Origin of the sequence: Micromonospora marina, assembly GCF_900091565.1 — a bacterium.
Classification (GTDB): Bacteria; Actinomycetota; Actinomycetes; order Mycobacteriales; family Micromonosporaceae; genus Micromonospora; species Micromonospora marina.
On sequence record NZ_FMCV01000009.1, the window covers coordinates 56,014 to 167,608 of the forward strand.

The 111,595-nt window shown below is 73.4% G+C and carries 113 protein-coding genes and 1 pseudogene (2 of these 114 running past the window's edge); 55 read left to right on the plus strand and 59 right to left on the minus strand.

Annotation, left to right across the window (positions count from 1 at the left end; translation table 11 throughout):
- Both GA0070215_RS13075 and GA0070215_RS13080 read right to left on the minus strand, forming a co-directional pair.
- Positions 1-127, minus strand: the beginning of a protein-coding gene (locus GA0070215_RS13075; protein ID WP_091045716.1) for an expansin EXLX1 family cellulose-binding protein. 917 nt of this gene lie to the left of the window's left edge; the window shows 127 of its 1,044 coding nt (coding positions 1-127); the start codon lies at positions 125-127; its stop codon lies off the left edge, out of view.
- A 54-nt stretch (positions 128-181) separates the two neighbouring features.
- The gene (locus GA0070215_RS13080; RefSeq protein ID WP_244166976.1) at positions 182-493 is read right to left on the minus strand and encodes a hypothetical protein; all 312 of its coding nucleotides are present in this window, start codon (positions 491-493) and stop codon (positions 182-184) included.
- 31 nt (positions 494-524) lie between these two features.
- Here GA0070215_RS13080 and GA0070215_RS13085 point away from each other — a divergent pair, with 31 nt between their 5' ends.
- Together GA0070215_RS13085 and GA0070215_RS13090 are read left to right on the plus strand one after the other, a co-directional pair.
- Complete coding sequence (locus tag GA0070215_RS13085) at positions 525-1,589, plus strand: LCP family protein (RefSeq protein ID WP_091045721.1); 1,065 nt, start codon at positions 525-527, stop codon at positions 1,587-1,589.
- Between the two features lie 109 nt (positions 1,590-1,698).
- Positions 1,699-3,153 carry a sugar transferase gene (locus GA0070215_RS13090; protein WP_091045724.1) on the plus strand — a complete coding sequence of 485 codons (1,455 nt, stop codon included), beginning with the start codon at positions 1,699-1,701 and terminating at the stop codon, positions 3,151-3,153.
- Here GA0070215_RS13090 and rfbD read toward each other — a convergent pair.
- Positions 3,122-4,000, minus strand: a complete 879-nt coding sequence (rfbD, locus tag GA0070215_RS13095) for a dTDP-4-dehydrorhamnose reductase (protein WP_091045727.1) — start codon at positions 3,998-4,000, stop codon at positions 3,122-3,124. The two genes, GA0070215_RS13090 and rfbD, sit on opposite strands and share 32 nt — an antisense overlap.
- On the minus strand, positions 3,997-4,998 hold the full coding sequence (gene rfbB / locus GA0070215_RS13100; RefSeq protein ID WP_091045730.1) for a dTDP-glucose 4,6-dehydratase: 1,002 nt from the start codon (positions 4,996-4,998) through the stop codon (positions 3,997-3,999). The genes rfbD and rfbB overlap by 4 nt, the downstream gene beginning before the upstream one ends.
- Positions 4,999-5,084: 86 nt before the next feature.
- Here rfbB and rfbA point away from each other — a divergent pair, with 86 nt between their 5' ends.
- Positions 5,085-5,972 carry a glucose-1-phosphate thymidylyltransferase RfbA gene (rfbA, locus tag GA0070215_RS13105; RefSeq protein ID WP_091045734.1) on the plus strand — a complete coding sequence of 296 codons (888 nt, stop codon included), beginning with the start codon at positions 5,085-5,087 and terminating at the stop codon, positions 5,970-5,972.
- Positions 5,969-6,577: a dTDP-4-dehydrorhamnose 3,5-epimerase gene (rfbC, locus tag GA0070215_RS13110; RefSeq protein ID WP_018786661.1), complete on the plus strand. Its 609-nt coding sequence runs from the start codon at positions 5,969-5,971 to the stop codon at positions 6,575-6,577. The genes rfbA and rfbC overlap by 4 nt, the downstream gene beginning before the upstream one ends.
- Here rfbC and GA0070215_RS13115 read toward each other — a convergent pair.
- On the minus strand, positions 6,523-7,323 hold the full coding sequence (locus GA0070215_RS13115) for a YveK family protein (protein WP_091045737.1): 801 nt from the start codon (positions 7,321-7,323) through the stop codon (positions 6,523-6,525). The genes rfbC and GA0070215_RS13115 overlap by 55 nt on opposite strands.
- A gap of 173 nt (positions 7,324-7,496) precedes the next feature.
- Between GA0070215_RS13115 and GA0070215_RS13120 the strand changes: the two genes are divergently transcribed.
- Genes GA0070215_RS13120 through GA0070215_RS13150 form a run of 7 tightly spaced genes read left to right on the plus strand, consistent with a single transcriptional unit; the run spans position 7,497 to position 15,440 of the window.
- On the plus strand, positions 7,497-8,693 hold the full coding sequence (locus GA0070215_RS13120) for a polysaccharide biosynthesis protein (RefSeq protein WP_244166977.1): 1,197 nt from the start codon (positions 7,497-7,499) through the stop codon (positions 8,691-8,693).
- A 2-nt stretch (positions 8,694-8,695) separates the two neighbouring features.
- The gene (locus GA0070215_RS13125) at positions 8,696-9,547 is read left to right on the plus strand and encodes a glycosyltransferase (RefSeq protein WP_091045745.1); all 852 of its coding nucleotides are present in this window, start codon (positions 8,696-8,698) and stop codon (positions 9,545-9,547) included.
- Entirely contained in the window at positions 9,544-10,635 is a 1,092-nt protein-coding gene (locus GA0070215_RS13130; protein ID WP_091045748.1) for a glycosyltransferase family 4 protein, read from the plus strand. The genes GA0070215_RS13125 and GA0070215_RS13130 overlap by 4 nt, the downstream gene beginning before the upstream one ends.
- Complete coding sequence (locus tag GA0070215_RS13135; RefSeq protein WP_091045751.1) at positions 10,622-11,956, plus strand: hypothetical protein; 1,335 nt, start codon at positions 10,622-10,624, stop codon at positions 11,954-11,956. The genes GA0070215_RS13130 and GA0070215_RS13135 overlap by 14 nt, the downstream gene beginning before the upstream one ends.
- Positions 11,953-12,870 (plus strand): glycosyltransferase family 2 protein, encoded by a 918-nt coding sequence (locus GA0070215_RS13140; protein WP_018786667.1) that lies wholly within the window; start codon positions 11,953-11,955, stop codon positions 12,868-12,870. Before GA0070215_RS13135 ends, GA0070215_RS13140 begins: the two co-directional genes overlap by 4 nt.
- Complete coding sequence (locus GA0070215_RS13145) at positions 12,870-13,700, plus strand: glycosyltransferase family 2 protein (protein WP_018786668.1); 831 nt, start codon at positions 12,870-12,872, stop codon at positions 13,698-13,700. Before GA0070215_RS13140 ends, GA0070215_RS13145 begins: the two co-directional genes overlap by 1 nt.
- Positions 13,701-13,754: 54 nt before the next feature.
- Entirely contained in the window at positions 13,755-15,440 is a 1,686-nt protein-coding gene (locus tag GA0070215_RS13150; RefSeq protein WP_091045755.1) for a glycosyltransferase family 39 protein, read from the plus strand.
- 4 nt (positions 15,441-15,444) lie between these two features.
- Here GA0070215_RS13150 and GA0070215_RS13155 read toward each other — a convergent pair whose 3' ends face one another.
- On the minus strand, positions 15,445-16,662 hold the full coding sequence (locus GA0070215_RS13155) for a hypothetical protein (RefSeq protein WP_091045758.1): 1,218 nt from the start codon (positions 16,660-16,662) through the stop codon (positions 15,445-15,447).
- A 114-nt stretch (positions 16,663-16,776) separates the two neighbouring features.
- On the opposite strand from GA0070215_RS13155, the gene GA0070215_RS13160 reads away from it, so the two are divergent.
- The 6 genes from GA0070215_RS13160 to hutH are packed head-to-tail and all read left to right on the plus strand — an operon-like array spanning position 16,777 to position 24,578.
- Entirely contained in the window at positions 16,777-17,622 is an 846-nt protein-coding gene (locus GA0070215_RS13160) for a MurR/RpiR family transcriptional regulator (RefSeq protein ID WP_091045763.1), read from the plus strand.
- 12 nt (positions 17,623-17,634) lie between these two features.
- On the plus strand, positions 17,635-19,284 hold the full coding sequence (hutU, locus tag GA0070215_RS13165; protein ID WP_091045767.1) for a urocanate hydratase: 1,650 nt from the start codon (positions 17,635-17,637) through the stop codon (positions 19,282-19,284).
- A gap of 11 nt (positions 19,285-19,295) precedes the next feature.
- Complete coding sequence (locus GA0070215_RS13170; RefSeq protein WP_091045776.1) at positions 19,296-20,516, plus strand: allantoate amidohydrolase; 1,221 nt, start codon at positions 19,296-19,298, stop codon at positions 20,514-20,516.
- Positions 20,513-21,877, plus strand: a complete 1,365-nt coding sequence (locus tag GA0070215_RS13175) for a formimidoylglutamate deiminase (protein ID WP_167361516.1) — start codon at positions 20,513-20,515, stop codon at positions 21,875-21,877. Before GA0070215_RS13170 ends, GA0070215_RS13175 begins: the two co-directional genes overlap by 4 nt.
- On the plus strand, positions 21,877-23,043 hold the full coding sequence (gene hutI / locus GA0070215_RS13180) for an imidazolonepropionase (protein WP_018786674.1): 1,167 nt from the start codon (positions 21,877-21,879) through the stop codon (positions 23,041-23,043). The genes GA0070215_RS13175 and hutI overlap by 1 nt, the downstream gene beginning before the upstream one ends.
- Positions 23,040-24,578 carry a histidine ammonia-lyase gene (gene hutH / locus GA0070215_RS13185; RefSeq protein WP_018786675.1) on the plus strand — a complete coding sequence of 513 codons (1,539 nt, stop codon included), beginning with the start codon at positions 23,040-23,042 and terminating at the stop codon, positions 24,576-24,578. The genes hutI and hutH overlap by 4 nt, the downstream gene beginning before the upstream one ends.
- Before the next feature lie 63 nt (positions 24,579-24,641).
- On the opposite strand, the gene rdgB is transcribed toward hutH, so the two are convergent.
- The 11 genes from rdgB to GA0070215_RS13240 all read right to left on the minus strand — a co-directional run bounded on the left by rdgB (position 24,642) and on the right by GA0070215_RS13240 (position 33,816).
- Positions 24,642-25,259 carry an RdgB/HAM1 family non-canonical purine NTP pyrophosphatase gene (rdgB, locus tag GA0070215_RS13190; RefSeq protein WP_018786676.1) on the minus strand — a complete coding sequence of 206 codons (618 nt, stop codon included), beginning with the start codon at positions 25,257-25,259 and terminating at the stop codon, positions 24,642-24,644.
- On the minus strand, positions 25,256-25,984 hold the full coding sequence (rph, locus tag GA0070215_RS13195) for a ribonuclease PH (protein ID WP_026268199.1): 729 nt from the start codon (positions 25,982-25,984) through the stop codon (positions 25,256-25,258). Before rph ends, rdgB begins: the two co-directional genes overlap by 4 nt.
- Positions 25,985-26,038: 54 nt before the next feature.
- A complete protein-coding gene (locus GA0070215_RS13200) occupies positions 26,039-27,181 on the minus strand; it encodes a glycosyltransferase (RefSeq protein ID WP_018786678.1) in 1,143 nt (380 codons plus the stop codon).
- Positions 27,178-28,317 carry a glycosyltransferase family 4 protein gene (locus GA0070215_RS13205; protein WP_091045785.1) on the minus strand — a complete coding sequence of 380 codons (1,140 nt, stop codon included), beginning with the start codon at positions 28,315-28,317 and terminating at the stop codon, positions 27,178-27,180. Before GA0070215_RS13205 ends, GA0070215_RS13200 begins: the two co-directional genes overlap by 4 nt.
- Positions 28,318-28,407: 90 nt before the next feature.
- Positions 28,408-29,154 carry an MBL fold metallo-hydrolase gene (locus GA0070215_RS13210; protein WP_018786680.1) on the minus strand — a complete coding sequence of 249 codons (747 nt, stop codon included), beginning with the start codon at positions 29,152-29,154 and terminating at the stop codon, positions 28,408-28,410.
- Positions 29,155-29,379: 225 nt separating this feature from the next.
- Complete coding sequence (locus tag GA0070215_RS13215) at positions 29,380-30,345, minus strand: PLP-dependent cysteine synthase family protein (RefSeq protein ID WP_018786681.1); 966 nt, start codon at positions 30,343-30,345, stop codon at positions 29,380-29,382.
- An 11-nt stretch (positions 30,346-30,356) separates the two neighbouring features.
- Positions 30,357-30,695, minus strand: coding sequence for a MoaD family protein (locus GA0070215_RS13220; protein WP_091045789.1), 339 nt, complete (start codon positions 30,693-30,695; stop codon positions 30,357-30,359).
- 67 nt (positions 30,696-30,762) lie between these two features.
- Positions 30,763-31,251 (minus strand): M67 family metallopeptidase, encoded by a 489-nt coding sequence (locus GA0070215_RS13225; RefSeq protein WP_018786683.1) that lies wholly within the window; start codon positions 31,249-31,251, stop codon positions 30,763-30,765.
- Positions 31,252-31,306: 55 nt separating this feature from the next.
- On the minus strand, positions 31,307-31,804 hold the full coding sequence (locus tag GA0070215_RS13230) for a DUF2017 domain-containing protein (protein ID WP_018786684.1): 498 nt from the start codon (positions 31,802-31,804) through the stop codon (positions 31,307-31,309).
- Positions 31,805-31,865: 61 nt separating this feature from the next.
- On the minus strand, positions 31,866-32,156 hold the full coding sequence (gene clpS / locus GA0070215_RS13235; RefSeq protein WP_018786685.1) for an ATP-dependent Clp protease adapter ClpS: 291 nt from the start codon (positions 32,154-32,156) through the stop codon (positions 31,866-31,868).
- 115 nt (positions 32,157-32,271) lie between these two features.
- Complete coding sequence (locus GA0070215_RS13240; protein ID WP_091045793.1) at positions 32,272-33,816, minus strand: P-loop NTPase family protein; 1,545 nt, start codon at positions 33,814-33,816, stop codon at positions 32,272-32,274.
- 192 nt (positions 33,817-34,008) lie between these two features.
- Here GA0070215_RS13240 and GA0070215_RS13245 point away from each other — a divergent pair, with 192 nt between their 5' ends.
- The 3 genes from GA0070215_RS13245 to GA0070215_RS13255 are packed head-to-tail and all read left to right on the plus strand — an operon-like array spanning position 34,009 to position 38,580.
- The gene (locus GA0070215_RS13245) at positions 34,009-36,681 is read left to right on the plus strand and encodes a helix-turn-helix transcriptional regulator (RefSeq protein WP_091045796.1); all 2,673 of its coding nucleotides are present in this window, start codon (positions 34,009-34,011) and stop codon (positions 36,679-36,681) included.
- A 16-nt stretch (positions 36,682-36,697) separates the two neighbouring features.
- Positions 36,698-37,984 carry a nicotinate phosphoribosyltransferase gene (locus GA0070215_RS13250; protein WP_018786688.1) on the plus strand — a complete coding sequence of 429 codons (1,287 nt, stop codon included), beginning with the start codon at positions 36,698-36,700 and terminating at the stop codon, positions 37,982-37,984.
- A gap of 14 nt (positions 37,985-37,998) precedes the next feature.
- Positions 37,999-38,580 (plus strand): isochorismatase family protein, encoded by a 582-nt coding sequence (locus GA0070215_RS13255; protein WP_091045800.1) that lies wholly within the window; start codon positions 37,999-38,001, stop codon positions 38,578-38,580.
- Positions 38,581-38,688: 108 nt separating this feature from the next.
- Here the strand turns inward: GA0070215_RS13255 and GA0070215_RS13260 are convergent, their stop codons facing one another.
- The 3 genes from GA0070215_RS13260 to GA0070215_RS13270 all read right to left on the minus strand — a co-directional run bounded on the left by GA0070215_RS13260 (position 38,689) and on the right by GA0070215_RS13270 (position 42,514).
- Positions 38,689-39,219, minus strand: a complete 531-nt coding sequence (locus GA0070215_RS13260) for a hypothetical protein (RefSeq protein ID WP_091045804.1) — start codon at positions 39,217-39,219, stop codon at positions 38,689-38,691.
- Between the two features lie 303 nt (positions 39,220-39,522).
- A complete protein-coding gene (gene ctaD, locus GA0070215_RS13265) occupies positions 39,523-41,280 on the minus strand; it encodes an aa3-type cytochrome oxidase subunit I (RefSeq protein WP_091045808.1) in 1,758 nt (585 codons plus the stop codon).
- A gap of 127 nt (positions 41,281-41,407) precedes the next feature.
- Complete coding sequence (locus GA0070215_RS13270) at positions 41,408-42,514, minus strand: FAD-dependent monooxygenase (protein ID WP_091045811.1); 1,107 nt, start codon at positions 42,512-42,514, stop codon at positions 41,408-41,410.
- Positions 42,515-42,844: 330 nt separating this feature from the next.
- Here GA0070215_RS13270 and GA0070215_RS13275 point away from each other — a divergent pair, with 330 nt between their 5' ends.
- Complete coding sequence (locus tag GA0070215_RS13275; protein WP_091045814.1) at positions 42,845-43,978, plus strand: glycoside hydrolase family 12 protein; 1,134 nt, start codon at positions 42,845-42,847, stop codon at positions 43,976-43,978.
- Between the two features lie 60 nt (positions 43,979-44,038).
- Here the strand turns inward: GA0070215_RS13275 and GA0070215_RS13280 are convergent, their stop codons facing one another.
- Positions 44,039-44,821 (minus strand): aldo/keto reductase, encoded by a 783-nt coding sequence (locus GA0070215_RS13280; RefSeq protein WP_018786694.1) that lies wholly within the window; start codon positions 44,819-44,821, stop codon positions 44,039-44,041.
- A gap of 78 nt (positions 44,822-44,899) precedes the next feature.
- On the opposite strand from GA0070215_RS13280, the gene GA0070215_RS13285 reads away from it, so the two are divergent.
- Together GA0070215_RS13285 and GA0070215_RS13290 are read left to right on the plus strand one after the other, a co-directional pair.
- Positions 44,900-45,934, plus strand: a complete 1,035-nt coding sequence (locus GA0070215_RS13285; protein ID WP_091045818.1) for a DNA polymerase ligase N-terminal domain-containing protein — start codon at positions 44,900-44,902, stop codon at positions 45,932-45,934.
- An 8-nt stretch (positions 45,935-45,942) separates the two neighbouring features.
- On the plus strand, positions 45,943-47,124 hold the full coding sequence (locus tag GA0070215_RS13290) for a threonine synthase (protein ID WP_018786696.1): 1,182 nt from the start codon (positions 45,943-45,945) through the stop codon (positions 47,122-47,124).
- Between the two features lie 48 nt (positions 47,125-47,172).
- On the opposite strand, the gene GA0070215_RS13295 is transcribed toward GA0070215_RS13290, so the two are convergent.
- Together GA0070215_RS13295 and GA0070215_RS13300 are read right to left on the minus strand one after the other, a co-directional pair.
- Complete coding sequence (locus GA0070215_RS13295) at positions 47,173-47,565, minus strand: cupin domain-containing protein (protein WP_018786697.1); 393 nt, start codon at positions 47,563-47,565, stop codon at positions 47,173-47,175.
- A gap of 250 nt (positions 47,566-47,815) precedes the next feature.
- Positions 47,816-48,169, minus strand: coding sequence for a hypothetical protein (locus tag GA0070215_RS13300; protein ID WP_244166978.1), 354 nt, complete (start codon positions 48,167-48,169; stop codon positions 47,816-47,818).
- A 316-nt stretch (positions 48,170-48,485) separates the two neighbouring features.
- On the opposite strand from GA0070215_RS13300, the gene GA0070215_RS13305 reads away from it, so the two are divergent.
- A complete protein-coding gene (locus GA0070215_RS13305; RefSeq protein ID WP_208600340.1) occupies positions 48,486-49,502 on the plus strand; it encodes a beta family protein in 1,017 nt (338 codons plus the stop codon).
- Between the two features lie 2 nt (positions 49,503-49,504).
- Here GA0070215_RS13305 and GA0070215_RS13310 read toward each other — a convergent pair whose 3' ends face one another.
- The gene (locus tag GA0070215_RS13310) at positions 49,505-49,786 is read right to left on the minus strand and encodes an iron-sulfur cluster biosynthesis family protein (RefSeq protein ID WP_018786700.1); all 282 of its coding nucleotides are present in this window, start codon (positions 49,784-49,786) and stop codon (positions 49,505-49,507) included.
- Between the two features lie 318 nt (positions 49,787-50,104).
- Here GA0070215_RS13310 and dacB point away from each other — a divergent pair, with 318 nt between their 5' ends.
- Entirely contained in the window at positions 50,105-51,688 is a 1,584-nt protein-coding gene (gene dacB / locus GA0070215_RS13315) for a D-alanyl-D-alanine carboxypeptidase/D-alanyl-D-alanine endopeptidase (RefSeq protein WP_091045824.1), read from the plus strand.
- Between the two features lie 21 nt (positions 51,689-51,709).
- On the opposite strand, the gene GA0070215_RS13320 is transcribed toward dacB, so the two are convergent.
- Together GA0070215_RS13320 and GA0070215_RS13325 are read right to left on the minus strand one after the other, a co-directional pair.
- Positions 51,710-52,021, minus strand: coding sequence for a hypothetical protein (locus GA0070215_RS13320; RefSeq protein ID WP_091045828.1), 312 nt, complete (start codon positions 52,019-52,021; stop codon positions 51,710-51,712).
- 87 nt (positions 52,022-52,108) lie between these two features.
- Complete coding sequence (locus GA0070215_RS13325) at positions 52,109-53,023, minus strand: hypothetical protein (RefSeq protein ID WP_244166979.1); 915 nt, start codon at positions 53,021-53,023, stop codon at positions 52,109-52,111.
- A gap of 67 nt (positions 53,024-53,090) precedes the next feature.
- On the opposite strand from GA0070215_RS13325, the gene GA0070215_RS13330 reads away from it, so the two are divergent.
- Positions 53,091-53,273 (plus strand): hypothetical protein, encoded by a 183-nt coding sequence (locus GA0070215_RS13330; RefSeq protein ID WP_091045833.1) that lies wholly within the window; start codon positions 53,091-53,093, stop codon positions 53,271-53,273.
- A gap of 114 nt (positions 53,274-53,387) precedes the next feature.
- Here GA0070215_RS13330 and GA0070215_RS13335 read toward each other — a convergent pair whose 3' ends face one another.
- Both GA0070215_RS13335 and GA0070215_RS13340 read right to left on the minus strand, forming a co-directional pair.
- Complete coding sequence (locus GA0070215_RS13335) at positions 53,388-53,681, minus strand: pyridoxamine 5'-phosphate oxidase family protein (protein ID WP_208600341.1); 294 nt, start codon at positions 53,679-53,681, stop codon at positions 53,388-53,390.
- 88 nt (positions 53,682-53,769) lie between these two features.
- The gene (locus GA0070215_RS13340) at positions 53,770-54,363 is read right to left on the minus strand and encodes a pentapeptide repeat-containing protein (RefSeq protein ID WP_091045836.1); all 594 of its coding nucleotides are present in this window, start codon (positions 54,361-54,363) and stop codon (positions 53,770-53,772) included.
- Between the two features lie 55 nt (positions 54,364-54,418).
- On the opposite strand from GA0070215_RS13340, the gene GA0070215_RS13345 reads away from it, so the two are divergent.
- Both GA0070215_RS13345 and GA0070215_RS13350 read left to right on the plus strand, forming a co-directional pair.
- Positions 54,419-55,651, plus strand: coding sequence for a serine hydrolase domain-containing protein (locus GA0070215_RS13345; RefSeq protein ID WP_091045839.1), 1,233 nt, complete (start codon positions 54,419-54,421; stop codon positions 55,649-55,651).
- 55 nt (positions 55,652-55,706) lie between these two features.
- Entirely contained in the window at positions 55,707-56,348 is a 642-nt protein-coding gene (locus tag GA0070215_RS13350; protein WP_018786707.1) for an NAD(P)-dependent oxidoreductase, read from the plus strand.
- A gap of 16 nt (positions 56,349-56,364) precedes the next feature.
- Here GA0070215_RS13350 and GA0070215_RS13355 read toward each other — a convergent pair whose 3' ends face one another.
- Positions 56,365-56,829 (minus strand): PPOX class F420-dependent oxidoreductase, encoded by a 465-nt coding sequence (locus tag GA0070215_RS13355; protein ID WP_018786708.1) that lies wholly within the window; start codon positions 56,827-56,829, stop codon positions 56,365-56,367.
- 32 nt (positions 56,830-56,861) lie between these two features.
- On the minus strand, positions 56,862-57,503 hold the full coding sequence (locus tag GA0070215_RS13360; protein WP_026268208.1) for a DUF6642 family protein: 642 nt from the start codon (positions 57,501-57,503) through the stop codon (positions 56,862-56,864).
- 257 nt (positions 57,504-57,760) lie between these two features.
- Between GA0070215_RS13360 and GA0070215_RS29550 the strand changes: the two genes are divergently transcribed.
- Entirely contained in the window at positions 57,761-58,540 is a 780-nt protein-coding gene (locus GA0070215_RS29550) for a D-Ala-D-Ala carboxypeptidase family metallohydrolase (protein WP_018786710.1), read from the plus strand.
- Between the two features lie 246 nt (positions 58,541-58,786).
- Here the strand turns inward: GA0070215_RS29550 and GA0070215_RS13370 are convergent, their stop codons facing one another.
- The 5 genes from GA0070215_RS13370 to GA0070215_RS13385 all read right to left on the minus strand — a co-directional run bounded on the left by GA0070215_RS13370 (position 58,787) and on the right by GA0070215_RS13385 (position 62,596).
- Positions 58,787-59,305, minus strand: a complete 519-nt coding sequence (locus GA0070215_RS13370; RefSeq protein ID WP_018786711.1) for a hypothetical protein — start codon at positions 59,303-59,305, stop codon at positions 58,787-58,789.
- A gap of 87 nt (positions 59,306-59,392) precedes the next feature.
- On the minus strand, positions 59,393-59,923 hold the full coding sequence (locus tag GA0070215_RS29040) for a DUF234 domain-containing protein (protein ID WP_244166980.1): 531 nt from the start codon (positions 59,921-59,923) through the stop codon (positions 59,393-59,395).
- Positions 59,924-59,933: 10 nt separating this feature from the next.
- Positions 59,934-60,623 carry an AAA family ATPase gene (locus GA0070215_RS29045; protein WP_231394803.1) on the minus strand — a complete coding sequence of 230 codons (690 nt, stop codon included), beginning with the start codon at positions 60,621-60,623 and terminating at the stop codon, positions 59,934-59,936.
- A 69-nt stretch (positions 60,624-60,692) separates the two neighbouring features.
- On the minus strand, positions 60,693-61,364 hold the full coding sequence (locus tag GA0070215_RS13380) for a response regulator (RefSeq protein ID WP_091045841.1): 672 nt from the start codon (positions 61,362-61,364) through the stop codon (positions 60,693-60,695).
- The gene (locus GA0070215_RS13385) at positions 61,361-62,596 is read right to left on the minus strand and encodes a sensor histidine kinase (protein ID WP_091045845.1); all 1,236 of its coding nucleotides are present in this window, start codon (positions 62,594-62,596) and stop codon (positions 61,361-61,363) included. The genes GA0070215_RS13380 and GA0070215_RS13385 overlap by 4 nt, the downstream gene beginning before the upstream one ends.
- A 132-nt stretch (positions 62,597-62,728) precedes the next feature.
- Between GA0070215_RS13385 and GA0070215_RS13390 the strand changes: the two genes are divergently transcribed.
- The 3 genes from GA0070215_RS13390 to GA0070215_RS29050 all read left to right on the plus strand — a co-directional run bounded on the left by GA0070215_RS13390 (position 62,729) and on the right by GA0070215_RS29050 (position 64,761).
- Positions 62,729-63,628, plus strand: a complete 900-nt coding sequence (locus GA0070215_RS13390) for an ABC transporter ATP-binding protein (RefSeq protein ID WP_018786714.1) — start codon at positions 62,729-62,731, stop codon at positions 63,626-63,628.
- Positions 63,625-64,410 carry an ABC transporter permease gene (locus GA0070215_RS13395; protein ID WP_091045848.1) on the plus strand — a complete coding sequence of 262 codons (786 nt, stop codon included), beginning with the start codon at positions 63,625-63,627 and terminating at the stop codon, positions 64,408-64,410. Before GA0070215_RS13390 ends, GA0070215_RS13395 begins: the two co-directional genes overlap by 4 nt.
- Positions 64,411-64,572: 162 nt before the next feature.
- A complete protein-coding gene (locus tag GA0070215_RS29050; protein ID WP_244166981.1) occupies positions 64,573-64,761 on the plus strand; it encodes a CysS/YqeB C-terminal domain-containing protein in 189 nt (62 codons plus the stop codon).
- A 21-nt stretch (positions 64,762-64,782) separates the two neighbouring features.
- On the opposite strand, the gene GA0070215_RS13405 is transcribed toward GA0070215_RS29050, so the two are convergent.
- Both GA0070215_RS13405 and GA0070215_RS13410 read right to left on the minus strand, forming a co-directional pair.
- A complete protein-coding gene (locus tag GA0070215_RS13405; RefSeq protein WP_091045852.1) occupies positions 64,783-66,243 on the minus strand; it encodes a serine hydrolase domain-containing protein in 1,461 nt (486 codons plus the stop codon).
- Positions 66,244-66,270: 27 nt separating this feature from the next.
- Positions 66,271-66,777 (minus strand): ArsR/SmtB family transcription factor, encoded by a 507-nt coding sequence (locus GA0070215_RS13410; RefSeq protein ID WP_244166982.1) that lies wholly within the window; start codon positions 66,775-66,777, stop codon positions 66,271-66,273.
- A 158-nt stretch (positions 66,778-66,935) separates the two neighbouring features.
- Here GA0070215_RS13410 and GA0070215_RS13415 point away from each other — a divergent pair, with 158 nt between their 5' ends.
- From GA0070215_RS13415 to GA0070215_RS13455, 8 genes are all read left to right on the plus strand, one after another.
- On the plus strand, positions 66,936-67,757 hold the full coding sequence (locus GA0070215_RS13415; protein ID WP_244166983.1) for a CDP-alcohol phosphatidyltransferase family protein: 822 nt from the start codon (positions 66,936-66,938) through the stop codon (positions 67,755-67,757).
- A complete protein-coding gene (locus GA0070215_RS13420; RefSeq protein WP_091045995.1) occupies positions 67,754-69,457 on the plus strand; it encodes an alkaline phosphatase family protein in 1,704 nt (567 codons plus the stop codon). The genes GA0070215_RS13415 and GA0070215_RS13420 overlap by 4 nt, the downstream gene beginning before the upstream one ends.
- A 13-nt stretch (positions 69,458-69,470) precedes the next feature.
- Complete coding sequence (locus tag GA0070215_RS13425) at positions 69,471-70,226, plus strand: FkbM family methyltransferase (protein WP_091045999.1); 756 nt, start codon at positions 69,471-69,473, stop codon at positions 70,224-70,226.
- Between the two features lie 286 nt (positions 70,227-70,512).
- Positions 70,513-71,688 (plus strand): endonuclease, encoded by a 1,176-nt coding sequence (locus GA0070215_RS13435; RefSeq protein WP_091045859.1) that lies wholly within the window; start codon positions 70,513-70,515, stop codon positions 71,686-71,688.
- A 116-nt stretch (positions 71,689-71,804) separates the two neighbouring features.
- Positions 71,805-72,659 (plus strand): aldo/keto reductase, encoded by an 855-nt coding sequence (locus GA0070215_RS13440; protein ID WP_091045863.1) that lies wholly within the window; start codon positions 71,805-71,807, stop codon positions 72,657-72,659.
- Positions 72,660-72,768: 109 nt separating this feature from the next.
- The gene (locus GA0070215_RS13445) at positions 72,769-73,752 is read left to right on the plus strand and encodes an aldo/keto reductase (protein ID WP_091045866.1); all 984 of its coding nucleotides are present in this window, start codon (positions 72,769-72,771) and stop codon (positions 73,750-73,752) included.
- A 204-nt stretch (positions 73,753-73,956) separates the two neighbouring features.
- On the plus strand, positions 73,957-74,970 hold the full coding sequence (locus tag GA0070215_RS13450) for a daunorubicin resistance protein DrrA family ABC transporter ATP-binding protein (protein ID WP_018786726.1): 1,014 nt from the start codon (positions 73,957-73,959) through the stop codon (positions 74,968-74,970).
- A complete protein-coding gene (locus GA0070215_RS13455; protein WP_018786727.1) occupies positions 74,967-75,821 on the plus strand; it encodes an ABC transporter permease in 855 nt (284 codons plus the stop codon). Before GA0070215_RS13450 ends, GA0070215_RS13455 begins: the two co-directional genes overlap by 4 nt.
- Positions 75,822-75,864: 43 nt before the next feature.
- Here the strand turns inward: GA0070215_RS13455 and GA0070215_RS13460 are convergent, their stop codons facing one another.
- From GA0070215_RS13460 to GA0070215_RS13505, 10 genes are all read right to left on the minus strand, one after another.
- A complete protein-coding gene (locus GA0070215_RS13460; RefSeq protein WP_091045870.1) occupies positions 75,865-79,197 on the minus strand; it encodes an ATP-binding protein in 3,333 nt (1,110 codons plus the stop codon).
- A 44-nt stretch (positions 79,198-79,241) separates the two neighbouring features.
- Entirely contained in the window at positions 79,242-79,649 is a 408-nt protein-coding gene (locus GA0070215_RS13465) for a hypothetical protein (RefSeq protein WP_018786729.1), read from the minus strand.
- Complete coding sequence (locus GA0070215_RS13470; RefSeq protein ID WP_013284305.1) at positions 79,646-79,906, minus strand: class I SAM-dependent methyltransferase; 261 nt, start codon at positions 79,904-79,906, stop codon at positions 79,646-79,648. The genes GA0070215_RS13465 and GA0070215_RS13470 overlap by 4 nt, the downstream gene beginning before the upstream one ends.
- 13 nt (positions 79,907-79,919) lie before the next feature.
- Positions 79,920-80,633 (minus strand): hypothetical protein, encoded by a 714-nt coding sequence (locus tag GA0070215_RS13475; protein WP_018786730.1) that lies wholly within the window; start codon positions 80,631-80,633, stop codon positions 79,920-79,922.
- Positions 80,634-80,790: 157 nt separating this feature from the next.
- Positions 80,791-81,177, minus strand: coding sequence for a globin (locus GA0070215_RS13480; protein WP_244166984.1), 387 nt, complete (start codon positions 81,175-81,177; stop codon positions 80,791-80,793).
- Between the two features lie 189 nt (positions 81,178-81,366).
- A complete protein-coding gene (locus GA0070215_RS13485) occupies positions 81,367-82,479 on the minus strand; it encodes a hypothetical protein (protein WP_244166985.1) in 1,113 nt (370 codons plus the stop codon).
- Complete coding sequence (locus GA0070215_RS13490; protein WP_091046007.1) at positions 82,476-83,825, minus strand: hypothetical protein; 1,350 nt, start codon at positions 83,823-83,825, stop codon at positions 82,476-82,478. The genes GA0070215_RS13485 and GA0070215_RS13490 overlap by 4 nt, the downstream gene beginning before the upstream one ends.
- Positions 83,822-84,127, minus strand: coding sequence for a DUF6403 family protein (locus GA0070215_RS13495; protein ID WP_091045877.1), 306 nt, complete (start codon positions 84,125-84,127; stop codon positions 83,822-83,824). Before GA0070215_RS13495 ends, GA0070215_RS13490 begins: the two co-directional genes overlap by 4 nt.
- 67 nt (positions 84,128-84,194) lie before the next feature.
- Entirely contained in the window at positions 84,195-84,464 is a 270-nt protein-coding gene (locus tag GA0070215_RS13500; protein ID WP_091046012.1) for a hypothetical protein, read from the minus strand.
- A gap of 76 nt (positions 84,465-84,540) precedes the next feature.
- Positions 84,541-85,833, minus strand: a complete 1,293-nt coding sequence (locus GA0070215_RS13505; protein WP_091045880.1) for an AAA family ATPase — start codon at positions 85,831-85,833, stop codon at positions 84,541-84,543.
- A 570-nt stretch (positions 85,834-86,403) separates the two neighbouring features.
- On the opposite strand from GA0070215_RS13505, the gene GA0070215_RS29055 reads away from it, so the two are divergent.
- A complete protein-coding gene (locus GA0070215_RS29055; protein ID WP_244166986.1) occupies positions 86,404-86,547 on the plus strand; it encodes a hypothetical protein in 144 nt (47 codons plus the stop codon).
- A 32-nt stretch (positions 86,548-86,579) separates the two neighbouring features.
- Here GA0070215_RS29055 and GA0070215_RS13515 read toward each other — a convergent pair whose 3' ends face one another.
- The 4 genes from GA0070215_RS13515 to GA0070215_RS13530 all read right to left on the minus strand — a co-directional run bounded on the left by GA0070215_RS13515 (position 86,580) and on the right by GA0070215_RS13530 (position 88,256).
- Positions 86,580-87,407 carry an SAM-dependent methyltransferase gene (locus tag GA0070215_RS13515; protein ID WP_091045885.1) on the minus strand — a complete coding sequence of 276 codons (828 nt, stop codon included), beginning with the start codon at positions 87,405-87,407 and terminating at the stop codon, positions 86,580-86,582.
- 141 nt (positions 87,408-87,548) lie between these two features.
- Entirely contained in the window at positions 87,549-87,803 is a 255-nt protein-coding gene (locus tag GA0070215_RS13520; protein WP_018786740.1) for a hypothetical protein, read from the minus strand.
- A complete protein-coding gene (locus GA0070215_RS13525) occupies positions 87,796-88,038 on the minus strand; it encodes a DivIVA domain-containing protein (RefSeq protein WP_091045890.1) in 243 nt (80 codons plus the stop codon). Before GA0070215_RS13525 ends, GA0070215_RS13520 begins: the two co-directional genes overlap by 8 nt.
- Positions 88,035-88,256, minus strand: a complete 222-nt coding sequence (locus tag GA0070215_RS13530; RefSeq protein WP_091045894.1) for a hypothetical protein — start codon at positions 88,254-88,256, stop codon at positions 88,035-88,037. Before GA0070215_RS13530 ends, GA0070215_RS13525 begins: the two co-directional genes overlap by 4 nt.
- 313 nt (positions 88,257-88,569) lie before the next feature.
- Here GA0070215_RS13530 and GA0070215_RS13535 point away from each other — a divergent pair, with 313 nt between their 5' ends.
- The 4 genes from GA0070215_RS13535 (at position 88,570) to GA0070215_RS13550 (ending at position 94,592) form a co-directional block, all read left to right on the plus strand.
- A complete protein-coding gene (locus tag GA0070215_RS13535; protein WP_091045898.1) occupies positions 88,570-90,006 on the plus strand; it encodes a helix-turn-helix domain-containing protein in 1,437 nt (478 codons plus the stop codon).
- The gene (locus GA0070215_RS13540; RefSeq protein ID WP_026268215.1) at positions 90,003-90,902 is read left to right on the plus strand and encodes an aminoglycoside phosphotransferase family protein; all 900 of its coding nucleotides are present in this window, start codon (positions 90,003-90,005) and stop codon (positions 90,900-90,902) included. Before GA0070215_RS13535 ends, GA0070215_RS13540 begins: the two co-directional genes overlap by 4 nt.
- 44 nt (positions 90,903-90,946) lie before the next feature.
- Positions 90,947-91,393, plus strand: a complete 447-nt coding sequence (locus tag GA0070215_RS13545; RefSeq protein ID WP_279616558.1) for a GNAT family N-acetyltransferase — start codon at positions 90,947-90,949, stop codon at positions 91,391-91,393.
- 124 nt (positions 91,394-91,517) lie between these two features.
- Positions 91,518-94,592 carry a DEAD/DEAH box helicase gene (locus tag GA0070215_RS13550; RefSeq protein ID WP_091045905.1) on the plus strand — a complete coding sequence of 1,025 codons (3,075 nt, stop codon included), beginning with the start codon at positions 91,518-91,520 and terminating at the stop codon, positions 94,590-94,592.
- A 25-nt stretch (positions 94,593-94,617) separates the two neighbouring features.
- Here the strand turns inward: GA0070215_RS13550 and GA0070215_RS29060 are convergent, their stop codons facing one another.
- From GA0070215_RS29060 to GA0070215_RS13565, 4 genes are all read right to left on the minus strand, one after another.
- Positions 94,618-94,884 (minus strand): hypothetical protein, encoded by a 267-nt coding sequence (locus GA0070215_RS29060; protein ID WP_244166987.1) that lies wholly within the window; start codon positions 94,882-94,884, stop codon positions 94,618-94,620.
- Between the two features lie 8 nt (positions 94,885-94,892).
- Entirely contained in the window at positions 94,893-95,075 is a 183-nt protein-coding gene (locus GA0070215_RS29065; RefSeq protein WP_244166988.1) for a hypothetical protein, read from the minus strand.
- A complete protein-coding gene (locus GA0070215_RS13560) occupies positions 95,072-95,578 on the minus strand; it encodes an anthrone oxygenase family protein (RefSeq protein WP_091045909.1) in 507 nt (168 codons plus the stop codon). Before GA0070215_RS13560 ends, GA0070215_RS29065 begins: the two co-directional genes overlap by 4 nt.
- Positions 95,579-95,829: 251 nt before the next feature.
- Complete coding sequence (locus GA0070215_RS13565; RefSeq protein ID WP_208600342.1) at positions 95,830-96,447, minus strand: TetR/AcrR family transcriptional regulator; 618 nt, start codon at positions 96,445-96,447, stop codon at positions 95,830-95,832.
- A gap of 88 nt (positions 96,448-96,535) precedes the next feature.
- Between GA0070215_RS13565 and GA0070215_RS13570 the strand changes: the two genes are divergently transcribed.
- The 4 genes and pseudogenes from GA0070215_RS13570 (at position 96,536) to GA0070215_RS13585 (ending at position 100,509) form a co-directional block, all read left to right on the plus strand.
- Positions 96,536-97,309 (plus strand): SDR family oxidoreductase, encoded by a 774-nt coding sequence (locus tag GA0070215_RS13570; RefSeq protein WP_091045913.1) that lies wholly within the window; start codon positions 96,536-96,538, stop codon positions 97,307-97,309.
- 80 nt (positions 97,310-97,389) lie between these two features.
- Positions 97,390-98,624: pseudogene (locus GA0070215_RS13575) on the plus strand (IS701 family transposase).
- A gap of 38 nt (positions 98,625-98,662) precedes the next feature.
- A complete protein-coding gene (locus GA0070215_RS13580; RefSeq protein WP_091045916.1) occupies positions 98,663-99,850 on the plus strand; it encodes a sensor histidine kinase in 1,188 nt (395 codons plus the stop codon).
- On the plus strand, positions 99,847-100,509 hold the full coding sequence (locus GA0070215_RS13585) for a response regulator (RefSeq protein ID WP_091045920.1): 663 nt from the start codon (positions 99,847-99,849) through the stop codon (positions 100,507-100,509). Before GA0070215_RS13580 ends, GA0070215_RS13585 begins: the two co-directional genes overlap by 4 nt.
- 7 nt (positions 100,510-100,516) lie before the next feature.
- Here GA0070215_RS13585 and GA0070215_RS13590 read toward each other — a convergent pair whose 3' ends face one another.
- Positions 100,517-102,676 carry an MMPL family transporter gene (locus tag GA0070215_RS13590; protein WP_091045923.1) on the minus strand — a complete coding sequence of 720 codons (2,160 nt, stop codon included), beginning with the start codon at positions 102,674-102,676 and terminating at the stop codon, positions 100,517-100,519.
- Positions 102,677-102,788: 112 nt separating this feature from the next.
- Between GA0070215_RS13590 and GA0070215_RS13595 the strand changes: the two genes are divergently transcribed.
- The 3 genes from GA0070215_RS13595 to GA0070215_RS13605 all read left to right on the plus strand — a co-directional run bounded on the left by GA0070215_RS13595 (position 102,789) and on the right by GA0070215_RS13605 (position 105,095).
- Positions 102,789-103,739, plus strand: a complete 951-nt coding sequence (locus tag GA0070215_RS13595; protein WP_091045926.1) for a hypothetical protein — start codon at positions 102,789-102,791, stop codon at positions 103,737-103,739.
- 223 nt (positions 103,740-103,962) lie between these two features.
- Positions 103,963-104,328, plus strand: a complete 366-nt coding sequence (locus GA0070215_RS13600; RefSeq protein WP_091045928.1) for a VOC family protein — start codon at positions 103,963-103,965, stop codon at positions 104,326-104,328.
- 32 nt (positions 104,329-104,360) lie between these two features.
- Positions 104,361-105,095, plus strand: coding sequence for a YqjF family protein (locus GA0070215_RS13605; RefSeq protein WP_091045931.1), 735 nt, complete (start codon positions 104,361-104,363; stop codon positions 105,093-105,095).
- A 114-nt stretch (positions 105,096-105,209) separates the two neighbouring features.
- Here GA0070215_RS13605 and yidD read toward each other — a convergent pair whose 3' ends face one another.
- Positions 105,210-105,581: a membrane protein insertion efficiency factor YidD gene (gene yidD, locus GA0070215_RS13610; RefSeq protein WP_244166989.1), complete on the minus strand. Its 372-nt coding sequence runs from the start codon at positions 105,579-105,581 to the stop codon at positions 105,210-105,212.
- Positions 105,582-105,701: 120 nt separating this feature from the next.
- Here yidD and GA0070215_RS13615 point away from each other — a divergent pair, with 120 nt between their 5' ends.
- Positions 105,702-106,562: an AraC family transcriptional regulator gene (locus GA0070215_RS13615; RefSeq protein WP_091045935.1), complete on the plus strand. Its 861-nt coding sequence runs from the start codon at positions 105,702-105,704 to the stop codon at positions 106,560-106,562.
- On the opposite strand, the gene GA0070215_RS13620 is transcribed toward GA0070215_RS13615, so the two are convergent.
- Entirely contained in the window at positions 106,559-107,761 is a 1,203-nt protein-coding gene (locus tag GA0070215_RS13620) for a phosphotransferase family protein (protein WP_091045938.1), read from the minus strand. The two genes, GA0070215_RS13615 and GA0070215_RS13620, sit on opposite strands and share 4 nt — an antisense overlap.
- A gap of 42 nt (positions 107,762-107,803) precedes the next feature.
- Positions 107,804-108,958, minus strand: a complete 1,155-nt coding sequence (locus GA0070215_RS13625; RefSeq protein ID WP_091045942.1) for a hypothetical protein — start codon at positions 108,956-108,958, stop codon at positions 107,804-107,806.
- A gap of 263 nt (positions 108,959-109,221) precedes the next feature.
- On the opposite strand from GA0070215_RS13625, the gene GA0070215_RS13630 reads away from it, so the two are divergent.
- Positions 109,222-110,763: a gluconokinase gene (locus tag GA0070215_RS13630; protein WP_091045946.1), complete on the plus strand. Its 1,542-nt coding sequence runs from the start codon at positions 109,222-109,224 to the stop codon at positions 110,761-110,763.
- 21 nt (positions 110,764-110,784) lie between these two features.
- On the plus strand, positions 110,785-111,595 hold the 5' portion of the coding sequence (locus tag GA0070215_RS13635; protein ID WP_091045951.1) for a GntT/GntP/DsdX family permease. The gene runs 698 nt beyond the window's last position; 811 of the gene's 1,509 nt are visible here — the first part of the coding sequence; it begins with the start codon at positions 110,785-110,787; the stop codon falls past the right edge of the window.

Here is a 111,595-nt window from a genome sequence, read left to right on the forward strand (position 1 = left end):
CGACGGTGACCAGGCCGGCGGCGGCCAGGCGGCGACGGCGCGTGGCCACCTGGCGACGACCGTCCGGGGTGGCGGGGCCGGGCGCGTCGCCGGAGGTCGGCGGGATCGGTGCGGTGCCGTCGGTCACGCCGGTCGATGCTGCCGGACCGGCCTGCCGCCGGACAAGCGAGCTAAGCGAAAGCTAAACCGGGCGCAGCGCGCGGGCGGTGGAGACGACACCGGCCAGCCCGCCGGCCAGGTCGGGGCGCTGCCGCAGCGAGACCTCCAGGCGGACGCGCCAGACGCCGGTCTCGACCGGCAGCCGGGCGTCGCCGGCCCAGCGGACCCGGTCACGGGTCTCGTCGCGCGCCGCCGCCGTGGCGGGGCCCAGCAGGGCGCCGAGTTCGCCGCGCATCATCGATCCGGCGGCCACCCGGCGGCGAGGCGCGGGCCCGGCCACCTCACCGCGGCGGTCCCGCGCCGCCGGGGCGTCACCGTCCGGGCGCGGGTCCACACGGTACGAGGCGAATCAGTAGCATCGCGGCATGTCAGATCGCCACCAGCTCACCGATTCCGGCCCGCACGCGCAGGGCTCCGATGTGGAGCCGGGGCCCGTGGCAGAGAATCGGCCGCGGCCCCGCCGGGGCCGGCGGATCGCCCTGGTCGTGCTGCTCGTGGTCGTGCTGCTCACCGGCGGCGGCGCCCTGGCCGGTGGCCTCTACTACCGCTCGGTCGACAAGTCCATCGAGCGGGTCGACGCCTTCGAGGGGGTGCCGGAGGAGTCGCGGCCGCAGGTCGAGGCCAAGGGCGCCATGAACATCATGATCCTGGGCAGCGACTCCCGCGATCCGGAGAGCACCGGCGGCTCGCGCAGCGACACGATCATCCTGGCCCACCTGCCGAAGGACCGGTCGAGCGCCCAGCTCATCTCGATCCCCCGCGACACCTGGACGGCCGTCCCCAAGTCGAAGGAGGGCCGCGGCGGTCGCGACGCGAAGATCAATGCCGCGTACGCCTGGGGCGGCGTGCCGCTGATGGTGCAGACGGTGGAGAAGTTCAGCGGCGTACGGGTGGACAACGTGGCGATGGTCGACTTCGCCGGCTTCAAGGAGATCATCGACGCGCTCGGCGGTGTCGAGATCGAGGTGGAGAAGGGCTTCACCACGAAGTACTCGCTGATCGGCACCCGGACCTTCGAGAAGGGCCGGCAGATCATGGACGGGGCCGCCGCGCTGGACTACGCGCGGGAGCGGCACGCCTTCCCCGACGGCGACTTCGCGCGGATCCGGCACCAGCAGCAGGTGATCAAGGCCATCCTCGACAAGGCCGCCTCGGGTGGGGTGCTGGCCAACCCGGCCAAGCTCAACTCGTTCGTCCGTGCCACGTCCGACTCGGTGGCTGTCGACGAGTCGCTGTCGCTGGTGGACCTGGCCATGGAGATGCGTGGCCTGCGCGGCGACAACCTGACGTTCTTCACCTGCCCGGTGAAGGGCACCGGCCGGGTCGGCACCGAGAGCGTCGTGCTTCCCGATCCGGCCCGGTCGAAGACGCTGTTCGACGCGGTGCGCCGCGACTCGGTCCCCGAGATCCTCGCCGCCAGCGGAAAGTAGGACGTCGATCTGTCATGCCGGTGCTGGCGGCGGGGCGGGGCCGCTCGTATCCTGCGATCGCCGCCGGTCTCCGCATCCGGGCCGGGGGCGTAACGGGGAAGGATCGACCATGCCACGCCTGCCGGCGTTCGAGCATCCGTCCGCGCCACCGTCCGGTGTGTCCATGAACGCGCCGATGGACGGCGGTCTGGACACGACGACGGTACTGCCGTACGCGGGATCGCGCGCGTCGACGCGTACCCGGCGGTTGCGGGCCTGGATGGTGACCGCGCCCATCGACGTCGCGGCGCTGCTCGCGCCGCTGCTGCTGACCCAGGACTACTGGCGTGGCACGTTGTTCAACGCCGCGCTCACCGTGGGGCTGTTCGCCGCGGGCGGGCTCTACCGGCCGCGCCGGCACATCAGCATCCTGGACGAGCTGCCGACCCTCGGCGGCCGGCTGCTGGCCTCCGGCGCGGTGGGGGCGATCATCGCGGCGCTGCGGCACGACTCGGTGCCGCACGTCAGCGGCTTCGTGCGCGGCGTCGCGCTCTCCGCCGCCCTGGTGATCGTCGGGCGGGCGCTGAACAGCCGGCTCATCCTGCTGGCCCGCAGGCGCCGGTGGGTCGAGCACAACGCGATAGTCATCGGCGGCGGGCCGATCGGCGCCGAACTGGCCCGGCTGCTGCGCCGCTACCCGCAGTACGGGCTGCGGTTCGTCGGCGCTGTCGACGCCCCGTCGCGGCCGCGCCTCGGCGCTGCGCCGCTCATCGGCACCATCGACGACCTGGAGAAGCTCGCCGAGATGCTGGAGTGCGAGGTCCTGGTCATCGCGGACCCGGACTGCTCCGAGGCCGACCTGATGGAGTCGCTGCTGCGCCCGGCCAGTTCCCGCTGCGACCTGTGGGCGGTGCCGCGCCTGTGGGGGTCACGGTCGCAGGGCGGCCACCCCGACCACATCGGTGCCATCCCGATCATCAAGATCGGCGACACCACGCTCACCGGTCCCCGGTGGCGGCTCAAGCGCGCCTCCGACGTGGTGTTCGCGGTGACCGCCCTGGTGCTGCTGAGCCCGCTGCTGCTGCTCTGCGCCGTCGCCACTTTTCTCGACGGCGGCCGGGACGTGTTCTTCCGCCAGGAGCGCATCGGCCGGTACGGCAAGCCGTTCCACGTCGTCAAGTTCCGGTCCATGCGTCCGGCCGACGAGCACGAGTCGCAGACCACCTGGTCCATCGCGCACGACGAGCGGGTCGGCCCGATCGGCCGGTTCATGCGGCGCGCGTCGCTGGACGAGCTGCCGCAGCTGTGGAACATCCTGCGCGGTGAGATGAGCGTGGTGGGGCCCCGGCCGGAGCGGCCGTACTTCGTGGAGAAGTTCTCGATGGAATACCCGAGGTACGCGATGCGTCACCGGGTGCCGGTCGGGCTCACCGGGCTGGCGCAGGTCAGCGGCCTGCGCGGGGACACGCCGATCTCGGACCGGGCGCGGTTCGACAACTACTACGTCGAGAACTGGTCGCTCTGGCTCGACATCAAGATCGTGCTGCGTACCGTCACCGAGGTCTTCCGGGGCGGGGGCCGCTGAGCGCCTCGGTCAGGTCCGCGTGCCAGTGGCCCGGCGGCGGCAGCTTCGTCGCCGCCCACCGGCCGTGCGCCAGCACGCTGTAGTGCGGGCGCGGCGCCGGGCGCGGGAAGCGGTCGCTCGTGGTCGGCCGGACCCGGTCCGGGTCGAGACCACGCAGGGCGAAGACGGCGCGGGCCAGGCCGTACCAGGTCGTCTCGCCGGCGGCGGTGCCGTGGTACGTCCCGGGAGCCGCGTCGCCTGCGAGCGCCGCGTCGGCGAGCGCCACGAGACGCTCCGCGAGCCGGTACGACCAGGTCGGTTGCCCGCGCTGGTCGTCCACCACGTCGAGCCGGTCGCGTTCGGCTGCCAGCCGCAGCATCGTGGTGACGAAGTTGCGTCCGTGGGTGGCGTACAGCCAGGCGGTACGCACCACGTACCCGGTCTCGGGCAGCAGCCGGGCCACCGCCTGCTCCCCGGCGAGCTTGCCGCGCCCGTACGCGTTGACCGGGCCGGTCGGGGCGTCCTCCGGGTACGGCTCGGCGGCGTCGCCTGCGAACACGTAGTCGGTGGAGACGTGCACGAGCCGCGCACCGGACCCGGCGCAGGCGTGGGCCAGCGCGGCGACCGCGTCGCCGTTGACCGTTGTGGCGTCCCGCTCGCGTGTCTCGGCGCCGTCCACGTCGGTCCACGCGGCGGCGTTGAGCACCACGTCGTGCCCGGCGACCGCGCCCCGGACCGCGTGCGCGTCGGTGAGGTCGAGGTCGGCGCGGGCGGCGGCGGTGACCGTCAGGTCCGGCCGGGTCCGCAGCACGGCGAGCAGGTCCCGCCCGAGCATCCCGCCCGCGCCGGTGACGAGCACCCGGGTCATCGGTGGCCGGCCCTCTTCAGCGGCTCCCACCAGGCCCGGTTGTCCCGGTACCAGCGGACCGTGTCGGCCAGGCCCCGGTCGAGGTCGATGCTCGGCGCGTACCCCAGCTCGCTGCTGATCTTGCTGATGTCCAGCGAGTAGCGGCGGTCGTGGCCCTTGCGGTCGGTGACCGGCACGACCCGGTCCCAGCCGGCCCCGCACGCCGCCAGGAGCCGCTCGGTGAGCTGCCGGTTGGTCAGCTCTGTGCCGCCGCCGATGTGGTAGACCTCGCCGGCCCGCCCCTTCTCCTGCACCATCGCCACGCCCCGGCAGTGGTCGTGCACGTGCAGCCAGTCCCGGACGTTGCCGCCGTCGCCGTAGAGCGGCACGGTGCCGCCGTCGAGCAGGTTGGTCACGAACAGCGGCACGACCTTCTCCGGGAACTGGTACGGCCCGTAGTTGTTGGAGCAGCGGGTCACCACGACGTCCAGGCCGTGGGTGCGGTGGTAGGACAACGCCAGCAGGTCCGACCCGGCCTTCGAGGCCGAGTACGGCGAGTTCGGCGCCAGCGGCCAGCTCTCCGTCCACGAGCCGGAGTCGATCGAGCCGTACACCTCGTCGGTGGAGACGTGCACGAACCGGCGCACGCCGTGCCGCAGCGCGGCGTCCAGCAGCGTCTGGGTGCCGAGCACGTTCGTGGTGACGAAGGGGGCGGCGCCGGTGATCGAACGGTCCACGTGCGACTCGGCGGCGAAGTGGACGATCACGTCGTGCCCGGGCACCACGTCGCCGACCAGGACCGGGTCGCAGATGTCGCCGCGGACGAGGCGCAGCCGGGGATCGTCGCGCACCGGCGCGAGGTTCGCGAGGTTGCCGGAGTAGGTCAGCTTGTCCAGCACGGTGAGCGCGGCGGGGCCCTCGACCGGCACCCCGGCCGCGTCGCCGCCGGGCGCGCCCAGCAGCATCCGCACGTACTCCGACCCGATGAAGCCGGCGCCGCCGGTGACGAGCATCCTCACGGATCGTGGAGTCTACGCCGTACCGGCAGGCCGGGCGGGACGTCGACGGGCCACGGGGGCGGCGGCGCCGCGGGTAGTCTCCGCGGGTGCGTGGAATCCTTCTCGCCGGTGGCACCGGATCCCGGCTCTGGCCGATCACCCGGGCCGTCTCCAAGCAGCTCATGCCGGTGTTCGACAAGCCGATGGTCTACTATCCGCTCTCCACTCTGATGATGGCCGGGGTACGGGAGATCCTGGTGGTGACCACGCCGGAGGACCGCGCCCAGTTCGAGCGGCTGCTGGGCGACGGCAGCCAGTGGGGGCTGCGCCTGGCGTACACCGAGCAGCCCCGCCCGGAGGGCATCGCGCAGGCGTTCCTGCTCGGCGCCGACTTCATCGGCGACGAGTCGGTGGCGCTGATCCTCGGCGACAACATCTTCCACGGTGTCGGGCTCGGCCGGCAGCTCGCCCAGCACGGCGAGCCGGACGGCGGGCGGGTCTTCGCGTACCCGGTCGCCAACCCGCAGGACTACGGCGTGGTCGAGTTCGACGACGCCGGCCGGGTGCTGTCGATCGAGGAGAAGCCGGCCCGCCCCCGCTCCCGGTACGCGGTGCCGGGCCTCTACTTCTACGACAACCGGGTGGTCGACATCGCCCGCAAGCTGACCCCGAGCGCCCGGGGCGAGCTGGAGATCACCGCTATCAACGAGACGTACCGGGCGTGGGGCGACCTGATGGTGACGCTGCTCGACCGGGGCACCGCGTGGCTGGACACCGGCACGTTCACGTCGATGATGCAGGCCGCCGAGTTCGTCCGGGTGATCGAGGAACGCCAGGGCATGAAGATCGGCTGCGTCGAGGAGGTCGCCTGGCGGTCCGGGCTGATCGACGACGAGCGGCTGCGGATGCTGGCCCACCCGCTGGCCCGCAGCGGTTACGGGGAATACCTGCTGGGCCTGCTGGCCGAGCGGTCCGGCTCGGGGAGCGCGGCGTGAAGATCCGTCCGCTGAGCATCGAGGGCGCCTGGGAGGTGACCCCGCGTCAGCACGGCGACCCGCGGGGTCTGTTCCTGGAGTGGTACCGCTTCGACCGGCTCGCCGAGGCGGTCGGGCATCCGTTGCGGCTCGCGCAGGCCAACCTGTCCGTCTCCGCGCGGGACGTGGTGCGCGGCATCCACTTCGCCGACGTACCGCCCGGCCAGGCCAAGTACGTCACCTGCGTACGCGGGGCGGTGCTGGACGTGGTGGTGGACGTGCGGGCGGGCTCGCCGACGTACGGCCGGTGGGAGGCGGTACGCCTCGACGACACCGACCGGCGGGCCGTCTACCTGGCTGAGGGCCTGGGGCACGGGTTCTGCGCGCTGACCGACGACGCGACGCTCAGCTACCTCTGCTCCGCCACGTACAACCCGGCGGCCGAGCACACTGTGCATCCGCTCGACCCGGACCTCGGGATCGACTGGCCGGCGGCGACGCCGCTGCTGTCCGAGCGGGACGCGGCGGCACCGCTCCTGGCGCAGGCGCGCGCGGCGGGGCTGCTGCCCGGCTACGACGCCTGCCGCTCCTTCACGGAGGCGTCGGCCACGCGGCCGTCACTCTGACCCGGCACCCCGGCCGGGCCACCGGCCGCTGCGCCCGAGGCCGCCGTGTCCGAGGCCGCCGTGTCCGGAGCAGGCGGACGGCGGCGGGCCACTGTGGCCCAGAGCGTCCGCACGTCAGCGCTCACCGGAGTGCCGGCCCGGCGGTAGCCGAGCACCAGGGCGATGCCGGCCCCGACTGCGAGGCCGCCGAGCGCGCCGCCGACGGCGTACCACTGCCACCGCACCGGCTCGGGACGCGGCGGCGGCGCGGCGGCCCGGACCACCGCGACGTGGGCCTTGAGCCCCAGCCCGGCGGGCGGCAGGTCGCGTCCGGCGATCCGTTGCAGTTCGGCGGCGAGCGCGGCGGCGATCGCCGCGGCGGTGGCGGCGGACCGGTCGGTGACCGCCACGTCGATCGCCATGGTGTCCACCGTGGACGACGCGACGACGCGGCCGGCCAGGTCGTCGGTGGTGTACGGCAGTCCGAGCGAGTCGATCACCGGGCGGGTCAGCCGGGGAGTGTTCATCATCGTGGCGTACGTCTTCACCCGCCGCTGCATCAGCCGGCCCGCCTCGTCGGCCGACGGGCGGGGCTGGGGTGCCGCCGACTTCTCGGCGGCGAACGTGACGACCATCTGGGTCTCGGCCCGGTAGACCGGCGGCCGGCGTTCGGCGAGGACCCCGGTGAACGCGCCGCACAGCAGCGTCGACGCCAGCACGATCGGCCACCGCCTGCCGATCGTGTCGCGGAAGTGGGCGAGGTCCACGACGCGTCACCCTACCGGCGGCGGGGTGCCGCGGGCGTACCCACCCGCCGGGTCCATTGCGCGGTGCCGCCCATGTCGGGTAGAACAGGCCCGCACACATCCGCGCATCTTGGGGGAAGACGAGTGGATTCCGCGTGGCCGGCTCGCGGCCGGCGCCGTCGCCTGGGCGCCGGGTGTTAGGCCGGGTCCGGCGGTTCGTCTCCCCCGAGCGTCTCCATCTGGTCGCCCTGGGCCTGACCGGGCTCGCCGCGCTGGTGTCGGTGACGCTGCCCGCTGCCGAACGCGGCGAACTCGCGGCGAACATGGTGAGCGCCACCGTGGGGGCGGCACTCGGCGGCCTGTCCGCGGACACGTTCCTGCTGTCCCGGCCGGCCGGCTGGATCATGTCGCGGGGTCGGCTGTGGATCGCCGGTATCCTCACCGCCTCGCTCGGCCTGACCGCGCTGGCCGCCGCGCTGCTGACCACGCTGGCCGGGCTGGGCAGCCACCTCGTGGGCATCGGGGCGGGCTGCGCGCTCACCGTCTTCAACACGGCCGCCTCGCTCGGCCTGCGCCTGAAGCGGTTCTGGTTCGTCTACACCATGCGGGCGCTCGGCGGCGGGGTGCTGGTGGCCGGGTACGGGCTGCTGTGGCTGGGCCACCGGCTCGACGGTGGCCTGTGGAGCGTGCTCTGGCTGGGCGTGCAGATCGCCACCGCCACTGTGCTCGGGGTGGCGGTGCTGGGCTGGGCACGGCGGTTCGGGCCGGTGCCGGCGGCGACGGCGGGGCGTCCGGAGTACCGCGCCGACCTGCTGGCGGTGGGCCGGCTGCACGTCGGGGTGTGCGCGCAGATGCTGACGTACCGGCTGAGCCAGGTCCTGGTGGCCCGCTTCGCCGGAGCGGGCGCGCTCGGTGTGTTCGCGCTGGCGGTGGCGGCGCTGGAGTTCGCGCAGTCCGGCGCGGTGGTACGGGCGCAGCGGATCCTGGCCGAGCGGGACCCGGAGGCGATCGGCGACCACGGCCGCGACGTCGTCAAGTCGGCGCTGCCGATCGCCGCGCTGGCCGTGATCGGCCTGGCGGCGCTGGGCGTGCTGGCGCCCGACTACCGCGACGCCTGGATCTTCGGGCTGCTCCTGCTGCCCGGGACGCTGGCGCTGTCGGCCGGCAAGACGTGGAGCGCGGCGCTGCTCAAGCGCGCGGGCGAGCAGGCCACCACCGCCGTGGCCCTGGTCACCATGTCCGTGTCGGTGGTGCTGTACGTTCTGCTCATCCCGTGGGCCGGCGCGCTCGGCGCCGCGGTCGCGTCGTCTGTCGCCTACGGCGTCTACGCGTTGCGCACCCGGCAGCGACTCCAGCGGTCCACGCACCTCCTCGTCAATCGGATGGCCTAGCGGTGGACGTCTCAATCGTCGTGTTGACCTGGGAAGACTTCGAGCGCACCGACGGCTGCGTCCGGTCGCTGCCCGACGGCGTGGAAGCCGTCGTGGTGGACAACGGCAGCGCCGCCGGGATCAGCGACAGACTGCGGGCCATGTGCGCCGAGACCGGCGCCCGGTACGTGCGCTCGGAGACGAACCTCGGCTACGCCAAGGGCATGAACCTCGGTGTCCGGCACAGCACCCGGTCCCGGGTGGTCCTGTCCAACAACGACATCCTGGTACGGCCGGGCGCGATCGAGCGGCTGGCGGCCGAACTGGACGATCCGGCTGTGGGCGCGGCCTTCCCGAAGGTGCTCGACGCGACCGGCCGGGACCAGACCGCCGCCGGCCGGTTCCTGACTGTGGGCACCGGCGTCGCGCACGCCACCGGGCTCAGCCTGATGTTCCCGCAGCTGCGGATCGTGGCCCCGCCGGAGCGCGGCGACTGGCTCTCCGGGCCGTTCGTGGCGATCCGGCGGGAGACGCTGGACCGGATCGGCGGCGTGGACGAGTCGTCGTTCTTCTACTCCGAGGACCTGCGGCTGTGCTGGGCGGTGCGCCGGCTCGGGCTGCGCCTGGCGTACCTGCCGGATGCCGTGGTCACGCACGAGGACGACGCGAGCGCGAAGCGCCGGTGGGCGGCCGAGGAGATCTCCCGCCGGCAGACCCGGGAGTTCATCCGGGCCAGCCGTGAACTGGCCGGGTGGCGGGGCACAGTGGCCTGCTCCGCGTACACCCTCGGGGTGCTCGCCCGGGCGGCGGTGGGCGGCGGGGCGGCGCGGCGGGCGGTCGCCCGCGGTGCCCTGGAAGGCATGGGCGTCCGATGAGGGTGCTGTTCGTCTGCACCACCGGCGGGTCGGGGCGGCGGCAGCTCGGCGGCGCGGAGCGCTTCCTGATCGAGATGCTGCCGGCGCTCGTGGCCCGCGGCGTCGACGTGGTCGCCGCCACGCCTGACGACGAGGTCGCGGCGGCGTTGCGGGACGCGGGCGTGCCGTGGCGTCCGCTGGGCGCGGCCAAGCGGGTGGACCTCGGGTACGCGCGCGGCATCCGCGCCCTGGTCGAGGAACTGCGGCCGGACGTGGTGAGCGCGCACCTGCTCTCCGCCGCGATGCACGCCCGCGCCGGGCTGGGCGTGCGGGGCCGCCGCACGCCGCTCGTGGTGACGCTGCACAACAGCCTCTGGCAGTACCGCGACACGGCGCAGACGCTGCGCGCGAAGGCCGCGGTGCAGGCCAACATCAGCACTGATCTGATGTTCCGGCGGCTACGGCCGCACGCGACGGTGGCGGTCTCCGACTTCGAGGCCCACGAGCTGCGGGTACGCGGGCGGGTCCGCGACGTGCGGGTGATCCCGAACCCGCTGCCGGCCATCTGGCCGGAGGTCACCGACGGCGGCGTCGCCTCGGACGGCCCGGTGCGGGTCGGCTTCCTCGGCCGGCTGGAACGGGAGAAGGGCGCCGACCTGCTCGCCGGCGTCGCCGCGGAGCTGCCGGACGTGGAGTTCCTGGTCGCCGGCGCGGGCACCGTCGACGTCGCGGAGGGGCCGAACCTGCACCTGGTCGGCCGGGTCGACGCCGCGCCGTTCCTGCAACGGCTGCACTGCCTGCTGGTGCCGTCGCGGGTGGAGGCGTTCGGGCGCAGCGCGCTGGAGGCGATGTCGCTGGGCGTGCCGGTGGTGCACTCCGGCGCGGGCGGCCTGACCGAGGTGACGGCCGCCGGTGACGGCGTGCTCGCGTACCGGGCGGACCTGACGCCGCAGGCGCTGGCCGCCGCCGTGCGGACCGCCACCGACCCGGCCGCGTGGGACGAGCGGCGACGCGACCTGGCCCGGCGGTACGCGCAGCGGCACTCGTTCGACGGATGCGTGGACCGCTGGCACGACCTGTACCGGACGGTCGCCCGTGACGCCCGCTGAGCGCCGCCTCTGGTCGGTCGGGATCCCGTTCGCGCTCGGCGCGGCGTTGCTGCTGGCCACGCTCGACGCCGGGTTCGCGGTCGCGCTCGCGCTGGCGGTCGGCGCGCTGCTCGCCGCGCGGCTGCGGATGTGGGCGCTCGCCGCCTGCGCCGCCGTCTGGACCGCCGCGCTGCTCGCCGTCCGGGTGCTACCAGGCCCGTACGACTCGTGGGCCGGTCGCGGCGTGCTGCCGGTGCTCGCCGGATACGTGACGGTCTTCCTGCTGGCCTGGGCGGTTGGGCGGCGGCTGATCGACAGGCGGGACGAGGACGGCGACCGGTCCCGCCCGGCGCTGTCCTGGCCGTCCGGGCGGCGGCTGCTGACGTACCTGTCCGTGCTGCTCGCCGTCGCCGTGGTGACCGCGGCGATCCGGTTCCGGGGGACGGTGCCGCCGCTGCTGGCCGACAACCCGGACGCCGCCCGGCAGGTGCTGCGCGAGCAGTCGAACCTGGTCATCGGGTTGCTGTCCGAGGCGTGGACGCTCGGCATGGCGATCTCGCTGCTGCGTGCGTTGTCCGCACGCGGCCGGGCGCTGCCGGTCTACTACGCGCTGACCGTTGTCTTCACCGTCGGGGCGGCGCTCGGCGCGAGCAAGAACTCGGTGCTGGTGGGCATCGCGCCCGCGCTGATCGCGGCGCTGTCGGTCCGGCGTACCCGGGGGCGGGCCGCGTCGTTCCTGGCCGCGCGGACGCCGGTGGTGCTGCTGATCGGTGCGGTGGCGCTCGGCGCGGCGGTGTTCCTCGGCGGGCAGCGCACCATGGCGGGCACCGGCACGTTCGAGACCGAGTTCCGGGCCCGCTACGGCAGCAACGCGCTGACCAGCAGCGCCGGGTCGCTGGACCTGTCGCTGAGTTCGTCCACCGAGACGTTCGGGCGGGTCTGGTCGCAGCGGGAGCACCTGGAGCCCCGGTACGGCACGTACTCGCTGACGTTCCTCGGTTCCCGGGTCGAGCCGATCGTCGGCAAGGCGGACCTGTACGGGATGACGTCCCAGCTCAGCCAGCCGTACCTGATGAACACGGCGACCTTCGTGGCCATCCCGCTGCTCGACTACGGCCCGCTGGGCGCGGTGTTCTTCCTGGCCGCGCTCGGGCTGGCGGTGGGCGCGACCGAGCGGTGGTTCGAGTTCTCCCGCGCGCCGGCCGGGCAGTTGGCGCGGGCGTTCGTCGTCTACTTCGCGCTGTTCGGCGTCTACGAGCTGTATCCGCTGATCTATCCGACGTGGCTGAGCCTGGTGCCCGGCCTCTGGGTGCTGCACCGGCTGGGCAGGAGCGCGGCATGACCTTCGACGGCCTGACCGTGGTCACCGTCCTCTACCGGTCCGCCGGCATGCTCGCCGAGACGCTGCCGACCTGGGTACGCAGCGCCGGTGACCTGCCGGTCCGGTTCGTCTTCGCGGACAACTGGCCCTCCGACGCCTGCGCCGAGGTGGTCGCCGCGAACCTGCCCGCCGACCGGTACGCGTACCTGCCCGACGCCTCCAACCCCGGCTTCGCGGCCGGCTGCAACCGGGCGGCGGCGACTGTGACCACGAGTCACCTGCTGCTGCTGAACCCGGACGTGTGGCTGCCCGACGACGCGCTGGCCCGGATCTGCGCCGCCGTCGCCGCCGACCCGGACACCCCCGTCGCGGTCGGGTTGGCCATGCACGGCGGCGAGTACGTGGGCATCGACCTGAACCCGGTGTCGCTGTTCATCGACCGGCGGGCCACGGCGGGCCGTGCCCCGCTCGGCCCGTCCGGCGGCGCGGCGGTCTTCCCGGCCGCGCTGTACCGCCGGTTCGGCGGCTTCGACGAGCACCTGTTCGCCTGGGGCGAGGACGCCGACCTGGCGTTCCGGCTCTACGCCTCGGGGCTGCGCACGCGCGGGCTGGACGTGGTGCTGCCGCACGCCGGCGGGCACAGCGTGGACGGCGACGACCGGTTGCAGGGGTTCCGGGCGTTCCTGCTGGCCCGCAACCGGCTGCTGGTCGCGTCCCGCACGTTCACCTGGCCGCTGCTGCTCGTGGCGGTGCCGGTGCTGGCGCTGGCGCACCTCGCGCTGGCCGCCCGGCGCACCCGGCAGGGCCTGCTGCGCCCGTTCCTGCGCGGCATCGGACGGGGGCTGGTCGAGGGGCCGGCTGCCCGCCGCCGCTGGACCGGGCCGCGGTTCGGGTTCGCGTCCCTGCTCGGCTACCTGACCGCTCGGAGGGCGTGATGACGGCACAGCCGTGGACCGTGGTGACTGTCACCTACCACTCGGCGGAGATGCTGCGCCGCTGCTGGCGCGGCCCGAAGCCGTACGAGTGGCTGGTGGTCGACAACGCCTCCGGCGACGACTCGGCGGCGGTCGCCGAGGAGTTGGGCGCGCGGGTGATCCGGCTGCCGGAGAACGTCGGCTTCGCCCGCGCCAACAACGTCGCGTTGCGCCAGGCGACCGGCCGGTACGTGCTGTTCGCCAACCCGGACCTGGAGGTGCGCCCGGACGGCCTGGACGCGCTGGCCCGGCACCTGGACACACACGGCGGGCTGGTCGCGCCGCAACTGCTCGGCACCGACGGCACACCGCAGGCCAACGGGCGCGGCTTCCCGTACGCGACGGCGAAGCTCGGCAACCGCAGGGTGTGGCCGCTGTCCCGGCTGCACGCCGCGTACCGGCTGGTGGCCGCGCCCGGGCAGACGCGCCACGTTGCCTGGGTGATGGGCGCGGCGGTGGCCGGCCGGACCGCCGACGTGACCGAGCTGGGCGGGTGGAACGAGCGCTTCTTCCTCTACTACGAGGACCACGAGCTGGGGCTGCGCGCCTGGCGGCACGGGCTGCCGGTGGCGGTGCTCGGTGACGTGCGGTGGACCCACCACTGGGCCCGCGCGACGAACTCGGTGCGCTGGTCCCGGGCGCACACGCTGGAGCTGCGCAGCGCCCGGACGTTCTTCGGCATGTTCCCGGAGTTCCTGGTCGGCCTGCCGCGACCGGCACGCCGGCACCGCCGGGCCACCGGGCTGGTCGGATCGGCGACGCCGTCCACCTCGGACCGCGCTGCGGAGTGATCGAGCGCGGTCGCGGGGCCGCTGACGTGAATGACGCTTTGATACCGTCTCGCCGTGTCCGTGGCACGCCCGGCCTTCTCCCCCTCGCCGGCGCCCGCGTCGGCGACGCCGGTTCCGTCGCGGCCGGGCACGCCGGCTGCGGTCGTCGCGCTCGCGTGGGACCGGCTGAGCCGGTCCCCGTACTGGTCCGTCGCGGGCCTGCTGGTCGCGCTGGGCGCCGTGCTGCGGCTCCGGCAGTGGGCGTACGCGCGCAGCTTCTGGAGCGACGAGCTGTACGTGGCGCACAACATCCGGGAGCGCGGCTACCTGGACCTGTTGCAGCCGCTGGCGTTCAGCCAGTCGGCGCCGCCCGGCTGGCTGTGGCTGGAACGGTTCGCGTTGGAGCAGTTCGGCGACGGTGAGCGGGCGCTGCGGCTGGTGCCGCTGCTGTTCGGGCTGGCGCTGCTGCCGCTCGTGGCGTGGCTCGGCCGGGCGCTCCTGCCGCCGCTCGCCGCGCTGGCGGCGCTGCTGCTGGTCGCCGTCGCACCGTTCCTGATCGGCTACTCGAACGAACTGAAGCAGTACAGCGCCGAGGCGTTCGGCGTCACGCTCGTGGTCGGGCTGGCGCTGCTGCTGGTGCGCACCGGCCCGACCTGGGCCGGGTCGGCGGTGTTCTGGTCGGCCGCGGCGGTCACGGCGTTCGTGAGCACCCTGTCCATTCCGGTCACCGGCGCGCTCGGCGTGCTGCTCGGCGGGTACCTGCTGTCCCGCCCGGACCGGCGGTGGGCGGGCGGGTGCCGGGACCTGGGCCGTTTCCTCGCCCCGGCGCCCGCCTGGGGCGCGGTCGCGCTCGTGGTGTACGTGCTCTTTCTGGCGCCGGGACTGGCCGATCCGCAGCTCGCCGCGTACTGGCGGGCGAAGTCGATCTATCCGGCGCGTTCGCTCACCGACCTGGCCGCCACAGTGGAATGGCTCGCCGCGACGTACCGGAGTCTCGCCACGGTGCCGTTCGTGGCCTGGTCGGCCTGGGTCGTCGTACCGCTGCTGGTGCTGGGCACGGCCGCCGGGCTACGGCGGCTCTCCGCCGTGGCGGTGCTGGTCCTGCTCACGCCCCTGGCGGCCGGGCTGGCCGGCGCGGCGGTGTCGGTCTACCCGTTCAACGGGCGGCTGGCGCTCTACGCGGTGCCCGCGTGCCTGCTGCTCGCCGCGCTCGCCGTCACGCCCCCACCGCTGCGGGCCGGCCTGCCCGCCCGGATCCGGTGGGTGGTCGCGGTGGTGCTGCTGCTCGCGCTCGCCGTTCCGCAGCTGGCCACCGCAGTGGTGGCCACAGTGCATCCGGCGCGGGCCTTCGCCCAGGGCGGCGGCGCGAACGCGGTCGACTACCGGGACGCGCTGCGCCACCTGGACGACAGGCGCCGCCCGGGTGACCTGGTGCTGGCCACCACCGTGTCGTGGAACGCCCAGGCGTGGTACGGCCCACCGACGGACGCCTACGTGGTCGCGGCCGGTCCCGGCGGCTGCCCGAAGCAGAGCGTGTCGACGCTGCTGCCCGGACGGTCCCGGGTCTGGTTGTTCCAGGCCACCGACTGGGCCGACGGGGCGAACCGGGATGTCATCGTCCGGCTCGGCGGCAGCGGCGTGGCGGTCGCCGAGCGGCAGTTCAGCGGAGCGCGGGTGGTCCGCTTCGACCTGGCCGCGGGCGTCACCAAGGGCAACGACGTCTGCCTCGTGCCGCCACCGAACGGCGCGGCTGTCCGTTAGCCGCCTAGCTGTGCCGCTGCCAGAGGTCGCGCAGCGCGTCCCAGTTGCCGCCGAGTCCGGCGCCGCAGGGCGTCTCCATGTAGATCGCGCTGGTGTTGTCGTCGCGGCCCCACCAGATGCCGCAGACCGGGCGGCCGTCCTGGCCGTTGCCGGCGTACTCGACGTAGCTGCCCTGCGCCCCGCTGACACCGCCGGTGGCCGGGCCGGCCTCGCGCATGCCCGGCGCGAGCGCGCGGCCGATGATGCCCATCTGCTGCCGGAAGGCGCGCGCCGCCTCCTTCTTCTCGGCCGACTCGTACTCGGCGAAGTGCAGCGACACACCCAGGTAGCGGCAGAAGACGTGCTGCTTCTCGCCCGCGGCGAGTCCGGGGCCGCTCTTCTCGGTGTTGATCGCGCAACCGCCCAGCGCGTCGAGCCACGGCTCGGCGATCGGCATCAGCGCGGCGTCGAACTTCGCCTTGTTCAGCGACTGCTGGGTGGCCTCGTAGAGCGCCGGGGAGGCGCTGGCCGCCGGAGTGGACGGTTCGCCGCCGTCGGCGAGCGACCGCCCGGCCAGCAGCCCGGCGCCACCGGCCAGCACCGCCGCCATGACCACGCCACCGATCCACAGGCCGGTACGGCTCTTGGGCGGGCGGGCGACCGGGGCGATCCGGGGGCCGCCGGTCGGGACGAGCGGGTCCGGGGCGGTGGCCTGCGCCGGGATCGCCGGCACCGGCATGCCCGGCGACACCGGCATGCCCGGCGACACCGGCATGCCGGGTGACAGGGGCGCGCCGGACGAGACGGGTGCGCCGGAGACCGGCTGCTGCGGCGTCATCGCCCACGGCTGCGCGCTCCACGGCAACTGCGGCGACGAGACCTGCTGCGGCGGTGCGGACACCGGCGGGGGCGGCGGCAGGAGATCGCCGGTGGCGGTGCGCTGGTAGTCCATGCCCAGGCTGCGGAACAGCCGCTCGGCCGCACCGTCCTCGTCGGAGGGGTACGCCACCCAGGGCTGGCCGGCCGCGAAGTCGGAGTTCACGTACCGGTACCCGCCGGGCGTCTGGGCCAGCACGTTCGCCGCGTTAGTGAACGCCTCGCGCCAGCGCTGGTCACCGGCGGCGGCGCCGTCCAGGACGGCCACGGTCAGCGCACGGTCCTGCCCGTCGAGCGCGGCCCAGGCCCTGCCGACCTGGCACTCGCCCAGCACCTCGGTGAACCTGTACGGACCTTCCGGCTGCATGCCCCACTCCTCTGCTCACCCGCCGTGCGGATAGTACAGAGAGCACGCTCATCAGACCTCTCTGCGGTCGGGCCACCCTTGCGTTCTGAAAGTTTTCATGCATAGAGTCGCGGGGTGAATAAAAGCGGTGCGGCCGCCCCCGACCGCCTGCTCGACCTGTTCCACGGCGTACGGCTCACCCCGACCCAGCGACGCATCGCCCACTGCCTGGTGCGGCACGCGGGCGCGGCGGCGTACCTGTCCGCCGCCGAGGTGGCCGAGCTGGCGGGCGTCAGCCAGCCGTCGGTGACCCGGTTCGCCATGGCGCTCGGGCACGACGGCTACCCCGCGCTGCGCCGCCGCCTGCGGGAACTGACCGTGACCGGGTCGGCCGGACCGGCCGCCGGCAACGCACTGCAACGGGCGGTGCACGCCGAGCGGGACAACCTCGACCGGCTCGCCGCGCAGCTCGCCGACGCCGGCCGGGTCGCCGAGGTGGGGAAGCTGCTGGCGGCCAGCCGTCCACTTCCGGTGCTCGGACTGCGCGCCGCCGCGCCGCTCGCCGCGTACTTCGCCTACTTCGCCGCGAAGGTGCACCCGGACGTGCGGGTGCTCGACGACGGCGGCAGCATGCTCGTCGACCGCCTGGACCAGGCGGTCGCGTCCGGCGCGACGGCGATGCTCGCGTTCGTGCTGCCCCGCTACCCCCGCGAGACGCTGGAGGCGCTGCGCGAGGCCCGGAACGCCGGGCTGACGGTCGTGGCCATCACCGACTCGCCGGTGAGCCCGGCCACCGAGCACGCCGAGGTGGTGCTGCCCGCCGCCGTCGGCGCCGACCTGGTCTTCGACCTGCACACCGCACCGATGACGCTGGCCATGGTGGTGCTCCAGGCGATCTGCGACGCCGCACCGGCCGAGACCCAGAACCGGCTCGAGGCGTTCGAGTCGTCCGCCGCCCGCCGCCAGTTGTTCCTCGGCTGAGAGGAGTACGAGATGCACCAGCCCGTCCGCGCCGCCCGCGGCACCGCACGCACCGCGAAGGGGTGGCCGCAGGAGGCCGCCCTGCGGATGCTGATGAACAATCTCGACCCCGAGGTGGCCGAGCGCCCCGAGGACCTGGTGGTCTACGGGGGCACCGGCAAGGCGGCCCGGGACTGGCCGTCGTACCACGCACTGGTGCGCACGCTGACCGAGCTGCGCGACGACGAGACGATGCTCGTGCAGTCGGGCCGCCCGGTCGGGGTGATGCGCACCCACGAGTGGGCGCCGCGTGTGCTGCTGGCCAACTCCAACCTGGTCGGCGACTGGGCCACCTGGCCGGAGTTCCGCCGCCTGGAGTCGCTGGGCCTGACCATGTACGGGCAGATGACAGCCGGTTCCTGGATCTACATCGGCACCCAGGGCATCCTCCAGGGCACGTACGAGACGTTCGCCGCCGTCGCCGCCAAGCGCTTCGAGGGCACGCTCGCCGGGACGCTGACGCTCACCGCCGGATGCGGCGGGATGGGCGGGGCGCAGCCGCTCGCGGTCACCATGAACGGTGGTGTCTGCCTGATCGTGGACGTGGACCGGGCCCGGCTCCAGCGGCGGGCCCACGACCGCTACCTGGACGAGATCGCCGACTCGCTGGACGACGCGGTCGAGCGGGTGCTCGCGGCGAAGCGGGACCGGCGGGCCCTCAGCGTCGGCGTGGTCGGCAACGCCGCCACCGCCTTCCCGGAGCTGCTGCGCCGGGGCGTCGAGATCGACATCGTCACCGACCAGACCAGCGCGCACGACCCGCTGTCGTACCTGCCGGAGGGCGTTGACCTCGCCGACGCGCGGGACTACGCGGCGGCCGAGCCGGCCGAGTTCACCGACCGGGCGCGGGCGTCGATGGCGAAGCACGTGGCGGCGATGGTCGGCTTCCTGGACGCGGGCGCCGAGGTCTTCGACTACGGCAACTCGATCCGGGGCGAGGCCGAGCTCGGCGGGTACGAGCGGGCGTTCGACTTCCCCGGGTTCGTGCCCGCGTACATCAGGCCGCTGTTCTGCGAGGGCAAGGGCCCGTTCCGCTGGGCCGCGCTGTCCGGCGACCCGCGCGACATCGCGGCCACCGACCGGGCGATCCTCGACCTGTTTGCGGAGAACGAGTCCCTCGCCCGGTGGATCCGGTTGGCCGGCGAGCGGGTCGCGTTCCAGGGCCTGCCGGCGCGGATCTGCTGGCTCGGCTACGGCGAGCGCGACCGCGCCGGGGTGCGATTCAACGAGATGGTCGCCTCCGGCGAGCTGAGCGCGCCCGTGGTGATCGGCCGGGACCACCTGGACTGCGGCAGCGTGGCCAGCCCGTACCGGGAGACCGAGGCGATGGCCGACGGCTCCGACGCGATCGCCGACTGGCCGCTGCTGAACGCGCTCGTCAACACCGCCAGCGGCGCGTCCTGGGTGTCCATCCACCACGGCGGCGGCGTCGGGATCGGCCGGTCCCTCCACGCCGGCCAGGTCTGCGTGGCCGACGGCAGCGACCTCGCCGGGCAGAAGATCGAGCGGGTGCTCACAAACGACCCGGCGATGGGCGTGATCCGGCACGTCGACGCCGGCTACGACGACGCGCGTGAGGTCGCCGAGCGTACCGGCGTCCGCGTCCCGATGACCGAAGCGTAAGGAAGGGCCCCTTGTTAACGCATTCTGCATTGAAAGGGTCCCTTCCTAACCGGTTCCGGGAGCTGTGGGACGAGATCGCCCCGATCGGGCGGGACGCCGGCAGCGGCGGCTACCTGCGCTACGCGCTGACCGAACCGGAGCGCACGCTGCGCGCCTGGTTCCGGGAACAGGCCGACCGGCGGGGCATGCCGGTCGCGCAGGACGGCAACGGCAACCTGTTCGCCTGGTGGGGCGACCCGGCGGCCGGGGACGCCGTGCTGACCGGCAGCCACTTCGACTCGGTGCCGCACGGCGGCGCGTACGACGGTCCGCTCGGCATCGTCAGCGCGTTCCTCGCCGTGGACGAGCTGCGGGCCGCGGGCGTCACAGCGGACCGGCCGGTGGTGGTGGCCGCGTTCGTGGAGGAGGAGGGCGCGCGGTTCGGCGTACCCTGCCTGGGATCGCGGCTGCTCACCGGCGAGATCGACGTCGACCGCGCGGCCGGGCTGCGCGACCAGGCCGGGACGACCTTCGCCGAGGCGCTGGGCGAGCAGCCCGCGGGCGCCGATCCGGCGCTGCTCGGCCGCTTCGCGGCCTTCGTGGAGCTGCACGTCGAGCAGGGCCGCGCGCTCGTCGACCTGGACGCGCCGGTCGCTGTGGCGTCGGCGATCTGGCCGCACGGACGGTGGCGGTTCGACTTCACCGGCGAGGGCAACCACGCGGGTACGACCCGGATGGCCGACCGCCGCGACCCGATGCTCACCTACGCGTTCACCGTGCTGGCGGCCAACAAGGAGGCCCGGCTGCGCGACGCGCACGCCACTGTGGGCCGGGTGTCGGTCGAGCCGAACGCCACGAACGCGATCCCGTCCCGGGTCACCGGCTGGCTGGACGCACGGGCGGCCGAGGCGGAGACGCTGTACGGTCTGGTCGAGGCGGTACGCACCAAGGCCGCCGACCGGGCCGGCCGCGACGGAACCGCGCTGACCTGCACCCAGGAGTCGGCGACCCCGCTCGTCGCGTTCGACAGAGGGCTGGCCGACCGGCTGGCCGCGCTGCTCGGCGCGCCGGTGCTGCCCACCGGCGCCGGGCACGACGCGGGGGTGCTGGCGGCGCACCTGCCCACCGCGATGCTGTTCGTGCGCAACCCGACCGGGGTGTCGCACTCCCCCGCCGAGACGGCCACCGACGCCGACTGCGCCGCCGGGGTGGCCGCCCTGGCCCGGGTGCTGGAGGAGCTGGCATGCCGCTGACCCGCTGGCTGGCCGAGTACGCCTGGCTGCCCGATCGCGCCGAGCCCACCCGGGACGTGCTGATCGAGGCGACCGACGGGCGGTTCACCGCGGTCACCCCGCTGACCGTGGACGGTCCACCGGCCGCCGGGGTCGAGGTGCTCGGCGACGCGATCCGGCTGCCCGGCCTGACGGTGCCCGGCCTCGCGAACGCCCACTCGCACGCGTTCCACCGGGCGCTGCGCGGGCGCACCCACGACGGGCGCGGCGACTTCTGGTCCTGGCGCAGCCTGATGTACGCCGTCGCGATCCGGCTCGACCCGGACTCCTACCTGGCGCTGGCCCGCGCCGTGTACGCGGAGATGGCGCTGTCCGGGATCACCTGCGTGGGCGAGTTCCACTACCTGCACCACGGTCCCGGCGGCACCCCGTACGACGACCCGAACGCCATGTCCGCCGCGCTCGTGGAGGCCGCCGCGCACGCCGGGGTCCGGCTCACGCTGCTGGACACCGCCTACCTGGCCGGGGGCGTGGACGGCGCGCCGCTGGCCGGGCCGCAACGGCGGTTCGGTGACGGTGACGCGCTGCGCTGGGCGCAACGGGTGGACGCGTTCCGCCCGGCCGACGAGCACGTCCGGCTCGGCGCGGCCATCCACTCGGTGCGGGCGGTCCCGGCCGAGCAGCTCGCCACGGTGGCGGGCTGGGCCGACCGCAACGGGCTGCCGCTGCACGTGCACCTGTCCGAGCAGCCGGCCGAGAACGACGCCTGCCGGGCCGTGCACGGGTGCACCCCGACGCGGCTGCTGGCCGACCACGGCGTGCTCGGCCCGCACACCACCGCCGTGCACGCCACCCACCCGACGGCCGCCGACGTGGCGCTGCTCGGCGACAGCCGTACCCGGGTCTGCGTCTGCCCCACCACCGAACGCGACCTGGCCGACGGGGTCGGCCCGGTGCGCCGGATGGCCGACGCGGGCAGCCCGCTGAGCCTCGGCAGCGACAGTCACGCAGTGGTGGACCTGTTCGAGGAGGCCCGCGCGCTGGAGATGGACGAGCGGCTGCGCACCCGCAGGCGGGGGCACTTCACGCCGGCCGAGCTGGTCGACGCCGCCACCGTCGGCGGGCACGCCACGCTGGGCTGGGGCGACGCCGGCCGGCTCGCCGTCGGGCAGCGGGCCGACCTGGTCACGGTACGGCTGGACAGCGCCCGCACCGCCGGGGTACCGCCGGTCGGCGCGTTCTTCGCGGCCACCGCCGCCGACGTGACGAGCGTCGTGGTCGACGGCCGGCCCGTCGTGGACGGCGGCCGGCACCTGACCGTGGACGTGCCCACCGAGCTGCGGGACGCGATCGCCGCGGTCACCGCCGAGGAGGACTCGTGATGCGCGGCAGCCTGCTCGTCGACCACATCGGCGAGCTGGTCACGAACGACGGCCGCGACGGCGACCCGCTGGGCGTCCGGCGCGACGCCGCCCTGCTGATCGAGGACGGGCAGGTGGCCTGGTTCGGGCCGGCCCGCGACGCACCGGCCGCCGACCGACGCGTCGACGCCGGTGGCGCGGCGGTGCTGCCCGGCTTCGTGGACAGCCACGCCCACCTGGTCTTCGCCGGTGACCGGGCCGCCGAGTTCGCCGCCCGGATGGCCGGCGAGCCCTACACCGGCGGCGGCATCCGGACCACCGTCGGCGCCACCCGCGCCGCCTCCGACGACGACCTGCGCGCCACGGTGGGCCGGCTGCGCGCGGAGATGCTGCGGCAGGGCACCACCACCGCCGAGATCAAGAGCGGGTACGGCCTCACCGTCGCCGACGAGGCCCGCTCGCTGCGGATCGCCGCCGAGTTCACCGAGGACACCACGTTCCTCGGCGCGCACGTCGTCCCCGCCGAGTACGCCGACCGCCCGGACGACTACGTCGGCATGGTGTGCGGGCCGATGCTGGCCGCCGCCGCGCCGTACGCCCGCTGGATCGACGTGTTCTGCGAGCGGGGCGCGTTCGACGCCGACCACGCGCGGGCGATCCTCGCCTGCGGGCAGGCGGCAGGTCTGGGTGTGCGGCTGCACGCCAACCAGCTCGGTCCCGGGCCGGGCGTGCGGCTCGGCGTGGAGATGGGCGCGGCGAGCGTCGACCACTGCACCCACCTGACCGACGCCGACGTCGGCGCGCTCGCCGGTTCGGAGACGGTCGCCACGCTGCTGCCGGGCGCCGAGTTCTCCACCCGGTCGCCGTACCCGGACGCCCGGCGGCTGCTCGACGCGGGCGTGACGGTCGCGCTCGCCACCGACTGCAACCCCGGCTCCTCGTACACGTCGTCGATGCCGTTCTGCGTCGCGCTCGCCGTACGCGAGATGCGGATGACCCCGGCGGAGGCGGTGTGGGCCGCGACCGCCGGCGGGGCGGCGGCCCTGCGCCGCACCGACGTGGGCCGGCTGACCCCCGGGGCGCGGGCCGACCTGATCATCCTCGACGCCCCGTCCCACCTGCACCTGGCCTACCGGCCGGGAGTGCCACTGATCCGCCAGGTCCTGCACAACGGAGTACCGCGATGACCACCGTCACCATCCTGTCCACCGGCGTCACAGCCGCCGACGTGCTCGCGGTGGCCCGCGGCACCGCGAAGGTCGTGCTCGACCCGGCCGCCACCGAGGCGATGGCCACCTCCCGGTCCATCGTGGACGGCATCGAGGCGGCCGGCCGCCCGGTGTACGGCGTCTCCACCGGCTTCGGCGCCCTCGCGAACACGTTCGTCGCCCCGGAACGCCGGGCCGAGCTGCAGCACGCGCTGATCCGCTCGCACGCCGCCGGGGTCGGCGCGCCGATGCCGCGCGAGGTGGTACGCGCCATGATGCTGCTGCGGGTCCGCTCGCTGGCGCTCGGGCGCTCCGGGGTCCGCCCGCTGGTCGCCGAGGCGCTCGTGGACCTGCTCAACCACGACGTCACCCCGTGGGTGCCCGAGCACGGCTCGCTCGGCGCGTCAGGCGACCTGGCGCCGCTGGCCCACTGCGCGCTGGTGCTGCTCGGCGAGGGCTGGGTGCTCGGCCCGGCCGGTGACCGCGTTCCGGCCGTCGACGTGCTGCGCCGGGCCGGGCTGAAGCCGGTGTCGCTCGCCGCCAAGGAAGGGCTGGCGCTGATCAACGGCACCGACGGCATGCTCGGCATGCTGCTGCTGGCCGTCTCCGACGCCCGGCACCTGTTCGCCATTGCGGACGTGACGGCGGCGCTCGCAATCGAGGCGATGCTCGGCTCGGAGCGGCCGTTCCTGCCGGAGCTGCACGCCATCCGCCCGCACCCGGGGCAGGCCGCGTCGGCGGCGAACATCCACCGGCTGTTGCAGGGCTCGGCGGTGATGGACTCGCACCGCGACGACCTGGCACACGCGGTGCAGGACGCGTACTCGATGCGCTGCGCCCCGCAGGTGGCCGGCGCGGCCCGGGACACGCTCGACTTCGTCGAGGTGGTGGCCGGGCGGGAGCTGCTGTCGGTGGTCGACAACCCGGTGGTGCTGCCGGACGGGCGGGTCGAGTCGACCGGCAACTTCCACGGCGCGCCGCTCGGCTTCGCCGCCGACTACCTGGCCATCGCCGCGGCCGAGGTGGGCGCGATCGCCGAGCGCCGGGTGGACCGCCTGCTGGACGTCACCCGCTCCCGGGAGCTGCCCGCGTTCCTGTCGCCGGACCCCGGGGTCAACTCGGGCCTGATGATCGCCCAGTACACCGCCGCCGGGATCGTGGCGGAGAACCGCCGGCTCGCCGCGCCCGCCTCGATCGACTCCCTGCCGACCAGCGGCATGCAGGAGGACCACGTCTCGATGGGCTGGGCGGCCACCAAGAAGCTGCGCACCGTGCTGGACAACCTGACCAGCCTGCTCGCGGTGGAGCTGCTGGCGGCCGTACGCGGGCTCCAGCTCCGCGCGCCGCTGACGCCGTCGCCGGCCGGGCGGGCGGCGTTGCACGCGCTCGGCGGCGCCATCGGCGAGCCGGGACCGGACGTGTTCCTCGCGCCGCTGATGGAGGCCGCACGCGAGGTGGTACGCGGCCCGGAGCTGCGCGCGGCGATCGAGCGGGAGATCGGCCCGCTCGGCTGAGCGGCCGGTCCGGGCACCGGGCCGACGCTGCGGCCGGGCGTCCGGCCGCGGCGTCGAGAGCGGTCAGGCGGCGGGCGGGAGCACCTTTGCGACCAGCTTGGCCAGCTCCCGCAGCGCCTTGCCACGGTGGCTGACCGCGTCCTTCTCCTCGGGCGTCAGCTCCGCGTTCGTCCGCTCCTGCCCGTCGCCCAGGAAGACCGGGTCGTAGCCGAAGCCGCCGTCGCCGCGCGGCGCGCGCAGCAGCCGGCCGGACTGGCGGCCGTCGACCAGGTGCTCCTTGCCACCCGGCAGCACCAGCGCCACGGTGCAGACGAACGCGGCGCCCCGGTGCTCGTCCGGCACGTCGGCGACCTGGTCCAGCACGAGCTGGAGGTTGGCGTGATCGTCGCCGTGCCGGCCGGACCAGCGGGCGCTGAACACGCCAGGCATGCCGTTGAGGGCGTCCACCGCCAGACCGGAGTCGTCGGCGATGGTCGGCAGGCCGGTACGCCGGCAGCCCTCCCGTGCCTTGATCAGCGCGTTCTCGCCGAACGTGAGGCCGGTCTCCGGCAGCTCCGGATACTCCTCGACGTCGTCGAGCCCGAGCAGGGCGATCCGGTGCGCGCCGAGCGCGCCGTCCAGGATCCGCTGGAGTTCGACCAGCTTCTTCCGGTTCCGGGTGGCAAGGAGGACCTTGTTCATGACGAGAGCGCCTTCCGCTGCGCGTCGGCCAGTTCCAGACAGCCCGCCACGCCCAGGTCGAGCAGCGCGTCGAGCTGGTCGCGGGCGAAGACGCCCGCCTCACCGGTGCCCTGCACCTCGACGAAGTCGCCGGTGCCGGTGCAGACCACGTTCATGTCGACCTCGGCGGTGACGTCCTCGGCGTAGCAGAGGTCGAGCATCGGCTCGCCGCCGATCACGCCGACGCTCACCGCCGCCACCGAGCGGTGCATCACCTTGTCCACCTTGCCGGCCAGCGCCTTGCGCTCGGCCAGCCAGGTCACCGCGTCGTGCAGTGCGACGTACGCGCCGGTGATCGCGGCGGTCCGGGTGCCCCCGTCGGCCTGGAGCACGTCGCAGTCCAGCACGATCGAGTTCTCGCCGAGCGCCTTGAGGTCGACGCAGGCGCGCAGGCTGCGGCCGATCAGCCGGGAGATCTCGTGCGTGCGCCCGCCGACCTTGCCGCGGACGCTCTCCCGGTCCGAGCGGGTGTTCGTGGCCCGGGGCAGCATCGCATACTCGGCGGTCACCCAGCCCAGCCCGGAACCCTTGCGCCAGCGGGGCACGCCCTCGGTGACGCTTGCCGTGCAGAGGACCCGGGTCGCGCCGAACTCGACGAGCACCGATCCCTCCGGGTGGGTGCTCCAGCCTCGGGTCAGGGTCACCGGTCGGAGTTGGTCGGGCTGCCGCCCGTCAGGTCGCGCCATGCCTGCACCCTATGCGGTGCGGTGATCGCACCGCCCGCGGGTGCCACCGGCCGGTCAGCGCGCCGGCGCGTCGACCCCGTGCGCGCGGAGGAAACCCGCGACGGCGGCCGGCCAGCCGAACTCCTCGGCGCGGGCCCGCGCGGCCGCGCGACGCTCTGCCTCCGGCCGGTCCAGCAGCCGGCGGACCGCGACGGCGAACGCCGCCGGGGTGCCGTACGCGGCGAGCCCGCCCGGCCCGATCACCTCGGGCAGGGCGCTCGCCGCGTTCGCCACCACCGGCGTGCCGGATGCGAGCGCCTCCAGGCCGGCCAGGCCGAACGTCTCCACCGGCCCGGGTGCGAGCACCACGTCCGCGCCAGCCAGCAGCGCGGCCACCGACAGCCGGTCCGGCAGGAACCCGGTGAAGTGCACCGGCAGGCCCGCTGCCCGCCGGGCCAACGCCGGCCGCAGCGGCCCGTCCCCGACCAGCACCAGGACCGCCGGTACGCCGGCGCGGCGCAGCCGGGCCAGCGTGGTCAGCGCCAGGTCGGGGCGTTTCTCCACGGAGAGCCGGGCGCAGTGCACCAGCAGCACCTCCGAGTCGTCGGCGTACCGCTCCCGCAGCGCCGGGTCGGCGCGACGGGGGTGGAACGTGTCCAGGTCGACGCCGAGCGGCACCCGCTCGACCGGCGGTCCGTCCAGCCGGCCGAACTCCTCCGCGGCCCAGCGGGTGGTGCAGACGATCCGGTCGAACCGGCGTACCGTCTCGCGGTTCAGCCGGTCTGCGGTCCGCCGGGCCAGCCCGGTCGGCACCCCCCACTGGCCGAGCAGCCCGGTCAGGCTCTCGTGCGAGACCATCGTCGAGCGCACCCCGTGCTCCCGTGCCCAGCGGCCGGTCCAGCGCAGCGTGCTGCGATCGGAGACCTCGATCCGGTCCGGGGCCAGGTCGCCGAGGAGCCGGGCCAACCGCCGCCGGTCCCACAGCACCCGATAGCCGCCGGTGCCGGGCAGCTCCGGTCCGGGCAGGGTGATCTCCCGCCCCCACGGCCGCACTGTGTCCGACGGGCGCGCCCCGGGGATCACCAGCACCGGTTCGTGACCGGCGGCCAGATACCCGGCGCCCAGTTGGCGCAGCGCCGTCCGCAGCCCGCCGGACCGCGCCGTCACGAAGTTGGCAAGCCGGACGATCCGTACCGGACGGGCGGCGGCCCCGGTCACGCCGCGAGCCGTCCGGCGGCGGGCGAACCGGCCAGCACTGCCTGGTAGTGCCCGATCAGCTCGTCCCCGACCGCGTCCCAGCTCCGCCGGGCCACCGCCGCGCGGGCCGCCGCGCCGTACCGGGCCCGCCGGGACGGGTCGGCGGCCAGCTCGGCCACGGCGGCGGCCAGCGCGGCGCCGTCGTCCGGCGGCACCAGCAGCCCGGTCACCCCCGACTCGACCAGGTCCACCGGACCACCGCTGGCCGGCGCCACCACCGGTACGCCGCTCGCCGCGGCCTCCTGGAGCGTCTGCCCGAACGTTTCGTGCGGTCCGGTGTGGACGAACACGTCGAGGCTGGCGTACAGCTCGGCCAGTGCGTCGTCGCGTCGCACGCCGAGGAACCGCGCCGCCGGCAGCGCCCGTTCGAGCTGACGCCGGGCCGGCCCGTCGCCGACCACCACCACCCGCACGCCGGGCAGGTCGGTGACCGGCGCCAACAGGTCCACCCGCTTCTCCGGGGCGAGCCGGCCGACGTACCCGACAAGCAGTTCGCCGCCGGTTGCGAGCGTCGCGCGGAGCTGTTCGCTGCGCCGCGCCGGGTGGAACCGGACGGCGTCCACGCCGCGCCGCCACAGCCAGATCCGGCGTACCCCGTGATTGATCAGGTCCGACGCGGCGCGGGTGGACGGCGCGAGGGTGCGCTGCGCGGAGTTGTGGATCTCGCGGATCCGCCGCCACGCGGCGGCCTCGCCCCATCCCACCCGGTACGCCCGGGCGTAGGCCGCCACATCGGTCTGGTAGACCGCGACGGCGGGCAGGCCGTGGCGGGCCGCCAGCGACGCGCCGGCCGCGCCCAGCACGAAGGGACTGGCCAGGTGGACCACGTCGGGCCGGTGCCCGAGCAGCGCGCCGGTCAGCCCGACGCTCGGCACGGCGAGCCGGAAGCCCTGATAGCGGGGCAGGGGCACGCTCGGCAGGCGCACCACCGGATAGGCGTGGTGGTCGACCCGGCGGCGGCGGCCCCCGGCCGGGGCGGGCGCGACGACGAGGGGCTCGTGACCCCGGGCGACCAGGTGCTCGGCGGCCCGGACGACCGAGTGCGCCACGCCGTTGACGTCCGGCGGAAACGACTCGGTGACGATGGCGATCCGCATGGCCCGAGGGTGCGGGCGGCACGGATGCGGCAGGCGACGGCACGCTGACCGGCCGGCAAACACTGCGACAACGCGCGGCCCGGGCGCCGGTCAGATGTCGTAGCTGGCGCCCGCCCGGACCACTTCCAGCGGCCCGGTGTACGCCCCGGCCGCCGCCTCCACGGTCTGCGACTCGCTGCCCCAGGCCGGTACGAGGTGGGTGAGCAGGAGCCGACCCACTCCCGCCTTGGTGGCCGCCTCGCCCGCCTCCCGGCCGGTCAGGTGCAGGTCCGGCGGGTTCTCCACGCCGTCCATGTAGCTCGCCTCGCAGAGGAACACGTCGGCGTCCTGGGCCAGGCGCAGCAGCGCCTCGCAGGGTGCGGTGTCGGCGGAGTAGCAGAACACCCGGCCGCCGTGCTCCAGCCGCACCCCGTACGTCTCGACCGGGTGGTTCATCCGGTCGACGGTGACTGTGAACGGACCGATCGGGAACGTGCCCGGCTGCAGGCCGTAGAACTGGTAGACGTCCTCCACCGAGCCCTCCTCCTGCCCGTACGCGGCGGCCAGCCGGTCCGGCGCGCCGGACGGGGCGTACATCGGCAGGGGCGGATACGGGCCGTCCGGCGCGTACCGGCGTACCACTACGTAGGACACGGCGTCGAACATGTGGTCGCAGTGCAGGTGGGTGAGGAGGACGGCGTCGGGGGCGTGCAGCCCGACGTAGCGCTGGAGCGTGGAGAGCGAGCCCACGCCGAAGTCGATCAGAAGGCGGAAGCCCTCGGCTTCCATGAGATAGGCCGAGCAGGGGGATTCGGGCCCCGGGAAGCTGCCCGCGCAGCCGAGGACGGTCAGTCTCATCCGGTGGCCTCGATCTCACCGTGAGTAGTCGATGCGCCGGCGGCGGCGCCGCCGATGATCACTACCGACGCGCTCGCCACGCTGCGCAGCCTACGCGTCGCCCCGGTCGGGCAAGAATCATCTGCCGGAAGTTGTCATCAACGTGACACCCATACACGTCCGCTCCGGACGAGACCGGCGGTCCGGCCGGCGGGCACGCCACCGGCCGGACCGGCCATCGGTCCGTCAGGCCCAGAGCTGACCGTCCAGAGCCTCCTCCGCGTCGGCGAGGGTGCCGCCGTACGCGCCGGTCGACAGGTATTTCCAGCCGCCGTCGCAGACCACGAACGCCACGTCCGCGCGCCGGCCGTCCCGGACCGCCTCGTGCGCCACCGCGAGCGCGGCGTGCAGGATGGCGCCGGTGGAGAACCCGGCGAAGACGCCCTCCACCTCGACGAGCTGCCGGGTCCGCAGCACCGCGTCCCGGGTGCCGACGGAGAAGCGGCGGGACAGCACTCCGGCGTCGTACAGCTCGGGCACGTAACCCTCGTCGATGTTGCGCAGACCGTAGACCAGCTCGCCGTAACGCGGCTCGGCCGCCACGATCTGGATGCCCTCGACCTTCTGCCGCAGATAGCGCCCGGTGCCCATGAGCGTGCCGGTGGTGCCCAGCCCGGCCACGAAGTGCGTGATGCCCGGCAGGTCCTGGAGCAGTTCCGGCCCGGTCGTCTCGTAGTGCGCCCGGGCGTTCGCCTCGTTGCCGTACTGGTAGAGCATCACCCAGTCCGGGTGTTCGGCGGAGATCTGCTTCGCGGTCACGACCGCCTGGTTCGAGCCACCCGCGGCCGGCGAGAAGATGATCTCCGCACCGTACATCCGGAGCAGTTGCACCCGCTCGGTGGAGACGTTCTCCGGCATCACGCAGACCAGCCGGTAGCCGCGCAGCTTCGCCACCATGGCCAGCGAGATGCCGGTGTTGCCGCTGGTCGGCTCCAGGATCGTGTCACCCGGACGCAGCCGGCCGGCCTCCTCGGCCGCGCGGACCATGAACAGGGCTGCGCGGTCCTTGATGCTGCCGGTCGGGTTCCGGTCCTCCAGCTTGGCCCAGAGCCGCACCGGCGGCGCCCCGGCCGGGACCGTCGGCGAGAGCCGGGGCAACCCGACCAGCGGGGTGCCGCCGCAGGCGTCGAGGAGGCTGTCGTACCGCGCCATCGCGGGCCCCCTCAGCGGGCGGCGCGCGTGGAGACCGCGTGCGAGGCGATCGCCGCGGCGGCCGCGAAGCCGAACGCGCCACCGGCCACGGCCGGCAGGATGGTCACGCTGTCGCCGTCGTTGAGCTTGGCGTCGAGCGCGCCGAGGAAGCGGACGTCCTCGTCGTTGACGTAGACGTTGACGAACCGGTGCAGCGCGCCCGCGTCGGTGACCAGCCGGCCCTTCAGGCCGCCGTGCCGGGAGTCCAGGTCGGTGAGCAGGTCGGCGAGCGTGTCGCCGCTGCCCTCGACGACCTTCGCGCCGCCGGTGTAGCTGCGCAGGATGGTGGGGATGCGAACCTCGATGGCCATGGTGTCTCGTGCTCCTCGTTCGGGATCGTGCCAGGTGACGGGAAAAGGAAGGTGCCGGCGCTGAAGGTCAGCGGCCGGAACACTCGTAGTCGACCGTCGCCGGGCTCTGCCCGAACATGTAGGACTGGACGGCGTTCGGGTCCACGGCGGCATCCACGATCTCCACCGGCTCCTCGGTGACCACGCCGTCGACGATCCGGAAGGAGCGGATCTCCTCGGTGTCGGGCTCGCGGGTCGAGACGAGCAGGTAGTGCGCGCCCGGCTCGCCGGCGAAGGAGACGTCCGTACGCGACGGGTAGGCCTCCGTCGCGGTGTGCGAGTGGTAGATGACGACCGGTTCCTCGTCGCGGTCGTCCATCTCACGCCACACCCGCAGCTGCTCCATCGAGTCGAACTCGTAGAACGTCATGGAACGGGCGGCGTTGTCCATCGGGATGTGCCGGGCCGGGGTGTCGCTGCCGACGGGACCGGCGACCACGCCGCACGCCTCGTCCGGGTGGTCCCGGCGCGCGTGGGCGACGATCGCGTCGATGATCGACCGGTCGATGCTCAGCACGTCGCCAAGCCTAGCGCCTGGCCCTCCCGGGCGGCGAGGTGGCAACCGTCACCACTCAGTCGATCAGCGCGTTGAGCAGGGACTCCTGCAGATATCCGAGATAGGCGTAGACCGACAGTTGGAACACCCGGGACGAACCCGGGTCCGCGGCCACCGCGTCGTCGAGTTCCTCGCCCAGGTCGGTGCCGTCCTTGATCTCCAGGCGTACGCCCATCGCCAGCCGGGCGTCGTTCAGCGCCCGGAGCCACGCCTCGGCCGCCTCCGCGTCCAGCCGCACCTCGCCACCGGAGTCCCCGTCGGGCAGCGCGGCGAGCACGGCACCCGCCTGGTCGATCTTGCCGGTCTTCAGATCACCCTCGGTGTAGCGGCGGAACTCGGCGGTGCCGGCGTCGTCGTCCGGGTAGACGTCCGGGAAGAGCCGCCCGACCACCGGATCGCCGTGGTCGAAGCCGTCGGTCAGCAGCCCGACCACCTCGCCCGCGACCTTGCGCAGCACCCGGACCTCGTCGACCGCGAACGTGGCCACGTAGTGGTCGCCCCGGCGGCGGAACATGCTCACAGCGCCACCCTTGCTCGCGACTGCGGGGCTCGCGACACCGGCTCACTCCTCGCGCTCACGATCGGTCCACCGTCGCCCAGAGGCCGTACGCGTGCAGTTGCGCCGCGTCGTGCTCCATCCGCTCCCGGGCACCGCTGGAGACCACGGCCTTGCCCTTGTGGTGCACGTCCAGCATGAGCCGCTCCGCCTTCTCCCGGCTGTACCCGAAGAGCTTCTGGAACACCCAGGTCACATACGTCATCAGGTTGACCGGATCGTCCCAGACGATGGTCACCCACGGCCGGTCGGAGACCGGCACCTCTTCGGTGTCCGGCGTCTCGACCGGCGCAACCTGTGGAGCCGCCATGCCCCCCATCGTGCCACCGGATCCGGGGAACCGATGAACCGGAACGGCGCGCGGGTCGTCGTCACCCGCCCGGGCCGCGTACGCGAGCCCGGGTCGCCGTCTGCCGACCCCGTGGTCAGGCAAGCAGGATGCCGTGGTCGAGCGCATCGGCGAGCACCGCGCCCAGCGAGAGACGGATCACCTCGAAGCGGCGGGACACCTCGCGGGACAGCTCGAGTTCGACCTCGCGCAGCGCGCGCTGGGCCCAGGAGCGGGCGGCGTTCGGATCGTTGTTGCCGGGCGCCCGCCAGTGCTGCCAGCAGCCCCCGTTGAGGGCGACGCCGACCGGCGGGAGCACCTCGTTCCGCTGCGCGCCGGGCAGGCCGGCCAGCGCGTCCAGGGCGCCCGCCCCGGTCAGCCCGGCGACCCCGGCCGTGCTGGTCACCAGGAGCACCCGGTCCAGCTCGGGCGCGTCCGGGTGGTCGGCCAGGCCCCAGCGCACCGCGTGGGTGATCCGCCGGCGTACGCCCTCGGCCAGCGGCGCGCCGAACACCCGGGCGGCAGCCTCGTCGACCAGGCCCCGCACGGCCTCGTCGCACTGGGCGGTGGCGAGCAGCGACAGCGCCTCCATCTCCCGGTCGAGCAGTTGCGGCAGGCCGGCGCAGCCGACCCCGAAGACGATCTCCTGCACCACCCGCAAGTGGATGTTTGCCAGTTCCAGGGCGAGGTGCTGGCGGATCCGGCGGGCGCAGGCGCGGGCCTGGCGGTCGATCCGGTCGGCCAGCTCACCCGGCTCGACGCCGGCGAGCACCGGTATCCGGCCGTGCGCGCCGGCCGGCACCGGCGGGCACGCGCTGCCGCGACGCAGCGCCTCGTCGGCGGCCCAGCCGACCAGCGCGCGGCGCAGCTGCGGCAGCTCGGCGTGGCGGGCCGGGAACCACCGGGCCGGGGTGAGCGCCGGCACCGCGGCCAGCAGCGCCGCGCGGTGCGCCTCGATGGAGACCGACACCGGGTCGAGCCGGCGGATGGGCCCGAGATCGGTACCGGACGCCGCCCGGTCCTGGGCCCGCGTTCCGTCGCCCGGCGCGGCCGGGGCGGTCACGCCGGGCGTGACGGCGAAGAACACCTCGACCCGGGTACGCGCCACCTCGGCGAGCAGGTGCAGCTCGGCCGCGCTGAACGCCTGGTCGGCGGAGATCACGAAGAGCAACGCGCCGGCCCGGCCGACGGCGTCGCGCAGCACCCGGCCGCCGGCGACGCCGAGCGTGCCGGTATCAGGCGTGTCGACCACCGCGAAGTGCCGCAGCAGCGGATCGGGCAGGCTCAGCTCGACCCGGCGCGGCGGCCGGGCCAGCGCCGGGCCGGCGGCGAGCGGGTCGGCGCCGTAGGCGTGCGGCTGGCGGTAGCCCGGGACGTACGCGGCGCGGGTGGCGGTGGCGGCGTGCTGGACCAGCAGATTGCTTCCCGTCGGCACGGCGAGCGTCGCGGCCTCGACCCCGAGCAGGCCGGCGATCAGCTCGCGCCGGTTCGCGCCGGCCGGACCGGCGACGACCACCGCCATCGGCTCGTCCGGCCCGGGCGCGGTCATCCCGAGCCGGGCCGGTAGCGGGACACATCCGGCGGGCCCGGCCTGCCGGCGCGGGTCGGGCACGTGGACCGAGGGGAGCGAACCTGGCGTCATCAGGTGGGCCTCCCGATCGGGCGACCAGGGTGGCGGTCGCGGATTCTCCCTGGTTGCAGGGCTGCCGGAAGAGTACGGGTGTCGGCCATCCGACAGCCGACAACACCGGTACTCACGAGTAATGAACAGATTACTCAACTTCACTGCGTGACGGTACGCACGCGCACGGAACACGGTCGATATGCTGCGTCGATGAGTAGGTGGGAGTTCGTCGGCCGTACTGTCGAACTCAACCGTCTGTGGTCGGCGGTCGGTAGCCCGGAGGGTCGCGGGTTGCTCTTCAGCGGTGACGCCGGGGTCGGCAAGAGCCGGCTGCTGCGCGAGGGGGTGGCCGCGCTCTCCCCCGAGCGGTACGCGATCTGGTCCATCGCGGCCAGCGCCACCACCGCCGCGTTGCCGTTCGGCGGGCTGGTCCAGGTGCTGCCCGCCACCCAACCGCAGGGCCTCTCCCCCGCCGGGATCCTGCGCTGGGCCGTGGACGTGCTCCAGGAGCAGGCCGCCGGGCGGCCCATCGTGCTGGCCGTCGACGACGCCCATCTGCTCGACCCGCCGTCGGCGGCGCTCGTGCATCTGGTCGCCCGCTCGGCGAACGCGTACGTCCTCGGGACGCTGCGCAACGGCGAGCAGATCCCGCTGCCGATCCGCGCACTCTGGACCGACGACCTGGCCGACCTAGCCGAGCTGAGCCCGCTGTGCCGCAGCGAGACCACCGGGCTGCTCGCGGCCATCCTGGGCGGTCCGGTCGACGCCTGCTCCTCGGACCGGCTGTTCCAGCTCTCCGCCGGCAACCCGCTGCTGCTGCGGGAGCTGGTGCTGGCCGCCGGCGACGAGCTGGACCGCAGGTACGGCATCTGGACCTGGACCGGCCGGCTGGAGCTGGCACCCAGCCTCACCGACCTGATCGACGCCCGGATCGGCCAACTCACCCCCGGCGTACGGGCGGTCGTCGAGCTGGCCGCCTTCGGCGAGCCGCTGGGACTGCAACTGCTGGAACGCGCGGTCGACCCGGCGGACGTGGAGACGGCCGAGGAACGCGGGCTCATCACGCTGGTCCACGACGACCGGCGGCTCAACGTCCGCCTGGCGCACCCGCTCTACGGCGAGGTGATGCGCCGGCACTGCCCGGTCAGCCGCACCCGCCGGCTCCAGGCCACGCTCGCCGGGCTGCTGGAGCAGGTGGGCAAGCGCCGCCGGGACGACCTGCTGCGCGTCGCGGTGTGGCGGCTCGACTCGGGTACGGCGCAGGACGTGGCCCTGTTGCTGGACGCGGCGATGCAGGCGTTCGGCCGGTACGACGTGCCGCTGGCCACCCGGCTGGCCCGGGCCGCGCTGGAAGCCGGTGGCGGCACCGATGCGGCGGAACTGCTCGCCACCATCCTGATGTTCGGCGACCGGCCGGACGAGGCACTCGGCGTGCTCGACCAGGTCGCCGGTGAGATCCGCGACGACCGGCGGCGCAGCCGGTGGCTGACGGTCCGGGGCATGGTCAGCTACTGGGGGCTCAACCGCGAGTCCACGGTGGAGGATCTCGCCGCGCGCGGCGGGGAGCTGAGCGACCCCGCCGACCGGGCACGCGTACGCGCGTTCGAGGCCATCATGCGGCTGCACCGGCTCGACGTCGACGTCGCGGTACGGCTGGCCCAGGAGGTGCTGGACCGGCCCGCCGCCCCGATGGCCGCCCGGGAGCTGGCCCGCTGCACGCTCGCCCACCTCCAGGCGGCGCAGGGGCAATACCAGCTCAGCGCCACCGCGGTCGCCCGGGTACAGGCCGAGGCGGCGTGCTGGCGGGCCGACATGCCCTACCTCCAGCTCGCGATGGAACTGGCCCGGGGCACCCGGCTGGCCCTCTCCGGTGACCTGCCCGGCATCGACGCGATAGTCGCCGACGAGTTCGCCGACCTGGCCGGGGCCGGTGACTTCCGGCTCGGCACCGGCTACCTGGCCATCCTCCAGGCGTACGCGGCGCGGCTGCGCGGGCGCGGCGACGACGCGCTGCGGACCAGCCTGGAGGCGTGCGCGGTGCTCGCCACCAGCCGGGTGTACGCGGGCCTCGCGCACGCCGAGCGCGCCCAGGCCGCCGCGCTGCGCGGCGACGCGACGCACGCGGCCGAGGCGATGGCCGAGGCGGACCGGACGCACGCACCCGGGATGGCAGTGCTCTACCCGTGGCTGGAGCAGGCCCGGGGCGCGGTCCAGGCCGCGACGGGCGACCTGCCGGCGGCCGTCAAGCACCTGTGCGCGCTCGCCGACCGCCTGCGCGAGGACGGCCTGGCCGGGCACGAACTGCTCGTCCTGCTCGACCTGGTTCGGCTCGACCAGGCCGCCGCGCCGGTCGGCCCGACCTGCACCGACGGTGGCCGCCGCACCGTTGCGCAACGCCTGGCCGAACTCTCCGAACAGATCGACGGTGTGTTGCCGCCGCTCGTCGCCCGGTTCGGCCGGGCCGCCGTCGACGGCTCGCCGGACGCGCTGCTCGCGGTCGCCGACGGTTTCGCCGACCGGGAGCTGACCGTCTACGCGGCCGAGGCGACAGCGCTGGCCCTGCACCGGACGCGACACCTCCGCGCGGGCGCCACCGGGCCGATCCGGGAACGCCTCGCGGGTCTGCTGCGCCGCTGCGACGAGATTTCCACCCCGGCGCTGCGGCTGCTGCGCCCGACGCTCAGCGAGCGCGAGTGGGAGATCGCCCGCCTCGCCGCCGACGGCGTGACCAGCCGCGCCATCGCCGAGCGGCTGTTCCTGTCCACGCGCACGGTGGAGAACCACCTCCAGCGCGTCTACAGCAAACTCGGCGTCGCCGGACGCGCCGAGTTGCGGGCCACTCTGCGGTCGATGCCGGGGCACGACGGCGCGGACCCGGGCTGAACTCTAGGCTGGGGCGGTGAGCACCCTTCGCCCCGCGCTGCTGACCGACCACTACGAGCTGACCATGGTCGGCGCGGCCCTGCGTGACGGCACGGCCGACCGACGCTGCGTCTTCGAGGTGTTCAGCCGGCGACTGCCGACCGGCCGCCGGTACGGCGTGGTCGCCGGGACCGGCCGGCTGATCGAGATGATCCGGGGCTTCCGGTTCGACCCGGCGGAGATCGACTTCCTGCGCCGTACCGGAGTGGTGGACGAACGGGCCGCCCAGTGGCTGGCCGACTACCGGTTCACCGGCGACATCGACGGCTACGCCGAGGGCGAGCTGTTCTTCCCCGGCTCCCCGATCCTCACCGTCTCGGGCACGTTCGCCGAGTGCGTGGTGCTGGAGACGCTGGTGCTGTCGGTGCTCAACCACGACTGTGCGGTCGCCGCCGCGGCGGCTCGGATGGTCACCGCGGCGCGGGGCCGGGCGCTGATCGAGATGGGCTCCCGCCGGGCGCACGAGGAGGCCGCCGTCGCCGCGGCACGGGCCGCGTACCTGGCCGGGTTCCGGTTCACCTCCAACCTGGCCGCCGGGCAGCGGTACGGCATCCCCACCGCGGGCACCGCCGCGCACGCCTTCACGCTGCTGCACGACGACGAGCGGGCCGCGTTCGCCTCCCAGGTCGCCACGCTGGGCAAGGACACCACGCTGCTCGTCGACACGTACGACATCGCCCAGGGCATCCGCAACGCCATCGCGGTGGCCGGGCCGGAGCTGCGGGCGGTCCGGATCGACTCCGGCGACCTCGCGGTGATCGCCCAGCAGTCCCGCGAGCTGCTCGACTCGCTCGGCGCCACCGAGACGAAGATCATCGTCTCCGGCGACCTCGACGAGTACGCCATCGCGGCGCTCGCCGCCGAACCGGTGGACATGTACGGCGCCGGCACCGCCGTGGTGACCGGCTCCGGCGCGCCCACCGCCGGCCTGGTCTACAAGCTGGTCGAGGTGGAGGGGCGGCCGGTGGTCAAGCGCTCCGAGCACAAGGCCACCATCGGCGGCCGGAAGGTCGCGGTCCGCCGGCACAAGCCGACCGGCACCGCCACCGAGGAGGTCATCGTGCCGCAGGGCGTGCCGGACCGGCAGCCCAACGACCGGCTGCTCCAGCACTCGTACGTGGTGTCGGGCGAACCGGAGACGCTGCCCGCGCTGGAGGAGTCCCGCGACCACCTGCGCCAGTGCCTGATCTCGATCCCGTGGGAGGGGCTCAAGCTCTCCGCCGGGGATCCCGCCGTACCGGTTACCGTCGTACCCGCGAGCTGAGGAGGATCGGTCAGATGGCGAACGCCCTGATCATCGTGGACGTGCAGAACGACTTCTGCGAGGGCGGTTCCCTCGCGGTCGGCGGCGGCGCCGGCGTGGCCGCCGGCATCTCCCGGCTGCTCGCCGCCGAGCCGGACCGGTGGGACCACGTGGTCGCGACGAAGGACTACCACGTCGACCCGGGCGCGCACTTCGGCGACCCGCCCGACTACGTCGACTCCTGGCCCCGGCACTGCGTGGTCGGCACCTCCGGTTCCGAGTTCCACCCCGAGCTGGTGACCGACCGGGTGGAGGTGATCTTCCACAAGGGCGAGCACGCGGCCGCGTACTCCGGTTTCGAGGGGCACGGCCCCGACGGCGAGTGCCTGGCCGACTGGCTGCGTCGGCACGACGTGGACCGGGTCGACGTCGTCGGCATCGCCACCGACCACTGCGTGCGCGCGACCGCCCTGGACGCCGCCCGCGAGGGCTTCGACACCACGGTCCTGCTCGACCTGACCGCTGCGGTCGCGCCGGAGACCCTCGACGTGGCGCTACGCGCGATGCGGGGCACCGGGGTGACCCTGCGGGGTGAGCCGGTGGTGCGGCCTGGTTGAGGGGTGGGGCCGGGTTCGCCACCACGGCCCGTCACCCCGGGGTCACGTCGGCTGCCGACCGACCGCACTCCGGGCGGCGCACAGACGTGCGCCGCCCGGCCGGGCCGGTCACTGCGGCAGCGCCTCCACGCTCTCCGCGACGTTGCCGCTGTAGCAGGTTCTGGTGGCCGTGCCCGGGGCGGTGACCACCTGGGTGCCGTAGACGACGTAGGTCGCCCCGGTCTGCAGGTTACGACAGTTGATCTTTACCTTGTAACGGCCGGTGTCGCACTGGACGCGGCCACGGCCGTAGTAGTGGTTGCTGCCCTCGTGCACCCACTCCATCCAGGGGGCGCAGCCCGTCGTCGCGCCCCCGGTCGGCAGGGGATCCGCCACCGGGTAGACCTTCTCGGCGACGTTGCCGGTGTTGCAGGTGGTGGTGGCCGTACCGGGGGCGTTCACCGCCGAGCTGCCGTAGACGACGTAACCGACGCCGGTCTGCTTGTTGCGGCACTGAATCTTGACCTTGTAGCGACCCGTGGTGCACTGCACCTTGCCGCGGCCGTAGTAGTAGTTGCTGCCCTCGGTGACCCACTCGGTCGACGTGGTGCAACCGGTCGGTGCGATCGCCGCCGACCACTGGGTCGCGGGAGCCGGCATGGGAGCCGCCTGCACGGGAGCGGCCGAAAGTGGCAGGCTGAACGCGGCGACTGCCAACGTCACGAGCGGGTACCTGAACACAACGCCTCCTGTTGCCGGAACATGAAGATCATTGATACGACGGGCTCAGCGTAAGCCATCCATCGAGTGACGGACATGCTTCGCGCGTCCTCGGCTGTCACGCCGCTCGATTTCGGTCCATGCGAGTCTCCTCCACCGGACAGCGCCGCCGCCGGGAGCACCGGCAGACAACGAGGGCGCCACACCCGGGTGGGTGCGGCGCCCTCGTGGTTCGTGCCGACGTCAGCGCTGGTCGAGGTTGCCTGCGGTGTCCTCCTGGTAGCTGGCGCCACCGTTTACCTCGCTGGTCAGCGGCTTCGCGCCACCCTCCGGCGGGCCGGCCAGGCTCTGCCCGGCGGCCAGCTCGGGGAACTTCGCGTCGAACGCCGGCCGCTCGGAGCGGATGCGCGGCATCCGGTCGAAGTTGCGCAGCGGCGGCGGGGAGCTGGTGGCCCACTCGAGCGAGTTGCCGTGACCCCACGGGTCGTCGACCTCGACGACCGGGCCGGTCTTGTACGACTTCCAGCAGTTCCAGATGAACGGCAGCGTCGAGATGCCGGTGATGAACGCGCCGATCGTGGAGATCGTGTTCAGCGTGGTGAAGCCGTCGGCGGCCTGGTAGTCGGCGTACCGGCGCGGCATGCCCTCGTTGCCCAGCCAGTGCTGCACCAGGAACGTGGTGTGGAAGCCGATCATGGTCAGCCAGAAATGGATCTTGCCGAGCCGCTCGTCGAGCATCCGGCCGAACATCTTCGGGAACCAGAAGTAGATGCCGGCGAACACGGCGAACACGATGGTGCCGAAGAGCACGTAGTGGAAGTGCGCCACCACGAAGTACGAGTCGTGCAGGTGGAAGTCGAGCGGCGGACTGGCCAGCAGCACACCGGTGAGACCACCGAAGAGGAAGGTCACCAGGAAGCCGATGGAGAACAGCATCGGCGTCTCGAACGTGATCTGGCCCCGCCACATGGTGCCGATCCAGTTGAAGAACTTCATACCGGTGGGCACGGCGATCAGGTAGCTCAGGAAGCTGAAGAACGGCAGCAGCACCTGGCCGGTGGCGAACATGTGGTGCGCCCAGACGCTCATCGACAGGGCGGCGATGGCGATGGTGGCGGCCACCAGGCCCTTGTAGCCGAAGATCGGCTTCCGGGAGAACACCGGAATGATCTCGCTGATGATGCCGAAGAACGGCAGCGCGATGATGTACACCTCGGGGTGACCGAAGAACCAGAACAGGTGCTGCCACAGCATCGGGCCGCCGGTCGCCGGGTCGTACACGTGGGCGCCCATCAGGCGGTCCGCGGCGAGCGCGAACAGCGCGGCGGCCAGCAGCGGGAAGACCAGGATCGCCAGCAGGCTGGTGACCAGCATGTTCCAGGTGAAGATCGGCATCCGGAACATCGTCATGCCGGGCGCGCGCAGGGTCAGGATCGTGGTGATCAGGTTGACCGCGCCGAGGATCGTGCCCAGACCGGAGATGGCCAGGCCGACGACCCACATGTTGGCGCCGACGCCGGGCGAGTGCTCGACCGTGCTCAGCGGCGTGTAGGCGGTCCAGCCGAAGTCGGCCGCGCCGCCCGGGGCGATGAAGCCCGCGGTCGCGAGCGTGCCGCCGAACAGGTACAGCCAGTACGCGAACGCGTTGAGCCGGGGGAACGACACGTCCGGCGCGCCGATCTGCAGCGGCACCACGTAGTTCGCGAAGGCGAACACGATCGGCGTCGCGAAGAACAGCAGCATGATCGTGCCGTGCATCGTGAAGAGCTGGTTGTACTGCTCGGGCGACAGGAACTGCAGGCCCGGTCGCGCGAGTTCGGCGCGCATGATCAGGGCCATCAGGCCACCGATCATGAAGAACACGAACGCGGTGACCATGTACATGATCCCGATCTGCTTCGCGTCCGTGGTGCGCAGCAGCCGCGCGATGGCCGACCCCTTGACCGGCTCGCGGACCGGCCAGGGCCGGGTCACGACCGGCTTGGGTGCGACGGTGGTCACGAGTGGCCTCCGGTTCTGGTTGTCCCGCTCGGCGCGCTGGTCATCGGCGCAGCCGTCATCCGCAAGGAGGATAGTCCCCGGTAGGCGGCCCTGCCGCGTGGGGTGGGCGGCTACGATCTTCCGCCCGTCAGAGCGGGCCGGTCAGGAGCCGGTAGTGCTCCCGGAAGATCCGGCCGCCACGTCCGCGCAGCAACGGGTCGCGCAGCGCCGGCGGCACGTCGCGGGTCCGGTTGCGGTCCCGGGTCCGGTCCCGCACCCAGCGGGTACGCGGCCGGCGACGGCTCTCGTACGCGATCAGTGCGGCGTCGACGCTGCCGGCGGCCCGCAGCGACTCGGCGAGGACGACGGCGTCCTCCAGCGCCATGGCGGCACCCTGGGACAGCGTCGGCGCGGTGGCGTGAGCGGCATCACCGACGAGCAGCACCCGGCCGTGGAACCAGCGACCCAGTTCGACCTCCTCGGTGCGCTCCACGGACACGGTCTCCAGCGCGGCCAGGACCTCGGGCACCGGTCCGCCGTAGCAGCCGAACAGTTCGTGCAGGCGGGCGAGCGGGTCGGCGGGCAGGTCGGTGCCGGCCTCGTCGGCGTAGCAGTAGAGCCGTCCGGCGCCGACCGGCACCACCAGGAACCCGGCCCGCTGGCCGAGCAGGGCGGTCCAGTCCGCGATGCGGGGGCCGCCGCGCACCAGGGCGCGGTAGACCACCTGCCCGGCGGGGCGTGGTGGTCCGCCGAGCGCGGCCAGCGTCCGTACCGCCGAGCGGGGCCCGTCGGCGCCGACGACCAGGTCGTACTCCGCGCCGGTGCCGTCGGTGAAGCCGACGGCGACCCGCCCGGGCAGCAGGTCGACGGTGCTCACCTCGGCGCCGTGGCGGACCGCGCCGCCCGCGCCGGTGAGCAGGACCCGGTGCAGTTCGGCCCGGGGCAGCGCCCGGCACTCCCCCACACCGGCCCAGAGCGCGTCCAGGTCGACCTCGCACAGCGGCGCTCCGGCGGCGTCGAGGAAGCGCTGCCGGTGGATCACCTGGCCGAGCGGGCGCAGCGGCCCGTCGAGGTCGAGCCGGCGCATCGCCCGGGCGGCGTTGCCTGGTAGGTAGAGGCCGGAGTCGATCATCTCGGTGGGTGGCAGCCGCTCGGTGACGTCGGGCCGGAACCCCGCCAGGCGCAACGCCCGGGCCACGGCGAGGCCGGCGAGGCCCGCGCCGACGACGAGGATGCGCAGGGGGGAACCACCCATCACGGGGTACGCCTCCGGAGGGGGATCGGAACGCGTTGGAGGCAAGACATTACTCGCCGCAACCAGGCGGCGGAAGTGCCCCTGCGCCCTGGCGCGGGCCGCCGGTCGGCGGCGCACCCCGTCCCACCGGCAGGAATCCCACCTCCATCCGGGGGAAGGGGGCAGCCGCGGCCCTCCCCTGCGCCACCGGCCGGACGCGGAGCGTTAACGAACTCGGCGCATTTGCGCAATGATTCGAGTCATGTGAATGTATTCGTTGTACTGTGGGAGCGCTCCCGCCCCGTATCACCGACCGAACCGGCGCCGTCCCGCGCCGAGCCAAGGAGCGTCATGAAGCGTCCACTCAGGGCCATCGCGGCAGCCGGGCTGCTGGCCGCCGGCACCCTCGTCGCCGTCGCCCTCGGCGGCACCGCCTCCGCCGACACCCAGATCTGCGAGCAGTACGGCTCGACCACCATCGGCGGCAGGTACGTGGTGCAGAACAACCGCTGGGGCACCAGTGCCCAGCAGTGCATCAACGTCACCTCGACCGGCTTCTCCATCACCCGCGCGGACGGCTCCGCGCCGACCAACGGGGCACCGGTCTCCTACCCGTCGATCTTCGTGGGCTGCCACTACACCAACTGCTCGCCCGGCACGAACCTGCCGGTGCAGGTGAAGAACATCAGCAGCGCGCCGTCCAGCATCAGCTACAACTACGTCAGCGGCGCGACCTTCAACGCGTCGTACGACATCTGGCTCGACCCGTCGCCCAAGCGCGACGGCGTGAACCAGATGGAGATCATGATCTGGCTCAACCGGCAGGGCTCGATCCAGCCCATCGGCTCGCCGGTCGGCACCGCCAGCATCGCCGGCCGCACCTGGGAGGTCTGGCGCGGCAGCAACGGCTCCAACAACGTCATCTCGTACCTGTCGCCGTCGGCCATCCCCAGCTTCAGCTTCGACGCGATGGCGTTCGTCAACGACACCCGCAACCGGGGCGCGATCACAGGCGACTGGTACCTGACCAGCATCCAGGCCGGCTTCGAGCCGTGGCAGGGCGGCGTCGGGCTCGCGGTGAACTCGTTCTCGCAGAGCGTCAACACCGGCTCGAACCCGGCGCCGACCACGTCGGCACCGACCACGCCCCCGCCCTCGGGCGGCGCGTCCTGCACCGTCACCTACCGGGCGGCGAACGTGTGGAACAACGGCTTCACCGCCGACGTGACGGTCAGGAACACCGGCTCCGGCACGATCAACGGCTGGACGCTGAACTACAACCTGCCGTCCGGGCAGACCGTCACCAACGCGTGGAACGCCACCGTGAGCCAGAGCGGCTCGGCGGTGACCGCCCGCAACGTCGGCTACAACGGCACGCTGGCACCCGGGGCGTCGACCAGCTTCGGCTACCAGGCGACGCTGAACGGCAGCTACTCCGCGCCGAGCAGCTTCACGCTCAACGGCTCCACCTGCGCCCGGGGCTGACCACCGCACACGACGCAGGGGCGCGGTCCGTCGCGGACCGCGCCCCTGCACGGGTACGCCTCAGCCGGCGAGTGCGTCGATGTCGCGCATCTCCTCGGCGGTGAGCGAGAACCCGAACACGTCGGCGTTGGCGCGGATGCGCTCCGGCGTGACCGACTTCGGGATGACGATGATCTCGTGGTCGATGTGCCAGCGCAGCACCACCTGGGCCGGCGACACGTCGTGCGCCTGGGCGATGCGCACCAGCACCGGGTCGGACAGGTCGCTGGCCTTGAACGGGCTGTAGCCCTCCAGCGCCACGCCCCGGTCCCGGTGGGCGGCGTACGTCTGCCTGTCGTACAGCGACGGGCTCCAGCGGATCTGGTTGACCGCGGGCGTCTCCTCGGTGGCCTGGATCAGCTCGTCGATCTGCCCGATCGAGTAGTTGCTCACCCCGACCGTGCGCGCCATGTTCTCGTCCCGCGCGGCGAGCATCTCCCGCCACACCGGGATGCTGTCGCCGGGCGCGGACGGCGGCCAGTGCACCAGCCACAGGTCGACGTAGTCGGTGTCCAGGGCGGCCAGGCTGGCCTCGATGGTCTCCCGCTCCCGGCCCACCCGGTCCGGCGGCAGCTTGGTGGTGATGAAGACGTCCTCGCGGCGCAGCCCGCTCTCCTTGACCGCCCGCCCGACCTCCTTCTCGTTGCCGTACATGGTGGCCGTGTCGATGTGCCGGTAGCCGGCGTCCAGTGCGGCGAGCACCGCCTGGCACCCGGCCTCGCCGGTGGCCTGCCAGGTGCCGAAGCCGAGCAGCGGGATCCGGACGTCGCCGGTGAGCGGGAGGGTGGGCTGGTCGCTGTCCATGTCCCCCGTTCTACCCCGGTTCGCCGCACACACACCGGCATCCCGGCGCGCACGGCGGGTCTGGGGGAGGATGCGGGGATGGCGGACCGGCTGGAGGAGTACCGGCGGAGACGGGACGCCGCGCGTACCCCGGAACCGGTGCCCGAGCGGGCTCCCGGGCGGAAGCGGTCCGCGCGGCGCGCGCCCCGCTTCGTCATCCAGCAGCACCACGCCCGGAGCCTGCACTGGGATCTGCGGCTGGAGCACGACGGGGTGCTGGCCTCGTGGGCGGTGCCGCGCGGCCTGCCCCGCGACCCGGGCCGCAACCACCTGGCCGTGCACACCGAGGACCACCCGATGGAGTACCTGACGTTCTCCGGGGAGATCCCCGCCGGGGAGTACGGCGGGGGGCGGATGACAGTGCACGACACCGGCACCTACCGGGCGGAGAAGTGGCGCGACGACGAGGTGATCGTGGTGCTCGACGGCGAGCGCACGCAGGGCCGGTACGTGCTGTTCGCCACCGGCGGCCGGGGCCGGGACTGGATGATCAGGCGTACCGATCCGGCGCCGGAGGGTTGGACGCCGATGCCCGACCTGGTCCGCCCGATGCGGCCCACCGGGGGCGGGCGACTGCCGCGCGACGCCGCCGTCTGGGGGTACGAGCTGCGCTGGGCGGGCGTGCGCGCGATGGCGTACGTCTCGGGCGGCCGGCTGCGGCTGCTCGACGGCGACGACACGGAGATCACCGGGGAGTACCCGTGGGCGCGGGCGATGGCTGAGGCGCTGGCCCCGGCCGAGGCGGTCCTCGACGGCGTGCTGGTGCGGATCGACCCGGCCGGGCGGGTCCGTGCGCCGACCCGGCGCGACGGGCAGTTCCTCGCCGTCGACCTGCTCTGGCTGGAGGGCGTGTCCAGCCTCGACGTGCCGTACGCGCAACGCCGTGACCTGCTCGACGGTCTGGCGCTCACCGGTCCGCACTGGCAGACTCCGCCGTGGTTCCCGGGAGTCGGCGCGGACGCCCTACGGGCCGCCCGTGAGCAGGGGCTCCCGGGAGTGGTGGCGAAACGCCTCGACTCCCCGTACGAGCCGGGCCGGCGCAGCCGGCACTGGCTGAGCATCGACGCGAGCTGAGGACCACCGTGCACCTGACGCACCTGGAGTGCCCGCGCTGCGGCCGTGAACATCCCGCCGACGTGTTGCAGAACCTGTGCGGCTGCGGGTCGCCGCTGCTGGCCCGGTACGACCTCGCCGCGGTGGCCGCCACGGTCGCGCCGGAGCGGTTCGGGCTGCGACCGGCCGACCTGTGGCGCTACCGGGAGCTGCTGCCGGTGGCCGATCCCCGGTGCGTCACCACGCTGGGCGAGGGCTGGACGCCGATGTGGCGCGCGCCCGCGTACGGCCACGAGATCGGCATCTCGGATCTGATCGTCAAGGACGAAGGGCTGACCCCGACCGGGTCGTTCAAGGCGCGCGGCGCGTCGGTGGGCGTCAGCCGGGCCCGGGAGCTGGGCGTGCGGCGGATCGCCATGCCCACGAACGGCAACGCCGGAGCGGCCTGGGCGACGTACGCGGCGCGGGCCGGGATGGGCGCGACGATCGCCATGCCGCTTGCCGCGCCGACGATCTGCCGCGAGGAGTGCCTCGCCGCCGGCGCCGACCTGCGGCTGATCGACGGCCTGATCAACGACGCGGGCCGGGACATCGCCGAGCTGATCGCCGGGTCGGACGGAGCGATCTTCGACGCCGGCACGCTGCGCGAGCCGTACCGGCTCGAAGGCAAGAAGACCATGGGGTACGAGATCGTCGAGCAGCTCGGCTGGCAGGTGCCCGACGTGATCCTCTACCCGACCGGCGGCGGCGTCGGGCTGATCGGCATCCACAAGGCGCTGCACGAGCTGCGCGAGCTGGGCTGGGTCGAGGACCGGCTGCCCCGGCTGGTCGCGGTGCAGTCCACCGGCTGCGCGCCGATCGTCCGGGCGTTCGCGGCCGGCCAGGAGCGCGTCACCCCGTGGGAGGACGCGCACACCGTCGCGTTCGGCATCACCGTGCCCGCGCCGCTCGGCGACGAGCTGATCCTGTCCGCGCTGCGGGACAGCGCCGGCACCGCGATCGCTGTGGACGATGCGGAGATCCTCACCGACCTGCGCGACTTCGCCGCTCGGGAAGGGCTTCTGCTCTGCCCGGAGGGCGCGGCCTGCCTGACCGCCGCCCGGCACCTGCGGGCGGGCGGGTGGATCCGGCCCGGGGAGCGCGTGGTGGTGCTCAACACCGGCGCCGGCCTGAAATACCCCGGCCTGGTGCAAGGAGGGGCCCCTTCTTAACGTCTCCGGTAGAGCAGGGGCCCCTGCTTAACGTGTGCGCGCCGGGCCTCAGGCCGTGGGCGGCTCGTCCTCGCCCGCCTCCTCGGCGGCGTCCGCCTCCTCCTTCGTCTTGTGGACCGCGCCGTCGGCGTGCTCCGGCGGCCCGTAGACGGTGTAGAGGACCAGCGGGTTCGGCCCGGTGTTGACGAAGTTGTGCTTCGTGCCGGCCGGCACGACCACCAGGTCGCCGGAGACGACCTCCTTCTTCTCCCCCGCCACCCGCGCCTCGCCGGTGCCGCTGACGAACGTGAGGATCTGGTCGATGTCCTCGTGGACCTCCTCGCCGATCTCGCCGCCCGGCGGGATGGTCATGATGACCAGCTGGGTGTGCTCCCCGGTCCAGAGCACGCGGCGGAAGTCGGGACTCTTCTCGGCGACTGTCGCGATCGTGAAATGCTCCATGACCCGCTCATACCCCGAACACACGCCCGCCACGCCGGGAGTCACAGATGGTGGAATTCCCCACGCCGACCCGGTTTGGATCCCCTCGGAAGGGGCATGTGCTGCCCACAAGACCGGTGCGGGCTGACCGGTCGAGCCAAGTCCCCGCCGGCGTACCGCCGTACGGCTGCGGTGGTGGGAGACGGCCGGAGCGCGGCGACGTTACGACCGGAGAGGTCGTGCGGCGCCGTGCGCTCGTCTGCGGGTCCGGTCAGGCCAGCACGGCCAGGTGAAAGGGCCGGTCCGCGTGCCCGCTCGTACCGCGCGTCTCGACGAACACCGCGTTGGCGATGCCCGAGCGCGGCGCCACGGTGATGACACCCTGCGGGACCAAGCCGTTGGCCGTCGCGGGGCCGACCGTCCCGACGTACGCCGCTGCCACCACGTCCTGGTCGAACGCGACCTGGTACATCCCGACGGCGAGTCGGATGGCCGAGGTGGCGCCGAGGCCGCGGACCAGCCTTCCGCCGGCGTCGACCACGGCGAACAGCATGCGCGCGGTGGGCGGCAGCCCGACCGGTGGACACGAGTTGATCTCGGTGTCGACGCGCGCAGCCTCCCGCATGCTCGGGATCGGCTGGCCGGTGGTGTCCCTCCTAGCTCTACGGCTGGGCATGGTGATCCTCTCTCCCGCCGGTACGCCGGCAGGAGGCGTTCGTACGCGTCCGGGCGATCGTCAGCGGTCCCCCTCGATGATCCGACGCTATGTCGGTCGACCGCCGGCAACCAGCCGAAGAACTGTCCGATGACTGACAACCACCGGTCCTGAGCTGCGAAAACGTCAGCCGGGCCGACGATCGGCGGCCGGCTCGGCCGCCCGTTGCGACAGCGAATCCGATCGGACACCCTGACGCAGTGCAACCGTCTGGCTACATTGAAGTATGGTGCAGCCGCTCCGGGGTCGACCGACGGTCTACCGCCCGGTGCTGGCCGCACGCCGCGGGGAACTGGAGGCGCTGACCCGGCTCGACGACGCCTCCGCCGCGTTGCTCGCGCCGATCCTCGACGTCCCGGCGGACACTCCCTCCATCGTGGACTCCCTGACCCGGCTGCCCGCCGGGCTACTGCCGGCCGTCGACGTGTCGGCGCTGCCGGACGCCGCGGAACACGATCCGGTCCGCTGGGGCGTACCGCTGGTTCCGGTGATCGGCCTCGCGGACAGCGACCGGCGGCTGGCCGCGCACGGGGCGGCGGCCCGGGCCTGGGCGCACCACGCGGTCGTCCGGTTGCGGGTCGGACCGGACCGGGCCGGGCCGGACGCGGCCACCGCGGCGGCGGAACGGGTGTGGCGGGCGACAGGTCTGCTGCCCGAGCAGTGCGATCTGCTGCTCGACGCCGGCGACGTGTGCTGCCGGGCCGACGTCCGGCTGGCCGAGCCGAGGCTCCGGCGGGCGGTGCAGTGGGCCCGGCGGCACGCCTGGCGCTCGGTGACCGTGGCGGCCGGCGGGATGCCGCCGGCCCTGTCCCGGCTTCCGGTGGACGAACCGGTACGCCTGGAACGGTACGACTGGTCGCTCTGGCGGCGCCTGGCCGACCTGCACCTCGGGTACGGCGACTACGGCGTGGGCTGCGCGGTACGCGACGCGGACGAGCCGGGCGACCGGACCCCGACGCTGCGCTGGGCCGCCGACGGCGCATGGTGGGTCTACCGCTGGTCGCGGCGGGGTGGGCGGGGCGACGACCGCTTCGCCGACCTGTGCCGCACGCTGACGGCCGCGCCGCACTGGCCGCCCGCCGGGGCCGGCTTCTCCTGGGGCGACCACGAGATCGTCCGGCGGGCCCGCCGGGGCACCGGCGCGGGCTCACCCGCCAACTGGATCGCGTGGAGCACCTCGCACCATCTGGCGCACGTCCTCGCCGCGCTGGTCCGGCCGGAACCGGACCAGCGCGCCGGTTGAGCTCATTCCTTCTCGGTGAACCCGAACTGGACCACGCCCTCCTCGTCGACCATCGCGTCCACCGACGTGTCGTTGAGCAGTTCGGCCGCGTCCGAGTCGAGGAAGATGCGCGCGCCCTCGGTGTCCACCACCTGGTCGCCCCGCACCGGCTGCGGCACCAGCTCGATCGAGAGCGAACCGGCGTCGGTGTCGGCGGCGATGCGCAGCCCACCGGCGTCGGCGACGTCCTGCTGGGCGGCGAGGTCACGGATCACCAGGACGGCGTTGTCGGTCATGGTCAGCATGGCTGAACTCCTCATGGCTGGGTGTCGGGTTTCGCGGGCGACACGGCCCACGCGGTCGGCTCGCGACCCGGAAGCGGGCAAGACACGATCTCGCCGCGCTGGAAGCAGGGCGGTTCCACCGCCCCCACCTCCACCGTGCCCGCTGCCCGGTCATCCGTCAAACGGAACCCGGCGATCGGCCGCTCCTCGGTGAACAGGTGTTTTCCCCGATCCGGACCGGGAACACCAGGGGCCCGGGACGGCACCCGTGCCCGGCCCGCAAATAACCTTTCGCCCCGGACTCTTTCCCGCAGGAAATCTCCGTGGCAGCATCTATCCATGCATCGTCGCCTATTTCCCCGGGCACTGGCGGTGCTGGCGCTGGTCGCCACCGCAGCCGCCGCCGGCACCACCACCGCCACCGCAGAAGCGCCCACCCCCGCGCAGACCCGGCTGAACGCCACCATCGACGCGGTCCTCGCCGACAGCCGGCTCTCCGGGGCCCAGGCGGGCGTGGTCGTCGTCGACACCACCACCGGCCGCACGCTCTACGACCGCAACGGCACCCGGCGGCTCATCCCCGCCTCCAACACCAAGCTGCTCACCTCGGCGGCGGCGATGGAACTGCTCGGGCCGGGCCACCGCTTCACCACCGAGGTCAGCGCCGACGGTCCCCGTCGCGCCGGGATGCTCCGCGGCGACCTCTACCTGCGCGGCGGGGGCGACCCCACCATCCTCGCCGCCGACTACGACCGGCTCGCGCAGCAGATCGCCGCGACGGGCGTACGGGTGGTCGCGGGCGACCTGGTCGCCGACGACACCCGGTACGACAGCGACCGGCTCGGTCCGGACTGGACCTGGGACGACGAGCCCTACTACTACGCCGCCCAGGTGTCGGCGCTGACAGTGGCCCCGGACACCGACTACGACGCCGGCACCGTGATCGTGCACGCCGCGCCGGGCAGCCGGGCCGGCGCCCCGCCGAAGGTCACCATGACCCCGGAGAACAGCTGGTTGCGGATCGACAACCGGGCCGAGACGGTCGCCGACGGCGAGACGAGCATCTCGTTCGAACGCGAGCACGGCGGAAACACCGTGGTAGTGACCGGCCGGATCGCGGTCGGCCAGGCCGCCGAGAGCGACTGGGTGACCGTGTGGGAGCCGACCGGGTACGCCGCCGACGTGTTCCGCTCCGCGCTGCGACGGCACGGCGTACGGGTGCTCGGCCGGACCGTGCTCGGCAGCGCCACCCCGGACACCGCCGAGCCGCTGGCCCGGCACGACTCGATGCCGCTGGCCGACCTGATGGTGCCGCTCCTCAAACTCTCCAACAACGGCCACGCCGAGGTACTCACGAAGGAACTGGGCCGGCAGCTGTCCGGTTCCGGCACCTGGGCCGCCGGGCTGTCCGCGATCAGCGGGTACGTGGGCGACGCCGGAGTGGACACCGGCACGCTGCGCCAGCGCGACGGGTCCGGCCTGTCCCGGCGCAACCTCGTCCCGCCGGCCCAGTTCGTCACGCTGCTCTCGGCGGTCCGCGCCGAACCGTGGTTCGACACCTGGTACGCCGCGCTGCCGGTGGCCGGCAACCCGGACCGGTTCGTGGGCGGTACGCTGCGCAGCCGGATGGGCGGCACGGCCGCCGCGAACAACGTGCACGCCAAAACCGGCAGCCTGACCGGCGTGTCGGCGCTGTCCGGCTACGTCACCGACGCCGACGGGCGGCTGCTCGCCTTCTCGATCGTGCTGAACAACTACCTCACCTCGTCGGTGAAGGGGCTGGAGGACCAGATCGCGCTCGCGCTCGCCTCGTACACCGAGAAGGAGACGGCGACCGTCCGGCGGACCGTGCCGGCGGCGCCCGAGTCGCCGCGCGTACCCGAGGGGCGGGAGTGCTCCTGGGTGAAGCCCGCGCTCTGCTGACCGGTCCGGCCGCCCCGGCGCTCAGGCGCCGGGGCGGTACGGCCGCGGATCGGCCGCCGGATCGCCTCGCTCGACCAGCGCGTCGATCTCGGCCGACGGCAACCCGCGCAACGTCAGCACTCGGCGGCCCCACACGTGCAGCCGACACGGATGCGGGCTGGCGTCGTTGCGGCAGATGATCCCGCCCGACCAGACCCGCGGCGCGTGCACCACCACCGCCCGCACCGCGAACTGGACGTCCTCGACCGTCACGTACGGCGGCATGGGGATCTCGCGCAGCACGTCACCATCGGTGCGCGGGCGGGCGGGGGCGACGGGGGCAGGGCCGGTCATCGGTCGGGCCTCCACAGAGGATGGTCGGACGGGACAACCGAAACGTACGACGCCCGGCCCGGCACGCGACGGACAAACTGTCCCCGCTCAGTGCAGCGCCACCGCCTGGAGGCTGACGTTGCCGCAGTCGCCCAGTGACTCCTCCACCGTCCAGTTCAGCAGCAGCTTCGCGCCGCGTGGTGCCCGGAACCTGATCGTGAACTCGGTGGTGAGCGCGGTGTGCGGATCCTCCATCCGGAGCGTGGTCACCGGGCCGCCGGAGACGCGCACGTCGAGACGGCCACGGGCCATCCAGAGCCCGGCGTACAGACGCACCGTCCGCTGCTGCCCGTCACCGGCCACCGCCAGGTTGAACCCACTGCCCCGGTGGCAGGTGTAGATGCCGGACATGGTGCCGCTCGCCGAACCGACCGGGTTGCCGTCACGCCAGGCGTACGCCTCGGGGTTGTTGCTGAAACTCACCCGCCGCCCCCGGCCGCCCTCGTCGCGGATCTCGCCGGAGCCACCCCGCTTGCGGACCGTCCGGGCGGCACCGGTCAGCCCCCAGTGGACCCAGTCGGTGGGACCGGCGGCGGTGAGATCGACTGTGGCGGGCACGTCCGCGCGGGTGACGGCGACGGTCGGCGGCAGCGCTGGCGTCGGCGACGGCGGGGACGGCGACGAACTCGGCGACGGCGACGGGCTCGGCGACGGCGACCGCTGCCGGGGACGCAAACCCGGGTTGACCACCGTGTCGTCGGCCTCGTTCGGCAGCCCGACCCGGCCGGGCGGCGCCACCGGCGCTCCGGCCTGCTCCTCGCGTGGCGTGTCGTGCCGCTCGACGCCGAGGTAGACCGCCAGCACCGCCAGGCAGAGGAACGCGACCAGCCCTTCCAGCACCAGCCGGCGCCGGCGGCGCAGCCTGCGCAGCGCGGACCGGGTACGCGGAAGGTTGTGCCGGTGCGAGCCGGGGCCGGTACGCGGACGGTCCTCCTGGCCCACCACACCCTCCACTTCGGTCACGACACCGCCGGACACGACAGGTACGCGAACGGGCTCCACGGTGTCACCGGACCGCCCCTTGCGCCACATGTCGAGTGACGGGCATTTCCAGTTCGTCACCTGGCGACCGCTCGCCGGACCGGCCGCTCAGCTTACCGTGATCGCCGGCAACGCCACCCCGTCGTTCTGGCCGCCAATCACCGTCCGGGCGTGCCACCTGATCAGCAGCCGCTCGGCCGGGGCCGCCCGGAAGCGGACGACGTACTGGTAGAAGCGGTCGCCCGCGGCGAGGGCGACCTCGCGGACGGCGAGCGGCCCGGCCCCGTGGCTCGCCGTAGGCGGATGACATCCCGCGACCGGCGGGGAGGCGAGAGGGCCCGGGGGGTCAGTGGCGGGTGTGCTGCCGGAGGCCTCGGTCGGGGTGCCAGCTCTCGATCAGGAGGTGGTCGGGTGGGTCGCCCACCCGGGTGAGGACCACCTCGGTCAACTCGATCCGGAAGCGGTGCGAGCCGTCCTCGGCGGGTGGCTCCTCGTGCGCCCGGCCGGCGATCTTCGCGTCCCCGTCCCAGGTGGACGGATCGTCGGACGGGGTGTCCTCGGTCGGGCTGTGCAGCGCCACCCGGGGATCGCGGCGCAGGTCGAGCGCTTTGACCGCGCCGGCCATGCTGCCCAGCCGCAACTGCCCGTCGTCACCGAAGTCGAACTCGGTGCCGCTGATCCGCGGCGACCGGAAAACCTGACAACCCGCGGCGCATTTCCCCGCGGACTCAGCCCACCTGGAACCCGAGCGCCTGAGCCAGCATCACCGCCTGCTCGGCATCGATCCGCGCGCCGGAACGCTGTACCGCCGTCGGGTCGAGCGCGGACAGGTCACTGCCGCGCAGGTCGGCCCGGATCAGCTTGGCGGCGTGCAACTGGGCGCCGGAGAGGTCCACGCCGGTCAGCGTCGCGCCGGTGAGATCGGCGCCGGTCAGGTCGACCTCCCGCATCCGTACGTCGGTGATCCGCGCCCCGCGCAGGTCGGCGCCGGTGAGCGTGACGAAGGACCAGTCGCCCCGGTCGACCCGCAGCGGGCGCAGGTCACAACGGTCGAACGTGCTGCCGACCAGCTTGCAGCCGGTGAACTCGGCCTCGAAGAGGTTGCACTTGGTGAACGAGCACCTGGTGAACGCCGAGTCGGTGTGCCGGGAGGCGTTGAACGCCACGTTGCCGAACACGCAGTCGGTGAAGACCGCGCCCCGGCTGACCGCCTCGGTCAGGTCGACGTGGAAGAACTCGCATCGCAGGAAGTGCCGGTCGGCCAGTTCCTCGGCGTACCAGTCCTCCTGGCGGTAGGTGACGTCCTCGACCGGCTCCGGCATGGCACCGACCCTAGTGACACTTCCCGGTTGCCGTACCTGCGGGTAGGTTCGCGTCGTGAGTGTCCCAGTGAGCACCGACCCCGGCCGTGTCGGCTTCGATCCCGCCCGGCTGGCGCGGATCGACGAGCACTTCGCCCGGTACGTCGACGACGGCCGGCTCGCCGGCTGGCAGATCGTCGTCAGCCGCCGGGGCGAGGTCGCCCACTCCTCGACGTACGGGCTGCGGGACCGGGAGGCCGGTACGCCGGTCGAGCCGGACACGCTGTGGCGCATCTACTCGATGACCAAACCGATCACCTCGGTCGCCGCGATGATGCTCTGGGAGGAGGGCCGGTTCGAGCTGAACGACCCGGTCAGCCGCTGGCTGCCGGAGTTCGCCGACGTACGCGTCTACGACCGGGGTTCGGTGCTCAAGCCGTACACGGTGCCGGCGGTCGAGCCGATCCGGATCTGGCACCTGCTCACCCACACCGCCGGCCTGACGTACGGCTTCGCCCAGGTCTCCGTGGTCGACGGCCTGTACCGGGCGGCCGGCTTCGACCTGGGCGTGCCGGCGGGCGCGGACCTGGCGGCGGCCTCGGCCGGGCTGGCCCGGCTGCCGCTGCTGTTCCAGCCCGGCACGAGCTGGAACTACGGTGTCTCCACCGACGTGCTGGGCCGACTGGTCGAGGTGATCTCCGGGCAGTCGCTGGCCGCGTTCTTCGCCGAGCGCATCCTGGGCCCGCTGGGGATGACGGACACCCGATGGTGGGTGGACGCGGCGGACGCCAAGCGCCTGGCCGCCCTCTACGCCCCGCACCCGGCCACCGGCCTGGCGGTACGCGCCGACAGGGTGGGCCGGGCCGCGCTGGCGGAGCCGAGCTGGCACTCCGGTGGCGGCGGTCTGGTGTCCACGGCGGCCGACTACCACCGGTTCACCCAGTTCCTGCTGCGCGGTGGCGAGTTGGACGGGGTCCGCCTGCTCGGCCCCCGCACGGTGCGCTTCATGACCCGTAACCACCTGCCGGGCAACCGGGACCTGGCCTCGTTCTCGCCGGAGGGCTTCGCCGAGACGATCCTCGACGGCATCGGCTTCGGGCTGGGCTTCGCCGTCGTGCTGGATCCGGTGCCGTCGCGGGTGCCGAGCAGTGTCGGCGAGTTCTACTGGGGCGGACTGGCCAGCACCGCCTTCTGGGTGGACCCGGTCGAGGAGGTCACCGCGCTGCTGTTCACCCAGCTGATGCCGTCGAGCACGTACCCGCTGCGCGGCCAGTTGCGCCAGCTCGTCTACTCGGCGATCGTCGACTGAGCCGGTTCGGCGGAACTCCCCGCCGCCCGCCGGTGGGCTGCCTAGCCTGTGAGGCATGAGCGACATCGTCGTGTTCGGCGCCGGCGGGACGGCGGGCTCACGGATCGCGGCCGAGGCCGTCGAGCGGGGGCACCGGGTGACAGCGGCGGTGCGGCGTCCGGAGGCGGTCGGCTACCTACCCCCCGGCGTACGCACGGTGACCGGCGACGCCACATCGGCGCGGAGCGTACGCGAGCTGGCCGAGGATGCCGACGTGCTGGTGGTGGCCATCGGCGGCGGCGAGCGGGATCTGTGGCGCGACGCCGCGCGAACGCTGGTCGACACGCTGCGTGAGGTGCCGGACCCACCCCGGGTGATCCACGTCGGCGGCGGCTCGACGCTGCTGACGCCGAAGGGCACCCGCTACCTGGACGAGCCGGACTTCCCGGAGGAGTACCGGGACTCGGCGCACGGCCAGGCGGACGCCCTGGAGTTCTACCGCACCGGCGCCGGCGGGGTGACCTGGACGTACGTCTCCCCGCCGCCGCTGGAGTTCCACCCGGGCGAGCGGACCGGGCACTACCGCACCGGCAGCGACCACCCGGTGACCGACGCGCAGGGCCGGTCGGTGCTCACCTACGAGGACCTGGCGGTGGCGGTCGTCGACGAGATCGAGAATCCGCGGTTCGCCAACGCCCGGTTCACCGTCGCGTACTGAGCCGTCGCGTACTGGTTCAGCCGGCCAGCCGGGCGGGGAAGCCGCCGGTGGCGATCGGACCCCAGGACTCGACCGTGACGCGGATCAGCGACTTGCCCTGCGCGACCATCGCCGACCGGTACTCGTCCCAGTCCGGGTGTTCGCCGGAGATGCTGCGGAAGTACTCGACGAGCGGCTCCAGCGCCTCGGGCAGGTCGAGCACCTCGGCCACGCCGTCGACCTGCACCCACGGGCCGTTCCAGTCGTCGGAGAGCACGCACGCGGACACGCGCGGGTCGCGGCGGATGTTCGTCACCTTGGCCCGCTCCGGATAGGTGGAGATCACCAGCCGTCCGTCGGCGTCGACCCCGCAGGACACCGGGGAGGACTGCGGGCGCCCGTCGGCGCGGGTGGTCATGAGCAGGACGCGGTGCCGGGGGCGGAGGAACTCGATGAGGGCGTCCCGATCGACCCGGGTGTTCGTCGCGATGCTGCGTGCCATGCCCTCGGTTCTACCAGGCGCCTCGATCTTTCTCAGCGCGGACGCCCGGCGGCCCGCTGCGCGGTGACCTGCTCCGGCAGGCGGGGGCGGGCCGGAGGCCGCCACGCACGGCCGTTGGCGTAGATCACCCGGAAACCGAGGTACGCGGCGAGCGGCGCCCAGTGCGCCGAGCGCATCCGCACCTCGGCGGCGTTGTGCCGCTGCCCGTTGGCGAGCACGTCGAGCAGCACGGTCTCGAAGGCGGCCGACTCGACCCAGTCCACCTCGCGGGTGAAGCCGCAGATCAGTGCCGCGCCGGTGATGTCGAGGAACTCGCGCAGCGTGGCGTCGGAGGCGCGCAGCACCGAGCAGCTACCGAAGTACAGGCGGCGGCCCTCGCAGCGGCCGGCCATCCGCTCGGCCACGTCCGACAGCTCCACCGAGTCCCAGTCGGTGAGGCAGAGCCGGCTCGGCTCGCCGTGCATGGCGAAGAAGCCCACCCGGTGGTCCGCGTACTGCTTGAGCAGCCACCGGTCGACGAAGTAGAACAGCTCGTCGCGGGTCGCCGCGTCCTTGTGGATGTAGCGGATGCGGCCGAGCCGTTCGAGCAGGTCGAGCGTGGGCAGGACGGATCCTCGTTCGTTGAGGTCGCGGTGCCACTGCCCCTCGACGCAGAACACGCCGCCACGCGCCAACGCCCACCTCCCCGCCCGTCGAGGTCGCCGCCCGGATCCGGGAGCAGACGTTACCGGTCACCACCGACGGGCGACACCCGGCAACGCGTTCGCAGACAGGCACTATTCACAGCTGATATCCAGCAACCGCATGATGTGAGAACAATTTCCGCTAATCGCCACGAAGAATCCTCACGCCTGTCACGGTGAAGGAGACGGGACGTACCGGTCGATGTGCCCGTCCAACCCCAGTTCCGCTCTGACATCGGGAGGACTCTGTGCGCGTCAACACCCTGAAGCGGGCGGCGGTCGCGTTCGCGCTGGCCCTGCCCGGGGCCGCCGTGGCGACAGTCGTGGCCGCGCCGCCGGCGCACGCCGACGGCTGCTACACCTGGAACCGGACCTTGTCCCAGGGAAGCTCCGGGGCCGAGGTCCGGCAGCTCCAGATCCGGGTGGCCGGCTGGTCCGCGTACGGCGGCATCGTCCGGATCGACGGCGTGTACGGCCCGGAGACGGCCGCCGCGGTCAAGCGTTTCCAGGCCGCGTACGGGCTGCGCGCCGACGGCGTGGCCGGGCCGAGGACGTTCGCCAAGATCTACGAACTGCAGAAGGACAAGGACTGCACGCCCAAGCACTTCAGCTACGCCGAGCTGGACAACGGCTGCGGCAAGGGCGGGTGGACCGGCGGTCCGCTGTCGTCGGCGGCCACCCGGGAGAACGCGCTGCGCACCATGTGGAAGCTGGAGGCGCTGCGGCGCAGCCTCGGCGACAAGCCGCTCTACGTGACCAGCGGATTCCGCAGCATCGCCTGCAACCGGCAGGTCGGCGGCGCCGCGGACAGCCAGCACCTCTACGGCAACGCGGCCGACCTGATCGCCAAGCACCGCAGCCTCTGCGACATCGCCCGATCCGCCCGTGACCAGGGCTTCAGCGGCATCTACGGGCCGGGTTACCCGGACCACGGCGACCACACGCACGTGGACTCGCGGCGGGAGAACACGCGGGACAAGACACCGAACACCAGGGTCTGGTCCGCCCCGGACTGCGGCGTCCAGTGACGCGGTGACGGCGGCCCGGCCCGGGGGTGGGGGCTCCCCGGCCGGGCCGCCGGCATGCTCCGGTACGGCCGACGCCACTCCGCGACGGGGCGTCGGCTCGACCGGAACCAGGGCGCCGGGCGTCCGCCGGCCCGGGCCGGGCGGGCCCGAGGGTCGGCTCGGCCCGGGCCGGGCGGGCCCGGGGTCGACGTGCCCGGAACCGGGCGAGGGCTCTGCGCCGGCTCGCCCGGGGACTGGCGGCGGGAGTCAGCTCGCCCGCGGCCAACGGGGCCGGGCGGCGGGAGCCGGCCGACCGGCGACGGGCCGCACACCGGGCCGCACCGGCGGCGCGGCGACCCGCGGAACCGGACCGCGTGCCGCCTGGGCCGCGGCGGCGGGGCGGGCGGCCTGACCGGGTACGCCCGGCCGAACCACCTGACCGGCCGGACGGGCGACCTGCCCGGGCGCCGGACGGGCGCCGGACGTCCCGGTCAGCACGAACGGGAAGGGTACGTGCACGAACGGGTTGCCGTGCCGGATCAGCGCGTCGATCTGACGGTCGTTGAGACCGTGTGTCTCCAGCACGCGCCGGCCCCAGCGATGCAACCGGCAGGGGAACGACGACCCGTCGTTGCGGCACTTCGGCCCCGCGGGCCACTCCTCGGCGGCGTGCACCACCACCGCCCGGACCGCGAGGCGGACGTCCTCGGGGGTCAACGATGCCGGCACCGGCACCTCGCCCAGGATCTGGTCGATGGGATCCGTCGACTGCTCACCAACTCGCACGGCAGGCCTCCCGCAGCTCGGCAGCGGTACGGCGGAACGGCCGCACCACATCCTCGACCACTGGTACGGCCCGGAAACGGCAGCAGTTCAATCCCGCCACGCGGCGAGCAGTTCGGCCGGCCCGATCGCCGTGACACCGTCGACCGCACGGCCACTGCGCACCACCGCGACGACCGGGGTGTGGTCGTCGGCGCCCGGTAGCTGGGCGCGGTGGTGCAGCAGCCGGGCCAGGTCGTGACCGTCGAACGCGCCGTTCTCCAGCCACTTGACCGAGCCCACGAACGTGATCCGCTTGGCCACCGGGCTCCGGTCGCCGCCGACCAGGTCGATCTCGGGGTCGTTCGTACGCGTCCAGTACCCGCCCACCACCGACGTCTCGAACGGCAGATGCCCCGGCGGCAGCCGGCGCAGTGACTCCCGGATCACCGGCTCGACCGCACGTCCCCGCCAGGACGTCCAGAACGAGTGGATGCGGGTGAGCGTCAGATCCCCTCTGCCGCGCTCGATCTCGGCGAGGTAGGGGTCGAGGAAGGCGAGCCAGAAGCGGAGGTACGGATCGGCGACCGCGTACCGGGTCTCGCGCGACGGACGGGTGGACAGCGGGAGGGTGGCCTCCACGATCCGTTTGTCAGCCAGCAGTCGGAGCGCGCGGTGAAGCGAAGCCTGCGGTATTCCGCCGGCGGCCCGCGCGATGGAGGAGGAGGTGCGCATCGATGGCATCCGCCGGCGGCAGCTGGAGCATCTCGCCCACGTCGCCGGGGCTCAGGGGCGGCACGACCATCTCGGTCGCGCGTTGGTGGAACGGACGGCCGTAGTCGTTGAGCGCCTCCATCATCGCCAGGTCCGAGCCGACGCAGATCAGCAGGACCGGCCGACGGGACAGCTCCCGGTCGAAGACCTTCTGGAGAGTGCCCTCGAAACCTGGATCGGTGGCGATGAGGTAGGGCATCTCGTCGAGCACGACGACGCTGGGCCGGTCCGCGGGCAGCGCGGCGGCGAGGAGGGTGAGCGCCGCGTCCCAGGTGGCCGGTGCCTGCCCGGCGAACAGACCCGCTCCGGGAAGTGTCGAGCCGGCCGCCGCCGCAACGAAGAGCCGCAGGTCGGCGACGGGTGTGGGTTGCGCCGAGGCGGTGAAGAAGAAGTGGGGTACGCCCGCGCGATCGACGAACTCCTCCACGAGGCGGGACTTGCCCACCCGGCGACGTCCTCGCATGAGCAGGGCCCGTCCGGGCCGTCCTGCCCGGCCGCCGCGTTCGACGCGCGCCAACATGCCGTCGAGCCGGGCCAGCTCCCGCGTCCTGCCGACGAAACCGGCCACACGGTCACCTCATGCTCTCAACTCGGATACTCTCAGGCTGAGAGTATCGCGAATGAGAGCTTATGCGCGTCAGACCAGGCCGGCGTCCTGGACCAGCAGGGCCACCTGCACGCGGTTGTTCAGCTCCAGCTTCGTCAGCAGCCGCGACACGTACGCCTTCACCGTGGCCACGCTCATGAACAACTCGGCGGAGATCTCCGCGTTGGTCCGGCCCCGGCCGAGCAGCACCGCGACCTCCCGCTCCCGCTCGGAGAGGCCGTCGAGCAGCCGTACCGCCCGCTCCCGCTTCGGATCCGGGCCGGGCACGGGCGCGGTGCCGGTGACGTGCGCGATGAGCTTGCGGGTCACCGCCGGGGACAGCGTCGCCTCCCCCGCCGCGACCCGGCGTACCGCGGCCACGATCTCGGCCGGCGGGGTGTCCTTGAGCAGGAATCCGCTCGCCCCGGCGCGCAGCGCCCGCAGCACCTGCTCGTCGGCGTCGAAGGTGGTGAGCACCAGCACCTCGGGCGGCTCGGCCGTGGCACGCAGCGCCTCGGTGGCGGCCAGCCCGTCGACCCGGGGCATGCGGATGTCCATCAGCACGACGTCCGGGGCGTACGCGGCGACGGCTGCCGGCACCTCGGCGCCGTCGGTGGCCTCGCCGACCACCGCCAGGTCGGGCACGCCGCCGAGGATCATCGCCAACGCGCCGCGGACCAGCGGGTCGTCGTCGACGATGAGCACCCGGACCGGCGCGCTCACCGGGCCGCCCAGGGCAGCCAGGCGGTCAGCCGGAACCCACCGTCGGCGTCCCGCCCGTGTTCGAGACGGCCACCGGCGAGCGTGACGCGCTCCGCGATCCCGACGAGCCCGGTGCCGGCGCCCGGGATGGCGGTGGGCGACGAGCCGACCGGCCACGGGTTGTGGATCTCCACCGCCAGCCCGTCCCCCGGGCCGCCGGCGAGCCGGACCGTCACCACCACGCCGGGTGCGTGCTTGCGGGCGTTGGTCAGCCCCTCCTGCACGATGCGGTACGCGCTGCGTCCGATCGCCGCCGGTACCGCCTCCGGCTCGGCCACCTCGTCGACCACGGCGACCCGCACCCCGGCGTCGCGGCTCTCGGCGACCAGTGACGGCACGTCGGCCAGCGTCGGCTGCGGCCGTTCCGGCGTGGCCTCGGAGCCGACCTCGGCCCGCAGCACGCCGATCACCTCGCGCAGGTCCTGGAGTGCGGCGTGCGCGCTGGCCCGGATCACCCCGGCTGCCCGCGCCACCTCCTCCGGCGGCGCGTCCGGGCGGAACTCCAGCGCGCCCGCGTGCAGGCTGAGCAGGGAGATCCGGTGGGCGAGCACGTCGTGCATCTCCCGGGCGATCCGGCCGCGTTCGAGCTGCCGGGCCTGGTCGAGCCGGAGCTGCTGCTCGGCCTCGGCCCGCTCGGCGCGGTCGCGCAGGGACAGCACGAGCTGGCGGCGGGCCCGGACGAACAGCGCCCACGCCACCACCACGCAGATGAACAGCGCGGTCCACACGGCCGAGGCCCAGACCGGCATCGTCGGGTCGGGCCGGATCGCGAGGTAGACCGGCAGGCTCAGCAGTTGCCAGGCCAACAGCGCCAGGCCCACCGGCAGCGGCCGGTGGACCAGGACGGTGAACATGATGATCAGCAACGCGACACCGGCGGTCACCGAGAAGAACATGAGCGGCGCGGTGGCCACCGCCAGCCCGACCGGCCAGCGCCGGCGCAGCCAGAGCGCGCCGCTGACGAGCAGGCCGACGAGCAGGTCGGCCTCCTCCAGCCAGGCCGGGCCGGCGTTGAGCACGAACTCCGGGGCGGCACTGGTGACGTCGGCGTGCGCGATCAGCACCCAGAGCAGCGAGGCCACGAACAGCAGGCCGTCGACGAACCAGTCCCGGGGCGTCCGCCGGGCGGCCCGGGCGGGCACCAGGGATCCCGGCAGGAGCCAGGGATGATCGGGTACGGCGGCGCTGGTCACCCGTCCATGCTAGGAAGCCGTCCGGACCGGCTACCAGCTACCAAAGTCGACGCCTGCGGTGAACCGAGGTCGACGGCGGCGCCGACCGCCGGCCGCAGCGGGTGACCGGATGGCCCCGGCAGGCTCGACGGCATGATCGAAGTCGACCAGCTCACCAAGCGGTACGGCCCGCACACCGCCGTCGAGGACGTCACGTTCCGGTGCGAACCGGGTTCGGTGACCGGTTTCCTCGGGCCGAACGGCGCCGGGAAGTCCACCACGATGCGGATGATCTGCGGGATGACGCCGCCCACCTCGGGCGGCGCCACAGTCGGCGGTCGCCCCTACCGGCACCTGCCCAACCCGGGGCGGGAGATCGGCGTGCTGCTCGACGCCTCGGCGCAGCACGCCGGGCGGACCGGGCGGGAGACGCTCACGCTCGCCGCCCGCACCATGGGCGTCGGCCGGGAGCGGGTGGCGGCGGTACTCGACCAGGTCGGGCTGAACGACACCGCCGCCCGGCGCCGCGTCGGGGCGTACTCCCTGGGCATGCGGCAGCGGCTCGGCCTGGCGCTGGCGCTGCTGGGCGACCCCCGGGTGCTGATCCTCGACGAGCCGGCCAACGGCCTCGACCCGGAGGGGATCTTCTGGATGCGCGGCCTGCTGCGCGAGTTCGCCGACCGGGGCGGCACGGTGCTGCTCTCCTCGCACCTGCTGCGCGAGGTGGAGGCGGTGGCCGACCGGCTGGTGGTGATCGGCGGCGGCCGGGTGGTCGCCCAGGGCGGCAAGGACGAGCTGCTCGCCGGTGCCGGCACGCTCGTGCGCGCCCGCGACGCGCACGCCCTGCGCCTGACGCTGGACCGGGCCGCGCTTCCGGCCACCGCCGGCACCGACGGCGGCTTCGTCGTCCGGGCCGAGCCGGGCGAGGTCGGTCAGGCCGCGGCGGACGCCGGACTGGTCCTCACCGAGCTGCGGCCGGCCGGCAGCGGCGGCCTGGAACAACTCTTCCTGACCCTCACCGCCGGCGCGTCGACAAAGGAGGCCGTCCGATGACCACCACTGCCGTTCCGACCGCCCCGCCACGGCACGAGCCGGCCGTCGCCGGCCCTTCGCTGGCCCGGCTGACCGCCGTGGAGCTGCGCAAGCTCGCCGACACCCGGGCCGGACGCTGGTTGCTGATCACGATCGGCCTGATCGCGGCCGTGATCGTGGCGGTGCAGCTGTTCGTCCTCGACGCGCCGGACCAGACGTTCACCGCCTTCTTCACGCCGTCGCTGCTGCCGGTCGGGCTGCTGCTGCCGGTGCTCGGCATCCTCTCCATCACCGGCGAGTGGTCGCAGCGCAGCGCGCTCACCACGTTCGCGCTGGTGCCCCGCCGGGAGCGGGTGATCGTCGCCAAACTCGCCGCGGTGGTGCTCGCCGCGCTCGCCTCGGTGGTGGTCAGCCTGGCGGTCGCCGCCGCGGGCACGCTCGCCGCCGCCGCCACCGGCGGGGCCGGCACCTGGACGTTCGACTGGCAACTGCTGCCGCACGCGGCCGTGTTCCAGGTGGCGAACGTGCTGATGGGCGCCGGATTCGGTCTGCTGTTGCTGAACACGCCGCTGGCGATCGTCGCCTACCTGCTGCTGCCCACCGTGTGGAGCCTGCTGTCCGCGATGATCTCCGCGCTGCGTGAGCCGGCCCGCTGGCTGGACACCTCGCTCACCATGGAGCCGCTGCTGGGCGCGGAGGTGACCGGCGGGCAGTGGGGCCGGCTGGGCGTGTCGCTCGCCGTCTGGATGCTCCTGCCGCTCGCCGCCGGCCTGGTCCGCACGATGCGCCGGGAGGTGTCCTGACCGTGGCCGCCCGGCAGACCGGCGAGGACGTCGTGGTCGACGGCGGACGCGGCGAGCTGGTGCTGATGTGGGCGGGCTTCCCGCTGTTCGGGGCGGGGCTGGCCGCCGGGCTGACCGCGCTGTCCGGCTGGATCGCCGGGCTGGCCTGCGTACCGGCGCTGGGTGGAAGGGCTGCCCGGCCTCCCACCCGGCGCGGACGCCCTGCTGCGTGCCCGGCAGCGGGCGCTCGACGGCGGTCACGACGCCGAGACCCGGGAGCTGCACGGGGAGCTGGCCCGGCTCGGCGTCGTGGTCCGCGACGAGGGCAAACGGCAGTACTGGCGGCTGGCCGGCGGCCCGCCGCCGGGGTGACCGCCGCCCCCGCCTGCGGGCTCAGGCGACGATCACCACCACGGCCAGCGCGGCGAAGACGGCGGACAGCGCCGCGCCGGTCCAGCGCCGCCACAGCGGTGCCCCGGCGACGAGCGGCAACCCGCGCCACCGCCGCACGGCGGGCACCACTGCGGCCCCGGCGAGCGCGGCGCCGAGCGGCCAGAGCCAGCCCGGCACCACCGACCAGTCGCCGAGCCGGTGGGCGAGGCCGAGGAAGACCACCGCCCAGGTCGCGTCGGACAGCAGTGTCACCCGGTCCGTTCCGCGCCGCGCGGTGCTCCACAGGGACAGCCCGCCGAGGAACGTGAACGCCAGCGCGAGCGCCGCGCCGATCCATCCGTCCAGGCCGGTCGACTCGTCCGCCGCGTCACTGCGGACGTCGAGCAGCCGCAGGCCGATCGGATCGACGTCGCGTGTGGTGTTGCCGAGCACCACCACACCCCGGTCGGCGGCCCGGTCGAAGCCGAGGTACGCCCGGAAGCCGCCGGTGCCCCCGTTGTGCCAGACGATCTCCCGGTCGCCGTGTCGGCTGGTGAACCAGCCGTACCCGATCCGGCGGTCGTCCCCGGCGTCGAAGCGGGGCGTGGCGGCGTCGGCGCCGGGGGCGGTGCCGGCGAGCATCGCGGCGGTGAGCCGGGCCAGGTCTTCGGCCGTGGACCACACGCCGACGCCGGCCGGGGCGTATCCCGCGCCCAGCCAGGGATCGGCGCCCCGGCCGGCGTCGGTGGAGCCCTCGGCACGCCCGGGCGGGAGGTCCCCGGCGTCGGTGGCGACCTGGGTGCCGGCCATGCCGAGGGGATCCAGCACGTCCCGCCGGAGCAGTTCCGGATAGTCGGCACCGGCCCGGGCCGCCAACGCCCGGCCGAGCAGGGCGGCGCCGAAGTTCGAGTAGGACACGGTGCCCCGCTCGTCGGGGTCGGCGCTCCCGGCGGCGGCGACGATCCGCTCCACGTCGTAGCCGGCGTACGCGTTCCCGGCGGTGACCGCCGCCCACCACGTGCTGATCATCGCGCCCGGTGAGTCGAGTGCCAGCCGGGGCAGCCCGGACCGGTGACTGGCCAGCTCGGCGAGTGTGACCTCGCCGGCCGGACCGGTCACCCCGGGCAGGACGGCGGCCAGCCGGTCGTCGGGACCGACCGCGCCGGACGCCGCCTGCCGGGCGAGAAGCATGCCGGTGAGCGGCTTGGCGATCGAGCCGATCTCGAACGGCGTGCCCGGTTCGACGGCCGGCCCGCCCGGAGCCCGATCGCCGAGGCCCGCGACGCGGACCCGGTCGCCCTCGATCACCGCCACCGCGAGCCCGCGCAGGCCCTCGGTGTCGCCGACCGCGGCGCGGACGGTCGCGGCCAGGTCCGGGTCGCCGGTCCGCTCCGGGCCGAGATGCGGGGCCACGGGCATCAGGACCGTCGCCGCGGCCGCCGCGACGAGTCCGGCGGTGGCGAGAACGATCGGGGTACGCATGAGCTGCCTTTCGGGTGGACGGCCGGGTCAGCGGCGGGCGGCGGTGAGGATGGCCAGCAGCGGCACCACCCGCTCGGGCGGTATGTCGTAGTGCCCGCGGGCGCCGCTGCGCAGCCAGCCGGCGGCGGCGAGCTGCCGCAGGTGGTGGTGGAGCTGGCCGGTGGTGCCGATCCCGTCGAGGCCGGCCAGGTCGGCGGTGCCGTGCCGCCCGCCGAGGATCTCCCGCAGCAGCCGTAGCCGTACCGGATGCGCCAGCGCCGAGAGCGTGCCGGCCAGTGCGGACCAGTCGTCGTCGAGCAGGTCGTCGACTGTGGCGCCGTACTGCCAGTCGTAGTGCCGGTCCCCGGTGTCGACGGTCCCGGTGTAGAGCAACGCGCCGGTGCCGTCGGCGGGGATGCGCTGCTTCAGGCCGTCGAGCGCCCAGAAGACGTCCTCCGGTGTGACCCCGGTCTCCGGGCGGGCCCCGACCCGCTCGCCGACGAGCCCTGCCACCTGCGCCTCCAGGGCCGCCAGCCGTTCCTCCACGCTTGCCACGACAGCCAGAGTACGCAAGTTCGTACTTACGTACAAACGGACAAACGCGCGGAGCTGCCGATTCCGTGACTTCTGCTGGCGCGTTTCCGGCATCAGAACGAACCGTTCGGGCATGTTCTCCGTACACAGGTGTGGTTCGTGACGTCTACCTCGGAGGCATGGTGTCCGCACTTCGAACTGATCCATTCGCGGGGGCGATTCTCCAGGTCGGCGTACTGGCGGCCCTGGCCGGCACGGTCGGGCTGAGCGCGTACGGCTGGCTTGCCGGTCTGCTCTTCGGGGTGGTGACGGTCGCGGCACTCCGCTACGCACTGTGCCGCTCGGGCGCGGACCGGCTCGGGCCGGCCGACTGGGTGACGCTCACCCGGGCGACGCTGACCGGTGGGGTGTTCGCGTTGACGGTCGACTCGTTCCGCGAGCCGACCGTGGTGCCGGTGCTGGTCGTGCTGAGTGCCGTGGCACTCTCCCTCGACTGGGTCGACGGGCAGGTGGCCCGGCGTACCGGCACGGCGAGCGCGCTGGGCGCCCGGTTCGACATGGAGGTCGACTCCTTCCTCGTCCTGGTCCTCTGCGGGTACGTCGCCGACCAGGTGGGCGCGTGGGTGCTGGTGGTCGGCGCGATGCGGTACGTCTTCGTCGCCGCCGGCTGGGTGCTGCCGTGGATGCGCGGCTCGCTGCCACCGCGCTACTGGCGCAAGGTGGTGGCCGCCACGCAGGGCATCGCGCTGGCGGTGGTGGCGGCGGGTGTCCTGCCCCGCCTGCCGGCCGTCGCGGTGCTCCTCGGCGCGCTCGCGCTGCTGGTCGAGTCGTTCGGCCGTGACGTCGGCTGGCTGTGGCGGCACCGCGCCCGGCCGGCTCCGCGCCCGGTGGCGCTCCCGGCCGCGCCGGTCTCCCCGGCACCGGCGCTCCACCGGTCCGAGTGGACGCCGGGCGTGCGGATCACGCGCCAGCCCGCCGAGGCCGGCGGGCGGCGCCGGTGACCGACCTGCCTCGCCGAGCGGACGGCGACGACATCCCGCACGGCACCACGAACAACGGCACGACGACCGACGACATCGTGGCGGCCGGCGGACGGCGGTTCCGGCGGGTGCTCGCCGGGACGCTCACCGTGCTGGCCGCCGCGCTCGTGCTGGTGGCACTGGTCGCGCCGAGCGACGTCAACGAGTTCACCCCCCGCGCGTTCCTGCGCATCCCGGTGGAAGGGCTGATCGCCGTCGCCCTGCTGCTGGTCCTGCCGGCACGTCCGCGCCACGTGGTGGCCACGACCCTCGGCGCGCTGCTCGGTCTGGTCCTCGTCCTCAAGGTCGCCGACCTGGGGTTCTCGCTGGTCCTGGACCGCCCCTTCGACCTGATCGCCGACTGGACGTTCCTCGGCTCGGGCGCGGAGTTCCTGTCCGAGTCGTACGGTCGCGCCGCCGAGGTGGGCGCGGTGGCGCTGGCGGTGGTCGCCGCTCTCGCCGTACCGCTGCTGGTGACGCTGTCGGTGCGGCGGCTGACCCGGGTCGTGGTCGCCCGCCGGGTGGTGACCGCGCGCGCGACCACCGCGTTCGCGGCCGTCTGGGTGGTCTGCGCCGTGCTCGGCGCGCAGATCGTGCCGGGCGTTCCGGTCGCCGCCGGCACGGTGGCGACCGGTCTCTACGACCGGGCCCGGCAGGTACGGGCCGGCCTCAACGACCAGGAGACCCTGAACACGCAGCTCGCCGGCGACCCGTTCCAGAACGCGCCGGGCGAGGAGTTGCTGACCGCGCTGCGCGGCAAGGACGTGCTGTTCACGTTCGTGGAGAGCTACGGACGGGTCGCGCTGGAGGATCCGGACCTCGCGCCGGAGGTGGACGCGGTCCTCGACGAGGGGACCCGGCAGTTGCGGGCGGCCGGCTACGGCAGCCGCAGCGCGTTCCTCACCTCGTCCACCACCGGCGGCGGGAGCTGGCTCGCGCACGCCACGCTGATGAGCGGCGTATGGGCGGACAACCAGTTGCGCTACACCAACCTGGTGCGCAGCGACCGCCTGACCCTCAACGGCGCGTTCAAGCGGGCCGGGTGGCGAACCTCGCTGGTCATGCCGGCGCTCACCCGGGCGTGGCCGGAGGCCGACTTCTTCTCCCCCGACCAGGTGTACGGCGCGAAGGAACTCGGCTACCGGGGACCGCTGTTCAGCTTCTCCTCCCCGCCGGACCAGTACACGCTGTCGGCGTTCCAGCGTCTCGAACGCGGACCCGGTCACGCCCCGGTGATGGCCGAGATCCCGCTGCTGTCCAGCCACCTGCCGTGGACGCCGGTACCACCGCTGGTCGACTGGGACGACATCGGTGACGGCTCGGTGTACCAGGGGACGGCACGCGCCGACCGCGCGGCGGAGGGCACCCGGGAGGCGTACCGGCGGGCGGTCGTCTACTCGCTGCGCACGCTCATCTCCTACGTGCAGCGGTACGGCGACGAGAACCTGGTGCTCGTCTTCCTCGGCGACCACCAGCCGGCCCGCGCGGTCACCGGTGAGGGCGCCGGCAGGGACGTGCCGATCACCGTCGTCGCGAAGGACCCGGCGGTGCTCGACCGCATCGCCGGATGGGGCTGGCAGGACGGCCTCAACCCCGACCCGCAGGCCCCGGTCTGGCCGATGGAGTCGTTCCGCGACCGGTTCCTGAACGCGTTCGGGCCGAAGTCCACCACTCACAGTTAGGGATGTCGTGACGATGCTCGCTCGGGCCTGGGGGATCACCCGTTCCCTGGCCGTCTACCACGGTCAGCCGGCCAAGCATCGGCGTGCCCGGCAGCTCTACGGGCAGTTCCTCTCCCCCGGCGACCTCGGCTTCGACATCGGCGCCCACGTCGGCGGCCGGGTGCGTACCTGGCGGCGGCTGGGCGCGCGCGTGGTAGCGGTGGAGCCGCAGCCGGACTGCCTGCGGGTGCTGCGCCTGGGCTTCGGGCGGGACGCCGACGTGATGATCGAGCCGACTGCCGTCGGGGCGCGGTCCGGGAGCGCCCGGCTGGAACTGTCGAGCGCGACGCCGACGGTCTCCACCATGTCGTCCTCGTGGATCGAGTCGGTCACCGCCGATCCGAGCTTCGCGGGCGTCCGGTGGGACCGGTCGGTCGAGGTGCCGGTGGTGACGCTGGACGACCTGATCGCGCGGCACGGCGTACCGGCGTTCTGCAAGGTCGACGTCGAGGGCTTCGAGGTCGACGTGCTGGCCGGGCTCAGCTGTCCGGTGCGCGGGCTGTCCTTCGAGTACCTGCCGCCCGCGCACGACGCCGCGCTGGCCGCACTGGACCTGGTCGAACGGCTCGGCGCGACGGCGGGCGGCTACCGCTACAACTACTCGCCGGTGGAGACCATGCGGTTCGCGAGTGACAGGTGGCTGGACGCGGCCGAGCTGGTGCGCCTGCTGGAGACGTACCGCCCGGCCGGTCGTTCCGGCGACGTCTACGCCCGGCTGGCAGCCTCCTGAGCGACGCCGCGACGCCGGTCACCGCACCCGGCCGGCACGAGCATCTGCTGACCGTGTGCCTGCAGCACGGTTTCGCCCCGGCCCGGGTCGGCCCCGCGCGCGACCCGGAGTTCCTGTTCGGTCTGCTCCTGGCCGGAGGCGCGGTCGCCGGCGCGCCCGACGAACAGGGCGGGCCGGCACTCCTCGCCGGCCCGGCCGTGGCCGGTGCGGTTCGGAGCCGGCCGGGACGAAAAGTTGGCCCGGTGACCTCCCGCAGTTCACCGAATTCCGACTAGCATCGCTGATCATGAATATGAAGCACGTCACCCGCTCGCGACCCGGGCGGTTGATCGCGGCGGTTGCGCTCGCCGTCGCGGTCGGGATCCCGCTCGGCGTGACCGGCGCCGCGTCGGCCGCGACCACACTGACCGTGGCGCAGGCGCTCGCCGCCCAGGACGGCCGGACGGCCACCGTCACCGGCTACGTCATCGGCCAGCCCACCGCCACCACCACGGTGCTCACCTCCGGCTTCACCGCCGACACCGCGATCGCCATCGCCGACCAGGCCGGCGAGACCGGCACCGCCCGGATGCTGTACGTGCAGGTGACGGCCGCCTGGCGGAGCACCTTCGGGCTGCTCACCAACCCGTCGCTGCGCGGGCGGCAGGTCACCGCGACCGGCACGCTCACCGCGTACTTCAGCCACGGCGGGCTGAAGAACCCCACCGCGATGAGCCTCGGCGGCGGCGCCACGCCGAGCCCCACGCCGACCCCGAGCCCGTCCGGCACCGCCGTGCCGGACACGTACTACGCGGCCGCTGCCGGCCGGACCGGGCCGACGCTGCGCACCGCGCTGCACGGCATCATCAAGGTGCAGACGAAACTCAGCTACGACCAGGTGTGGGACGCGCTCAAGGACACCGACCAGGATCCGGCCAACCCGGCCAACGTGATCCTGCTCTACAGCGGACGCTCGCAGAGCAAGACCAGCAACGGTGGCGGTGTGAACGACTGGAACCGCGAGCACGTCTGGGCCAAGTCGCACGGCGACTTCGGCACCGCCACCGGCCCCGGCACCGACGTGCACCACCTGCGGCCGGAGGACGTGTCGGTCAACTCGTCGCGCGGCAACAAGGACTTCGACGCGGGCGGCGGCGCGGTGGCCGAGGCACCCGGCTGTTACACCGACGCCGACTCGTTCGAGCCGCGCGACGCGGTGAAGGGCGACGTGGCCCGCATGATTTTCTACATGGCGATCCGGTACGAGGGCGGCGACGGCTGGCCGGACCTGGAACTGAACGACTCGGTCTCCAACGGCTCCGCGCCCCGGCTCGGGCGGCTGTCGAAGCTGCTGGCCTGGAACGACCAGGACCCGCCGGACGCCTTCGAGAAGCGCCGCAACCAGCGCATCTACGAGCGCTGGCAGGGCAACCGGAACCCGTTCGTCGACCACCCCGAGTGGGCGCGCTCGATCTGGAGTTGACGCTCGTCCCCGATGTGAGGAAGCGTGGCGAGCGGGTAGAGACACCCGGTTGGTAGGGCCGGGGGCAGTCGGCACGGACGCGCCCCCGGCACCGCACGATCGGAGATGAGGCTCTCATGGCCCAGAACGGCATTCCGGACATCGCACTCAACGACGGCAACACCATCCCGCAGCTCGGCTTCGGTGTCTTCCAGATCGAGCCGAAGGACACCGCCCGGGCGGTCGGCACCGCGCTGGAGGTCGGCTACCGGCACATCGACACCGCCCAGATGTACGGCAACGAGGCCGAGGTGGGTCAGGCGCTGCGCGCCTCCGGGCTGGACCGCGGCGAGGTCTTCGTCACCAGCAAGCTGAACAACGGTTTCCACCGCCCGGACGACGCACGCAAGGCGTTCGAGCAGACGCTGCGGGAACTGAAGTTCGACTACCTCGACCTGTTCCTGATCCACTGGCCGCTGCCCACCCGCTACGACGGCGACTTCGTCTCCACCTGGAAGATCCTGGAGGAGCTGCGTGACGCGGGCACGGTCCGGTCGATCGGCGTGTCCAACTTCCAGGTCGGGCACCTGGAGCGGCTGGCCGCCGAGGCGGACGTGGTGCCGGCGGTCAACCAGATCGAGGCGCACCCCTACCTCGGCAACGAGGAGGTGCGGGCGTACGACAGGGCGCACGGCATCGTCACCGAGGCGTGGTCGCCGATCGCGCAGGGCAAGGTGCTCGACGATCCGACCGTCGTCGACGTGGCCGAGCAGGTCGGCCGGACCCCGGCCCAGGTGGTGCTGCGCTGGCACGTGCAGCGCGGCGACATCGTCTTCCCGAAGTCGACCACGCCGAAGCGGATCGAGGAGAACTTCGCGATCTTCGACTTCACACTCGACGACACCACGATGGAGCGGCTCACCTCGCTGGACCGGGGTGAGGCCGGACGGACGGGCCCGCACCCGGACGAGTTCGACTACATCCCGAGCTGAGCGCCTCATCCGTCGGCGGGGCCCCGGGAGACCGGGGCCCCGCTCTCTGTTGACTTCGCGCGCACTCGAAGGGGCAGGGTGAGCGGCAAAGCCCGACACGGAGGAAGACATGCGATACCGCACCATCGGCACGGACCCGGCCACCCGGCGCGAGGTCAGCGTGCTCAGCCTCGGCGCGATGCTGTTCGGCACCGCCACCGACGAGGCCACCTCGTTCGCCATCCTCGACCGGTACGTCGAGGCGGGCGGCACCTTCATCGACACCTCGGACAACTATGCCTTCTGGCACAACGGGGGCCAGGGTGGCGAGAGCGAGGAGCTGCTCGGCCGCTGGCGGCGCAGCCGCGGGATCGGCGGCGAGGTGGTCATCGCAACGAAGCTCGGTGCCCGTCCGCTCGCGCCCGGCACCAGCTACGTCGACAACCCGGAAGGGCTGTCGGCGAAGGTGATCCGCGAGTCCGCCGAGCGCAGCCGGGAGCGCCTCGGGGTCGAGCGGATCGACCTGCTCTACGCCCACATCGAGGACCGGACGATCCCGCTGCGGGAGACCGTGGAGGGCTTCGCCGAGCTGGTCGCCGAGGGCACGGTCGGGTTGCTGGGCGCCAGCAACCACCGCGCCTGGCGGGTCGAGCGGGCCCGCGCGCTCGCTGCCGGGGCCGGCCTGCCCGGGTACGAGGTGCTCCAGTACCACCGCAGCTACCTGCCCCGGCGCCTGGACGTGCCGAGTGAGCTGGACCCGGACGGCGACGTCGGCTGGGTCGGCCCCGACCTGCTCAGCTACCTGCGCACGGAGCCGCAGCTCACGCTGGTCGCGTACTCGCCGCTGCTGAAGGGCGCGTACGTCCGGCCGGAGCGGCTCGGCGAGGCGTACGTGCTGCCCGCCACTCCGGCCCGGCTGGCGGCGTTGCGGGCGGTGGCCGCCGAGACCGGCGCCACCGTGAACCAGGTGGTGCTGGCCTGGCTGATGGGCGGGGAGCAGCCGTCCATCCCACTCGTCGGCTTCTCCTCGGTGGCGCAACTGGAGGAGAGCCTGGCCGCCGTCGACCTGGAGCTGACCGCCGAGCAGCGGACCCGGCTGGACTCGGCACGCTGACCGGTGCCGGGCCGGGTGGCCGACACGCCACCCGGCCCGTGCAGGTCGACGGAATCGCCACCGCCAGATCGGATCTGGCGGGCCGTCTGGCGCCTTCGGGGTGAGGCCGGCACACCACCACAGCTTGCCGGCCTCGTTGAAACAGGCGATCGGTCTGGCGGCACGCCGCCTGTCGAGGACATCGACGACGAGAGGTAGCGATTCATGAGCAACCGGAACACCGGCCTGGCCGTCGAGGCCGAGGGCCTGGTCCGGTCCTTCGGTTCGACCCGGGCACTCGACGGGCTGGACCTGCGGGTTCCCGCCGGCACCGTGTACGGCGTACTGGGCCCGAACGGCGCCGGGAAGACCACCGCCGTACGGGTGCTGGCGACGCTGTTGCGCCCGGACGGCGGCACGGCCCGGGTCTTCGGGCACGACGTGGTGCGTGACGCCGACGCGGTGCGCTCCCGGGTGAGCCTGACCGGCCAGTACGCCTCGCTGGACGAGGACCTGACCGGGGCGGAGAACCTGGTCCTGCTGGGCCGGCTGCTCGGGCTGGGCCGGGTAGCCGCCCGGGACCGGGCCGAGCAGCTGCTCGCCGCGTTCGGGCTGACCGAGGCGGCGGGACGGCAGGTGAAGAAGTACTCCGGCGGGATGCGGCGGCGCATCGACATCGCGGCGAGCATCCTCAACACCCCGGACCTGTTGTTCCTCGACGAGCCGACCACCGGGCTGGACCCGCGCAGTCGCAACCAGGTGTGGGCGATCGTGCGGGCGGTGGTGGCGTACGGCACGACGGTGCTGCTGACCACGCAGTACCTGGACGAGGCGGACCAGCTCGCCGGCCGGATCGCTGTGGTCGACCACGGCCGGGTGATCGCGGAGGGCACCCCGGGCGAGTTGAAGGCGTCGATCGGCGCGGGCAGCGTCCACATCCGGCTGCGCGATCCGGAGCAGCGGCCGCAGGCCGAGCAGGTGCTGCGGGCGTCGCTGGGCGTACCGGTGCAGCTCGCCGCGGACCCGGCGGCACTGACCGCGCGCGTCGGCGAGCACGGCACCGACCTGGAGGCCGGTACGCAGGCGGCGCGGGCGCTCGGCGAGCTGGCCGCCGCCGGCATCGTGGTGGACGACTTCTCCCTCGGCCAGCCCAGCCTGGACGAGGTCTTCCTGGCCCTGACCGACCACCCGGCCGTCCCGGCGGACGAGCGGGACGACGAACTGGAGGCGGCGCGATGAGCGACACCGCGATCACCACCGGGCGGGCGCCGTCCGTCTACATGCCGTCCGCCGAGGCGCTGGCCACTGTGCTCGCCCCGGCGGAGCGGCCGACCCGGCCCAGCGCGCTGTCGGCGTCGCTGACGTTCGGCTGGCGTGCGCTGCTGAAGATCAAGCACGTGCCGGAGCAGCTGTTCGACGTGACCGCGTTCCCGATCATCATGGTGCTGATGTTCACGTACCTGTTCGGTGGCGCGCTCGCCGACAGCCCGCGTGCGTACCTCCAGTTCTTCCTGCCCGGCATCATGGTCACGAGCGTCGTGATGATCACCATGTACACCGGGGTCGGGCTGAACAGCGACATCGAGAAGGGCGTCTTCGACCGGATCCGCACGCTGCCGGTCTGGCGGCCGGCGGCGCTCGTCGGGATGATCTTCGGTGACGTGCTGCGCTACGTCCTGGCCGCCGTGGTCATCCTCACCGTGGGTGTGGTGCTCGGCTTCCGTCCCGACGGTGGGCTGTTCGGGGTGCTGGCCGGGATCGGCCTGCTGGTGGTCTTCTCGTTCGCGTTCTCCTGGGTGTGGACGTTCTTCGGTCTGGTGCTGCGCAGTGAGAAGTCGGTGATGGGGACCAGCATGATGGTGCTGTTCCCGCTGACGTTCCTGAGCAACGTGTTCGTCGACCCGTCCACCATGCCCGGCTGGCTGCAGGCGTTCGTCAAGGTCAACCCGATCACCCAGCTCGTCACCTCGGTCCGCGCGGCGATGGCCGGCTCGATGGACGGCCCGAGCACCATGTGGATGCTGCTCTGGAGCGCCCTCTTCGTGGTCGTGTTCGGCACGCTGACCATGTACCGCTACAACCGGCGCTGACGTGACACGGTGGCGGGGCCGCGCGGCCCCGCCACCTCGCCGGTCAGAGCCGCCAGGGCACCGGCTCGGCCGGCCGGTAGCGGCAGGCGCCGCCGGTGGTGACCGACTCGCGCAGGTGGGCGGCGAGCGCCGGATGCCGCTCGTCGATGCGGCGCAGGGTGTCGCGGATCCGCCCGGTCACCGCCTTGCGTGCCCGTTCCGCCTGGTCGCCGAGACGCCGGCTGCGCCCGGCCAGGCCGGCGGCGGCCCGCAACTGGTCGAGCAGCGCCGCGCGCTCGGCGTCCAGCTCGGCCAGCCGCCGCCCGTCGTCACGCACCGCCGCCCGGTCGATCTCGTCGTCGAGCCGCCGCAGGCGCCGGCGGTAGCGGGCCTTCGCCTCGTCGTCGAGCACCGGATCGGCGCCGAGGCGGCGCGCGGCGACGAGTTCCGGGCCGGCCGCCGGGTCGAGCAGCTCGACGGCGGGCACGTCCGTGCCGGGCCGGCTCAGCAGCAGCCGCAGGTCGTGCAGCCCTTTGGCGTCGGGCAGGTGCACCACGACGCCGTCGTACGCGAGGCGCCACACCGGCCCGTCCCGCCGGAACTCCGGCCGGACCACGTCCGCACCTGCCACGCCGAGGTCCGGCGGCCGCGCGTTCCCGTGGACCACACCCGCGCGGGACAGACCCGACGCGGCGCGGCGGCCCGCCGGCGACGACGCGGTGACCAGAGCCGGAGCGCCCGCGCCGAGCCGGACCGCCACCGGCGCGACCAGGGCGGACGCCGCCGCCGGGGCGGGATCCGTCGCGCCCAGCCGGTCCACCACCTGAAGCATGCCCAGCGTCCGCGCCTCGACCACCGTCTCGGCCCGCAGCCGCCACGCCTCGGCCGCGTCACCCGGCCCGTCGCGTCCGGCGAGCGCGCCCACCAGCCCGGCCCGCGCCAGCACCGACCAGGGCCGGGCGCCCAGGCGGTCCGCGGCCTCCCCGGCCGCCGTGTAACAGTCGATCGCGTCGTCCCACCGGCCCTCGGCCGCCTCCACCACGGCCAGCCACAGGTCGACCGGGCCGCCGATGTCGCAGCCGAACAACGCCGCCGTCCACTGCCCGCGGTGCGGGGTCAGGTCGGCCCGCACCGCCGCGCACCGCGCCGGGTCGCCGTCCACCGCCGCCGCCTGCGCCCGCAGGCGCAGCCACAACGGCGACACCGACCGGGGGTACGCGGTGCCCGCGGCCTCGATCGCGGCGGTGAGCCGCAGCACCGTGGCCGCGTCGCCGCGCTCGGCCGCGGTGATCGCCCGGAGCAGCTCGGCCTGCGGGTGCCCGGTGCCCACCCGGTCGAGCACCGCCTCGGCCTCGGCGAGACGGCCGTACAGCAGCAGAATCGACCAGCGCAGGTGGTGCGTCATGAACGCGTGGTCGGAGTGCCCCGGCTCGCGGTAGCTCTCCGCCTCGGCGAAGCCCGCCTCGGCGGCGGCGAGGTCGCCCTGGAAGGCGGCGATGATGGCGGTGTCCGCGATCGCCGCCACCCGCTGCCGGGCCACGTCGCCGCGTTGCGCGCCGGTCACGAACGCGGCCAGCTCGTGCCGGTAGCCCGGATCGCCCAGCTCCAGCAACGCGACCCAGCGCAGCGCCGTGGCCCACAGCTCGGTCTCCCGGTCGCCGCCGCGGCGGGCCACCTCGCGGATCTCGGCGGTGACCACGGCTCGCTCCTGCGCGGTGCCGAGCCCCCAGGTGGTGTCGTGGCGGGCCCACAGGCTGAAGGTGAGCGCCTCGTCGTCGCGGCCGTGCCGGGCGAGCGTCTCGGTGGCCGTGATCAGGTCGGTGACCAGCGCGCGTACCGGCCGCTCCGGGTCCGGTTCCGCGATCAACCGCCGGTACGCCTCGCGGACCAGCTCGGTGGCGTCGAGCCGGCGGCGGGTGGCGGAGTGCTGCCGGTGCGCGATCAGCGCCACCCGGGTCAGCGCGCCGGGATCGGGCAGCTCCCGGGCCAGCGCGGCGGCCTCGGCCAGCAGCCGCTCGACCTCGGCGGGCGGGCCGGCGTGGTGCAGCAGCCCGGCCAGTTCCAGCAGCACCCGGACCCGCCGGCCGGGCTGGCCGGTCAGTTCCAGCGCGCGCCGGTAGTGGCGTACCGACTCGTCCACGGCGATCCGGCCCCCGGCGTCGCGGGCGGCGGCCAGCAGCAGGTCACCGGCGCGTTCCGGCTCCAGCTCGGCGCCGGCCAGCCAGGCGTGCCGGGCCAGGTGGGCCGGGCTGAGCGCGCCGGCGAGCGAGTCCGACCGGTCGACGGCCCGGACCACAGCCGCGTGCCGGGCCCGCCGTTCGTCCTCGGCGAGCCCGTCGTAGAGCGTCTCGCGAACCAGGTCGTGCACGAAGACGAAGCGACCGCCGTCGCGGGGCAGCACCAGCCGGGCCGCGGCGGCGCGGCCGAGCAGCCGGTCGACCTGCGCGACCGGAGCGGGTACGCAGGCGGCGAGCGTCCCTGCGTCGAACTCGCGGCCGAGCACCGCGGCCACCGTGAGCGCCTCGACCACTCCGGCGGGCAGTTGGTCGAGCCGGCGGCGCACCACCTCCCGTACGCCGGGAGCGACGGTGTCGGTGAGGCCGTGGGTGTGCCACAGCCGGGCGGTCTGCTCCACGAAGAACGGGTTCCCGCCGGTGCGCCGGTGCACCTCGTCGACCAGGCTCGCGGCGGGCTCCCGGCCGGCGGTACGGGCCATCAGTGCGGCCACCTCGGCGCGATCGAGCCCGGCGAGCGTGACGGTGGTGGCCTTGGCGGTGAGCGGCAGCAGCCACGGCCGTAGCGGGTGCTCGACGGATTCGACTTCGGCGTCCCGGTAGGTGCCGATCAGCAGCAGCCGCTCGAACCACGCGTGCTGGGTGACGAACTGGAGCAGCCGCAGCGACGCCGGGTCGGCCCAGTGCAGGTCGTCGAGGACCACGGTGACCGGCCGGTGCTGGGCGACGGCGACCAGGGCGGCGGTCACCGCGTCGTGCCTGTCGAACTCGGCCCGCCCGGCGTCACCCGGCTCGGCCGCGTCATCCGGCTCGATCGTGCCGCCCGCCGGGTGCTCGCCCAGCAGTGCGGCCAGGCCGGCACCGGCCGCTTCCCGCACCCCCGGCGGGTCGTCGGCGGACCGGGCCAGCCGCCGCAACACCTGCACCCAGGGCCAGTAGTCGGGGGCGGTGTCGGAGTCCCAGCAGGCGGCGCCGAGCACCAGTGCTCCGCCGCGGCGGGCCTCGTCGGCGGCGGCCGAGACCAGCGTGGTCTTGCCGATACCCGGCTCGCCGGTGACCAGGACGAGACCGCCGTGGCTGTCGACCAGCCGGGCCACCTCGGCGCGCAGCAGCGCGGCGGGATGCTCCCGCCCGATGATGTGTTCGCCGAACCGCGGCTCCATGACCTCACGACGCTAGTCGAAGGGTCCGACAAACAGGGGGGCGTTCAGAGTCGCGCGTCGGTGACGACGTGCGCGCACGCCGGGCAGGCGGCCGGCCCCTGCTCGGCGAACCATCGGCAGGTACGCCGGATCGCGCACTTCGGCAGCGTCTCCTCCGCGGGCGCTGCGGTCTCGGCGTACGAGGCGGCCATCCGGGCGCCCAGCCCGCAGTGCGATCCGGTCCAGAAGCCGCAGGACGAGGTGACGCACGGGCCGGCGAGCCGGGCGCGCGACTCGATCGGCCCGTCGGAGCCGCCGAGCCCGGCGAGCGCCACCTCGGCCGGTACGGCCGGGGTCACGTAGGCCACCCGGCCCGCCGGAGTGATCATGCCGAGGAACACAGTGGCGTTCGACGCCGGGGTGCTCGGGCACATCCGCTCCGGCGTGCCGGCCGGCCGGGTGGTGTCGGTCACCGCTGGATCCAGAACCCGATGTCGTTGATCTTCTGGCCGAGGTCCTGGGCGAACGGGCCGTCGATGACCCAGAGGCCGTACCACTCGGGGCGCAGCTTGATGTTGCCGTGGCCGACGGTCAGCGGGTTGGTCAGCTTGGCGTCGGCGGTACGCAGCGCGGCCAGGCCGGCCTTCTGGATCTCCGCGGCGATCAGGGTCTGCTGCTCGGGGCTCAGGTCGACACCGTCGACCACGAAGCGGAACTCGTTGCGGGCCATGTGCTTCCTCCGGTCACTCGTACGATTCGGTGCCCAGCCCGCGACGCAGGCTGGTGCGGGTGAAGGCCGCCCAGCCGGCGTGCGAGGCGGCGTCGGTGCGGTGCCCGGCGCGGGCGAGCACCCGGGCGGCGTGCTCCGCCCAACGGCCGGCGGTCGCCGCCGCGTCGCCCCACAGTTCGCGGCAGGCCGCGACCGCGAAGGCGACCTGTTCGGCCGCGCCGGTGAACCCGGCGGGTCCGTCCGCGACCCGGATCGTGCCGTCCGGGCGGACCCGCACGCTCGGGAAGTGGTGGTGCAGGCTGGCCAGCGTGGCCAGGTGGGTGGCGTCCCGCCGGCCGGCGGCGAAGCCGGCGTGCAGCTCGTCGTCGCGGCGGTGCCGGATGGCGTGCAGGACCAGCGCGTCGCCGGCCGCCTCGATCCGGGCGACGACCTGCACCGGCACGCTCCAGGCCGACGGCGAGTTCGCCGACCAGAACGCCAGCCAGGCGGCGAGCCGGGCGTGGAAGTCGCCCTGGACGGCGATCGGGAGCGCGGACCCGTCGGGCGCGCGCAGCGCGGCGGCGGCGATGCGGTCCCGGGTGACGAGCGGGGTCGCGGGGCGGCTCGGAGCGGCCGCCGCGGCACCGGTGGTGGAGGCGACGGCCAGGCCGGTCACGGTGACCGCCGAGGCCGCCGCCGCGCCGGCGAGCAGTCGCCGACGGTCGAGCGGTTGTCCGTTGTCGTTCATCGTCGGCCCTTCGTCGACGGCAGTGGCCCGACGGTATCGACCGGATGCGATCAGAAAAACACTCTGTGTGACGGGAGGCCGACAGGAAAGCCGGGGATACCCGGCGGCGTGAACGACGGTTCCTGTGCCCGGTTCACGCAACACCCGGGGTGGACGGTCAGCCCCGGAGCAACCCGGCCACGGCCCGTTGCGCGTGCACGACAGTCGCCGCGGGCAGGTCGAGCGACCAGAGCGCGGCGGCCAGGTAGTCCAGGACGCGCCAGCACTGCTCCCCGGTCAGCGTCGACCGCAGTGGTCCACCGAGGACCGGCCCGGCGTCCCCTGGCCCGTCGTCCGGGCCCTGCCGCATCCCGCGCAGCGCCGCGTCCAGCCGGGCGGCGAGCAGCGCGGCGAGCCACCGGCGGTCCACCCCGATCAGGTAAGGCGCCAGCTCCGCGTCGGCCGCGATCAGCCGCAACCAGCGGTGCACAGCCGCGCGCACGGCGACCGGGCCGAGCCGGTCGGCAGGCTCGCGGGGACAGGTCACCAGCTCCGTGGTCCGCACGACCAGGGGTACGGATGATCGAGCCCGGTCAGTTCACCGCACGGTTGACTGCTACACCATCAACATGGCCCGGTGCGGGTCCAGACGCACGAGATCGGCCACCTCCTCGAGGTCTTCACCGGCAGCTGGCCGGCCGCCTCGGTGGTGGGCGCCCAGCGCTGACAACGCCGTGACGACGGGGTCGGCGGATCACCGCCGGCCCCGTCCGCGCGCCCGGCCCCTCCCCGCCGCACCGGCCGCCGCCTTGCCGGGCTTCCCGGCCGCAGCCTTGTCCGGCCGCCCCGTCGCCGGCCTGCCGGACTTCCCGGCTCCCGTCCTGTCCGGCCTCCCGCCGCCCGCCCGGTCCGCGCCCCGGCCGGACGCCGCGTCGTCGGCGAGATCCGCCGCGCGGCCGCTCAGCTCCTCGACCCGCTCCCGGAGCCGGCGCAGCGCCCCGGCGTCGCCGTCCACCTCGGACACCTCGTCGAGCAAACCGACGTAGTCGGCGGCCAGCCGCCGGTACGCCGGTGCGACCGGCCCGGCGCGCCCGTCCAGGTCGATGATCTGCTGGGCGAGGACAGCTGTGGCGGCACCGAGCGCGGCCCGCTCGTCGGCGCGCGCGTCCCGCCCGGCCCGCCGCGCGTCGGCCAGCCGACCGGCCCGCCGCCCACCGAACCAGAGCACCGCCGCGCCGGCCACGACCCCGGCCACCGCGCCGCCGGCCAGCAGATAGCGGGGCAACGACGGGCTGATGGTACGAGCCCCGTCCGGCACCAGACCGGCCCGCACCAGCCGGTCGTAGTTGAGCACGATCACCTTCAGCGCCTCGACCGGCCGGTCCACGAACGCGTCGGCGCCCCGGCCGATCGTGGTCTCGACGACCACGGCCCGGCCGAGGTCACGCGGGCCGTCGCCGCCCAGGCGGGAGCAGCCGTACGTGTCCCAGTCCTCGCCGTCGCGGCTCATCGCCAGCACCAGCGTGCCCCGCGTGGCGCGCTCGGTGTCGTCGCACGCCTCCCGCAGGTCGGCGCCCGGCTCCATGATCAGCACCACCAGCCGCCGGTTGCCGACGACCCGCTCGGCGGCGGCCCGGTCCAGGTCCACGCCGGGCGCCGCGTAGACCGAGGAGCCGCGTACCTGCCGGGCCACCGGCCCGTCCAGGACGCCGCCGGTCCACAGCGCCCAGCCGGCCAGCGCCAGGCAGGCGAGCACCGCCCGGCCGAACGCGGTGCCGACCAGGCGGCCGAACAGCCGGCCCGGGCCGGTCGCCGCCACGCCACGACGGGCCGCCGCCCGATCGGGACGGGTCGCGACGCGGCTCACGACAGCCTCGCCCGCAGGTAGACGTCCGGCCGGTAGCCGGGCATCCGCACGTCCCGGGCCACGTCGTCCAGCTCGGCCGCCGCGTCGGCGAGCAGTTCGCGTACGTGCCGGTCCGGCAGCCCGTCGTCGAAGGCGTCCCGGGCCGCCCGCAACCGGCCCACGCCCCGGACCAACGCCGGGTCGCTGCGCCCGTCGGTGAGCAGCGACAACTCCACCGCCAGCGCGGAGAGCCCGGCCAGCCGGGCCGGCGTGCCACCGGGACCGACGTCGGCCGGACGGCGGCCGGACCCCCGCACGGTACGGATCGACAGCACCACGAAACCCGCCACGCACCCGGCGAAGATCCAGGGCAGCGCCGGCAACGCCACCCGCAGCGGGTCGAACGGCCGGTACGGCAGCGGGCGGTCGAACAGCCCCGCGTACCGCACGTCGGTGACCTGGGCCAGATACGCGCCGAGCACGTTCTGCTGGGGATAGGCGTAACGGCCGAGCCGCCCGCCGAACTGGGCGTAGAAGCTCGCGGCGGCGACCTCGGCGAACGACGCCGCGCCCGGACCGTGGTACTCGATCCAGTCGCCGTACATCACCACCAGCGGCTGATCCGGGGCGAGCCGGTGCAGCGCCGGCCCGTACGCGGGCAGCGGCTCCCCGTACGGCTGGACGGGCAGCACCACGAACCAGGCGCCGTCCGGGAACGCGGCGACCGCCGCCTTCTCCGGCAGCCGGGGCAGCGTGGCGCCGGTGCCCACGTACCGGCCGGTGGCGCGCAGCGCGGTGACCACCGGGGCCAGCTCCGGGACGGTCGGTTCCCGCCACCGCAGGTCGTCGCCGTCCGGCGGGACCGGCTGGTCGTGCAGCGTCGCCAGCAGCGTGAGCAGCGGGCCGGTCACGTCGGCGGTGGCGAACCGGGCCCGCCAGCCCGGCAGGTCGTCCGGGGAGGCCCCGTACGGGCCACCGCTGACCTCGGTGCCGACGATCCGGATCTCGGCGCTCTCCACGTCCCTCACCCGCCGGCGTTCGGCCTCGTCCAGACCGGGCGGGGCGACCAGGATGCGGGTAGCCCGGTCACCGATGGCGGCCCGGACCCGTCGCTCGTCCCAGCGCGCGACAGCGCCCGGCAGCCGGACCACCGGATCGGCCGCGACCAGCGCGGTCATCTCCTCGACCGAGGGCACGCTCGCGTCGCTCAACTCCCCGGCCGAGCCCTCCGGCAGCGCGGCGGTCGACGGGGATCGCCCGTAGCTGACCTCCACGCTCTGCCGCTGCGCCACCAGGAACACCACGAGCACCGCCGCCGCGGCGGCCAGCAGCGACCAGCGCAGCAGCTCCCGGCGTACCCTCGTCATCGCCCGGCCCGCCACAGCCCGTCGGCGCGGCGGGCGTGCTCAGCCGCCGCGCGGGCCGCGTCGGCGCCGCCGCCCGCGGCGGCGAGCAGCTCGGCGCGGGCCAGCAGACGCTCGGCCTCCGGCACCGCCGCCGGGGACGCGTCCCGGCTGACCGTGGCGTCGTGGATCGCCGCCCGCGCCGACGACCAGGCGACCCGCCGGCCCTCGGCCCGGGCACGGCGCCGGGGCAACGACACGGCGAGGAAGCCGGCGGCCACCGCCATCGCACCCCCGCCCAGCCACTGCAGCACGCTCGCGGTCATGATCTCTGTCTAACGCACCGCCGCCAGCCCCGCGCACCGAGGGCGGCGGCGTACCACCGGCCCGCACCTACGACGACGAGTAGCCCTCGTTGAAGCCCTCCATGAACCCGCCCGCGAACCCGGAGACGACACATCCGGCGCAGCACAGGATCACCAGCAGCGCCGGTACCATGACCCACAGGACGATCGCCCACCTGCCCGTCCCCTCGCTCGGCTGCTCCACGAACGCCGGCGGCGGATAGTACGGCTGCTGCGGGTACGGCTGGTGCTGGTACGGCTGCTGCGGGTACGGCTGCTGTTGGTACGGATCCTGCTGATAGGGATCGTGAGGGTGCATCCGGCCATCGTGCCCACCGGCCGGGACCACCGGAAGATCCGAACGGTCCGCCGACCATGCCGCCACGGCCCTCTCGTCACGCCCGGTGGGCATCGAGGTGGGTCAGCACCGTCTGGTTGGCCTCCCAGCCGTCCGGGAACTTCACCGGCACGTCCAGGTGCACCCGCTCGGTCGACGGATAGGCGTCGAGCAGCTCACCGATCCCGGCCCGCGCCACCACCACGCAGGCGTGCCGGTGCCGCGAAGCCAGCACGCACAGCCGCCCCGACTCCAGGTGGAACGCGGTGGCGTCACGTCGCCCGGAGAGCGGGTGCAGCACGACCGTCACGTCGTACTCCCGGCCCTGGAGCCGGTTGGCGGTGTCCACCGTGATGCCCGCCCCGGCCGCGCCCAGCCGGGACCGGATGGCCGCGACCTGGTCGCGGTGCGCGGCCCCGACGGCGATCCGGTCCGCGGTGACCGGCGCACCGCCGGGCGCGGCCTCGCTCACCGCGACCGCGCCGCGCCGCAGCACCCGCAGCGCCAGCTCCGCGCAGGCCGTGGCCGCTTCTCCATCGGTACGCACGGTGTGCCGGGCGGGCAGCTCGTGCAAGGCCCAGCCGGTGGCGGCGGCCAGTTCGACCGAGGCGTCGTAGGCGTCACCCACGCCGGGCTCGGTGAACGTCAGCGCCCGGTCCGCCGGCCCGGTACCGGCGCGGAACCCGGTGAACGGGTAGAACGCGGCGGACACCACCGGGGCGGCCGAGTCGGGCAGCCGCCACGACACCGGCAGCCGGTGCACCGGCAGCTCCGGGTTGTGCCGCAGCAGCGTGGCCACCGCCGACTGCATCGGATCCCAGGTCAGCCCGGTCCAGCGGAACGTCTCCACGGTGCTGAACGGATCGAGCTGACCGGGGTCTCCGACGAACAGGGCCCGCTCGAACCGTGCCGCCACGCGCAGCAGCGCATCGGCGCGCATCTGGTACGCCTCGTCCACGATCGCCCACGGCCAGCTCCCCTCGGTGACAGTGGCCCACTTGGCCGCCGTACCGATGGTGACCGCCGGGCCACCCAGGTCGGCGACCTTCGCCGCGACCCGGACCGCCGGGTGGCCGGTGACCCGCTCGGTGGGCCGGTAGTCGGTGGCGGAGAGCCGCCCGACGCGCAACTCCGGCGCCCTGCGGCCGAGCCGGTCGATGAGGTCGTCCACCTGCTCGTTTGTCTGCGCCACGATCATCAGCGGGTCACCGGTCGCGGCGGTCTCGACCGCGGCACGGACGACGAGGGTCGACTTCCCGGCGCCGGGAGGCGAGTCCACGACGACGCCGCGGTGCGTGCCGTCGCGCAGATCCCGCAGCACCCGCTGGATCACCTGCTCCGCTTCGTGCAAGGAAGGGCCCCCTTTTAACGTCTCCGGTAGAGGCGGGGCCCCTTCTTAACACGCCCCCGGGCAGGACCGCGCGGCGACGCCAGGCAGATCACCACCCATCGATCACCTTGCGCCCGGCTGCCACACTCCCGGCCAGGGACGACGGGGGAATCGCAGGCGGGACGACGGACCTTCACCGGCTGCTGCCCTGGGCGGAGATCGAACACCTGGTCCTGTACCAGCCGCCTCCGGTGCTGGCCGGCAAGCGGATGCCGTCGCCGTTGCCGCTGCTCGTGCCCGCACCCGGGTCGACGCTCGACCGCCCGCTGACCCACCGCAGCCCGTTGGACGACCGGCCCTGCCTGCTCCTGCTCGAACTGCACGACGTCCGGGAGAAGACGGACCAGGTGGCCGACGCCCTCGCCCGGTACGGCGGCAGCCGTTTCACCGACCATCGCCAGCTCGTCCGGCAGCGTTTCGACTCAGCCCAGTTCCCGATCGAAGCGCGCGGATACGACCGGACTGCCGTCGATGCCCTCGCGCAGAAGGGCCGGGAGGCGCTGCGGTCGGAGGATTTCCTGGGGCGCCTGAGTGCGAAGGCAGAGGTGGAACTCGCCCCTGGCCGAGTTGCCGCTCGTCGCGCACGATTACGACCGCCTCCGGGTCGACGCGTTCCTGCGGGACCTGCCCGCCGCGTCGGGACGGCCCGAGAAGGGCGAGGAGGAGCCCGGCTGAGGTGTCCGCACCCACCTACGGTCTCGTACCGCCTAGGGTTTGCGGGCGAGCAGGCCGACGAAGGTGTGGTAGGTGTCGGTCTGCTGCGGGGCGGGGGCGTCCGGGTCCGGACGCCACTCGGCCAGCGGCACCAGGCCCGGCTCCAGCAGCGTCAGCCCGTCGGCGAACGCGAGAATCTCCTCATCGGTACGCCAGCGGCCGGTGCCGAGCGACTCGTTGAACACCCGCTCGACCTCGCGGGCCTTGCGGGAGCCCTCCGGATCCCGCTCTCCCGGGTCACGGAAGTGCGAGATCGCGACGTAACTGCCGGACGGCATCGCATCGATCAGCGCCGCCGCGACCGATCGCGGGTCCTCGTCGTCGCCGAGGTGGTGCAGGATCGCGAACAGCAGCAGCCCGATCGGGCGGTCGAAGTCGAGGAACCGGCGCACGTCCGGGTCGTTGAGGATCTCCTCCGGTTCCCGCACGTCGGCCTGGATCACCGTCGCGGTGCCCTCCGCGGCGAGCAGCGCCCGCCCGTGCGCCAGGACGATCGGGTCGTTGTCCACGTACACCACCCGGGCGGCCGGGTTGTGCTCGACGGCGACCTCGTGCACGTTGCCCTGGGTCGGCAGCCCCGACCCGACGTCGAGGAACTGGTCGATGCCCGCCTCGGTCACGAGGTGACGGATCACCCGGCGCAGGAACGCCCGGTTCGCCTGACCGGCGGCCGGTCCGTCCGGCGTGATCCGCAGCGCGTGCTCGGCGACCCTCCGGTCGACCTCGAAGTTGTCCTTGCCGCCCAGGAAGTAGTCGTAGACCCGGGCCACGCTGGGAACGGTGACGTCGATTCCGGGCGGTGCGGCCTTGTCTCGGGTCACAGGCTTCTCCAGAGTCCGTGGGCGGTTCCGGGTGTTTTCGGGGGAGTGTAGCGACCGTACGGTGTGGATCGTCGCCCTGCTTGGAACCGCTCCCATCGGACCGGCCCGTCACCCGGACGCTCATCGACCGACACGCCGAAGTCATCGTGGCTCCGTCGCCCCGCACGACCCGCCGTGACCATCCCGATGGCCGCAGCGCCCGCCGCCGGGCAGCCGTACGTCACACCAGACCCGGTACCGCAGGTGCTGGGCGTCCTCCTCGCTGAGCGTCGTCTCGCCGAAGTCGACTGCGTCCAGGTGCCCGAGCGACCGGGCGAGCGCGGCGGCCAGTTCGGCGGCGACGTCCCGGCAGGTCAGCGTGGTCGGCAGGTGAATGATCCAGCGCGGCTCAGTCATCGTGGCCGCGTCGCCGGCAGCCGTTGTGGCGGGACTGCCACTGGCGCAGCGCCTGGCGGACCCGCTCCGACTCGGTGCGCGCAGTGGTCAGCTCCCGGTGCAGCCGGTCCATCTCGTCGGCGACCCGGCGCAGGTAGTCGTGCACCTGCGCCGGGTCCAGCCCGCGCCAGCGGGTGTCGAACACGGCGCTGCGCACCTGGTACGCCTGCACCCGCTCCCTGGTCACCCAGATCACGGGACCACCACCACGGCCCCGTCGGGCAGCCCGGCCGCGGCGGGCGTCGCCCTCCCCCACCGGGCCAGCCGGCAGGGGTACGGGACGCGCTCGCTGCGGCACAGCGGCCCCTGCGGCCAGTGCTCGGGCACGTGTACGCGCACGGCCAGCGCGGCGACGAGCAGCTCCTCGTCGGTGACCGGGGTGTGGACGGGGAAGTCGGCGAGTACGGCGGACATCGGCAGGCACCTCCGGGGTCGGGTCTGGTGAAGTGGCGCCGGGGCGGGCGGGGTCGGCGGGAGCCCGCGATCGGGGGACGCGGTGCCGCCGGAGCCCGGCACCCGCCCCGGGCCATGCGCCGACCTTCAGTCCTTCTCGGCAGGAAGTGCATGCCCCGATGATCGTGGCCGGCATGCACACGCCGCATACGCTCGGTCATCGCCACGGAACACCGGGCGATATGCACGGTGCGTATACCGGGCCGCTCCGGCAAGGGTTGAATGGCTAGGCTCGACTTCGGACACAGGTTCTCCGCGAACGGCGAGGTTGCCGGTGACACCTGCGAACTGCCCCCGCTGCGGCGGCCGCCTGGCGCGCGACAACGACACGGGACGCTGCGCGCCCTGCCAGGCCGCCGAACGCGACCGCCTCAGCACGCCGCCCGCCGTACCCGACTCGTTCTGGGACCATGAACCGGTACGGACGGCGCTGGTGCGGCGGCATCTCGGGCAGGTGATCCGGGCGTACCGGCACCACCCGTACCACGGGCGGAGCCCGCTGCCGCAGAGCATCGTCGCGGGGTGGCTGGGGATCACGCAGGCGCAGTTGAGCCGGATCGAGAACGGGCCAGCCCTGGTGCATCTCGATCGGCTGGCGCACTGGGCGACAGTGCTCCGCGTCCCGCCGAGGTCTCTCTGGTTTGCAGTCGGTCCAGGCTTCCCGGCCGGTGCTCCGGCCGACGGGATCCGCGCGACACCGGACCTGGGCCGGCGAACCCTCCTGGCCGGCATCGCAGCGGTGTCGGCCGGAGCCGGGCTGGTCGGGGGCGCTGAGCAGCCCCGGCCCCGTTGTCTCGGCAGCGCGGACGTTTCTCGGCTGAACGCGATCCTGGAGCTCTACCGGTCGGTCGACTACGAATGCGGTGGTGGCCTGCTCTATCGCGAGGTCGCGCGGTTCGCGGAGTCGGTGTACAGAATGCTCGACTGGTCGCACGCGCCCGGGCTGACACCCCGCCTGGTCGCGGCGGTCGCGGCGGCGCGTCAGTTGGCCGGCTGGACCGCGCTGGACGCCGGCCGGCACGCGGACGCTCAGCGGCATTTCGCCGCTGGCGAGCGGGCCGCGATGTCCGCTGACGATGCCCCGCTGGCCGCCCTGATCCGCTACTCGCAGGCCAAGCAGCTACAACACCTTCGGCACAACGAGGATGCTCTGGCCGCGCTGAGGCTGGCCCACTCAGAGTTGGGCTCGCGGGCAACCCCGGCGGTGCGGGCGCTGCTCTGGGGCGCGGAGGCCGCCTCGACAGCCGCACTCGGCGACCACCGGAGCGCCCTGACCCTCCTCGGTCGGGCGACTGATCAGTTCGAACGTGTGGATCCCGAGCGTGAGCCGACCTGGATGGCCTTCTACGACCGTGGCGAACTGCTAGCCCAGTACGGTCGCGTCTACCGCGACATGGCCCGGCAGGCCGGAACGCACGCGACACAGGCGGTGCGCAGCGTCGAAGAGGCGATCGTCGCCTTCGGCCCGGCGAACGTCCGCAGCATGGTCCTGAACGAGGTCGGCTTGTGCAGCGCGCTCTTCCTCACCGATGAGCCCGAGCGGGCGGTCGCTGTCGGCATGCGCGTGGTCGAGAAGTCTCGTGCGTTGAGTTCCCGTCGAGTGGTCGATCGAGTGGTCAATCTGCGCCGTGATCTCGGCCGGCACCGCCACCTTCCCGTCGTTGCCGGATTCGAACGGACGCTCACCGTACGAGCTGCGGCCACGGTATGAGCGGGCGGTTCTCGGAAGAGGCGATGACCCGAGCAATGCGGGAGATCGCCAGCGGACTTGAGGCGTCGACCGAGGATGCCCGCCTCCTGCGGCTGACCAACAACGCCGTGTTCGCGTTGCCCGCATCCGGGCTCGTCATCCGGATCGCACGAACGCACCGACTTCGGGACCGGGTGCAGAAGGTCGTTCGACTGGCGCAATGGTTCGCCCAACTGGGGGCGCCCACGATCCGGCTGGCGCCTGGCGTGACGCAGCCGGTTGCGGTCGGTGACTTGGCGGCCTCGGTGTGGACCTATGTGCCACCCACCGCCCCTGCTCCGACGGTGGATGACCTCGGCTCGGCGCTGCGGCGGTTTCATGCGCTCGAACCCCCACTCTTCCCGCTGGCAAGCTGGGATCCGATCGGGGACGCGCGCCGACGCCTGGCGGATGCCGACGGGTTGAGCGCAGAGGACCACGACTACCTGGCCGCGTGGTGCGACCGCTTGGAGCCGCGGGTAGCCGACCTCAACCAACGCGTCGAGCAGTCGCTCATCCACGGGGACGCGCACGTCGGCAACCTGCTCCGGGATGCTTTGGGCGGCATCCTGCTCTGCGACTTCGACGCTACCTGTCTCGGGCCCTGGCAGGTGGACCTGGCAGCGGTTGCCGTGGGCGAGGCCCGCTTCGGGACCAGTGGGTCGCATCGTGCGCTCGCCGAAGCCTACGGGTACGACGTGACGTCCGACCGCGACTGGCCGCTTCTACGGGAAGCGCGCGAGCTCAAGATGATCGCTGCCGCCACGCCGCTTCTCGCGAGTTCGGCGAGCGTGGCGGCCGAATTCGCCAACCGAATGACGTCGGTCGCACAGGGCGACCACGGTCGACGTTGGAAACCGTTCGCTGATCTCGTCTGAGAGTCCCCGGACGGGCAACTGCTGCCCGGTGGGATCCTGTCCTCGTGCTGGATCTGCGACTACGCCACCAGACCGCAGCAGAGGCCGAGGGCATGGTTGAGCAGCTTGTGGACGTTTACCTCGACGCGCACGCCGACGACGGCCCGCGCTACACGGCCGAGCGGTACGAGCGGCAGCTCGCGGCGCACATGCCCCGGGAAGGCTGGGAACTGGTGACGGCCAGGGTCGACGACGAGCTGGTCGGCTACGTCTACGGCTTCCCGCTCGGAGCCGCTACGCGTTGGTGGGACGGCATCCACGAGCCGGTGCCGGACGGCTTCACGGACGAGAACGGGCACCGGACGTTCGCAGTCTGCGAATTGCTGGTGCGGCGATCGTGGCAACGCCGGGGCATCGCCCGGGCGCTCCACGACCGGCTCCTGAGCACCCGGCGGGAACAGAGGGCCACGCTGCTCGTACGGCCCGACAACGCCGCCGCCCAGCAGGCGTAGTCCGCATCAAAGCGATTGCGTCGAGCCGGTGATGGGCACGCGTCCGGTGTCGATGATCTGACAGGCGGTAGGACGAAGCTCCTGACACCTACCCCGCCGGCCTCCGCCCGGCTAGCTTGCCACCGTGGGGGATCTTGAACAGGGCATCTACGAACACCTGATCACGGAGAAGCTTGCGACGCAGCTCAGCCGCGTCGACAGCGCCCTCGTCCGGGACGCGAAGCTGGATTCCGCCGACGCACATGACGTACTCGCCCGGCACATCGCGGGCCTCGCACGGCGGGCGCTACTCGGCGTCGGCGGGGGCGAGAGCAAGCTGGCCCGGCAGGTCGACCTGGCGAACCGGATCGCCGCGCACATCGCTCAGGCCGAGCCTCGTGCCGTCACCACCGACGACCAGGTGGCGGACGCTCAACGTCTGTTGCACGCCATCGCCGCCCCGCCTGCACCACCGGCCGCACCGGTCTTCCCGATCCGCCCCTCGACGCCGCTTTCCACCGGCGCGCTCCTGGTCAACGGCCGGCACCAGCCGCGCATCGGCCATGAGGTCAGCCACGAGATGGCGTCGGCGGACGAGGTGGACCTGATCTGCGCTTTCATCAAGTGGCACGGTCTGCGCATCATCGAGCCAGCGATCACCGAGCTGGTCGCCCGAGGCGGCCGGGTGCGGGTCATCACGACGACGTACATGGGCGCCACCGACCAGCGGGCACTGGATCGGCTCGCCGAGTTGGGCGCCGAGATAAAGGTCTCCTACGAGACGCGGACCACCCGCCTGCACGCCAAGGCGTGGCTGTTCCGGCGGAACAACGGGACCACCACCGCGTACGTCGGCTCGTCGAATCTGTCCAAGGCCGCGCTCGTCGACGGCGTGGAGTGGAACGTCCGCATCTCGAACCTGGAACAGCCGCACGTCATCGACACGTTCGAGGCCACGTTCGCCGACTACTGGAACGACTCGGCGTTCGAGACCTACGACCCGGCGACCGATGCCGAGCGCCTGCGCATCGCGTTGAGAGGAGAACGCGCCGACGACGCTCCGACCGAGATCGCGAACCTGGACGTGCGGCCGTTCCCGTACCAGCAGGAGGTCCTTGACGACCTCGACGCCGAACGGCTTGTGCACGGCCGCTGGCGCAACCTGGTGGTGATGGCGACCGGTACCGGTAAGACGGTGGTGGCAGCGCTCGACTACCGCCGGCTCCGGCGAGCCGGCCGCGTCGACTCGCTGCTCTTCGTCGCCCACCAGGAACAGATCCTGCGGCAGAGCCGGTCGATGTTCCGCCAGGTCATGGGCGACGGCACGTTCGGTGAGACGTTCGTGGGCGGCGACCGGCCGCAGGGGTGGAAGCACGTCTTCGCCTCGATCCAGTCGCTGCACCGTCAGGAGATCGACCCCGAGGCGTACGACATGGTGATCGTCGACGAGTTCCACCACGCCGAGGCACCGACGTACACGGCGTTGCTGGAGCGACTTCGGCCGCGCGTACTCCTGGGCCTGACCGCGACGCCCGAGCGGAGCGACGGCGGCGATGTGCGCCGGTGGTTCGACGGCCACGCGTCGGTGGAGTTACACCTGTGGGAGGCCCTCGAACGGCAGTTGCTGGCACCGTTCCAGTACTTCGGGTTGCACGACGATGTGGACCTGGCGCGGGTGCGGTGGAAACGCGGGCAGGGGTACGACAAGGCCGAGCTGGACGGCGTCTACACCGGCAACCACGCTCGGGCGCGATTGATCCTGCAGGCGGTCCGGCGGATCGCTGATGTCGGGCGGATGCGCGGGCTCGGTTTCTGCGTCAGCATCGGGCACGCGGAGTTCATGGCCGACTGGTTCACCGAGCACGGGGTGCCGTCCGCGGCCATCACGTCGACTGTTGACCGGGCGGATCGCCACGCGCTGATCGACCGCTTCCGCAAGCGTGAGCTGAAGGTGCTCTTCACAGTCGACCTGTTCAACGAGGGTGTCGACCTGCCGATGGTGGACACCATCCTCATGCTGCGTCCCACCGAGAGCGCCACGATCTTCCTCCAACAGCTCGGCCGGGGGTTGCGGCTGGACGACGGCAAGCCGTGCCTGACCGTGCTCGACTTCATCGGCGGCCAGCACGCGAACTTCCGGTTCGACCTGCGCTGGCGTGCGCTTGCCGGGGTCAGCCGGCGGGCGGTCGAAGCCGCCGTCCGGGAGGACTTCCCCTCGCTGCCCAGCGGCTGCCACATCGAGCTGGACCGGGTGGCGAAGGACATCGTGCTCGCCAACCTCAAGTCGGCTCTGCCTACCTCGAAGAACGCGCTGGTGGCCGAGCTGCGGCAGCTCGGTGACGTGAGCCTGTCCGACTTCCTGCGCGAGACCGGCCTGGAGATCGAGGACGTCTACCGCTCGGCGAACATCGGCGGCTGGGCCGGGCTTCGGCGTCTCGCCGGTCTCGACCCGGCCGAGGGCGGCCCGGACGACCGTGATCTGGGCCGGGCCATCGGCCGGATGCTCCACACCGACGATGTCGATCGGCTGGGTCTGATCTCTCGGGTCGCAGCCGGTCAGCGTCCGGCCACCGGGCGACTGCTCGACATGCTGCACTTCAGCCTGTGGGGGCCGGCGGTGCCGCTGACCGAACGCGACGCCCGGCTCAAGCGGCTGTGGGCGGAGCCGGCGCGCTGCGCCGAGCTGCGACAGGTAGCCGACGTGCTGCGCGACCGCATCCACCGGGTCACCCAGCCATCTACGCCGGGTCGGGTGCCGCTGCGGGTGCACGCGCGCTACAGCCGGAACGAGGCGTGCGCGGCCTTCGGCATGGCCAACCCGGGTTCGCTGCGCGAGGGCGTGAAGTGGCTGCCCGACGAGCACGCGGACATGTTCTTCGTCACGCTCGTCAAGTCCGAGGAGCACTACTCTCCCACCACCATGTACGCCGACCGCGCCATCACGGACAAGCTGTTCCAGTGGGAGTCGCAGAGCACCACGTCATCGGGCTCGTCGACCGGGCAGCGGTACGTCAACCACGTCGCGCAGGGGTCGACGGTGCACCTGTTCGTTCGCGAGACAAAGATCGCCGACCGTGATCTGGGCGCACCGCCGTACCTGTACGCGGGACCGATGACATACCGGGAGCACAGCGGCGACCGGCCCATGCGGATTCTCTGGGAGCTGCGGTATCCGCTGCCCGCCGACATGTACACCGCCGCCCGCGCGATCGCCGCCTGAGCGGTGGCTCCCGTCCGCTCGCTGATCAGGCTGGTGGGCGAGAGCCATCGACCTGGTCACCACGTCGGGCCGGCGCGGGCAGCACCCGGCCGAGCAGCACCGCCACCCCACCGGCGATCACCCCGACCATCGTCCCGGTGACCAGGCTCGACATCACCGCCGCACCCCGCAACAACGCCTCCCGCGCCCCCGGCTCCAGCCCGGCCAGCCCTGGCGCGTCCATCCCCAGCGACGAGTCCCAGAACACCTGGTGACCGGCCGCCAGGAACACGCCGTACAGCGCCCCGATCACCACGATCGTCAGGAACGGGCGCGGTGGCCGCCGCCACAGCACGGCGGCGGCCCGACCGCGAGCAGTGCGGCCACGACCGTGCCCTCCGGCACGACATCGAGGTCGTGCAGGGCCACGCGCGGGGCGGCCAGCGCGGCCAGCGCGACCAACGTCGGCCAGGAGAACCCAAGGGTACGGCGGCTCGCGCTCATCGCGTCGCCTCTGCCGACTCCGAAGCCGACGCCGACGCAGAGGCCGGGGCCGACGGCGGAACAGCCGCAGTGGAGCGCACGAAGCGAAGCAGCGCGACGAACGCCAGCGCGGCCGTCACCGCACCTCCGGCGAAGCGCACCCAGTGACCGGCGACGAACTCGGCGGCGACCTGCCGCAGGTACTCGGCGGAGTGCGTGCCGGGCGGGTCCACGAACATGATCTCGTTGCGCGGCCAGAAGAAGACAGCGGAGAACAGGAACTCGCAGACGACGAACACGGCTGTGGCGCCGGCGACCCACCAGCGCAGCCGGCGGTCGCGCCAGGTGAGCGGCGTGGCGGCGACGCTGCTCAGGGTCACCGACGCGCCGAGCGGCGGGAAGTAGTCGTGCGGGCCGCCGTGGACGAGGAACTCGCGGGCCCGGTCGAGTGAGGCGGGCGCGTCGTTGAAGATGTTCGGGTAGAGCATGACGGTCTCGGCGGCGACTCCGCCGAACGATATCATCGACGCCCATACCATGACAATAAGGGCGATCCAGGTCAGTCTTGTGCGCACCACGAGGGTTCTCCTCACGTTTCGGGGACGCCATCGACGCTAGGTCGGCCGTCCTCCGCCGGCGTCCGCGTGGCAGCGCGACCGGATGTCGCTTCTCGGCGTACGCCTCGGGGTCAACCCTGACGCCTGCGGACGACAGCGGTGAGGGTCCGTGCGGACCTAGTACTCCAGCTGTAGATCGTGATCTTGCCGCGAGGTGCTCAGTCTTGCGCTTCGGGCCAGGCGGACAGTGCCAGTTCTGCCGTTTCGGTGAGTTCTGTGGTTGTTGCGCCATCCCGGGCACGCTGTGACATGCCCTGGATGACTGCGGCAAAGTAAGCGGCTAGGGCGCGAGGGTTGGCTGCAGCGGATAGTTCGCCTTGCTGCTGTGCGGTCTTCAGATGTGTTTCGAAGGCGGCCAGGTTCGCGTTGCGCAGGTCGCGAAGGAACGCCGCGACCTCGGCGTCCTGAACGGTGACGTTGGTGGCGGCGCTGATGGTCAGACAGCCGGCCGGGTGGGAGGGGTCGGGGTAGACGGCCGCCGCCTCGCGAAGAATGCGGCGGAACGCGCCGCGCGCTGTGGGCTCCTCTTCCAGGGCAGTACCGATGAACGCACCCACGGGAGAGCGTCCGTAGGTGTGGACGACCTCTTTGAACAGGGTCTTTTTATCCCCGAATGCCGCATATAGGCTGCCGGGTTTGATGCCCATGGCCCGGGTCAGCTCGCCGATGGAGGTGGCCTCGTAGCCGTGCTCCCAGAACAGCCGGGTGGCGGCTGCCAGGGCCATCGTGCGGTCGAACGCCGGCGGCCGTCCTCGCTTCACGCCTGGTCCACTCATCGCCTCGATTCTAGAGCGAGCACTCAAGAACTTGTGCTACCTTTATTCTTGAGTCATCACTCAAGAAATGGGGAGGCGGACAATAGTCATGGCAACAGGAGCACTTGAGGGCAAGGTTGCGCTGGTCACCGGAGGCAGCCGAGGCATCGGCCGGGCCATCGCGGAACGACTCGCCCGGGACGGCGCCGCCGTCGGCGTCACCTACGCCCGCGACGAGACGGCGGCGAGCGAGACCGTCGAGCGTATCCGGAAGAACGGCGGGCGGGCCTTCGCGCTGCGCGCGGAGCTGGGACGGCACGGCGACGCAACGCGCCTGTGGGCCGCCTTCGACGCTGCGGGCAAGGACCACGTGTCCGACGGGAAGCTCGACATCATCGTCAACAACGCCGGCATAGGACGCAGCCCGGCGTTGGCCTCCTTGACCGAGGACGGCTTCGACGAGGTCTTCGCCGTGAACGTGCGTGCGCCGTTCTTCATCGTGCAGCAGGGGCTGTCGCGCCTGCGTGACGGGGGCCGGATCATCAACATCTCCAGCGGTGCGGCCAGCTTGGCCATGCCGGAGATCATCGCCTACGGCGCCACCAAGGGCGCACTGGACACCTTCACCCTCAACCTGGCCAAGGAGCTGGGCCCGCGGGGCATCACGGCCAACTCGGTGGCCCCCGGGATCGTCGATACAGATGTCAACGCGGCCTGGCTTCGGGGGAATCCGCAGGCCGAGGCACATGCGGCAGCCCTGGCCGCCCTTGGCCGTGTTGGGCAGCCGGAAGACGTGGCCGACATCGTGGCCTTCCTCGCGTCCAACGACGCGCGTTGGGTGACCGGCCGGGTCATCGACGCGACGGGAGGCGCCGGGCTGTGAGTCATCTCCCTTGGGCGGGAGCATCGCGCCGTGGTCTCCCGCCCGAGGGGGAGCGTTGGCGGGCGGTTTTTGCTGAGTTGATGGGCCGGATCGCAGGCCGGTTCGCCCGGGTCGAACCACGGCAACGGGCCGGACAGTTGGTACTTGGGTTGCTGTCGGACCTGCCGCGCAAGAACTGCTGGACGATCGCGGAGCGGGCAGGTGAAGCGAACCCGCACGGCATGCAGCATCTGCTGTGCCGGGCCTCCTGGAACGCCGACGCCGTCCGTGACGATGTCCGCGAGTACGTCGTTGAGCACCTGCACGACCAAGAGGCGGTGTTGGTCGTGGACGAGACCGGCGATGTGAAGAAAGGTACCCACACCGTCGGGGTCCAGCGCCAGTACACCGGCACGGCCGGGCGGATCGAGAACTCCCAGGTCGCCGTCTACCTCGTCTATGCAGGTGCCCGCGGCCATGCGGCGGTGGACCGGGAACTGTATGTCCCACGGTCCTGGATCTGCGACCCGGACCGCTGCCGGGCGGCGGGGCTGGGCGATGACGTCGTCTTCGCGACCAAGCCCGAGTTGGCCCGCACGATGATCGAACGGTTCCTGGACGCCGGACACCACGTCGGCTGGGTCGCTGGCGACGAGGTCTACGGCGGCAACCCCAAACTGCGGACCTCCCTGGAAGAACGCGGCCTGGGGTATGTCCTCGCGGTGGCCTGCTCAGCCGAAGTCACCACCAAAGCAGGCAAGTTCCGTGCCGACACGCTCGCGGCGAGGGTGCCGAAGCGGGCTTGGCAGAAGCTGTCGGCAGGCGCGGGAGCAAAGGGCAACCGCTTCTACGACTGGGCCGTCATCGACCTGACCGAGCCCAGCCCCGGCCACCGGCAGCTGCTGATCCGCCGCAACCGCCGCACCGGTGAACTGGCCTACTACCGCTGCCACTCCATCTCACGGGTCCCGCTCGCCACCCTGGTCAGGGTCGCTGGATCAAGGTGGCGAGTGGAGGAGACATTCCAGACCGAAAAGGGGCTGGCTGGCCTGGACGAGCACCAGCTCCGCCGCTACCCTCCTGGGCCCGCTGGGTCACCCTCGCCATGCTCGCCCACGCCTTCCTCGCCGTCGTCCGGGCCGACGAACACACCCGCCCGGCCCCCGACGACCTCATTCCGCTGACCTGCAACGAGATCCAGCACCTGTTCATCACGCTCGTCGTCCAGCCCCTGTCCAACGTGGCCCACCGCCTCAGCTGGTCCGAGTGGAGACGACGTCACCAAGCCCGATCACGCACTAGCCACTACCGGCGACAAGTCGCAACCCAGACATGAAGATCACGATCTACAGCTGGAGTACTAGGCTCGAAGGCGTGCCCGACACCTCGCCCACCCGCGCCGACGCGCTGCTCGCGGCGGCCACGCTCGGCCTGGTCGCGGTGGCCGTGGCTGCCGACCGGCCCGCGCCCGGCGGCGCGGCGCTCGCGGTCGTGGTCGGCGCGGTGCTCGGCGGGCTGGTGCTGTACGCCAGGCGGTGGCCGCTGCCGGCGCTGGTCGCCACGGCGGTCGTGATCCTCGGGTACTACGCGCTGGACCTGCCGCCGGTCGGGGTGGCCGCCCCGGCCGCCGCAGTCCTCTACCGGGTGTCCGAACGCGGGCGTGTCGTCCCGGCCGCCGTGGTGGCCGGAAGCCTGCTGGCCGTGTCGGTGGCCGCCCGGCTGGTCGAGGGCGACGACGTCGCTGTGGTAGTGGGTACGGAACTCGGCTCCGAGGCGGCGTTGCTGCTCGCCGTCATCGCCCTCGGTGACGCGGTACGCAACCGCAGGTCGCTGCGGGCGGCGCTGGTCCGCCAGGCGGTCGCGGCGGACGAGGAACGCCATCGGGAGGCGGCCCGCCAGGTCGAGGCGGAACGGCTGCGCATCGCCCGGGAGGTGCACGACACGCTCGGGCACACCATGTCGGTGATCACGTTGCAGTCGGCAGTCGCGCGGGAGGCGCTCGCGGACAGCGATCCGGCGCAGGCGGACAACGCGCTCGCAGCGATCCGGTCGGTGAGCGGCAGCGCGATGGCGGAGCTGCGGGCGACGCTCGGCACGCTGCGCCGCGAGCCCGGGCCACGAGAACCGGTCCCCGGCTTCGACCGGCTCCCGGCGCTCGTGGACGGCGTACGCCGGGGCGGGCTGGTCGTGGACCTGCGGATCGAGGGTCCGGTGGACACGCTGCCCGCGGTGGTGGGCAGCACCGTCTACCGGGTCGTGCAGGAGGCGTTGACGAACGTCCTGCGCCACGCCGACGCCACCCGGGTCACCGTGGCTGTGCGCGCCACGCCCGGTCGGCTCGCGTTGGAGGTGGTGGACGACGGCCGCGGCGGGCCGCCCGCCGGGTACGGGACGGGCCAGGGCCTGCGCGGCATGGCCGAGCGGGTGGCGCTGCTGGGCGGCACCGTCGAGACCGGCACCGCCGCAACCGGCGGCACCGGGGCAACCGGAGGCAGGGCAACCGGCGGCAGCGGCGGCTTCCGGGTGTCGGTCCACCTGCCGCTCGCGGGGGTGGCCGCGTGAACCCGATCCGCGTCGTCCTCGTCGACGACCAGCACTTGGTCCGCACCGGCCTGCGTGCCCTGCTCGACCGGGCACCGGACATCGAGGTCGTGGGCGAGGCCGGCGACGGCCCCGGCGGACTCTCGGTGGTGCGGCAGCAGCGACCCGACATCGTGCTGATGGACGTACGGATGCCCGGCGGGGACGGGTTGGAGGCGACCCGGCGGATCCTGACCGACCCCACACTGGCCGGCGTACAGGTGGTCATGCTGACCACGTTCGACGACGACGAGTACCTGTTCGAGGCGATCCGCGCCGGAGCGGGCGGTTTCCTGCTCAAGGACACCCCGCCCGACGCGCTGCGGGACGCGGTCCGGACGGTGGCCGGTGGCGACGCGCTGCTCTCCCCCGCGGTGACCCGGCGGGTGCTCGCCGCGGCGGCCCGCTCGCCGGTGGCCGATCCGGGGCGGCTCGCCGGACTGACCGCCCGGGAACGGGACGTGCTGGCGCAGGTGGGCGCCGGACGGTCGAACACGGAGATCGGTCAGGCGTTGTTCCTGAGCCCCGACACCGCCCGCACCTACGTGAGCCGGCTGCTCCAGAAGCTGAACGCCCGCGACCGGGCGCAGCTCGTCGTGATCGCGTACGAGAGCGGGCTGGTCCGTCCCGGCGAGCAGTGAGGCCCGGTCAGATCTGCGCCTCGCCCACCGGCTCCGGAGCCGCGTGCCGGCCCTCGCCGTTGCGCCGCTCGTCACCGTGCCCCGGCCACCACGCCTTGCGGCCGATCAGGCCGGTCAGCGCCGGTACGAAGAACATCGACATGACGAACGCGGACAGCACGATCCCGATCGCCACCGCGAAGCCCATCTGCTGGAGGAACGAGATCGGCGCGAGCATCAGCACCCCGAACGTGCCGGCCAGGATCAGCCCGGCGGCGGCGACTGTCGGACCGGCGTGTTCCACCCCGATCGCGGCGGCCCGGTGCGGCTCGTGACCCTCGCGCGCCTCCTCGCGGAGCCGGGCGATCATCAGGATGTTGTAGTCGGTGCCGATCGCCACCACGAACAGGTAGAGGATGATCGGCAACTGGAACGTCACGCCCGGATTGCCCTGGAGCCCCTGGAACACGTAGACGGTGGCGCCGAGCGTGGCGGCGAAGTTCAGCAGCACCGCGATCACCAGGTAGACCGGTGCGACGAGGCTGCGCAGCAACAGCGCGAGGATGAGCGCGATCAGGGCGGCGGCGACCGGAAGGATCACCGACAGGTCCCGGTTGTTGGCCGAGTTGATGTCCGCGAAGATCGCCGTGGCGCCGCCGACCAGAGCCTTGGTGCCCGGCGGAGCGGCCTCGTGCAGCGCGTCCCGCAGGTCGTCGCGGACCAGCATGATCGCCTCGTTGGACATCGGGTTCTCGTCCAGCAGCAGGTTGATCCGGGCGACGCTCGGGTCGGTCGCGCTGCGCTCCGGCGGCTGCGCCTGCCCGACACCGGGTGCCCGCGCCGACGCGGCGGCGAAGTCGTTCACCTGCTGGTCGGTGAGCGGAGTGCCGTTGCCGGTGGTCAGGTAGACCTCGGTGGGCGCGAGCGCACCGGCGGCGAACCCGCGCTGGAGATCCTGTGCGGCCCGCGCCGACTCGGTGTCCTGCGGGAAGCCGGCGCTGAAGTCGTAGTCGGCCTTGTAGCCGAGCACCCCGGCGGCGAGCGCGACGAGCAGCGCGCCGGAGGCCGCGGCCACGACGGCCGGACGGCGGCCGACGACGACACCGAGCCGCCGGGACAGCGTCGCCTTGGGCGGGCGCTGCCACGCCTTCGACGGCCAGAACACCCACCGGCCGAGCAGGGACACGAGCGCCGGGATCAGGGTCAGCGAGGTGACGAGCATGACGCCGACGGCGATGGCGAGCGCCGGGCCGAGCGAGCCGAAGAAACCGAGCGAGGCGAGCAGCAGCACCAGGAACGCCACGATGACCGCACCGGCGGCCGAGGTGATGACCTCGCCGACCCGCTGTACCGAGACGATCATCGCGGTGCGCTTGTCGTCGCCCGCGCGCAGCCGCTCCCGGTAGCGGAACAGCAGGAACAGGATGTAGTCGGTGCCGATGCCGAACAGCACGATCAGCAGGATGGTCTGCAGGTCCTGGCTGACGTTGAGGTCGAACGCCTTGCCGGCGGCGGCGACCAGCCCGGTGGTGACGGACATGACGACACTGATGACCACCACCGGCAGCAGCGCGGCGATCGGGCTGCGGAAGATGATCAGGATCAGCCCGATGATGAGGACGATGGTGGCGACACCGACGACGGCGAACGCCTCGTTGAACGTGTCCTCGTTGTCGACGAAGCTCGCCACGTCGCCCGCCACCCCGGCGGTCAGTCCGCTGCCGGCCAGGTCCGCGGCGAGGCCGGCGCGCAGGTCGCGGACGGCGTCGAGCAGCTTCGGGTCGTCGGGGCTGTCGGCGTCGAGACCGACGGAGATGATCTGCACCGACTTGTCCGGCGCGACGGCCTGCGGGCCGGTCAGGTAGCCGGTGGTCTGCGGGATGTTGCGGGCCTTGAGCTTGGCGGCGAGCTGCCCCACGCGCGCCTCGTCGGCCGGGGTCAGCGGCTTGCCGTCGCTGCGTTTGACCACGATCGTGGCGGTGGCGGTGGCCGCCTGCGGGAACGACTTCTCGGCCAGCTCGGTGGCCTGCACCGATTCGTAGGAGCGCGGCAGGAAGCTCTCCTGGTCCGCGGAGGTGATGTCGCTCAGCGAAGGGCTGGCGGCGATGATCGCGATCGCGGCGACGACCCAGCCGCCGATCACCCACCAGGCCTTGCCCACGACGAATCTGCCCAGGCGCTCGAACATCGTTTCCCCCGTGTGTTCGGCTGTGTCGCACGTGATCCTACGCTGTGTGAGCAATCCCTTTCGGACGCCTCGCGGACTTCCGTCGATGATCCGGGTGGTCCAGAATCGACCGATGAGCGTGCGGCTGCCCGGTCCCGGAGTGCTGACGGCCTGGTTGGCCGCGACCGTGCCGGCGCCGCTCGTCGTCTACGAGTGGACCCACAGATGGGAGGAAGACCAGCCGATCTCCACCGCGCTGTGGTGGCCCGTACTCGCGTCGCCGGTGCTCGCCGCCGTGGTGGCGGCCCGGCAACCCCGGCGCCCCGCGGTGGCAGTCGGCCTGTCCACGCTGGTCACCGCGGCGCTGCTCGCGGTGTCACTGGCGTACTTCCGGTGGGTCGTGCCGCTGACCGGCGAGGCCCGCTGGGGGCGGGTACTGCTCGGCGGCGCGGCGCTCGCGGTGGCCGGCGCGCTGATCGGGTACGTCGTGGGCGGGCGCCTGCCCCACCGGGCCCGCCCGGCGTCGCGGCGCGGCTATCTGGTCGGCGGGCTCGCCGTCGTGTCCGGCGCGCTGCTGGCGCAGACCGCGGTACGGCTCGGCGCCGAGGACAGCACGATCGGGCAACCCCCACACGAGTACGGCGGCGTCGGCCCCTACTCGACGTCGGCGGGCCGGTTCACGGTGCCGGCCGGCGGGGCGTACGCGATCTTCTCGGTGGGCTTCTCCCCGGCGGACCCGGACTGCCGGGTCACCGGCGGCGGCTCGGCGGCCCGGGCGGCCGAGCCGGTCTCCGTCCCGCCGGGTGACTACGGCGGCGACGCCGCCACCTACGCCTGGGTGGCCACCCTGCGGGTGCCGTCGCCGGGTACGTGGACGCTCGACTGCCGCGCGGATGACCCGGAGGCGTCCTACGTGGTGGGTGACGTGCCGGAGATCCGGGGCGCGGTGGGCGAGGTGATCCACTGGCCGGTGGGCGTGATCTGGCTGCTCGGCGCGGTGCCCGGCCTGCTGATCGTCGCGGACACCGCCCGGCGACGGCGCGCGTCCCACCCGGCGGTCCTTACCGCCGCCGGAAACATATAGAGGCAAAGCGATATGCCTCAGAGTCATAATCATGACTCTGAGGCATATCGCTCTCAACGGCTTACCTCTTCAACGAGGCTGGACCACCGAGCCCGGGCGCTCGACGACGGCTGGCGTCACCGACGGCTGCCCGGCGGCGGCAGGCGCGAGACAAACCGGGCGGCGGAAGTGTCGTAGCCGACTCGTAGCCTGACGCGGTCAACGACGATCGCAGGGAGGCGACGTGCTCGACCACTTCTCCGTAGCGGTGCGCGACCTGGCGGCCAGCGGCGCCTTCTACGACGCGGTGCTCGCCCCGCTGGGCGGGCGGCGGCTGATGGAGCCCGGCCCGATCGGCTACGGCGTCGACGCGCCCGACTTCTGGGTGGAGCCCGCGCCCTCCGGCGCCACACCGGTGCCGGTGCACATCGCGTTCACCGCCGCCGACCGCGCCACGGTGCGGGCGTTCCACGACGCGGCCGTCGCCGCCGGCGCCGAGGTGTTGCACGCGCCGAAGGAGTGGCCGGAATACCACGCCGGCTACTACGGCGCGTTCGTCCGCGACCCGGACGGTAACAACGTCGAGGCGGTCTGCCACCGCCCGGAGTGAGTCCGGGCGCGTCCGGGAGGCACGATGGACCGATGGAGATCGAGCCGGTCGAGCACGCTCCGGTACGCGCCATACGCCTCGCCTGGCTGGCCCAGCGCTGGCACGACCTGACGTTCCTGCACTGGGCGGTTCCGCCGGAGCGGGTGGCGCCGCTGCTGCCCGCCGGCACCCGGCCGGACACGCTCGACGGGCTCACCTACGTCGGGCTGATCGGTTTCCGGATGGTCGGGCTGGGGCTCGGGCGTGGTCCGGGCGTGCCCTACTTCGGCACGTTCTGGGAGACGAACGTCCGGCTCTACTCAGTCGACGGCTCGGGGCGCCGCGCTGTGGTGTTCCGCTCGCTCGATGCGTCCCGGCTGGTGCCCGTGCTGGTGGCGCAGGCGAGCCTGCGCCTGCCGTACAAGTGGTCTTCGATGCGGCTGGACCGTGCCGGCGACACGCTCACCTACCGTTGCCGCCGCCGCTGGCCTGGTCCGGCCGGCGCGACCAGCCGGATGACGGTCCGCGTCGACGCGCCGATCCCCGAGCCGACGCCGCTCGAACACTTCCTCACCGCCCGCTGGGGCCTGCACACCCGCGCTTACGGCCGCACCCGGCACCTGCCGAACTGGCATCCGCAGTGGCCGCTGCACCACGCCGAACTGCTGCACCTGGACGACGAGCTGGTCACCGCCGCCGGCCTGCCGGCACCGGACGGCCCACCGGCGAGCGTGCTCTACTCCCCGGGCGTCCCGGTCGTCTTCGGCGGCCCCACGTCGGTCGGGTGACCGCCACGTTGATCGACGCCGGGTCGCCGGAGTGGCGGCATCCGGCACACCGGGACACCGCCACTTCCCCGAGGTGACGCCCGCACATCCGCACGGCGCGGAGGCGAGCGGCAGTCAGCGCAGGGGGTCGTGGGTGCCGTGCGGCACGTCGGGGCGGCATCGGCGTACCCGGTCGGCGGCCATCCGGCCGCCTGCCGCCAGCCCGTACCGCTCGACCGCGGCGAGCCCGTACGCGCTGCACGTCGGCGTGTAGCGACAGGTCGCCGGCCAGCGGTGCGACAGCCAGCGCCGGTAACCGAGGATGGCGGCCCGGCCGGCCCGGTCCACGGCGGGCCGCCGGACGACGCCGGCGGTCACCGAGCCGAGGGTGAGCAGCATCGAGAAGAGGCCCAGGTCGCAGCAGCCCGGCCCGTCACAGGTGGGCACGTCGCAGTTGCACCAGTCCCGGCTCTTCTTTTTCCTGTGGCGCCGCTTCCGGAAGATCACCACGCCATGATGCGACACCCGCGCCAGTGTCGACGAGGCGACCGGACCGGGTCCGGTGCGATCGGGCCGGCGGGCGTCCGGGAACCTAGCGTCGAGGGCGTCACCAGGAAGGAACATCGGGTGCTGGATCGGCTCAACGCGGCGCTTGACCACCTGGAACAGCGGCTCGACCAGCCGCTCGACGTGGCCGCGTCGGCCCGGATCGCGGGCGTGTCGGAACACCACTTCGGCCGGCTGTTCTCGGCGCTGGCCGGGCTGCCGCTGTCGGAGTACGTGCGCCGTCGCCGGATGACGCTGGCGGGCGCCGACGTGCTCGCCGGCCGGGAGTCGCTGCTCGCCGTGGCGGTCCGCTGGGGGTACGGCTCGAACGAGGCGTTCGCCCGCGCGTTCCGGGCCGTGCACGGCGTCGGGCCGACGCAGGCCCGGCAGGCCGGGGCGGTGCTGCGGTCCCAGCCCCGGATCTCCTTCCGGCTCGTCGTCGAAGGGAACACCAGCATGGACTACCGGATCGTGACCAAGGACGCCTTCCGGCTCGCCGGGCTGACGGCCCGGGTGCCGCTCGTGCACGAGGGCATGAACCCGCACATCGTGGCGTTCGTCAGGGGCCTCGACCCGGCCACGGTACGCCGGATCGAGGCGCTGTCCGACCAGGAGCCGCGCGGGATCGTCAACGTCAGCGCCGAGCTGACCGGCTCCCGCGACGAGGGCACCGAGCTGGACTACTGGTACGCGGCGGTGACCGGCGCGGACGTGCCGGACGACCTGCGCAGCCTCCCCGTCGAGGCCGGCGACTGGGCGGTGTTCTCCAGTTCCGGCGCGTTCCCGGTCGCGGTGCAACACCTGTGGCGGGCCGTGTTCACGTCCTGGTTCCCGTCGAACCCGTACGAGACCCGACCGGGGCCGGAGATCTCGCGGGTCCGGGTCGCCGAGGACGGCGGCACCGCCGACGCGGAGCTGTGGATCCCGGTGCGCCGCATCTAGGGTCCGGCCACCGCCGCCGCTCGCGCCGACGCGGCCGGCACGTCGTGCGCGTGGTACGGGTGCTCGGCCGGCTCGATCGCGGCGAGGAACATCGCGTACACGGCGGCCTGCCGCAGCGGCGCGACCGGCCGGAGCAGGTCGACGGCCCGGTGCGGATCGCTGCCGGGCACGTCGGTCCGCCACCGCCGCGCCCACGCGTCGACCAGCCGGGCGGCGGCGTCCGCGTCGACGTCCTCGGTGAGGCGCAGGATGTCGAAGGCGGGGTGGCCGACGAACGAGTCCGCCCAGTCGATCACGGTCCGGTGCCGGTCGTCGCCGCGTACGTTGCCGGGGTGCAGGTCGCCGTGCACGAGCGTGTCCGGCAGGCCGCAGTCGGCGACCTGCCGGAGCCGATGGTCGAGCCCGTCGAGCAGCCCGGCGGCGGCCGACACGTCGTGCCCGGCGAGCATCTCGCGGATCCAGTCCGCGAGCCTCGCCCCGCGCAGGTCGGGCACCCCGGCCGCGACCAGCTCGCCGACGACCCCGCACGCCCGCAGTTGCACCGCGTGATGCCCGGCCGCGATCGCGGCCCGCTCCCCCTCCCCGGCCCCGTACCGGTCCTCCCCCGGCACGTCCGCCAGCAGCATCCGCCCCTCCCCGTCGGCGGCGAGCACCACCGGCCCGTTGATCAATTCACCAGGAAAGGCCAGGACTGCGGGCTCGTGACGGGCGAACGGGGGAAGCTGCTTCAGCCACGTGGGGCCCTGATCCGTGTCGAGGCGCCAGATGGCGGAGAGGTTCCAGGTGCGCTGCTGCGCCACCGCCGTCACCCGGCGGCCGAGCCGCGTCAGCTCGCCGGTCGCCCACGCGACGCTGCGAGCTGGACCGCCCGCCTCCGCCCACCGCTGGCGCAGCGGATGCGGCGCGAGGTCCACCGCCGCCGGTTCCAGGGGTACGCCAAGCGCGTCCACGGCCGGTTCCAGCGGTACGGCCGGCGCGTCGACGACCTGCGCCAGGTAGCGGACGTGACCGCCCGGCGGCGCAGGGCGGTCGGCGTCGAGCAGCCGCAGCACGGCGATCTCCAGACCGTGGCGCTGCCGGACGGCGGCGACGATCGAGTGGACCTCCTGCCACCACGGCTCCGGTACGCGCAACGGCGGCAGCGCGCCGAGCGGGCGGCCGGCGGAGTCGAGCAGGACCAGCGTGACGGTGCGGGACACGGCCGGACGGTATCCGGGCGCCCCTACGGGAGGCGAGCGGATTCACCGCCAGACGGTACGGCGCAGCCCCTCGTGACCGGCGCACACGTCGCGCTGGCCGCCGGTGCGGCTGACCGAACCGTCGCGGCACTGCACCAGCCAGCCGCGCTCGGACCAGAACCCGGGTACGCAGTCGAACCAGTCGCACACTCCGGCGGCCGGCCGGCGGATGCGCTGGCCGCCGCAGAAGTCGTACCCGAAGGGGTTCGCCGGGGCGCCGCAGCGGCGCTCGACCGGCGGCTGCGGCGTGCCGCGCGGCGGTGCCGGACGGGCGCGGGACGGTTCGGGGCTCGTGCTGGGCCGGACCTGGACGGCGGGCGCGACGTGCGGCGGCGCGGGCGTGCCGGTGGCCCCCGGGGTCGCGGCGGCGGCGCGTTCCGAGCCGGCCCGGGTGGGCGGGTTGGACGCGACGAGCATCGCCGGCACGAGCAGCGCGAGCGCCGCGCCGACCGCCACCGTCCGCCGGCCGCCGGGCACCAGCGCGGTGACACGGGCCTGGGCGGGGGTGAGCACGGCCGGGCGTTTTGGCTGCGCCGCGGTGTGCTCCGCGATCAGCTCGTCCAGCTCGGCCACGACCGCGGCGCGCTGTTCGATCGCGTCGGCGAAGGCCAGCGTGAGCGTGAACCGGAAGTCGGCCGCCGCGCCGGTGGGCAGCAGCAGCCCGGAGGTACGCCGCCGGTCCAGCACCTGGATCAGGGTGACCGGCGCGCCGGGGTCGTGGGACAGGCCGGTCATCCGGCCGTACGCCCAGTCGCGCCGGCCGCGTCCGCCGAGCAGCACCAGCCGCCGGTTGGTGAGCACGGCGAGCCCGGCGTCGACCACCTTGACGCCCTCGGGGCGGCGCGGGCGCAGCGCGGGCGGGTCGGCCTCGACTGTCAGTTCGGGGGCGGGCAGCACAGCGGTGTGCCGCACCTCCACCAGTTGCGCGGCCGGGAGCGTCCAGAAGACCACCTCTCCGGGGGCCAGCTCCATCGGCAGGCCGACGCCCGCCTGGGCCGAGCCGTGGAAGGACACCGCGAGGTTACGCAGGCGGCGCAGCTCGTCGTCCCGGCGCCGCCACGCCTCGTCGGCGGCGCGGAAAGCCCGCTGACGCCGCTCGTTCTGCCGGTGCGCCCACCGGTACCGCCATGTGGAACCCGTCGAATCAGTCTTCGCCACGCCGACTCCTCCGCCGCGCGAGTCCACCAATCGGGGTGTCATTCATGTCAACGGTGCGGCAGGGGTACCAAGACACGCGAAAGTCACCAATTAGACCGATCGGCTGATTGACCGACACAATCGGCGGAAACCCCTGCGTCGATTCGCCTTCCGTACCACCGGGTCGCGGCGGTCCCGCTTCGTCGTGCGGGAGCGTGGACACGTCGGTAACGTCAGCCGCAACGGCGGGGCGGAGCGGCCCCGGGCGGCGAGGAGGTGCACCGGTGGGCGACCCGGCCGTGGTGGTGGGAGTGGACATCGGCACCACCAGTTCCAAGGCCGTCGCGTTCGACACCACCGGGCGGCAACTGGCCGGCCACTCGATCGGCTACCCGCTGGACGATCCGAACCCGGGCTGGGCCGAGCAGGATCCGGACCTCATCCACCAAGCCGTTCTCGGCGTGATCCGTGCAGTGGTGGACGAGCTGGACCGGCCGATCGCCGGCCTGTCGTTCAGCACCGCCATGCACAGCCTGATCGGGCTGGACGCCGACGGCAACCCGCTGACCCCGTCGATCACCTGGGCCGACTCCCGGGCCAGCGCGCAGGCCGAGCGCCTGCGCGCCGCGCCGTCCGGGCTCGCCCTGCACCGGCGCACCGGCACCCCGGTGCACCCGATGGCACCGCTGCCCAAGCTGGTCTGGTTCGCCGAGCAGGAACCCAAACTGCACGAGCGGGTCGCGCACTGGGTGGGCATCAAGGACCTCGTCCTGCGGCGGCTCGCCGAGGCGCTGGTCACCGACCACTCGGTCGCCTCCGCCACCGGCCTGATGGACATCCACCGGCTGGCCTGGGACACCGAGGCGCTCCGCGTCGCGGGCATCACCGAGGAGCAGCTTCCCCAGCTCGTACCGACCACCCACGTGCTCCCGGGGCTCACCGCCGAGGCGGCGCGGGCCACCGGGCTGCCGGTCGACACCCCGATCGTGGTGGGCGCCGGTGACGGACCGCTGGCGAACCTCGGGCTCGGCGCGGTCCGCCCCGGCGTGGTGGCCTGCTCGATCGGCACCAGCGGCGCGATGCGGGTGATGGTGGAACGTCCCGGCGTGGACCCGCTCGGCGGCGTGTTCTGCTACGCGCTCACCGAGGACCGCTGGGTGGTCGGCGGCGCGATCAACAACGGCGGGATCGCCCTCCAGTGGGCGAACGACGCGCTCGCCCCCGAACTGGGCGAGAACGCCGAGGTGGAGCTGCTCGACCTGGCCGCCACCGCGCCGGTCGGCTCCGGCGGGCTGATCATGCTGCCGTACCTGTTGAGCGAGCGGGCACCGCACTGGAGCGCGCTACCCCGCGGCGCGTACGTCGGGCTGACCCACGGCCACGGCCGGGCGCACCTGGTCCGGGCCGCGTTGGAGGGCGTCTGCCAGCAGCTCGCCCTGGTCCTCGCCTCGGTCCGCGCGGCCGGCAACGAGGTACGCGAGGTCCGCGCCAGCGGCGGTTTCGCCCGTAGTGCGCTGTGGCGGCAGATCCTCGCGGACGCGCTCGGCATGCCGGTGCGGTTCCCCGCCGGGCACGAGGGGTCCGGCTTCGGCGCCGCGCTGCTCGGCATGCAGGCGCTCGGCCTGATCCCGTCGATCGAGGTCGCCGCCGATCTGGTCCGGATCGAGGAGACGGTCCGCCCGGATCCCGCCTCCGCCGCCACGTACGCGGCGCTGCTCCCGCTCTTCTCCGAGCTGTACGACGCACTCGTACCCACGTTCGCGTCCCTGCGGCGGATGGCGCCGAGCCTGCCGCCGGAACCGCCACCCACCGCACCACCCCGCTGACGACCGAAGGGCGTGATAGCCGTGGTCACACTGCTCGCCGCACCAGCGGAACCGCTGACGAACGCCGGTGACACCCAGCTCGTCCTCGCGGCCCTGCTGGGCATCGCCGCGGTGGTGCTGCTCATCGCGTGGGGCAAGGTGCACCCGTTCCTGGCGCTGATCCTCGGCGCGGCGGTGCTCGGCGTGGTCGCCGCCGTACCCGTCGACAAGATCGTCACGTCGTTCAGCGGCGGCGTCGGCTCCACAGTCGGCGGGGTGGGCCTGCTGATCGCGCTCGGCGCGATGATCGGCGGCCTGCTGGCCGAGTCCGGCGGGGCGGACGGCATCGTGGAACGGGTGGTCGGCCGGGTCTCCGGAAGCGCGCTGCCCTGGGCGATGGCCGGGGTGGCCGCGCTCATCGGCCTGCCGCTGTTCTTCGAGGTCGGCGTGGTGCTGCTGGTGCCGATCGTGCTGCTCGTCTCGCTGCGGGTGGACGTGCCGCTGATGAAGATCGGCATTCCCGCGCTCGCCGGCCTGTCGGTGCTGCACGGCCTGGTGCCGCCGCACCCCGGCCCGCTGGTGGCGATCGACGCGCTCGGCGCCAACCTCGGTCAGACGCTCGCCCTGGGCCTGCTGGTGGCGATCCCCACCGTGATCATCGCCGGCCCGGTCTTCGGCAACCTCATCGCCCGGTACGTGCCGGCCACCGCACCGGCCGCGCTGCTGCCCACCCGGCGCGACACCGCTGACCGCAGCCCCACCCGGCCCGGCGACGGCCGGCTCGACGCCGACGGCGACCTGGTCACCGAGGACGACCTGCTCAACCCGGGCACCGGCCGCCCCGGCGCCGCGA

Excerpts from the sequence above, each read along its gene's own strand:
- GA0070215_RS13570 (WP_091045913.1), top strand. The coding sequence starts at position 96,536 with ATGGCAACAGGAGCACTTGAGGGCAAGGTTGCGCTGGTCACCGGAGGC.
- GA0070215_RS29065 (WP_244166988.1), bottom strand. The coding sequence starts at position 95,075 with ATGAGCGCGAGCCGCCGTACCCTTGGGTTCTCCTGGCCGACGTTGGTC.
- GA0070215_RS13355 (WP_018786708.1), bottom strand. The coding sequence starts at position 56,829 with ATGGCACGCAGCATCGCGACGAACACCCGGGTCGATCGGGACGCCCTC.
- GA0070215_RS13140 (WP_018786667.1), top strand. The coding sequence starts at position 11,953 with ATGACCTTCGACGGCCTGACCGTGGTCACCGTCCTCTACCGGTCCGCC.
- GA0070215_RS13460 (WP_091045870.1), bottom strand. The coding sequence starts at position 79,197 with ATGGAGCCGCGGTTCGGCGAACACATCATCGGGCGGGAGCATCCCGCC.
- GA0070215_RS13275 (WP_091045814.1), top strand. The coding sequence starts at position 42,845 with ATGAAGCGTCCACTCAGGGCCATCGCGGCAGCCGGGCTGCTGGCCGCC.
- GA0070215_RS13530 (WP_091045894.1), bottom strand. The coding sequence starts at position 88,256 with ATGTCCGCCGTACTCGCCGACTTCCCCGTCCACACCCCGGTCACCGAC.
- GA0070215_RS13415 (WP_244166983.1), top strand. The coding sequence starts at position 66,936 with ATGGTGTCCGCACTTCGAACTGATCCATTCGCGGGGGCGATTCTCCAG.
- GA0070215_RS13500 (WP_091046012.1), bottom strand. The coding sequence starts at position 84,464 with ATGCACCCTCACGATCCCTATCAGCAGGATCCGTACCAACAGCAGCCG.
- GA0070215_RS13280 (WP_018786694.1), bottom strand. The coding sequence starts at position 44,821 with ATGGACAGCGACCAGCCCACCCTCCCGCTCACCGGCGACGTCCGGATC.
- hutU (WP_091045767.1), top strand. The coding sequence starts at position 17,635 with ATGCACCAGCCCGTCCGCGCCGCCCGCGGCACCGCACGCACCGCGAAG.
- GA0070215_RS13145 (WP_018786668.1), top strand. The coding sequence starts at position 12,870 with ATGACGGCACAGCCGTGGACCGTGGTGACTGTCACCTACCACTCGGCG.
- GA0070215_RS13220 (WP_091045789.1), bottom strand. The coding sequence starts at position 30,695 with ATGGCCATCGAGGTTCGCATCCCCACCATCCTGCGCAGCTACACCGGC.
- rfbD (WP_091045727.1), bottom strand. The coding sequence starts at position 4,000 with ATGACCCGGGTGCTCGTCACCGGCGCGGGCGGGATGCTCGGGCGGGAC.
- GA0070215_RS13130 (WP_091045748.1), top strand. The coding sequence starts at position 9,544 with ATGAGGGTGCTGTTCGTCTGCACCACCGGCGGGTCGGGGCGGCGGCAG.
- GA0070215_RS13240 (WP_091045793.1), bottom strand. The coding sequence starts at position 33,816 with ATGACGCCAGGTTCGCTCCCCTCGGTCCACGTGCCCGACCCGCGCCGG.
- GA0070215_RS13330 (WP_091045833.1), top strand. The coding sequence starts at position 53,091 with ATGTCGAGTGACGGGCATTTCCAGTTCGTCACCTGGCGACCGCTCGCC.
- GA0070215_RS13205 (WP_091045785.1), bottom strand. The coding sequence starts at position 28,317 with ATGCGGATCGCCATCGTCACCGAGTCGTTTCCGCCGGACGTCAACGGC.
- GA0070215_RS13475 (WP_018786730.1), bottom strand. The coding sequence starts at position 80,633 with ATGAACGACAACGGACAACCGCTCGACCGTCGGCGACTGCTCGCCGGC.
- hutH (WP_018786675.1), top strand. The coding sequence starts at position 23,040 with ATGACCACCGTCACCATCCTGTCCACCGGCGTCACAGCCGCCGACGTG.
- GA0070215_RS13565 (WP_208600342.1), bottom strand. The coding sequence starts at position 96,447 with ATGAGTGGACCAGGCGTGAAGCGAGGACGGCCGCCGGCGTTCGACCGC.
- GA0070215_RS13310 (WP_018786700.1), bottom strand. The coding sequence starts at position 49,786 with ATGCTGACCATGACCGACAACGCCGTCCTGGTGATCCGTGACCTCGCC.
- hutI (WP_018786674.1), top strand. The coding sequence starts at position 21,877 with ATGCGCGGCAGCCTGCTCGTCGACCACATCGGCGAGCTGGTCACGAAC.
- GA0070215_RS13285 (WP_091045818.1), top strand. The coding sequence starts at position 44,900 with ATGGCGGACCGGCTGGAGGAGTACCGGCGGAGACGGGACGCCGCGCGT.
- GA0070215_RS13560 (WP_091045909.1), bottom strand. The coding sequence starts at position 95,578 with ATGATATCGTTCGGCGGAGTCGCCGCCGAGACCGTCATGCTCTACCCG.
- GA0070215_RS13435 (WP_091045859.1), top strand. The coding sequence starts at position 70,513 with ATGAATATGAAGCACGTCACCCGCTCGCGACCCGGGCGGTTGATCGCG.
- dacB (WP_091045824.1), top strand. The coding sequence starts at position 50,105 with ATGCATCGTCGCCTATTTCCCCGGGCACTGGCGGTGCTGGCGCTGGTC.
- GA0070215_RS13300 (WP_244166978.1), bottom strand. The coding sequence starts at position 48,169 with ATGCGGGAGGCTGCGCGCGTCGACACCGAGATCAACTCGTGTCCACCG.
- GA0070215_RS13350 (WP_018786707.1), top strand. The coding sequence starts at position 55,707 with ATGAGCGACATCGTCGTGTTCGGCGCCGGCGGGACGGCGGGCTCACGG.
- GA0070215_RS13405 (WP_091045852.1), bottom strand. The coding sequence starts at position 66,243 with ATGCGTACCCCGATCGTTCTCGCCACCGCCGGACTCGTCGCGGCGGCC.
- GA0070215_RS13595 (WP_091045926.1), top strand. The coding sequence starts at position 102,789 with ATGAGCGTGCGGCTGCCCGGTCCCGGAGTGCTGACGGCCTGGTTGGCC.
- GA0070215_RS13450 (WP_018786726.1), top strand. The coding sequence starts at position 73,957 with ATGAGCAACCGGAACACCGGCCTGGCCGTCGAGGCCGAGGGCCTGGTC.
- GA0070215_RS13495 (WP_091045877.1), bottom strand. The coding sequence starts at position 84,127 with ATGACCGCGAGCGTGCTGCAGTGGCTGGGCGGGGGTGCGATGGCGGTG.
- GA0070215_RS13440 (WP_091045863.1), top strand. The coding sequence starts at position 71,805 with ATGGCCCAGAACGGCATTCCGGACATCGCACTCAACGACGGCAACACC.
- GA0070215_RS13320 (WP_091045828.1), bottom strand. The coding sequence starts at position 52,021 with ATGACCGGCCCTGCCCCCGTCGCCCCCGCCCGCCCGCGCACCGATGGT.
- GA0070215_RS13340 (WP_091045836.1), bottom strand. The coding sequence starts at position 54,363 with ATGCCGGAGCCGGTCGAGGACGTCACCTACCGCCAGGAGGACTGGTAC.
- GA0070215_RS13230 (WP_018786684.1), bottom strand. The coding sequence starts at position 31,804 with ATGTTCCGCCGCCGGGGCGACCACTACGTGGCCACGTTCGCGGTCGAC.
- GA0070215_RS13490 (WP_091046007.1), bottom strand. The coding sequence starts at position 83,825 with ATGACGAGGGTACGCCGGGAGCTGCTGCGCTGGTCGCTGCTGGCCGCC.
- GA0070215_RS13295 (WP_018786697.1), bottom strand. The coding sequence starts at position 47,565 with ATGGAGCATTTCACGATCGCGACAGTCGCCGAGAAGAGTCCCGACTTC.
- clpS (WP_018786685.1), bottom strand. The coding sequence starts at position 32,156 with ATGGCGGCTCCACAGGTTGCGCCGGTCGAGACGCCGGACACCGAAGAG.
- GA0070215_RS13590 (WP_091045923.1), bottom strand. The coding sequence starts at position 102,676 with ATGTTCGAGCGCCTGGGCAGATTCGTCGTGGGCAAGGCCTGGTGGGTG.
- GA0070215_RS13245 (WP_091045796.1), top strand. The coding sequence starts at position 34,009 with ATGAGTAGGTGGGAGTTCGTCGGCCGTACTGTCGAACTCAACCGTCTG.
- GA0070215_RS13540 (WP_026268215.1), top strand. The coding sequence starts at position 90,003 with ATGAGCGGGCGGTTCTCGGAAGAGGCGATGACCCGAGCAATGCGGGAG.
- GA0070215_RS13425 (WP_091045999.1), top strand. The coding sequence starts at position 69,471 with ATGCTCGCTCGGGCCTGGGGGATCACCCGTTCCCTGGCCGTCTACCAC.
- GA0070215_RS13520 (WP_018786740.1), bottom strand. The coding sequence starts at position 87,803 with ATGACTGAGCCGCGCTGGATCATTCACCTGCCGACCACGCTGACCTGC.
- GA0070215_RS13215 (WP_018786681.1), bottom strand. The coding sequence starts at position 30,345 with ATGGCGCGGTACGACAGCCTCCTCGACGCCTGCGGCGGCACCCCGCTG.
- GA0070215_RS13445 (WP_091045866.1), top strand. The coding sequence starts at position 72,769 with ATGCGATACCGCACCATCGGCACGGACCCGGCCACCCGGCGCGAGGTC.
- GA0070215_RS13255 (WP_091045800.1), top strand. The coding sequence starts at position 37,999 with ATGGCGAACGCCCTGATCATCGTGGACGTGCAGAACGACTTCTGCGAG.
- GA0070215_RS13270 (WP_091045811.1), bottom strand. The coding sequence starts at position 42,514 with ATGGGTGGTTCCCCCCTGCGCATCCTCGTCGTCGGCGCGGGCCTCGCC.
- GA0070215_RS13085 (WP_091045721.1), top strand. The coding sequence starts at position 525 with ATGTCAGATCGCCACCAGCTCACCGATTCCGGCCCGCACGCGCAGGGC.
- GA0070215_RS13155 (WP_091045758.1), bottom strand. The coding sequence starts at position 16,662 with ATGCAGCCGGAAGGTCCGTACAGGTTCACCGAGGTGCTGGGCGAGTGC.
- GA0070215_RS13470 (WP_013284305.1), bottom strand. The coding sequence starts at position 79,906 with ATGGCCCGCAACGAGTTCCGCTTCGTGGTCGACGGTGTCGACCTGAGC.
- GA0070215_RS13090 (WP_091045724.1), top strand. The coding sequence starts at position 1,699 with ATGCCACGCCTGCCGGCGTTCGAGCATCCGTCCGCGCCACCGTCCGGT.
- GA0070215_RS13605 (WP_091045931.1), top strand. The coding sequence starts at position 104,361 with ATGGAGATCGAGCCGGTCGAGCACGCTCCGGTACGCGCCATACGCCTC.
- rdgB (WP_018786676.1), bottom strand. The coding sequence starts at position 25,259 with ATGAACAAGGTCCTCCTTGCCACCCGGAACCGGAAGAAGCTGGTCGAA.
- GA0070215_RS13390 (WP_018786714.1), top strand. The coding sequence starts at position 62,729 with ATGATCGAAGTCGACCAGCTCACCAAGCGGTACGGCCCGCACACCGCC.
- GA0070215_RS13260 (WP_091045804.1), bottom strand. The coding sequence starts at position 39,219 with ATGCCGGCTCCCGCGACCCAGTGGTCGGCGGCGATCGCACCGACCGGT.
- rph (WP_026268199.1), bottom strand. The coding sequence starts at position 25,984 with ATGGCGCGACCTGACGGGCGGCAGCCCGACCAACTCCGACCGGTGACC.
- GA0070215_RS13210 (WP_018786680.1), bottom strand. The coding sequence starts at position 29,154 with ATGAGACTGACCGTCCTCGGCTGCGCGGGCAGCTTCCCGGGGCCCGAA.
- GA0070215_RS13455 (WP_018786727.1), top strand. The coding sequence starts at position 74,967 with ATGAGCGACACCGCGATCACCACCGGGCGGGCGCCGTCCGTCTACATG.
- GA0070215_RS13395 (WP_091045848.1), top strand. The coding sequence starts at position 63,625 with ATGACCACCACTGCCGTTCCGACCGCCCCGCCACGGCACGAGCCGGCC.
- GA0070215_RS13305 (WP_208600340.1), top strand. The coding sequence starts at position 48,486 with ATGGTGCAGCCGCTCCGGGGTCGACCGACGGTCTACCGCCCGGTGCTG.